The following is a 115,343-nucleotide window of genomic DNA, read 5'->3' as shown; positions in this document are numbered from 1 at the left end:
CATCTGCTTCAAGGAGGACAGCGCCCGCGCGATCGCCGACGCGCTCGCCGGCCGGGTGCGGCACTTCCTGCACTGCGGGACGATCTGGGTGCACGGGCCGAGCGCGCAGGTGCCCACGACCGAGACCGCGCGCCGGGCGCCGTTCGGCGAGTACGGCATCCAGAAGGCGGCCATCGAGGCCCACCTGCTCGACCGGGCCCAGCGCGACGGGTTCCCGGTCACGATCATCCATCCGGGGCACATCACCGGGCCGGGGTGGGTGCCGGTGAACCCGGCCGGGAACGTGAACCCGGAGGTGTTCCAGAAGCTCGCCGAGGGGAGCGAGGTCGCGCTGCCCAACCTGGGCATGGAGACCGTGCAGCACGTGCACGCCGACGACGTGGCGCGGCTGTTCGTGGACGCCATGGCGAGCCGGTCGGCGGCCGTCGGGGAGAGCTTCCACTCGGTCGCCGCCACCGCCCTGACGTTGCGCGGGTTCGCCGAGGCGGTGGCGGGGTGGTTCGGCAGGCAGGCGCGGCTGACGTTCCTGCCGTGGGAGGAGTGGCGGGGCACGGTGTCGGAGTTCGACGCCCAGCTCACCTACGATCACATCCTGCACAGCCCGCACTGCAGCATGGAGAAGGCGGAGCGGCTGCTGGGGCACCGGCCCCGGTACACCTCGCTGGAGGCCGTCTCCGAGGCGGTCGACTGGCTGGTGCGGGCCGGAACGATCAAACCCTGACCATCAAGCCGGGAACGATCAAGCCCTGACGCGTCAGCCGCCCAGCGGGCCGAACTCCTTGCGAGTGTCGATCACGTCCCCGAACAGTTCCCACCGCTGCCCCTTGAACCGCATGAGCTGCATCGACTCGATCGGGAACCCGTCGCCCTGCGCGGTGTCCAGCGTGACCCCGGGCAGCAGCATGTCCACCTTCACGCCCTTGAGGTTGCGCACGGAGTCGCGCAGCCCCTCGCGGGTCGGGCAGGCCGCCGCCTCCATGGCCTTGTGGAAGCTGCTGGCCGCCGCCCAGCCGAAGGTGTGGTACGGCACGTTGGCGTCGGCCCCGGGCGCGTACTGCTGCATCTTCTGCTTGTAGAGCTGCATCTCGGGGTCGTCGGCCCAGGTGGGGTCGTTCGGGTCCTTGTAGTAGGTGGCGGACACGACGCCCTGCACGTTCTCGAACCCGACGGGCTTGAGCACGGTGATCGAGGCGGCGACGTTGTTGACGATGTGCAGCGGGTTCCACTTGGTGTTCTTGGCGTCGGCGGCCAGGGCCTGCGAGCCGAACTTGGGGGTGGTGACGTTGAGGAAGACGTCGGCCTTCGACTCGGCGAGGTTGCGCATCTGCGGGTCGATGCTGGGGTCGGAGACCTCGTAGCTCTGCTCGGCCACGACCTGCACCTTCGTGCCTTCGAGCGCCCGCTTGAACCCGCCGAGCAGGTCCTTGCCGAAGTCGTCGTTCTGGTAGAGGACGGCGACCTTGGCCTCGGGCTTCTCCTTCTTCAGGTACGCGGCGTAGACGCGGGCCTCGGAGATGTAGTTGGGCTGCCAGCCGATCGTCCACGGGTGGGCGGTGTCGGTGCCCCAGATGGAGGCGCCGGTGGCGACGAAGACCTGCGGCACCTTGCGCTGGTTGGTGTAGTCCCAGGTGGCGGCGGTGGAGGGGGTGCCGAGCGTCTGGAACAGGGCGAAGACCTGCTCCTGCTCGACGAGCCTGCGGGCCTCCTCGACGGCCTTGGGCGGCTGGTAGCCGTCGTCGCGGACGACGAACTCGACCTTGCGCCCGCCGATGCCGCCCTTCTCGGCGTTGACGTAGTCGAAGTACGCCTTGATGCCCTTGGGGATGTCGCCGTAGGCGGAGGCGGGGCCGGACAGCGGGTAGATGCCGCCCAGCTTGATGGTCTTGTCGGTGATGCCGGTGGTCTGTTGCCCGGCGCACTGGCCGCCGGCCGCCGCCGTGCCTCCCGTGCCGCCGCCGGTGGCCGCGTCGCGCCCTCCGCAGGCGGCGACGGCGAGCAGTAACAGCGCGGCACAGCCGATCGCAGGAACTCGCATCCCTCTTACTCCTTCCGGGGAATCTTCTTGATCAGGCGCCCGGCCAGACCGGCCAGCCCCGTCGGGGCCACGTACATCACCGCGATGATCAGCAGGCCGAAGATGACGCCGGGCGCCGCGTCGTTGACGTCCTGAGAGATGCTCGGCACGAACATCACGAACAACCCGCCGAGCACGGGCCCGGACAGCGAGCCGAGGCCGCCGACGACCAGGCCGGCCAGCAGGGTGATCGACAGGTTCACGGTGAACGAGTCCGGCGAGACGAACCCGATCACCCACGTGTAGACGCACCCCGCCGCGCCGGCGAACATGGCGCTCCAGGCGAACGCGAGCGTCTTGTAGAACGACAGCCGCACGCCCATGACCTCGGCCGCCGCCTCGTTGTCCCGGACGGCGTGCAGGGCCCGACCCACCCGGGAGCGCAGCAGCGAGGCGGCCAGCAGGAAGGAGGCGACGGCGATGGCGAGCGTGAGGAAGTACAGCCACTGGTCCTCGGCCAGCCCGCTCCACGCGGGCGGCTGCGGCTTGGCCAGCGTCAGCCCCATGGACCCGCCGGTCAGCTCCTCGAACCGCTTGAGCAGCGGCACGAGGAAGATCGCGATGGCGAGCGTCACGAGCGCGAGGTACAGGCCGCGCAGCCGCATGGCGGGCACGCCGAGCGCGAGGCCGAGCACGAACGCCACCGCCGCCGCGAGCGGCAGCGTCAGCGGGTACGGCAGCGCCCACCGGTCCATGAGGATGGCCGCCGCGTAGGCGCCGACGGCGAAGAAGGCGCCGTGGCCGAGCGAGATCTGCCCGGCGTGCCCGACGAGGAGGTTGAGCCCGAGCAGCGCCACCGCGTACACCAGCACCATCGTGAGCTGAAAGACGTGGAAGGGGACGAGCTGGAAGGGCGCGTAGACGGCGGCGGCGAGCAGCAGGGCGAGCCCCGCCCAGCGCCGGTCGAACCTCCTGCGCCGCTCCACGGCGACCGGCTTGACCTGCACTTTCGTCGCGCTCATGCCCGCTCCACCGCCGCCCGTCCGAAGAGCCCCTGGGGGCGCAGCAGCAGCACGCCGAGGATGATCACGAGGGGCACCCCCACCTTGAGGTCGGAGCCGATGAAGCCGACGTAGGCGCCGGCGAGCGTCTCGGCGACGCCGACGATCAGCCCGCCGGTGACGGCCCCGAGCGGGCTGTCGAAGCCGCCGAGGGTGGCGGCGGCGAAGGCGTAGATGAGGACGCCGCCCATCATGTTCGGCTCCAGGAACAGCAGCGGCGCCACCAGCACCCCGGACACGGCGCCCACGGTGGCGGCCAGGCCCCAGCCGAGCGCGAGCGTGCGGCCGACGCGGATGCCGACCAGGCGGGCGGAGGCGGGGTTCGTGGCCACGGCCCGCATGCCGAGCCCGATCCTGGTGTACTGGAACAGCACGTACAGCAGGCCCATGACCAGCCCGACCACGCCGAGCACGCCGAGCGTGGAGAAGCTGACGCTGATGCCGGCGGCCTCCAGGGCGCCGCCGGGGAACGGGTTCGGGAAGTCCTTGATGAGGAACGTCCAGATCCAGCCGGCGGCGGCGTTGACGAAGATGAACAGCCCGACGGTGACGATGACGATGGTCAGCTCCGGCGCCCCCTCGACCGGCCGGATGATCACCCGTTCGATGAGCATGCCGCCGGCGAACGACACGGCCAGCGTCACGACCAGCGCCAGCCAGAACGGCATGCCGGCGGCCACGCACTGCCAGGCGATGTAGGTGGAGAACATGGCCAGCTCGCCCTGGGCGAAGTTGACGATGCCGGTGAACTGGTAGATCAGCACCAGGGCCAGCGCCAGGCTGGCGTAGATGGCGCCCGCGCCGAGCCCCTCGACGACCTGCTGCACGAATCCGGCCATCGCGCTACACCCGGTACCCGAGGTAGGACTGCGCGACCTGCTCGTCGGCCTGGATCTGCGCGGCCGTGCCCGACAGCACGATCCGCCCGGTCTCCAGGACGTGCGCCTGCTGGGCGATGCCCAGGGCGAGGTGGGCGTTCTGCTCGACGACGACCACGGTGGTCCGCTCCTCTTCGTTGATGGTCCTGACGATGCGGAACAGCTCCCGGGTGACGAGCGGGGCCAGGCCCAGCGACGGCTCGTCGAGCAGCAGCAGCCGGGGGCGCAGCATGAGGGCCCGGCCGAGGGCCAGCATCTGCTGCTCGCCGCCGCTGAGGCTGCCCGCGGCCTGCTTGAGCCGCTTCTTCAGCACCGGGAAGTACTGGTGGACGCGTTCGAGGTCCTCCTCGACGGAGGGGCCGCGCCGCACGTACGCGCCGAGCCGGAGGTTCTCCTCGACGGTCAGCGGCATGAACGTGCCGCGCCCCTCGGGCACGTGGGCGACGCCGAGCCGGGCGACGGCGTCGGGTGGGCGGCCGGTCAGGGCGGCGCCGCCGAGCGTGATCGTGCCGCGTGCCTTGACCATGCCGGACAGGGCGCGCAGCAGCGTGGTCTTGCCGGCGCCGTTGGGGCCGAGGATGGCGCAGACCTCGCCCTCCCGCACGGTGAAGCTGACGCCGTGCAGCACCTGGGCGTCGCCGTAGCCGGCCACCAGGTCCGCCACCACCAGGTCCGTGCTCATGCCGCCGTCCCCAGGTACGCCTCGATGACGGCCGGGTCGCGCTGGACCTCCTCGGGCGGGCCTTCGGCGATCTTGCGGCCGAAGTCGAGGCAGACGATGCGCTCGCAGATGCCCATGACGAACCCCATGTGGTGCTCGACCACGACGACCGTCAGCCCGTACTCGGCCCGGACGGACTCCAGCGTGCCCGCGAACTCCTGCACCTCCGCCGCGTTCAGCCCGTTCACCGGCTCGTCGAGGAGCAGCAGCCGGGGTCGGGCGACGAGCGCGCGGGCCAGCTCCACCCGCTTCAGCGTGCCGAACGGCAGGCCCGTCGCCGGATGCGCGGCCACCCCGGCCAGCCCCAGCCGTTCCAGGACGGCGTCGGCGTCGGCGCGCAGCGCGCGTTCCTCGCGGCGCACCCCCGGCAGCCGCAGCCCGGCGGAGAAGAAGCCGGCGCGGCCCCTGTGGTGCGCGCCGACCAGCACGTTGTCGCGGACGGACAGGCGGGGGAACAGGCCCAGGTTCTGGAAGGTCCTGGCGATGCCGAGGCCGGCGATGGCGTGCGGCGCCGCGGCGACCAGGTCCTCGCCCTCGTACGTGATCGACCCGGACTGCGGGGTGCAGCGCCGGGTGAGGCAGTTGAACAGGGTGGTCTTGCCGGCGCCGTTCGGCCCGATGAGCCCCACCATCTCGCCGCCCGCCACCCCGAACCCCACGCCGTCCAGCGCGGTGATGCCGCCGAAGCGAACGGTAAGATCGTGTACCTCCAGCATCCGGCCTCCTGGAGAACAATGTTCTGATGGTGGGCTCAGCGTAGGATCCGCTCGTCAGGGGCCGCATTGGGCACGGTGACCCAAGATGTCCGCGGCGAGTTGTCCTCTGAGCACAGGCTGGGTCTCATCACGGTCACAACCCGTTGACCGTGAGGCATCGGCCATGGATCATCCCGGCATGTCCACTGGTTCGAGCACCGTGGAAGCCGCCGTACGCGCGGAACGCACGCGCATCCTGTCCGGGCTGCTCGGCGACGTGCGGGAGCTGGCCGACGTCGCGGTCACGACCATGCGGGAGGAGATCCCCGCCTACGACGCCATGGGGCCGGCCTTCCACGCCGACGTGCGGGACCAGGTGGTCAAGCACTACCGGGCCAAGCTCGCCGTGCTCCTGGAGGAGCGCACGGTGACGCTGGAGGACATCTCCTTCACCCGGCGCGCCGCCATGCGCCGGGCCAGGGCGGGCGTGGCGCTGGCCGACTACATCAACGCCTTCCGGGTGGGGCAGCAGGTGTTCTGGGAGGCCGTGGTCGCGCGGGCCGGGCCCACGTACGCGGGGCGCGAGGCGGCGCTGTCGCTGGCCACGCCGCTGATGCGGTACTGCGACTTCGCCAGCACGCACGCCGCCAACGCGTACATGGAGTTCCAGCAGTACGCGGCGGCGGAGGCGGTGCGCGAGACCCGCGACCTGCTGGAGACGCTGCTGTCCGGGTGCCCGCCGACGCGCGGCAGGGAGGTGGCCGCCGCGCAGGCGCACGGACTCGGCCCCGATGTGCGCGCGCCGCTGCTCGTGGTGACCGCCGTGCTGGCCGGGTCCGCCGCCGATCCCGAGGACGCCCGGCACTCCGCGTGCGCGGCCATCGCCAGGATCGCCGGGAACGGCACCCGTACGCTGTCGGTCGTGCGCCGCTCGGAGATCGTGGCCGTCCCCGTGCTCGGCCCCGGCACCGGGCCGGAGGAGCTGTGCGACCGGCTGCAGGGCGTGGTGGAGAGCCTGGCCGTCGAGGGGGTGCGGCTGGCCATGGGCGTCAGCACCGTCTGCACCGGCGCCGCGCAGATCCCGCAGGCCTACCAGGAGGCCAGGGCCGTGCTGGACTTCGTGCCCGAGGAGGGCGGCGTGGCCGCGCTGCCCAGGATCACGCCCTTCCAGTACCTGGCGCTCAAGGCCGACGACACCGCCCGCAACCTGGTGGACCCGCGCATCACCGCGCTGCTGTCGGAGGACCGGGCGCGCGGCGGCGTGCTGACCGCCACGATCAGGGCGTTCGCCGCCGCGGACCTGAACCTGCGCACCGCCGCCGAGCGCCTGCAGATCCACCCGAACACCGCCCAGTACCGCATGCGCCGCATCCAGGAGCGCACCGGCCGCAGCCTGCGCTCGATCAACGATCTGGTGGAGCTGCTCGTCGCGATCGCGCTCCAGGACGCCCTCCCGACCAATGCCGGGCGGGAAAGACTGGCCGCCGCGACCAATGAGAGCCGTGGGAGATCGGACGTACGGTCTTTCCATGAACCTCGCTGACCGGCTCCACACCGCCGCTGCCCGGCTCGGCGGCAGAGCGGTTCTCACGCTGGACGAGGCGCAGCTCACCTACGGCACCCTCGACGAGCTGAGCGCCCGCCTGGCGGGCCTGCTGCGGTGCAGGGGGATCGGCCCCGGCGACCGGGTCGCGATCATGTTGCCGAACGTGCCGGAGTTCGGCGTCGTCTACTACGGGGTGCTGCGGGCCGGGGCGGTGGTGGTCCCGCTGGATCCGCTGCTGAAACGCCGCGAGATCGCCGCCTACCTGGGCGACTGCCGGGCCCGGCTGCTCATCGCCTGGCACGCGTTCGCCGAGACGGCCGAGGCGGGCGCGGCCGGCACCGACTGCTTCTTCGTGGTGCCGGGCGAGTTCAGGCGGCTGCTGCGCGGCGTCGCGGCCGAGCACGAGGTCGCCGACATGGAGCACGACGACACCGCCGTCATCCACTACACCTCCGGCACCACGGGCCGCCCCAAGGGCATCGAGCTCACCCACGCGAACCTGGGCGGCAACGCCGCCACCGTGGCCCGCATGCACGCGCTCGGCGTGGACGACGTGGTGCTCGGCGCGCTGCCGCTCTACCACACTTTCGGCCAGACCTGCTCGCTCAACGCGACCGTGCACGCCGGCGCCCGCCTGACGCTGCTCGGCCGCTTCGACCCCGGCCGCGCCCTGGAGGTCATCAGGCGCGACGGGGTGACCGTCTTCCAGGGCGTGCCCACCATGTTCATCGCGCTGCTCGACCACCCCGGCGCCTCCGACATGTCGATGCTGCGGGTCTGCGCCTCCGGCGGGGCCGCGCTGCCGCTGGACGTGCTGCGGGCCTACGAGACCCGCTTCGGCTGCGAGATCGTCGAGGGGTACGGCCTCAGCGAGACCTCCCCCGTCGCCGCCACCAACCGGGGCGGCGCCCACCGCAGGGCCGGCTCCATCGGCTGGCCCATCAGGGGCGTCGAGATGAAGATCGTCGGCGACGACGGCCGCGAGCTGCCGGCCGGCGAGATCGGCGAGATCGTGGTGCGCGGCCCCAACGTCATGAAGGGCTACTGGAACGACCCCGCCGCCACCGCCGAGGTGATCCGCGACGGCTGGTTCCACACCGGCGACCTCGGGCGGGTGGACGGCGACGGCTACTTCTTCCTCGTCGACCGCCGCCGCGACGTGATCATCCGTGGCGGCTACACCGTCTACCCGCGCGAGGTCGAGGAGGTGCTCTACGAGCACCCGGCAGTGCGGCAGGCGGCCGTGTTCGGCGTGCCGCACCCCGGGCTGGGCGAGGAGATCGAGGCCGTGGTCGCCCTGCGCGCCCCCGTGACCTGCGAGGAGCTGCGCGACTTCGTACGGGAGCGGGTGGCCGCGTACAAGTATCCCCGTCACGTGTCGTTCGTGGACGAGCTGCCGATGAGCCCCACCGGCAAGATCCTCAAGCGGGCCCTGCCCCGGCTCAGAGCCGGTACGTACGGGTGATCGCGACCAGGCCGCCGTCCTCGCGGGTGGCGGCCACCAGCCCCGCCGGCATCGGCGCGAACCCGGGCACGGAGGCGAACCCGTCCCGCTCGCCGATCGCCGTCACCCGCAGCTCGCCCGTGCCCGCGACCTTCAGCGTGATCTCCGCACCGCCCGCCGGGATGCCCCTGAAGCGCACCTCGCCCGGCCACGTGTTGGCCCGGGTGCCGGTGACGGGCACGGTCACGGCCCGCATCCCGTCGGCCTTGGCGGTGGCCTCGACGACCGGCCGCTCGACGCGCAGGGTGAGCGAGCGCGCGCCCCTGCCGGCCGTGACCCGCAGCCGGTACGTGCCGCCGTCCTGACGCAGCACGGTGACGCGCGGCCCGTCGAGGTCCACCGCCGGCGCGGGGCCGGTCCACAGGGCGCCGCGGGCGTAGCCGGGCGGCAGGGACGAGGTGTCGCGGCCGGAGACGTACCGTCTCGTCCACTCGGACGGGGCGAGGTCCGCGCTGACCCAGCCGGCCTGCCGGGTCTCGGCGTCCATCACGTACGCCAGGTGCGTCCGCCTCGGGTGGGCCGCGTCGAACGCGTCCACCGCCAGCCCGGCGGGCACCAGCGCCACCGCGAGGGCGGCGGCCACCAGCGGCACCCCGAACGCGACCGGGCGGGCGAGCGGCCGGTGCGGCTCGGGCAGCCACAGCTCGACGGCCGGCAGCGCGACCAGCCCGAACAGTGCCAGCACCGCCGCGCTCGCCCCGCCGAGCGCCAGCCCCATCCCGTCGAACGCCGTCAACGCCAGCCCGGGCAGCAGCGCCGCCCCCATGACCAGCCCCGCCGTCAGCGCGGCCACCTTCAGGGCAGGACGGCGCAGGAGCAGCGCGGCCAGGCCGCCGAGCGCGGCGAACAGGGCCGGCAGCGCGAACATGAACGAGGCGCCCGGCGCGACCTGCGCGCACACCACGCCGAGCAGCGCGGGCCAGGCCAGTGCCCCGATGGCCAAGGCCGCCGGGCCGAGCCTGCGCCGCAGCGGGAGGTACCAGCCGAGCACCGCCAGCCCGGCCAGCACCGCGACGGCCAGGCGGAACACGTCGGGCCGGTGCAGCAGCCCGCCCATGCCGTAGTAGTCGGGCCGCATCGCGACCAGCACCTCCCACAAGCCCTGCGCGAGCAGCGCCGCCGCCACGACCGGCACGACCCCCGAGATCGCGCCGACGGCCATCCGCCCCGGCCCGGCCAGGCGCCGCCGCCACGCCACGAACGCCAGCCCGGCCACCGCGGCGACGGCGAGCCCGGCCAGCGGCCACACCAGCCCGTTCGGGTAGGTGAGCAGGACGCCGAGGAGCCGGAAGTAGGTGACGTCGTGGTCGGCGTCCAGCGCCGGCAGGTCGGCGGCGCCGAGCGTGCGGGCCAGGGCGAGCATGTTCGTGCCGTGGTGCTGGAGGCTGCCCCGGTTCAGGTGCGCAAGGGAGTCGTCGGCGGTGTGGTAGCGCGAGGACTCCTGGATGTAGGCGAAGTTCATGCCCCTGAACCCGGCCTCGGTCATCGGCGTGAAGTCGGTGTTGTTCGGCAGCAGCCGGTAGAGCTCGACCATCATCGAGTCGCCCCTCGGGAAGGGCACGGCGTCGGCGAACGTCCCGACCAGCCCGGCGTTGCCCGGCGACGTCTCGAACATCAGCGACGGCCCGCTGACGCCGCGCGCCTCCCAGTTCAGCAGCACGCCGCCCTTGCTCCCGAGCGGGTGCTCCCTGACGAACGCCTCGGCGCCGAGCACGCCGTCCTCCTCGCCGTCCGTCATGAGGAACACCAGGTCGTTGCGGAGCTTCGCTCCGCCCAGCGCCCGTACGGTCTCCAGCATCGACGCCACGGCCGCCGCGTCGTCCGAGGTGCCCGGCCCCATGGCGGCGGAGTCGTAGTGGGCGGCGATCACCACCGTGCCCGTCGGGTCGGTGCCGCGCCGGGTGGCCACCACGTTGTCCACCTGGCCGAACGACGCCAGCCCCGTGGACGGGTTCGCCCCCACGGCCCGCTGCACCCGCACCTCCAGCCCGGCCGCGCGCATCCGCTCCACCAGGTAGTCCCTGGCCTGCGCGCTCGCCTGGCCGCCGATCGGCCGGGGCCGGGTGGCGAACGCCTCCAGATGCTTCAGTGCCCGCTCCGCGCTGAACTCCCCGGCCGGCGCCGAGGCGGGCAACGGCTGCATCGTGCTGCCGGACATGGCGGTCAGCACGACCACGGCGGCCAGCGCCAGCAGGGCCGCGACCCCGGCCAGCACGCGGCGGGGAACGTCGAACAACTTCTCCTTCATGACCAGGAACGCTAGGTTTTCGGCCCTGGCCGCCGGAATGATGCGCGTGCCCGGATCGGGCTGTGGTTTTCCGCAGGTCCGGCCGGAGCATTCTTCTCACATAGCGGTACGATTTGTCTTACTGGTTAAGACATGCTCTAGAGTCGCAGACCATGACACCTTGGGAGATGGTCGCGGTGCTCGCGGCCGGCGTGGCGGGCGGGGCCATCAACACCGTCGTCGGATCCGGATCGCTGATCACGTTCCCCACGCTGCTCGCGGTGGGCCTGCCGCCGATCACCGCGAACGTCTCCAACAACATCGGCCTGGTCCCCGGCGGGCTGACCGGCGTCGCCGGATACCGCGAGGAGCTGACCGGTCAGCGCGGCCGGCTGCTCCGGCTCGCGCCCGCCTCCGTGGCGGGCGCGCTGGCGGGCGGGCTGCTCCTGCTCAACCTGCCGGAGAGCACGTTCACGGCGGTCGTGGTCGTGCTCATCGCGATGTCCTGCACCCTGGTCGTGATCCAGCCCCGGCTCAGCCGCGCCCTCGCCGACCGGCCCAAGCGGGCGCACGGCGGCCCGTGGCTCTGGCTGGGCGCGCTGGCGGCCGGCGCGTACGGCGGCTACTTCGGCGCCGGGCAGGGCATCCTTCTCATCGGCCTGATGGGCATCCTCATCGACGAGGAGCTGCAACGCGTCAACGCGGCCAAGAACGTGCTGGTCGTGCTGGTCAACGGCACGGCCGCCATCCTGTACGCGCTCGTCGCCGACGTGGACTGGACGGCGGTGCTGCTGGTGGCGCTGGGCTCGATGGCGGGGGGCTTCCTCGGGGCGCGGGTGGGGCGCAGGCTGCCCGCGCCGGTGTTGCGCGGGGTGATCGTCTGCATCGGCGTGATCGCCATCGTGAAGCTCCTCACCGACTGAGAGGCCCCCGCCGATGCTCCGTTTGGCAGCCATCCTGGCGGTCAACGCGGTGACCTTCGCCGTCCTCTACGCCTCGCCCTGCGGCGCGCCCGCGGGCCTGTGGCTGCCGGTGGCCTGCGCGGCTGCCGCCCTCGTCGCCTTGCTACTGTCCCGCCCGGGGCCACGATCGGCGCCGTGCTGGCCGGGCATCGGGCCGCGCCGTTCCTCGGCCTGGTGCTGCTGGTGCCCGCGCTCTACATGCCGGTCGCCTGGTTCCTGTCGGGTGCGGGACACGGCTGCTCCAGCACCTTGGCCCTGTTCAACTGGCCGTACCTGGTCGCGGGCCTGCTGGCGCTGGGCTCGCGCCTACCCCGACAGGCCCAGTAGGAAGGCGGCGGGCACGAACGCGACCGCCAGCCCCACCGCCCACCACCGTGGCGCCGGCCCTTCCCGGAGCACCGTGACGCCCAGGGGCACCAGCGCGATGATCAACCCGGCGATGGCCGCCAGGGCGAACGGGTCGGTGCTGCCCTTGAGCACGCCCAGCGGCAGCCCGGCCGCCAGGCCCAGCGCCACGCACCGCACCAGGCTCAGCGCCCTGGCCCGGTAGGCGGCGACGGCCAGGACGATCCAGCCGCCCATGATGCACACGTTGGTGGCCTTGAAGACGTGGAAGGCGCCGTACGTGCCCTGCACGGCCCGCTGCGCGGCCTCCAGGCCGAGCACGTCCACGAGCTGGAACGCCAGGTGGCTGATCCCGGCGTGGAACACGCGCCCGAACAGCCCGAGCACGACAAGCGTGACGCCCCACCGCGCCCACCCCGTGGGTCCGATGCGCCGGCCGAGGGCGGTCACGGCGGGCCACAGGAGCACGGTGCCGGCCGCGTACAGGGCGTAGGACCAGGCCATCCGGGCGGGGTCGGCGGCGTAGGCGGCGAGTTGTCCGGGGAAGAAGTCGTCCTGTCCCAGACGGGTGAGGACTCCGGCGGCGAGCAGCAGGGGGCCCAGCAGCAGTCCGGCGCCCTCGACCCAGCGCCCTGGCATTTCATGATTCATACCGGCCATCCAAGCCGCGTCAGGCCGCCCGCACACGGGCGCGGGAACGAGGACTTCAGGTAGTGCCCGCACTACCCCGGCCCACGACCCCGGCCCGCCCTACTCCTCGCCGGCGGTGCTCTCCCTGACGATCAGCCGGTGCGGCACCACGATCTCGGGTGGCGGGCCGAGCTCGCCCCTGATCGACTCCATCAGCGTGTCCACCGCCCGCCGGGCGATCTCCCCCTTGTCGGGGGCGACCGTGGTGAGGCTGGGCGTGCTGTACTGGCCCTCCTCGATGTCGTCCACCCCGACCACCGCGACGTCGTCGGGGACGCGGCGACCGGCCCTGGTCAGGGCCCTGATAGCGCCGAGGGCGAGCAGGTCGTTGTAGCAGAAGACGGCGTCGGGCGGCTCGGGCAGGGCCAGCAGCCGCTCCATGGCCTCGGCGCCCAGCCGCCGGTGGAAGTGGGCGGTGGGCACGATCAGCTCGTCGTGCACCTCCAGCCCGGCGCGGGCGTGCGCCTGCCGGTAGCCGGCGGTGCGGAGCTGGGCGGTCTCGCCGGTCGCGTACGGCTGGTCGCCGATGGCCGCGACGCGGCGGCGGCCGAGCTCCAGCAGGTGGGCGGTGGCGTCGCGGGCGGCGGCGACGTTGTCCATGGCGACGTGGGGGAAGCTGCCGTTGTAGATGTGCTCGCCGAGCAGCACGATCGGGACGCGGTTGCCGCGCTCGCGCAGCTCCTCGGCGGAGACGGACAGGGGGCTGAGCAGCAGGCCGTCGAACATGGTGGCCCGCGAGTCGCGCCCGAGCAGCTCGCGTTCCTTGTCGCCGTCGCCGTCGGTCTGGTCGATCATCACGACGTATCCGTGGACGCGGGCGGCCTTGATCACCTCGCGGGCCAGCTCGGCGAAGTACGGCACGTCCAGCTCGGGCACCACGAAGGCGATCATCCCGGTGCGGCCCTGCTTGAGGTTGCGGGCGATGAGGTTGGGGCGGTAGTCGAGCTCGTCGAGCGCCACCTGCACCCGGGCGCGCAGCTCGTCGGAGACCGGCGCGTATCCGTTGACGACGTTCGACACCGTTCGGATGGACACGTTCGCCAGTTTCGCGACATCGCGCAGGGTTGGACCGGCCATGCGTCTCCTATACCTCCGGCTGCCGTTCTTGGGAAGATCCTAAACCTGGTCTTGCATCGTTGCAGACGAGTATGCATTATGTCTGCATCGTTGCAGAGCATTCACAACGCCTTCCCCCGTCCGGCGAGGAGTCGAAGATGACTACATCACCCATTGGCCGCCGCGGCTTCCTCAAGGGAGCCCTCGGTGTCGGCGCGCTCGCCGCCACCGGCTCGCTGGCCGCCGCGTGCGCGGCGCCGGGCGGCACCGGCGCGCAGCCGAGCAAGCTGGCCGCGCCCACCGCCTCCGCGTCGTCGGCCAAGGGCGAGATCACGATCTGGAACCGGTCGGGGGACCTGTTCAAGGTGTTCGACGCGGCGATCGCCAAGTTCCGCCAGGCGTACCCGAACGTCAAGGTCAACCACCAGGCCGTGGACATCGACGCCAAGCTGGCCAACACCCTGATCAGCGGCACCGACGTGCCCGACGGCAGCTTCTGGGACGACGCCAAGATCGGCGGGCAGGCCGAGCACCTCTTCGACCTGACCGACCTCATCGCGCCCTACAAGGACCAGACGTCGGCGTACAAGCTGTCGGTCAACACCGTGGGCGGCAAGATCTACGGCGTCCCGTGGGACCTGGACCCGGGCCTGCTCTGGTACCGCGAGGACGTCCTCGACAAGGCGGGCATCGACCCGGCGACCCTCGCCACGTACGACGACCTGCTCAAAGCCGCCCAGACGATCAAGGAGAAGGACCCGAAGACCAAGCCCATCCACCTGGAGAAGACGCCGTTCCTCAGCCAGCTCTGGCTGGAGATGCTGGCCAACCAGCAGGGCACGAGCCTCACCGACGCGCAGGGCAAGCTGCGGCTCGACTCCGAGGAGTACCGGCGGATCTTCACCTGGATCCAGGGCGCGGTCAAGGACGACCTCGTCACCCACGCCCCCTACCTGGAGCAGGCCGACGTCAACACGCTCGACAACGGCCAGCAGGTGTTCGTGCCGTGGGCGATCTGGTGGTCGTTCGCGCCGCAGCAGCTCCTCAAGAACACCAAGGGCAAGTGGCGGGCGGCGCCGCTGCCGGCGTGGACGCCGGGCGGCGCGCGCAGCGGCGCGATGGGCGGCAGCAGCTTCATCATCCCCGCCAAGGCCAAGAACCCGGAGCTGGCCTGGCTGCTGTACGAGTTCCTGTGCTTCAAGGAGCCCGGCTACACCGCCGTGTACGGCCCCAACGACGTCTACCCCGGCGGCCTGTCCACCTCCATCCCCAGCTACACCCCGGCGGCCGACCCGGCCAAGCCGCTGTTCAAGCCGATCGACGCGCTCGGCGGCCAGGACCTGTGGAAGGTCGCCGTCGAGGCCGGGGCGAGCATCCCCGCCGCCGCGCCGATCCCGTGGTGGTGGGCGCAGTCGGTCGACTACCTGGGCAACAACATGCAACGCCTGATGGAAGGCAAGATGTCCCCTGACCAAGTGATCAGCGACTCGGCCGAGAAGATTCAGAAGAACCTGATCGACCGCTCATGAGGCTGCGTTCCGTCCGGCTGACGCCGTACCTGTTCATCGCCCCGTTCTTCGCCGTCTTCGGCGCGTTCGGGCTCTACCCGCTGATCTACGCCCTGCAGCTCAGCTTCATGCGCTGGCGGGGCGGGAGCCAGGCCCGCTGGGTCGGCTTCGACAACTACCTGTACCTGCTGACCAGCCCGGAGTTCTGGTCGTCGCTCGGCAACAGCGCCGTCATGTGGCTGCTGATCGTGCCGCTGCAGATCGTCGCCGGGCTGGGCGGCGCGGTGCTGCTGGCCAACGCCAAGCTGCGGCTGCGCGGCTTCTTCCGGGTGGCGTTCATCGTGCCGTTCGTGACGCCGCTGGTGGCGATGGCGCAGGTGTGGATCGTGGTGTTCGACCAGGACTACGGGCTGGTCAACTACCTGCTCAACCTGGTGGGCCTGCCCGACGTGGCGTGGCTGACGTCCACGGCGTGGTCGAAGCCGACGCTGGCGCTGCTGTTCCTGTGGAAGACCACCGGGTTCGCGATCATCATCCTGCTCGCGGGGCTGCAGGCGGTCCCCGGCGGCGTGTACGAGGCCGCGTCACTCGACGGCGCCTCCCGCTGGCGGCAGTTCTGGTCGATCACCGTGCCGCTGGTGCGCCGCAGCATGGCGTTCCTCGTGGTCATCCAGACGCTGGCGGTCTTCCAGATGTTCACCGAGCCGCGCGTGGTCACCGAGGGCGGCCCGTACGGCTCCACCACCACCGCGGGGCTCTACCTGTACGACCACATCAACGCCTCCGACCTGGGCACCGGCGCCGCGAACTCGTTCCTGCTGGTCCTGCTGGTCTTCGGCCTGTCGCTGGTGTCGGTCAGGATGCTGCGCCCGAAGGACGAGGTCTCATGAGCCGCAACCGGCCGGGCATCGGCCAGTACGTGCTGCTGACGCTGCTCGCGATCGTGTTCCTGTACCCGATCTGGTGGGCGGTCAGCTCCTCGCTCAAACCGGCGGCCGAGATCATCGCCAGCCCGCTGTCGATCGGCGAGCTGACGCTGGACAACTACCGGGCGATGTTCGCCGACGTGCCGATCGGCACCGGGTTCCTGAACACGGCGCTGGTGCTGCTGGTCAAGGGCGGGATGACGATGGTCTTCTGCCCGCTGGCCGGCTACGCCTTCGCGAAGTACGACTTCCCGTTCAAGAACGTGCTCTTCGGCGTCGTGCTGCTGACGCTGATGCTGCCGACGCTGGTGCTGATCATCCCGTTGCTGCTGGAGATGAGCGCGCTGGGCTGGGTGAACACCTACCAGGCGCTGATCCTGCCGGGCAGCGTGGACGCGTTCAGCATCTTCTGGATGCGGCAGACGATCGCCGCCATCCCGAACGAGCTGATCGACGCGGGGCGGGTGGACGGGGCCGGCGAGTTCGGCATCTTCTACAAGGTCGTGCTGCCGGTGATCCGGCCGGGCCTGGCCGCGCTGGCCGTGCTGACCACGATGAACATCTACAACGACTTCGTCTGGCCGGTCGTCGCCGTCAACGACACCGAGCACCAGACGCTCCAGGTGGTGCTGGCCACGCTGGCGCAGAACGTCACCGGCAACCGCATCGGCGCCGACTTCGCCACCGTGTGGGGCGAGCTGCTGGCCGCCGGCAGCATCGCCATGCTGCCGCTGCTGGTGATCTTCGTCCTGCTGCAGCGCCACTTCATCAACGGAATCCTCGCGGGCAGCGTCAAGGGCTGACCCGGATCATGAAAGAGAGCACCATGGAGTACCCCCGGCCGCATTTCGACCGGTCACATGCCTGGGCCAGCCTGAACGGCGACTGGGACTTCCGGGCCGACACCGAGCGCGACTACACCCGGACCATCACCGTGCCCTTCGCCTGGGAGACCCCGGCGTCCGGCATCGAGGCGCACTGGCTGCCCCTGGCCTGGTACCGCCGCACGTTCACGGTGCCCGGCGGATGGGCGGGGCAGCGGGTGGTGCTGCAGTTCGGCGCCGTGCACCACGAGGCCACCGTGTGGGTGAACGGCGTGGAGGTGGTCAGCCACCGGGGCGGTTACACGCCGTTCGAGGCCGACATCACCGACGCGCTCAAGGAGGGCGAGCAGGAGGTCGTCGTCCGGGTCTCCGCGCCGCTGGACAAGCGCGAGATCGCGCACGGCAAGCAGCGCAGCATTCCGCGCGACGACTTCGACGGCGTCTGCTTCACGCCGTCGTCGGGCATCTGGCAGAGCGTCTGGCTGGAGGCCAGGCCCGCCACCCACCTGGCGGCGCTGAAGCTGCGCCCGTCGCAGGCGCTGAACGCCATCGAGGTCGAGGCCCGCGTCTCTGGCACCGCTGACTCTACGCTCACGCTGGCCCTGCGCGGCACGTCCCTGAGCGTCGAGGTGCCCGTGGTGGACGGTGTGGCCGAGGCCGTGCTCCCGGTGGCCGAGCCGCGCCTGTGGTCGCCCGAAGACCCGCACCTGTACCACGTGGACGCCACGCTCACCTCGGCCGACGGCACCGACACCGTCGCCGCCTACACCGGGCTGCGCCGCATCGAGGTGATCGGCGAGGACCTGTACCTGAACGGCAGCCGCCTGTTCGTGCGCGGCGTGCTCGACCAGGGCTACTGGCCGCGCACCGGCATCACCCCGCCCGACGACGCCGCGCTGCGCCGCGACATCGAGCTGGCCGCCGCCGCCGGATACAACCTGGTGCGCAAGCACCTCAAGCTGGAGGACCCGCGCTTCGTCCACCATGCCGACGTGCTCGGCATGCTCGTGTGGGCCGAGCCGGCCGCGACCGGCCGCTTCTCCGCCGACTCGGTGGCGGCGTTCGAGGAGCAGATCGCGCCCATGGTCGAGCGGGACGGCAACTCCCCCGCGATCATCATCTGGGGCCTCTACAACGAGGAATGGGGCCTCGACTGGGACATTCCCGGCGACCCGGCCAAGCAGCGGGCGACCGCGCAGGCGTACGACCTGCTCAAGGCGCTCGACGCGAGCCGGCCCGCCGTCGACAACTCCGGCTGGACGCACGTCAAGACGGACCTGCTCGACTGGCACTACTACGACGAGTCCGCCGCCTCCTGGGGCAGGACCGTCGCCGCGCTGCTGAACGGCGAGCAGGACGACTTCCCCGTCAAGCTCGGCCCCGACTTCGTGGTCCGCAAGAAGCTCGCCGGCCACCCCGACCAGCCGCTGCGCGGCCTGCCGAACCTCAACAGCGAGTACGGCACCGGCTTCACCTCCGTCGAGCGGGGCTGGCAGCTGCGCTGGCAGACCCAGGAGCTGCGCCGCCACGACCGCGTGGCCGGCTACGTCTACACCGAGCTGTACGACATCGAGCACGAGATGGCCGGCCTGCTGGACTTCGAGCGCCGCGCCAAGGACCTGGCCGGCGTGAACCCGGCCGACGTCAACGCCACGACCACGCTCGTGCTCGACGTCGTGCCCGTCGCGCCCGGCCGTGACCTGCTCAGCGAGTCGCGCGAGGTGAGCGTGCCCGTGCGCGTCTCGCACCACGGCACCGAGCCGGTCAACGGCCACCTGCGCACCGCCTGGACCCCCGTCTTCGGCGCCGCCCCCGCCGCCTTCGACGCCGACGGCCCGTGGATCGAGGCCAAGCCGTTCCTGCTCAGCGGCGCCGCCGAGGTGCGCGCCGAGCTGCCGGCCGGCTGGACCAGCGGGCGCCTGCACGTGGCGCTGGTCAGCGACGGCGCCGTCATCGCCCGCTCCGCCCTGGACGTGGACACCCACACCGACCCCGTCATCGGGGACGACCGCTAAGGAGAGATCAGCACGTGCGACTCACATCCCCCGCGCGGCTTCTGACCACGTTAGCCCTGATCGCCACCAGCCTGGGAGCCCTGGCCGGACCCGCCTCGGCGGCGCCCGCCGGCCAGGTGCTCTACTCCCCGAACCTGACCACGTTCCCCCAGGGTGACGCCAGCTACCCCAGGGCGGTCCGGCTCGACCACGACGGCTCGGCGAACGAGACGATGCTGGCCACGTTCGCCAAACGCGGCCACAACGCGCCCGCCTCGTTCCCCATCTACCGCAGCACCGACGGCGGCCGCACCTGGTCGGCGAACCCGATCTCCACCATCACCTCCCACACCCCGGGCTGGGGGATCGGCGCGCCCGTCCTGTACGAGGTGCCGCGCACCGCCAACGGCCTCAACCAGGGCGACGTCCTGGCCGCCGGGACCGCCTGGGTGGAGGGCGACTACACGGCGCAGAAGGTCGAGGTGTTCAAGAGCACCGACCACGGCGTGACGTGGACGTACCTGTCGAACTGCACGCAGACCAGCGGCCTGCCCGACACGATCGGGCACGGCATCTGGGAGCCGTGGTTCCTGCTCGCCCCGAACAACACGCTGGCCTGCTTCATCTCCGACGAGCGGCCCGCGAACAGCGCCACCAACAACCAGGTCATCGGCCACTACACCTCCACGAACGGCGGCCAGACCTGGAGCTCGACGATGACGCAGGACGTCGCCTTCCCGAACGACAACCTGGCCCGGCCGGGCATGTCGATCGTGACGGGGCTGCCGAACGGCACGTTCCTGATGGCGTACGAGCTGTGCAGGGACGCCACGGACGCCGACCACGCGTGCGAGGTCTACATCAAGACCAGCTCCGACGGCCTGAGCTGGGGCTCGGGGGCCGGCACGCTCGTGCGCACCGCCGACCAGCGGGAACTGCTGCACACCCCGTACGTCACGTGGCTGCCCGGCGGCGGCGCCAACGGCACGCTGCTGCTGTCCGGCCAGCGCGTCGTGGCCGGGCCGACCGGCAACAAGACCGTGCTGGGCGAGTCCGGCCAGGTGCTGTTCGCCAACACCAACCTCGGCGCCGGCGCGTGGACCGAGATCGAGGCGCCCGTGCTCACCGCGCCCACCGGCGGCTACAACCCCGGCGAGCCGTCCTGCCCCGGCTACAGCTCGCCCATCGTGCCGTCGGCGAACGGCACCGGCTTCCTCTACCTGACCGCCACCCACCTGACGGGCAACCAGTGCCAGGTCAGGTACGGCCTCGGCACGCTGCCCGCGCCGGCCGTGCAGGTCGTCGGGCCCGGCGGCAAGTGCCTGGACGTCGACACCAACACCAACGCCAACGGCAACGCCGCCCAGCTCTGGGACTGCGGCGTCGCCACCGGCCAGCGCTGGTCCACGCACCCGGAGGGCAGCCTGCGCGCGTTCGGCAAGTGCCTGGACGTGGACGCGCAGGGCACCGCCAACCACACCAAGGTGCAGCTCTGGGAGTGCAACGGCAGCGGCGCCCAGAAGTGGGTGCACCGCTCGGACGGCTCCCTGTTCAACCCGCAGTCGGGCCGCTGCCTGGACGCGCCACAAGGCGCCACCGCCAACGGCACCAAGCTGCAGATCTACGACTGCAACGGCCTGTTCCCGCAGCAGTGGACGATGTGAAACTTTCACACGTCGTCGCAGGTCAGAGGCATGATGCGGGCGTGACGCATTGACGTGCGCCGGGGGCGTGGCGAGCATATCGCCGCGCCCCAACCCCTTTCCGAAAGGGCACCTTCATGCACCTGCCCAAGGCCGCGACGGCCGCACTGGCCACGCTGGTCACCGCGGCCGCGGTCGCCGTCGCCGTGACCTCCACCCCCGCCTCGGCCGCGGCCGGCACGGGCACGGGATACCTGCGGACGAGCGGCAACAAGATCGTCGACAGCACCGGTGCGACGGTGCGCCTGACCGGGATCAACTGGTTCGGCATGGAGACCGACAACAAGACCTTCCACGGCCTGTGGTCCAGCAACCCCTGGAAGGGCCAGATCGACAAGATGGCCTCGCTGGGCTACAACACGCTGCGGGTGCCGTACTCCAACGACGCGCTCAAGCCCGGCGCCACCGCCACCGGCATCAACGACTACGTCAACCCCGACCTGATCGGGCTGACGCCGCTGCAGATCCTGGACAAGGTCGTCGACTACGCCGGCAGCAAGGGCATGCGGATCATCCTCGACCGCCACCGCCCCACCTCCGCCGGGCAGTCCCCGCTCTGGTACGTCTCCGCCACCCCGGAGAGCACCTGGATCAACGACTGGAAGGCGCTGGCCCAGCACTACGCCGGCAACACCACGGTCATCGGCGCCGACCTGCACAACGAGCCGCACGCCGAAGGCACCAACCCGAACGCCACCGGTGCCTGCTGGGGCTGCGGCGACCAGAACCGCGACTGGCGCCTGGCCGCCGAGCGCGCCGGCAACGCCGTCCTGTCCGTCAACCCCAACTGGCTGATCTTCGTCGAGGGCGTGAGCTGCCCGAGCGGCGGCCTGTCGAACGTCTGGGACGGCGACCCGTCCAACGACGAGGACTGCGGCTGGTGGGGCGGCAACCTGACCAAGGCCGGGCAGTACCCGGTGCGGCTCAACGTGGCCAACCGGCTCGTCTACTCGCCGCACGAGTACGCCACCTCCGTCTACCACCAGTCGTGGTTCGACGCGCCCGACTACCCGGCCAACATGCCGGCCATCTGGGACAAGTACTGGGGCTACCTCTACAAGCAGAACATCGCGCCGATCATGCTCGGCGAGTTCGGCACCACGATGACCTCCAACGTGGACAAGGTGTGGCTGCAGGAGCTGATGAAGTACATGGGGACCGGGGTGAACGGGATGTCGTTCACGTACTGGTCGTGGAACCCCAACTCCGGTGACACCGGCGGCATCGCCAACGACGACTGGACCACCATCAACCAGGCCAAGCAGGACATCCTCCAGCCGTACCTGATCCCGCCCGTGGGCGGTGGCGGCTCCACCACGACGCCTCCCGTCACTCCTCCTCCCGGGCAGTGCACGGTCACCTACAAGGAGACGAACTCCTGGCAGGGCGGCTTCCAGGGCGAGCTGACCGTCAAGAACACCGGCACCTCGACCATCTCCGGCTGGAGCGCCACCTGGACGTTCCCGTCGGGGGTGACGCTCAACAACGGCTGGAACGCGGTCGTGACGCAGTCGGGCACGACGTGGACCGCCAAGGGCCCCGATTGGTCGAAGAACCTGGCGCCGGGCGCGTCGGTGGCCGTCGGCTTCACCGCCAACGGGCCCAGCAGCCAGCCCGCGGGAGCCGCCTGCTCCTGACCCTCCGGACCGAGCGCCCGTCCCCGCGATTCCTGACCGAGCACCGCGGGGGCGGGCGCTCGCACGTCGTCAGGCGAACGGCTGGGCGAGGTGGTCGAGGGTCTCGTTCATGACCTCGCGCAACGTGCGGGCCTCGTGCTCCTCCGTCCACACGTGGGTGGACACCCGCAGCCCCACCAGGAAGGCCGCCGCCAGCACCCGCCCCGGCACCGCGCTCTCCCGCCCGGCGACGGCCTCGGCCAGGTCGCGTTCGAGCGCCGCGTGGTTGGCGAGCTGGCGGGCCAGGAGCGAGGGGTGGCGCTTGGCGAGGCGGGTGCGCAGCGCCCACTCGCGCTCCGGCTCCCCCAGCTCCCGGTGCAGGTCCTCGATGGAGGCCCGCAGCGCCTGCCAGGCCGTCAGCCCCTCTGGCTGGGCGCGCACCTGCTCCACCAGGGCCCGGATGCGCTGCTCCTCGCCGTAGAGGAGCGCGTCCTCCTTGCCGGAGAAGTAGTTGGAGAACGTGCGGCGCGAGATGTTGGCGGCGTCGGCGATCGCCTCGACGGTGACGGCGTCGAGGCCGTGCTCGACCACGAGCCGCAGGGCCGCCTCGTGCACGGCCTGCCGGGTCTCGGCCTTCTTGCGTTCCCGCAGCCCCACGGTGGTCTCCATGATGGGCCCAGCCTACCTGCGGCAGGCGTGCGAGCCCCGGCTGCGGTCAGGGCTCGCACAAGATCATTATCACCCATCAAGATCATGTACGGGACACGAAACGCGGATCTGACGAACCGATCCGACAGGCGATGGACGAAACAGTGAGAAGCCAGCACACTCGCGAGGTGAATGGAGAGAACCTGCCACTGTTACGGAGACCCCGATGGCAAGCCTGGCTTCTCCTGCGCTGGTCGGGCGCGACGCCCCCCTGCGATTACTCATCGGCGCCATCACCTGCCCGCCCGCCGTCATCCAGGTGCAGGGCGAGGCGGGGATCGGCAAGACCAGCCTCGTCCGAGCCGCGATCGGCCCGCTCACCGAAGCGACCGTGCTGATCGGGCACTGTCACCAGATCCGCGAGCCGTTCCCGTACGGGCCCGTGTTCGACGCGCTGCGGCACGTCGCGGCCGCCCTGCCCGAGCGCGACCGGCTCAGCCCCGTCACCGGGGCGCTGCGCGGCTACCTGCCCGAGCTGGCCGGGCACCTGCCGCCCGCGCCCACCCCGCCGCCCATGGGCGACCCGCGCGCCGAGCGGCACCACCTCTTCCGCGCCGTGCACGCCCTGCTCGGCGCCGCCGGGCCCGTCGTGCTCGTCGTCGAGGACCTGCACTGGGCCGACGACGGCACCCGCGACCTGCTGCGCTTCCTCACCGACCAGCCGCCCGAGGGGCTGGCGCTCGTCGTGACGTTCCGGCGGGAGGACCTGCCGGTGCCGGGGCTGCCGTTCGGGCACGCCTACCGGCGCACGCCCGGCGTGCGCAGCGAGGTGATCTCGCTGACCCCGCTCGACGTCGAGGACGTGCGCAGCCTCGCGGGAACGCTGCTCGCGTCGGCGCCTGACGGGCCTTCCGGGCCGGCCGCACTCGCCGGGAGCTCCGGGAGCTCCGGGGGCTCCGGGGGCTCCGGGATCTCCGCGGCCTTCGCCCGCAAGCTGCACGAGCGCACGGCCGGGGTGCCGTTCGTGATCGAGGAGGTCGTGCGCTCGCTCCTCGACGGCGAGGGCCGCCTGCCCGAGCCCGAAGCGCTCGACCGGATGGGCGTGCCCGTGCTGCTGCGCGAGGCCATGGCCGAGCGCCTCACCGGCCTGTCGCCGGCCGCCCTGCACGCCGTCCACGCCGCCGCCGTCCTGCGGCTCCCCGCGGACGAACCGCTCATCACCACCGTCTCGGGCGGATCCGGGCTGAGCGAGGCGCTCCAGGCCGGCGTGCTGCGCGAGCAGCCCGACGGCCTGTACGGCTTCCGCCACACCCTCGCCCAGCAGGCCGTCTACGACGCCATCCCCGGCCCCGACCGGCGGCTCGCGCACCGCCGCGCCATGGCCGCCCTGGCCGCGCTGGACCCGCCGCCCCTCGTCCAGCTCGCCCACCACGCCCGCCACGCCGGCGACGTCGCCGCCTGGCAGCGGCACGGCGCCGCCGCCGCCGACCACGCCGCCGCCATCGGCGACATCCCCCTCGCCGTCGAGCTGCTGGACGGCCTGCTCGCCGACCCGAAGCTGCCCACGCAGGCGCGCGGCCCGCTGGCGCTGCGGCTCAGCCGCGTCGCCGCCATCGGCCTGTCGCACCGCCGCGTCGTCCGCATCCTGCGCCACCTCCTGTCCGACGACTTCCTCTCCCCCCGGGTACGCGGCGAGGCCCGGCTCAACCTCGGCGTCCTGCTGTCCAACCAGGCCGGCGCGATCACCGCCGGCCGCCAGGAGATCCTCGCCGCCCTCCCCGACCTGGCCGACAGCCCCTCGCTGGCCGCCCGCGGCCTGGCCCTGCTGGCCATGCCCGTGTGGGGCGGCGAGCCGCTGGCCATGCACGAGGAATGGATGACGCAGGCGGAGAAACTGCTGGTGGAGGGTCAGGACCCGGAGCTGACGGCCGCCGTCCAGGCCAACAAGGTCAGCATGGCCATGCTGGTCGGCTCGCCCGACGCGTTCGAGCTGGCCGGCACGCTGCCGGTCAACGACCCGTCCACCGCCGTACGCCGCCAGGTGGCCCGCGGCTACTCCAACCTGTACGACGCCGCGCTCGCCCTCGGCCACTACGCCGCCGCCGGGAGGTTCGCCGAGCGCAGCAGGCGCGTCGCCGAGGAGACCGGCGCCCTGTACCCGGCGTTCCTGGTCGAGATGTCGTCCATCCGGCTCGACCTGCTCACCGGCCGCTGGGACGGGCTGCGCGAGCGGGCGCTGGCCGCCGTCGAGATGACGTACGAGGCGCCGCTGCTGGCCGTCGAGGCCCGGCTCGCGCTCGGCGTCCTGGCCCTGGCCAGGGGCGAGTGGGACGAGGCCGGCGAGCACCTGGAGGCGGCCGGCGTGCGGGACCTCGACTCCGGGTTCCTGCCGGTCGCCGTGGCCGGGTCGAGCGGGCTCGTCGAGCTGCACCTGACCAGGGGCGCCCTGGAGCCCGCGCTGGCGGCGGCCGACCTCGCGGTGACCCGGCTTCGGCGCAAGGGGGTGTGGGTGTGGGGCGACCAGCTCGTCCCCGCGGCCGTCACCGCGCTGCTCAAGGCGGGCCGCTCGGAGGCGGCGGCGGGGCTGGTCGCCGAGTTCGCGGCCGGCATCGAGGGCAGGAACGCGCCGTCCGCGCACGCCGGGCTCGACCTGGCCCGGGGGGCCCTGGCCGGCGCCGCGGGCGCCTGCGACGAGGCCGCCCGCCGCTACGCGCGGGCGCGGGCCGCGTACCTCGCGATGCCGCGCCCCTATGCGGCGGCACGGACCGCCGAGCTGGAGGCGGGCGCGCGGCTCACCCTCGCGGACCAGGACCGGACCGCCCAGCGCGAGCGCGCCGCCGACCGCGAGCGGAACGGCCAGCGAGAGCGCGCCATCGACCGCGAGCCGGGCGGTCAGCGGGAGCGGGCCGCCGATCTGATCGCGGAGGCCGCCGAGCGGTATGCGGCGCTCGGGGCGACGCATGACGCGGCCCGGTGCCGGCGGCTGCTGCGGGAGCTGGGCCCCGGGCGGCCGGTCGCGCGGCGGAGCAGGAGGGGCGGCGGCGGGGTGTTGTCGCCGCGCGAGAGCGAGGTGGCCAGGCTGGTCGCGCTCGGCCGGACGAACAGGGAGATCGCCGAGGTGCTGTTCCTGTCGCAGCGCACGGTGGACACCCACGTGGCCCGCGTGCTGCAGAAGCTCGGCGTGCGCACGCGGGCGGAGGTGAGAGAGCCCCGGCCGGAGCACCGGCCGGGGCCCGTCACCCCCGAGTCCTGAGGGAAGCGGTCAGACCGTGATGCTCCACGAGTCGAGGTAGCCGGTGTCACCGGAGTAGACGTCCTCGATGTCGAGCACCCACGTGCCGGCCGCCTGCTGGCTCACCGGGACGGAGAACGTCCTGGTGCCGTACTCGGTGCAGGTCGTGCCGCCGTACCGGTCGACCGCGTACCAGGTGCCGTTGGGCCCGCGCAGCCAGATGTCGAGGTCCTCCGCGCACGTGTGGCTGATCGTGATGGACAGCCGGACCGGCGAGGTCGCGGTGCCCGTCGCGGTGGAGGTGATCGAGCTCTGGGTGTTGGCGTAGTCCTGGATCGGGTAGTCGGTGTCGTTGGTGAACGTCCGGCCGCCCGAGGTGCCCTGGACGGTCAGCGCGTACGTCGTCGTGTGCGTGGCCGTCTCGCCGGTGCCGGTCACCGTGACGGTGTAGTTACCGGCGGGGGTGGTGGGCGCGGTCGTGATGGTCAGCGTGGCCGACCCGCCGGAGGTCACCGAGGCCGGGTTGAAGGTGGCGGCGGCGCCGGACGGCAGCCCGCCGGCCGACAGGTTCACGGTCTGGGCGGTGCCGGCCGTGGTGCTGGTGCCGATGGTGGAGGTGGCCGGTGAGCCGGCCTGGACGGTGCCGCTCGCCGGGCTCGCCGTCATCGAGAAGTCGCGGGTGGGCGGGGTGCCGCCGACCGCCTGCTTCCAGATGGCGTACATGGCCGCGTCGGCCGCCCGGTCGAGGACGGTGTCGTTGATGTTGCTGGTGGTGTCGCAGGCGGAGTGGTAGCAGGAGTCGTACGCGCGCCCCGCCGTGCCGCCCCACTTGGCGGCCTGCGCCGAAGTCTTGGTGGCGCTGGCGCCGGCGGCGACGCCGGAGCTGGCGATGCCGGCGTTGCGGAAGGAGGCGTCGTCGGAGCGGTTGGCGCCTTCGACGTTCTCCTCGGGCTGGAGGCTCAGCCGGTCGTAGAACTCCTTCAGGTACGCGGCCCCGGTGGTGTTGATGTTGTTGATGAAGTAGCCGCCGTTGGTGGAGCCGGTCATGTCGTAGTTGTAGTAGACCTGGATCCGCGACCGCTCGGTGGAGCTGAGCGAGGCCACGTAGTACTCCGAGCCGTTGAGCCCCTGCTCCTCGTCCGTCCACCAGCCGAACCGCACGTGCTTGGCCAGCGTCGGGTTGCGCTGCGCGAGGGTCAGCGCGACCTCGAGGAGGTTGGCCGAGCCTGAGCCGTTGTCGTTGATGCCGGGCCCGGCGGCCACGCTGTCGAGGTGCGCCCCGGACATGATGACCTGGTTCGCGTCGCCTCCGGGCCAGTCGGCGATCAGGTTCGGGCCCGCGCCGCTGCTGCAGTAGGAGGTGGTGCAGCTCTGCCTGGTGACGGTGTAGCCGGCCGCGCGCAGCTTCTCCTCGATGTACGACACCGACTGCAGGTAGCCGTTGCCCGTGGAGCGGCGGGTGCCGCCGTTCGCGGTGGCGATCGACTGGAGCTGCGTCAGGTGCGCCTTGACGTTGGTGAGGCTGACGTCCGGCGGGTCACCGGGGTTCGGCCCCTGGCCGACCGTGAGCGTGTAGGTGGCGCTGTGCGAGGTCGTGCCGGCGCCGGTCACGGTGATCGGGTACGTGCCCTGCGGCGTGGCCGAGCCGGTCCGCACGGTCATCGTGGCGGAGCCGCCCGAGGTCACGGACGTGGGGCTGAAGCTCACCGTCGTCCCGGACGGCGCGCCGGAGGCCGACAGGGTCACCGTCTGCGCGCTGCCCGACGTGGTCTGCGTGTTGACCGTGGCCGTGACCTGCTGGCCGGGCGTCGCGCTGCCGGACGACGGGTTGAGCGTGAGCGAGAAGTCGTTGTTGCCCGGCGTGCCGCACGCGGGCTCGCCCGACGTGGCCGCCACGCTCACCGCGCTCCACGCGGCCTTGGTGGTGTTGCACTCCGCGCTGTTCGCGCCGAACAGCTCGACGGCGGCCGCGACCGAGGCGGCGCGGACGTTCGTGTACCGCCACGACGAGGTCTTCCTGCCGAGCGCGCCCATGAAGATCTTGCCGGCGTTCTGGATGCCGACGCCGGTGACCGACGAGGGCCCGCCGGAGCAGATCGGGCTGGACGGCTTGCCGCCGCCCGGGTTGTTGCCCTCGGCCAGCAGGTAGAACCAGTGGTTCAGCGGGCCTGCCGCCGCGTGCACCTCGGTGTTCGGGATCGAGGATGACCAGCAGTTCGGGTCGCCGAGCGCGCCCGGGTTGTACATGTTCCTGATCGGCCCCTGCCCGACCAGGTTGACCTCCTCGCCGACCAGGTAGTCCGGCGGGTCGTTGGGGTTGTTCGCGTAGTGCTCGGTGAGCGCGCCGAAGATGTCGCCGGTGCCCTCGTTGATGCCGCCGTTCTCGTTGCCGGAGCCGGCGCCGCCCGGCGTGGTCTGGAAGATCGCGTGCCCGAACTCGTGGGCCACCACGTCGATCGGGGTCGCCTGCTGCGTGTTGGCCTGGTTGTGGCCGAAGTTCGTGTAGCTGCCGTTCCAGTACGCGTTCACGTCCGCCAGCCCGACCCGGGCGGGGAAGCCGCGACCGCTGCCGTTGATGCCGTTGCGGCCCAGCCAGTCGCGCAGCATGTCCCACTCGCGCTGCACGCTGTAGAGGGCGTCCACGCACGCCGTCTCCAGGTTGGTGCCGGAGCCGTTGCCCCACGCGTCGTCCGTGCCGGTGTAGGCGCTGCCGCTCTGCCCGCCGCACTGGATGCCGGGCCTGGAGGAGTCGGTCATCGAGTACGAGCTGCCGGACCCGCTCGTGCCGATCGTCACCTGGCCGTAGTAGTAGCCGGTGCCGGTGCCGGCGCGGACGAGGTCGTAGGAGTCGGCGACCTTCCCGGTCCGCGCGTCCACGAACACGTGCTGGATGCTCGGCTTCCCGGCCGCCACGCCGCTGACCACGGCCTCCCACGCCAGCCGGGGCCGCTCGCCCCAGGCCAGCACGACCAGGCGCGGCTCCGCCGTGTCGTCCACCCGCTCCAGCTTCGTCCTCGCGACCTCGGTGGCGCGGCCGGCGGTGATCGCGGCCCTGGTCGACAGGCCGCGCGGGCTCGGCCCGGACGCCGCCGCCGTGTCCCTGACGTGCCCCGCCGCGTCGGTGACCACGACGGCGTCGCCGCCGACCACGGGCAGCCCCTTGTACGTACGCTCGTACGCCACGTAGAACATGTCGCTCGCGCCCGGCGTCACCGAGACCCTGCTGTAAGCCTCGTCCGGACCCCTGGTGAGCTCGTCCACCTGGCTGGCGACGGCCTTGTCCGCCACCGCCGCCGCGAGCGAGGCGGGATCGGCCGCCGCCGCCGCGGCGCTCTCCTGGGATTTGGCCGCTCCCGGAGGGGCGGCGTGCGCGGGTGACACGACGGTCGCGGCCGTGGCGATGCCGACGACCGCGGCGAGTAAGGCTCTGCGTTTCACGGCTGTCTTGCTCCTTTCGGCGCTTTCCCTGGGCCGCCGCGCGCTGGTGGGCGGGCGGCGGCCCGCGCGTGACCCGGGGTCTCCTGGGTTCGCGCCGGCGTCAGGGAAATGGGGGGTGATGGGGGGTGCTTGGAGGATGACGAGCGGGCCGTTTCGCCTTGATGCCGCCCGACGCTAAGCCCTCCGTGACGGCGGGAAAATACGTATGTGCATCGGTAGGCATACCGATAATTCCGTTTCGCCAGGTGAGGTGGGGGACAATCGGGGGCGTGCAGTTCGGTGTCCTCGGTCCGCTCGCCGTATGGGACGCCGCCGGCGGCCCCGTCGCCGTCGGCGGGCCCCGGCCGCGCGCCCTGCTGGCCATGCTGCTGCTCGACGCGGGACGGCTGGTCAGCGTCGAACGGCTCATCGACGGCCAGTACGGCGACCGGCCCCCGGCCGGCGCGGCCAACGCCGTCCAGGCGCAGGTGTCCCGGCTCAGGCGGCACCTGCCCGCCGGTCTCATCGAGTTCCACGGCACCGGCTACCGGCTGGCCGCCGAGCCCGACACCGTGGACGCCCACCGCTTTGAACGGCTGACCCGCGAAGGGCGCCGCCTGCTCGCCGCCGGGCTGCCCGCCCAGGCCGCCGCGCTGCTGCGGGAAGCGCTCGCGCTGTGGCGCGGCCCCGCCTTCGCCGACGTCGCCGGCGCGCCCTTCGCGCAGCCGCAGGCCGTGCGGCTGGAGGAGCTGCGGCTCACCGCCACCGAAGACCTGTACGAGGCCGAGCTGTCACTCCCCGACGCCCGGCCCGCCGCCGGGCTGCGCGAGCTGGTCGCCGCCCATCCCCTGCGCGAACGGGGTCGCGAGCTGCTCATGCGGGCCCTGCACGCGGCGGGGCGGCCGGCCGAGGCGCTGGCCGCGTACGAGGAAGGGCGGCGGCTGCTCGCCGACGAGCTCGGCGCCGACCCGTCACCCTCGCTCGCCGCCCTGCACCTGGAGATCCTGCGCGGGCATCCCGACCCGGGCGGCCCGCCCGCGCGGCCCGCCGCCGTCCGGACGGGGGTGCCCGCGCAGCTCACCAGCTTCGTGGGGCGCGAGGAGGAGCTGGCCCGGCTGGCCGCGCTGGGCTCGGCCCGGCTGGTCACCATCGTGGGGCCGGGCGGCACCGGCAAGACCCGCCTCGCCATCGAATCCACCACCCACCCGGCCGGTGCGGTGGCGTTCGTGGACCTGTCGCTCGTGGACGGGCCGAGGGGGGCCGTTGCGAGCGGGCAGGTGGCGCAGGTCGTGCTCGGGGCGCTCGGGCTGCGGGAGCCGGCGCTCAGGCCGGCCGCCGCCGGTGGGCCCGATCCGGTGGAGCGGCTGGTCGCCGCGCTGGCCGGGCAGGAGCTGCGGCTCGTCCTCGACAACTGCGAGCACGTCATAGACGAGGCCGCCGCGCTGGCCCGGCGCCTGCTCGCCCAGTGCCCCGGCGTGTCGATCCTGGCCACCAGCAGGGAGCCGCTGGGCATCACCGGCGAGCACATCGTCCCGCTCTCGCCGCTGCCCACCCCGCCGCCCGACGCGCGGGACCCGTTGAGCTACCCGGCGGTCCGGCTGTTCGCCGACCGGGCGGCGGCCGTGCGGCAGGGGTTCGCGCTCGACCCCGGCAACCTGGACGCGGTGCTGCGGATCTGCGCCGCGCTCGACGGGCTGCCGCTGGCGATCGAGCTGGCGGCGGCGCGGGTGCGCACGTCCGGGGTGGCGGAGATCGCCGACCGGCTGGCCGAGCACGGCCGCTTCCGGCTGCTGTCGCGCGGCGACCGCACCGCCGCCGCCCGCCACCAGACGCTGCGCGCGGTGGTGGAGTGGAGCTGGAGCCTGCTCGGGCCCGAGGAGCAGGCGCTGGCCAGGCGCCTGTCGGTGTTCACGGGCGGCGCGACGCTGGAGGCGGCCGAACGCGTCTGCGGCGCGACCGATGGGCCGACGGACCTGGCCGACGGGCTGGCGGATCTGGTGGACAAGTCGCTGGTCGAGACCGACGGCGAGCGTTACCAGATGCTCGACACCATCCGCCTGTTCTGCCTGGAGCGGCTGGCGGAGGCGGGCGAGGAGGAGCGGCTGCGGCAGGCGCACGCCGCGTGGTTCCTGGAGTTCGCCGCGAACGCCCACGACCACCTCTACCGCGGCGAGCAACTCGACTGGCTGGCCCGGCTGTCCGCCGACAACGCCAACCTGCAGTCGGCGCTGCGCTGGAGCGTCGAGCACGACCCGCCGACGGCGTGGCGGCTGGTGGGCACGCTGGGCATGTACTGGTGGCTGACCGGGCGGCGCGGCGAGGCCACCCGGCACGCCGATCGCCTCCTCGACGGCACCGGCGGCACGCCGCCCGCCGGGCTGGAGGAGGAGTACGTGCTGGCGGTGCTGCACGCCGTGCCCGACACCGGGTCGCCGCACTGGGGGCGGGCGAAGAAGATCGTGGCGTCGCTGGAGCGGCCGATGCGCTACCGGTTCGGGGTGGCGCTGTGGGGCATGATCGCGGGCCCGCCCGACGGCGGGGTGCCGGCGGATCGGACCAGCGAGCTGGTGCTCGGCTCAGACCCCTGGAGCCGGGCGCTCGACCGGCTCGGCATCGCGCTGATGCTGCTGCACGGCGGCCGGATCGCCGACGCCGAGTCCGGGATGGACCGGGTGCTGGCGGCCTTCCGGGCGCTGGGCGAGCGGTGGGGCATGGGGCAGGCGTTCGACTGGCTGGCCCTGATCGCGAGCTGGCGCGGCGACTGGCGGCGGGCGATGGAGCTGTGGGACCGGGCCCTCGCCCTGTTCGCGGAGCTCGGCGCGCTCGACGAGCTGGCGGACGTCCTGAGCAGGCGGGCCGACGCGCACTGGCGGGCGGGCGACCCCGGCGCCGCGCGGGCCGACATCGAGCAGGCCGGCGAGCTGGAGCGGCGGCTGGGGCGGCCGGAGCTGATGGCCTGGGTGCAGCTCCAGCTCGGGGACATCGCGCGGCTCCAGGGCGACCTCCCCGAGGCGGAGCGGCGGCTGGAGGCGGCACTGTCCGGCTCGGAGACCGGCGCCTTCACGGCCGGCGGGATGAGGTCCCGCGTCCACACCGCCCTGGCCCGCCTGGCCGCCGCCCGGGGGGACGTGGAGCGGGCCGCCCGCCTGCACGCGCAGGCACTGGCGATCGCGCTGGACTCCCCGCTGGCCAACGACGTGGCCGAGGTCGCGGAGGGCCTGGCCGCCCACGCACTCCACGAGGCGACCCGGGCGGCCGGCGACGCGGGCCACGCGGTTGGGGACGCGGGCCGGGCGTCGCAGGAGGCGGGTGAGCGGGCGGCGTTGCTGCTCGGGATCGGGGCGGCCGTGCGCGGCATGGCCGTGGCCGGGGATCGGGACGTGGCCGCGACCGCCGCCGGCGCCACGCGGGTGCTCGGCCCTGGGGGATTCGCGGCGGCGTACGCGAAGGGCGTGGCGATGAGCCGCGAGCAGGCCCTGGCCGTTCTTCGTGGAGTGGCCGGCTGACAGTGGCGTGCGGGGTTGTCAGTGGGTCGTCGTCCCGCTGTCAGCGGTGCTCGCGAAGCTCCCTGACATGCGAAACGTTCTCATCTCCGGCGCCGGCATCGGCGGCCCCGCCCTCGCCTACTGGCTCACCCGTCACGGCTTCCAGGTCACCGTCGTCGAGAAGGCACCCGCCCTGCGCCCCGGCGGGCAGGCGGTGGACTTCAAGGGCGAGACCCACCTGACCGTGCTGCGCCGCACGGGCATCCTGGACGACGTGCGCCGCCTCCAGACCGGCGGCACCGACCAGGAGATCGTGGACGCGAACGGCCGCAAGCTGGCGCTCCTGCCCGGCGCGTTCACCGCCGGCGACCTGGAGATCAAGCGCGGCGACCTGGCCAGGATCCTGTACGAGCGCTCGGCCCCCCACTGCGAGTACGTCTTCGGCGACTCGATCACCTCGCTCACCGAGACCCCCGGCGGCGTCCAGGTCACCTTCGAGCGCACCGCGCCCCGCACGTACGACCTGGTCGTGGGCGCCGACGGCATCCATTCCAACGTGCGCCGCCTCGCCTTCGGCCCCGAGTCCGACTATGTCCGGCACCTCGGCTACTACTACGCGCTGGCCGACGTCGAGGAGGACTTCGGCCCGATGCCGCAGATGTACAACGAGCCGGGCAGGATGGTGGCGACGGGCGGGCCGAAGGCGCCGGCGTTCTTCGTCTTCGCCTCCGGGCCGCTGGCCTACGACCGCTACGACGGCGAGCAGCAGAAGGCGGTGCTGGCGCGGGCGTACCAGGGCATGGGCTGGCAGACGGCGCGCATCATCGAGGCGGTGCGCCGCTCCGACAGCGTCTACCTCGACTCGATCAGCCAGGTCAGGATCGACCGCTACGCGCGGGGCCGGGTGGCGCTGCTCGGCGACGCGGGGTACGGCAACACGCTGGGCGGGTTCGGCTCGGGCCTGGCGCTGGTGGGCGCGTACGTGCTGGCGGGCGAGCTGGCGGCGGCGGGCGGCGAGCACCGGGCGGCCTTCGCCGCGTACGAGCGGCTGTTCAAGCAGTACGCCAGGATCGCCAGGAACGGCAACGCCGGCCCCTTCCTCGCGCCCCCGACGGCGGCCCGCATCCGCATGCGCAACTGGATGTTCAGGTCGAGCCTGCTCATGGGCCTGATGACGAAGATGGGCGACAAGTACGCCTCGGACATCGCGCTCAAGTCGTACTGACCGGCCGGCCTCACATACCGGAGCGCGCCGTCTCCGTCAAGGGCATTCGACCCTGATACCGGTCCGGTAGGTGAGCCGCCGACTCCTCCCCATGGCGTACGGAATTACCGCCGCATGACCGATGCGCTCCGGGGCCCGGCCTGTGCATCCTGGTGGGGACGGGTCCGGCGCGGGGCTCGTTCCGGACCTGGAGAGGAGTCACGAGGGCATGGACAACGCGGCAGGCCGCCCTACCGTGATCTTGGACAACGGCGTCGTGGGCCGGGTCATGCTGGCCCATCCGTCCCGGCGCGACCTGGTGCTCGTGCTCGGCATGGACGGCACCCTGCTGAGCTGTGAGCTCGACGACATCGCCTGCGTGGTCGGCGGCACGCCCCTCTGCCGCGACGGCTGACCCTGGGGAGCCTGTGGAAGGCACCGCCGCCGGCGGGCCCCCTTCCGGCATCAGCGGGCGGCGGTGACGAGGTCGCCGATCAGCTCGGCCGTCGTGAAGTCGTGGGTGAGCCGGTTCTTGGTCAGTGCGAACGTGGTGCCGGTCGCCGTGTCGGCCCAGGCCGTGCTGCCGCCGGCGCCGCCGATCCCGAAGACGGTCGGCGTCTGCTCCGGCGACGAGCCGGGCCGGCCGATGCCGAAGCCGAGCCCCCACGCCGACGGCATGCCGAAGATCTCGTCGACGCCGCTCGACACGATGGCGGTGGCCTCGCGCAGCCGTTCGGGGGTGATGAGGCGCACGCCGTCCACCTCGCCGAGCAGCGCGGCGTACATGCGCGCAATGGCCCTGGCCGAGGTCTTGCCGCCGGCGGGGATGTCGGCTGAGAGGTAGTCGGGCCGGTTGCCCAGCTCGGCGTTCGGCATGAGCGACATCGGCGCGGCCTTGAACATGGGCAGGTCGGCCGGCATCTCGCCCCACGCCGACGGGTCCATGGGGGCGTCCTCCAGGCGGGCCAGGCGCGCGTGCTCGCGCTCCGGCATGCCGAAGTACAGCTCGTCGGCCACCCCGAGCGGCCCCGCCACGTCCTCCTTGAGCACCTGCGAGATGGGCTTGCCGGTCACCCGCCGGACGATCTCGCCGACGATGAAGCCGAAGGTGTAGGCGTGGTAGCCCATCTTGGTGCCGGGCTCCCACCACAGCTCCGCGTCCTCCAGGGCGGCGACCATCTTGCCCCAGTCGCAGACGTCCTCGGGCGTGGTGTCGAGCGGCACGCCAGGCACGCCGGCCGTGTGCGAGAGCACGTGCCGGACGGTGACGCGCTCCTTGCCGTGCCGGGCGAACTCGGGCCACAGCTCGGCCACCGGCGTGTCGTAGCCGAACAGGCCGCGCTCGGCGAGCACGTGGGCGACGGCGGCGGTGGCGCCCTTGCCGATGGAGAAGTTGTAGAAGGGCGTGTCTGGTGTCACCGGCCGCCCGGTTTCATGGTCGGCGACGCCCGCCACGACGTCCACGATCTGGACGCCGTCCTGGTAGACGGCCACCTGGAGCCCGCGCTCCGCGCCCGACTCGACGAGCTTGTCGGCGGCTGCCTGCACCTGCTGCTGAAGGTCACTCATGTCCGTTTCCATCCCTGTTCGTCGCTGGAACTAGACGGTACAGTACTCACATCGGTACGGAACTGTCTAGTACTGTTCTGGGTACGCGAACGAGGAGGCGGTCATGGCAGCGGAAGAGGACGGCCGGACGGCACGCAAGCGCAGGCAGATCCTGGAGGCGGCGCTCCCGGTGTTCCTGCGCAACGGCTACGTGGGCACGAGCATGGACGAGGTGGCCGCACTGGCCTCCGTGTCGAAGCAGACCGTCTACAAGCACTTCACCGACAAGGAACAGCTCTTCACCAGCATCATCATGGACACCACCGGCCAGGTGGAGGGCCTGGCCAAGATGATCACGGCGGCCCTGGAGGACACCGACGACCTGGAGAAGGACCTGCGCGAGCTGGCCCGCCAGTTCCTCGCCCGCATCATGAGCCCCGACGTGCTCAAGCTGCGCCGCCTGGTCATCGCCGAGGCCGACCGCTTCCCCGACCTCGGCCGCACCTGGTACGCCCAGGGCTTCGAGCGCTCGCTGGAGACCATGGCCACCGCGTTCGGACGGCTGGCCGAGCGCGGCCTGCTGCGCACGGACGACCCGGCCCTGGCCGCCGAGCACTTCGTCGGCCTGCTGCTGTGGATCCCCGTGAACAAGGCGATGTTCTCGGGCGGCGGCGGCCACTACACCGAGGCCGACCTCGACCGGCTGGCGGACGCCGGGGTGGCCGCGTTCCTGCGGGCCTACGCTAGCCCAGGTAGCGCCTGATCCCGTCGGCGAGCGCGGCAGCCATGCGCTTGCGGAAGGCGGCGTCGGACATCTTGGCGGCGTCGCCCTTGTTGCGCATGTTGCCGCACTCGATGAACACCGCCGGCCGCGTCGACAGGTTGAGCCCGCCCAGGTCCGTGCGGGTCGCCAGGCCGTTCTTCGCGGTGTAGGTGGCGTACGGCATGCCGGTGCCGGCCCGGTAGGCGTCGCGGATGTCGCGGCCGAGCTTCGCCGACGGCTTGACCACGTCGTCGTTGTGCCCGCGCAGCAGGCCCGGCATGATCACGTGGAACCCGTGCCCGCCCGGCGCCGCGCCGTCGCCGTGGATCGACAGCACGGCGTCCGCCCTGGCCTCGTTGCCGATCGCGGCCCGCTCGGTGACGCACGGGCCCACGCCCTTGTCGTCGGGGCGGGTGAGCACGACCTTGGCGCCCATGCGCTCCAGGATCGGCTTCAGGTCGCCGGCGACGTCCCAGGTGAAGGCGTGCTCGGGGTAGCCGTCGGCGGTCTCGGTGCCGGTGGTGTTGCACGCCTTGCGGCCGGTGATGATGTCGACCTGGCGGTTGATCTCCTTCGGGTGCGCGGCGTTGCCGCCGTTGTGCCCCGGGTCGATGACGACGGTCTTGCCCGCCAGCGGCGCCCCCGTACCCGATGGGCTGCCGGACGGCGGGGAGGCGGGCAGCGCCGCCTCCCGGGCGGCGGGCACGGCACCGCCGCCACCGCCACACCCGGTGGACAGCGCGGCGAGCAGGGCCAGTGCCAGCGATCCGGCTCGGTGAGCACGCATGCCACCGACCGTACCGGGCCCCGCCCCGGAAACCCAAGACCGGCGCTGACCTGCGATTTCGTGTCGCGAACCGGGTTTCCGCCGGACGCGCGGCGGTGAGGATCCGAGGGTGTGATCCGAGGTTACGCAGAGCAGCCGAGCCCGTTCGCGGGCGGCGAGGTGACGTTGCGCGTGTCGACGGACGCGCCCCGGTTCAGGGTGGAGCTGCACCGGTGCGGCGACGGGCTGACCTTGTGCGAGAAGTCGCCGTGGCTGCCGGGCGCCGACGCGCCCCCGCACCTGCCCGCCCACGACTGGGGCCGTCCGGGCACGGGGCTGCGCGGTGAGCCGCTGCCCGCCTGGTCCGCCTACCCGATGCCGGCCCCCGCCGAGCCCGGCGTGTACGTGGCGGTGCTGGTGGAGGGCGACGAGAGCGGCCGCGACCGGACCGACCCCGACCGGACGACGGCCGACGGGCGCGAGGCCAAGGCCCTGTTCGTCGTCCGTCCCCCGCGGCCGGCGGCCCGCATCCTGTACAAGCTGCCGCTGCTGACCTACCACGCCTACAACCTCATCGACGGCCACGCCTACGACCCCGCGCGGGTGGCCGGGCACTGGTGCCTGTACAACATGCCGCGCCCCGAGGAGGTGCCCGGCGGGCTGGCCCCGGGGGTGGGGCTGCACCGGCCGGGCGGCGGCACGGGCGCGACGCCGTACGACATCACGAACTTCGACCCGTACGACCCGACACCGCGCCAGACGTACGTGCATTGGGACGGCCCGTTCGTGGCCTGGCTGGAGCGGCACGGGTACGCGGTGGACCTGTGCACGGACGTGGACCTGCACCGGGAGGGGGCGGAGCTGCTGGAGCCGTACCGGCTGCTGGTGAGCGCGGGGCACGACGAGTACTGGAGCGACGCCATGCGCGCGGCCGTGGCGCGGCACGTGGCGGGCGGCGGGAACGCGGCCTTCTTCGGCGGCAACACCTGCTGGTGGCGGGTCGTCTTCCACGACGCCGTCACCTTCTCCCGGGTCGGCTTCTGGCACGAGGCGGGCGCGCCGGAGAACGAGCTGATCGGCGTGAGCTTCCGCAACGGCGGCGAGCGCGACCGCGACGAGCACCCGGTGCCGGTGGGCTTCCGGGTGCAGCACGCCGGCCATTGGGTGTACGAGGGCACGGGGCTGCGCGACGGAGAGGTGTTCGGGCTGGCGGAGAACCTGGTGGGGTACGAGTGCGACGGCGCCGCGTTCGACCGCGACGCCGGGCCGCCTCACGTGCCCACGGGGGCCGACGGCACGCCGCCCGGGTTCACGATCCTGGGCGTGGGCGATGCGCGGGCGAGCGGCTGGGGGCTCGGCAACGGGGCCGCCACCATGGGCCTCTACACCGATGGCGGCACCGTCTTCAACGCCGCCACCACCGACTGGGTGCGCGGCCTGGCGACCTCGCCGGCGGTCGAGCGCATCACGGCGAACGTGCTCGACCGCCTCGGCTGAGGCTGACGGCCGCGGGTCAGGCGGGCTCGCCCGGCAGCGGCGGCTCCTCCCGCTTGCGGATCAGGTACGGCGGCATCGCCAGCGCGTGCATGCCGGTCGCGGCGAGCGTCTGGATCGAGTGCTCCGGCGTCTCCGTGAGCGGCTCCCCTGGCCCGTTCAGCGAGGTGTTGACCAGCACCGGCGTGCCGGTGCGCTCGTGCCACCGGCTGAGCAGGGCGTGCAGGAACGGGGTGGTGGCGCGGGTGACCGTCTGGAGCCTGGCGGTGCCGTCCACGTGCGTGATCCCCGGCAGCCGGTCGCGGTGCTCGGGGCGGACGGCGGCGGCGTACTGCATGAACGGGGCGGGCCGGTCCACCTCGAAGATCTGCTCGGCGTGCTCGGCCAGCACCAGCGGCGCCAGTGGCCGGAACCACTCGCGGCCCTTCACCTCGAAGTTGATGTAGTCCTGCATGTCGGGGCTGCGCGGGTCGCCGAGGATGCTGCGGTTGCCGAGCGCGCGCGGCCCCGACTCGCTGCGGCCCTGGTGCAGCCCGATCACCCGGCCGCTGTCCAGCAGCGTGGCCAGCTCGCCCACGAGGTCGGCCGGCTGCTCGGCGTACAGGCCGGCGGGCAGGGCGCGGACGGCGGCCTCGATGTCGCTCTCGTCGGGGTCGGGGCCGAGGAAGTCGTCCGTCCAGCGGAAGCGGCTGTCGACGCCGAGGCAGGCGATGAGCCCGTACAGGGCGCAGCCGACGGCCGTGCCGCCGTCGTGCGGGCTGGGCGGGATGAACACCTCGCGGAACGGCGACTCGCGGATGAGCCGGCCGTTGGCGGAGCAGTTGAGCGCGGTGCCGCCGGCGAAGGCGAGCGCGTCGAGGCCGGTCTCGGCGTGCAGCCAGGCGACCACCCGGTTGAGCGCCTCCTCGAAGGCGCGCTGGCCGGCGGCGGCGAGGTTCGCGGCGCGGCGGAACTCCTCGCCGCCCGGCTCGTAGACGAACGCGTCGCGGCGCCGGAACGTCTCCAGCCAGGCGTCCGGGATGTGCACCTCGTGGCCGCGCACGTCGAGGCCGGGCAGGCCGAGCGCGCCGGGGTCGCCGAACGGGGCCAGCCCCATCACCTTGCCCTCGTTGCCCTCGCCCTCCGGCCACAACATCTTCGTCAGCAGCGCGTAGAAGCAGCCGAGCCCGGCGGGCCTGGCCCAGTCGCCGTCCCAGAGCTGCTTGGCCAGGCATTCCAGGCGCCCGCGCCGGCACCGGTAGAAGGAGGCCACCTCCAGCAGGTCGCCGTCGGTGCCGGGCGGCAGCGGGACGTCCTCGGTGAAGTCGCGGACGTGGCTGCCCTGCGCGTCGATCACCAGCCCGGCCGCCTCCTCGAACGGTGAGGGGTAGAAGGCGCTGTAGAGGTGGCTGAGGTGGTGGGAGACGAGCACGATGGGCGCGCCGTCCTTGAGCCCGAGCGTCTCGCGCACCTCTTCCTGGTACGCGGGCGCGTGCTCGATCTCGGTGTCCGACGAGTAGCCCTCCACGACCAGGTCCACCGGCTCCTTCAGCAGCGGCATGGCGGGCAGGTAACGGTCGGGCAGGTCGCCGAGCCGGCCCCAGTGGTGCTTGCGGCGGCTGACGCGTTCCTTTTGCAGGCTGTACATGCCGGACTCGCCCACCGCGACGGCTATGGAGCCATCCTGGGTGCGATTTATCCCGACAACGATGGGAAAGTCGGCCATCTGCGGTGCCTCCTGATCGTGATCACGGGCACCGATACCCCAGGGCGGGACAAGTGGATCTCCCAACCGCGTAAGGGACACGTCAGCAGAGCTTGTCCTGCCCCGGCAGCACGCCCGTGACCAGGAACTCCGTCACCGCCGCGTCGCCGCAGGCGTTGCCGTTGGCCAGGTAGCTGCCGTGCCCGCCGGAGTCCACGGCCACCATGCGCGCCCGCGCGCCGAACGCCTCCCGCATCTTCAGCGCCCCGCTGTACGGCGTGGACGGGTCCCGCAGGTTCTGCACCAGCAGGACGTTCGCCGGGCCGCGCGAGGTCACCCGCACCGGGCGCTCGGCCGGACGGTACGGCCAGGAAGCACACGGCCCGATGTTGACCGGCATGCCCGCCGTGAGCGGGTACGCCGCCCGGTCCCGCGCGACCAGCCGCTCGTGCCGCGCGATCGAGGAAGGCCATTCGACGTCGTTGCAGAGCGTGGCCGCGGAGGAGGCGGCGCTGTTCTGCATGACGGCCGCGGGCGGCGTGGCGGCGGCCGGCAGCGGCGTCCCGGCCAGCGCCGCCTTCATCAGCGCCGCCAGGCCGGGGAAGCCGCTGTCGGAGTACAGGGCGTTCAGCATGCTCTCGCGCAGGGCGTTGCCGGTCAGCCGCGGCGGGTTGGCGCCGGGCCACGGCAGCGGCTCGCGGTCGAGCCGCCCGGCCAGGGCCAGGAACGTGCGGCGGACCTCCGCGGCGTCCGCGCCCAGGCCGTACTCGGCATCGTGCCCGGCCGCCCACGCCGCGAAGTCGGGGAAGCGGTCCTCCACACCCACCGAGTAGTTGGCCAGCCAGGCGCGCGCCACCCTGGCCGGATCAGGGTCGTCGTTGCTGTCCAGGACGACCCGGTCGGTCCGCTCGGGGAACATCGTGGCGTACACCGCGCCCGCGTACGTGCCGTACGAGACGCCCCAGTAGGACAGGCGGCGCTCGCCGAGCGCCTTCCTGATCGCGTCCATGTCCCTGGCCTCGTTGCGGGTGCTGATGTGGCGCAGCAGCGGGCCGCCGTTCCGCGCGCACGCCTCGGCGATCCGCCGGGACCAGGCGGCGTTCTCCGCGATGCCGCCGTCCGCCGCCGGGTAGGGCTTCAACCGGGTGAAGGCCAGGTCCGCCTCATCGAGGCCGCAGCTCACCGGGGTGCTGGCGCCGACGCCGCGCGGGTCGAAGCCGACCAGGTCGTAGCGGTCGAGCACGTCCTTCGGCAGGCGGGAGACGTACGTGGCCGGGCGGGACAGGCCGGGGCTGCCGGGACCGCCGGGGACGAGCAGCAGCACGCCGCGGCGCAGCTGCGGCCGGGCCGTCCTGATCCGGGAGACGGCCAGCGAGATCGAGCCCTTGGCCGGAGCGGCGTAGTCGAGCGGCACCTCGATCGTGGCGCACTCCTGGCGCGGGTCGGAGCCCGCCGCGCAGGGGCCCCACGTGGTGGCGGCCGTGGCGGGAGCGGTCAGGGCGGTCAGGGTGACGGCGGCGGTCGCGCCGATCGCGAGCAGGTGTTTCATGGGGACAAGCCTGCTGGTCAGAGCAGATCTCTCACCATGGAGGCGATCACCGATCACCCATGACGTCGTCACGAACCGGACACCCGTGAACAAGGGGTGACCCGCGCGGTGCTGGCCGGGCCCGGCGATCGGCCGCACCATACGGGGGTGTCGCATCCCCCGGAAGCAAGCAAGCCGCCGACCGCCCAGAGCGGCGCCGGGCCCGCCCCGGTGAGCCGCGCTCTCGCCGCCGACCGGCTCGGCGCGCCCACTGTCGTCTACTTCGTCCTGTCGGCCGCCGCGCCCCTCACCGTCGTCGCCGGCGTCGTCACCACCGGCTACGCCGTCACCGGGATCACCGGGCTGCCCGTCGCCTTCCTGGTCGTGGGCGTCGTGCTGGCGGTCTTCGCCGTCGGGTACGTCGCGATGGCCCGCCACCTGGCCAACGCCGGCGCGTTCTACACCTACGTCACCAGGGGGCTCGGCCGCCCCGCCGGGATCGCGGCCGCATGGGTGGCGCTCATCGCGTACAACACGCTGCAGGTGGCGCTCTACGGCGCCTTCGGCGTGGCGGCGGCGCCGCTGTTCGAGCGGTGGCTGGGCGTCACGCCCGCCTGGTGGGCGCTCTCGCTGGCCGCCTGGGCGCTCGTCGCGGCGCTCGGCCTGATGCGGGTGGACGTCAACGGCCGCCTGCTGGCCGTGCTGCTGACCGCCGAGGTGGCCGTCATCCTGCTGTTCGACCTGGCCGACCTGGCCAACCCGGCCGCCGCCGGCTACGCCACCGGGACGCTGTCGCCGGCCGCGCTGTTCGTGCCGGGCGTGGGGGCGCTGCTGGTGCTGGCCACGCTCGGGTTCGTCGGGTTCGAGTCGTCGGTGGTGTTCTCCGAGGAGAGCCGGGAGCCGCGCCGGACGGTGCCGCTGGCCACGTACGCGTCCGTGGCGATCATCGCGCTCGTGTACGCCCTGTCGTCGTGGGCCATGACCGTCGCCACCGGGCCGGACGCCATCGTCGCCACCGCCCGCCGCGACCAGGCCGACACCATCTTCGTGCTGGCCGAGACGCACCTCGGCCCCGTCGTCGTGGACGTCGCCCGGGTGCTGTTCACCACCAGCGTCCTCGCCGCGATGATCTCCTTCCACAACACCACCGCCCGCTACTTCTTCGCGCTCGGCCGCGAGCGCGTGCTGCCCGCCGTCTTCGGCCGCACGCGGGCCCGCAGCGGCGCGCCCCAGGCCGGCTCGATCGCCCAGAGCGTGCTCGGCCTGGCCACGATCACGCTGTACGCGCTCCTCGGCCTCGACCCGCTCGTGCAGCTCTTCTTCTACGGCGGCTCCTTCGGCGGCCTCGGCGTGCTGCTGCTGATCTTCGTGACCTCCGTCGCGGTCATCACCTTCTTCGCCAGGCGGCCCAGCGGCGAGACGCTCGGCCGGCGGGTGATCGCGCCGGTGCCGGCCGCGATCGCGCTGGCCGTGATGGTGTGGTTCGCGCTCGACAACTTCTGGGCGCTGCTCGGCGTGCCCCAGGGCGACCCCCTGGCCTGGGCCCTGCCCGCCGTCTACGCGGTCGCCGCGGTGCTCGGAGTGGTGTGGGCGTTCGTGCTGCGTGCCGGGCGACCCGCCGTTTACGCTGCGGTGGGGATGGGCGCCAAGGCGGCCACCGTCCCCGACGGCGCATGATCGACGAGAGGAGATTGGGGCCGATGGGAGAGACCTACGAGGCCGGCCGGGCGACGCGCGAGGCGTTCGGGCCCTGGCCGGTGTACCACCGCGAGAGCGGCGCCGCGTTCGCGTTACGACCCGCCGTCCGCCTGGCCACGGCCGACGACGCCCAGCAGGTCGCCGAGCTGATCGCCACCGCGTTCTCCGGGCTGCGGCCGATGGCCTACCTGGTGCCCGACCGCAGGGCGCGGCACCGCGTCATCGCCGCCGGCTTCCGCATCTTCGTCGAGCACGCCGTCGAGCACGGCGAGATCCACCTCATCGACGACGGCCCCGCCGTGGCCGTGTGGTTCCCCTACACCTCGCCGCTGCCCGCCCCCGCCGACTACGAGCGCCGGCTCGCCGAGGCCACCGGCGAGTGGGCCGAGCGGTTCCGCGTCCTCGACGGGCTGTTCGAGCAGAACCACCCCGCCGAGCCGCACCAGCACCTCGCGTTCCTGGCGGTGCACCCCGACCGGCAGAACGAGGGCCTCGGCACCGCCCTGCTCCACTACCAGCACGCCCGGCTCGACGGGCTGCCCGCGTACCTGGAGGCCAGCGACCCGCGCAACCGGGACCTCTACGCGCGGCACGGGTACCAGGCGCGGCAGCCGTTCGCCCTGCCGGACGGCGCCCTGTACTGGCCGATGTGGCGGCCCGGAACTGTCTGATGTGTTCGTGAGGCGCGTTTGTGAGGCGTCACAGATTTGACCGCCGACATTTACTCCGCTGTCCAGTTCACAGAATGACGAGCATGGCTCATCGTGTGTCTGCGAATCCAACCGCGACCACGGGAGAGCCCACATGCGCCGCCGTACCTTCCTGACTGCCCTGCCCGCGTCGGTCGCGTTCTCGGGGGCGGTGTGGCATGAGGCCGTGGCGTCGGTGAGCGCCGGCGACAGCCCGTACGGGCCGCTCGGCGCCCCCGACGCCAACGGCATGGCGTTACCCGCCGGCTTCACCGGCCGCGTCATCGCCAGGTCCGGCCACAGCGTCGGCGGCACGCTCTGGCACCCCGCCCCCGACGGCGGCGCCTGCTTCGCCGACGGCACCGGCTGGATCTACGTCTCCAACTCCGAGGTGCCGCTCGTCGGGGGCGCCTCGGCGATCAGGTTCAGGGCCGACGGGTCGATCGAGCGCGCGTACCGGATCCTCAGCGGCACGAACCTCAACTGCGCCGGCGGCGCGACCCCCTGGAACACCTGGCTGTCGTGCGAGGAGATCTTCCGCGGCCGGGTCCACGAGACCGACCCGTACGGCGCCCGCGCCGCCCAGCCCCGCCCCGCCATGGGTCGCTTCAAGCACGAGGCCGCCGCCTGCGACCCCGACCACCGCGTCATCTACCTCACCGAGGACGAGAGCGACGGCTGCTTCTACCGGTTCACGCCCACGACCTGGGGCGAGCTGTCCAGCGGGCGGCTGGAGGTGCTGTGCGGCGACGGCGTCCCCTGGCGCGAGGTGCCCGACCCCACGCCCGGCGTGCTGGCCCGCCAGACCCGGCACCAGGTGCCGGAGGCCAGGCACTTCAACGGCGGCGAGGGCTGCCACTACGCCGCCGGCGTCTGCTACTTCACCGCCAAGGGCGACCGCAAGGTGTGGGCGTACGACACCGCCCGCCAGACCGTCACCGCGATCTACGACGGCACCGGCACGCTCGACGGCGTCGACAACATCACCGGCCAGAAGGGCGATCTCTACGTGGCCGAGGACGGCGGCAACATGGAGATCAACATCATCACGCCCGACGGCGTCGTCGCCCCGATCATGCGCCTCGACGGGCAGGCGCGGTCGGAGATCACCGGGCCCGCGTTCTCACCCGACGGGACGCGGCTCTACTTCTCCTCCCAGCGCGGCACCAGCGGCGAGACCGCCGGCACCGGCGGCATCACCTACGAGGTGACCGGCCCCTTCCGCCGCTGACCCCGCCGCGGCCCCCACCGCAGGCACAAACACAAACACAACCACAGACACAGACGCGGGCACGGGCGCAAACCTCGGCCGCTGGGCCCGCACCTCCCCCAGACCACGGATTCCGCACCCCCCACCCCCAGCCGGAAGGAGTCCACCATGGTCCGCCGCACGCTCCTCCTCCTCACCCCGCTCCTCCTCGCCCTCTCCCTGGCCCCGCCCGCGCACGCGGCCCAGGCCGAGGTGTACGTCGCGCTGGGCGACTCGGCCGCCGCCGGCCCCCTGGTGCCCAACCAGATCCACCTCGGCTGCCTGCGCTCCGACCACAACTACCCCCGCCTGACGGCCCAGGCCATCGGCGCCGCCACCTTCCGCGACGCGACCTGCTCCGGCGCCGAGACCGAGGACATGTACCAGCCGCAGAGCACCGAGCTCGGCGACGTGCCGCCCCAGCTCGACGCGCTCACCCCCGACACCACCCTGGTCACCGTGCAGATCGGCGCGAACGACGTCGGGCTGACCGACTTCATCGAGGACTGCCTCAACCTGCTGCCCCCGCCGATCGGCGACGCCTGCAACGACGACTACAACGTGGGCGGCCAGGACAAGTGGCGGGTCGACACCGACGCGCTGCGCCCCCACCTGACGACCCTCGTCTCCGACATCCGCGCCCGCGCCCCCCAGGCCAGGATCTTCATGGTCGGGTACGGCACGTACGCGCGGCCCGACGGCTGCTACCCGCGCGTCCCGATCATCAAGGCGGACGCCAACTACATCAGGGCCACCCTCATGTACTTCAACCAGATGCTGGCCGAGCAGGCCGCCGCGGCCGGCGTCGGCTTCATCGACCTGCAGACCCCGAGCGTCGGCCACGACCCGTGCGCCTCGTCCTCGACGCGGTGGATCGAGCCGTACGTGCCCGCCTCGCCGGCCGCGCCGTTCCACCCGAACGCGGCGGGCATGCGCGGCTTCGCCGGCGTCGTGACCGCCGCCGTCACGGGCGCCGTCACGGGCGCCTTGTGAGCCGGCGCGCCGCTCGCCGCCGTCACGGGCGCCGTCACGGGCGCCTTGTGAGGCGGCGGGCCGCGAGCGCGGCCCCGATCCGCTGCAGGTGGGCCGGGTCCATCGGGTCCAGCCCGGTCAGGACGACGACCCTGCGCAGGCGGTAGTCGACCGTGTTCGGGTGCACGTGCAGCAGCTCCGCGGTGCGCCGCCGGTCCAGGCCCGTGTCCAGGTACGCCGTCAGCGTCCTGAGCAGGTCGGGGTTGTCGAGCAGCGGGTCGAGCAGGCCCGCCAGCAGCGCCGTCGCCTGGCTCGACCGGGTGAGCTGGTATTCGAGCAGCACGTCGGCCAGCCGGTAGCCGCCCGGCGGCTGCTCGAAGACCCGTACCACCTCCAGCACCTCCTCCACCAGCCGCGCCGCCGCCGGCACCCTCTGCGGCGGCGCGCACTCGGCGGCCAGCCACACCGGCACCCCCGCCGCCTTGCCCGCCACCTCCGCCAGCTCGCCCGGCTCCGGCTCCGCCCCCTGCACCGGCACCAGCACCAGCCCGCCCGTCGGGTCGAGCGCGGGCAGCACCGGCTCCGCCGCGTACCGCTGCAACGCCGTGCGCAGCCGGTGCAGCTTGCGCCGCCCCGCGACCGGCGCGCCCGGCCCGTCCTCGTCGGGATGCCGCCCCGCCGCGACCGCCAGCACCAGGTACCGCGGCGGCAGCCGCACCCCGGCCAGCGCCGCGCGGTCCCCCGCGAGCAGCGCGGCGACGGTGGCGTGCATGGCGTGCTGCTCCTGGCTGAGCAGGCTCTCCCGCTCCTCCAGGTACGCCGAGCAGACGGCGGCCGTGGCGGCCTCCATGTAGAGCAGCACGATCCGGCCGGCCTCCAGCACGTCGCCCAGGTCGTCCGGCCCCGCCCGCGCGAACAGCCGCTCGCACACCATCCGCGCCCCCAGGTGGTAGGCCGCGAGCAGCGCTTCCAGCGGCACCCCCTCCTGGGCGCGGCGGGCCGCCGACTCCCGCAACGGCGCCAGGTCCGCCCTGGCCGGCGGGCGGCGCTCGCGGAAGGCACGGGAGATCAGGCGCAGGTTGTGCTCCGTGATGGCCGTGATGTCGCCGTCCAGCTCCTCCTCCGGCAGCCGGCGGTAGACGGGCAGCTGCTCGGCGAAGCCCCGTACGAGCCGCCTGGCCAGCTTGGCGGTCTGGCGGTCGAGCAACTCGTGCAGCGGGCGCCCCGCCAGGGTGAGGACCACGCTCGAACCCTCCCAGATCCCCGCGCGCCGGAGAAGGCCCCGCCGGGGAGGGGATCCGGCGGGGCCCGCCGGCCTACTGACGGGTCAGCTTCAGCCAGACCGTGTACGACCACGTGCTCGACTTCAGCACGCTCTGCTCCACGTAGGTCTCCCCTCGTCGAGGTCGTCGCAGTGGTAGCCGTGGGCCCACGCGTTCCCCAGGTCCAGGCCGCCGGTGGTGATGGGCGGGTCGAACTCGCGCAGGTTGAAGGTCACGTTGCCGGTCCGGGTGACGATCGTCTGCCGGTTGCCGAAGTCGGAACCCGGGCGCGGCGGCCCGGCTCGGCTGGGCTCGTGCCCTCGTCCTGGAGGCCGCCGGCCGCCCGGGCGGGGCGCGGAAGGCGGCCGAGCAGGCGCGGGCCACGGCGATCCGCCTGTCCGCCCCGTACGATCAGCGCAGGTCAGAGGCGATCCTCCAGCGCCTGCACGGTTGATGTCCATGAAAGTTTCACGATTCTGGGCGGTCCGGTGTGCGCAGCCGTTGACGGGGCGGCGGCGGGAAAGGAGGATCGGAATCCGCGCTGTTTTTGGGAGCGCTCCCAATCCTTCGCCCTCAAGGACCTCCATGACCCGATACCGGGCCGCCTTACTGGCCCTTCTCACCATGGTCGCCCTGTCCCCCGCCCCGGCCGCGCTGGCCGAGGACGAGGGGCCCGAGCAGATCGTCAACGGCACCTTCGACGCCGGCACCGCCCCCTGGTGGAGCACCGGCAACACCGCCCTCACCGTCCAGGACGGGCGGGCCTGCGCCGACATCCCCGGCGGCACCGCCAATCCGTGGGACGTCATCATCGGCCAGAACGACCTCCCGCTGGTGGAGGGCGAGACGTACGCCTACCGGTTCTTCGCCTCGGCGACCCCGGCCAAGGTCGGCAAGGCGCTGATCCAGCTCCCGGTGGACCCCTGGACGCAGTACCTGTCGGCCGCGCCGGAGATGAGCGTCTCGGGCAACAGCTACTCCTACACGTTCACCGCGCCCGTGTCGCTGCCGAACGCGCAGGTCGTCTTCCAGTTGGGCGGCAGCGCCGAGCCTTGGAGGTTCTGCATGGACGACGTGTCGCTCAAGGGCGGCGCCGAGCCCGAGGTGTACGAGCCGGACACCGGCCCGCGCGTGCGCGTGAACATGGTGGGGTACCTGCCGGCGGGCCCGAAGAAGGCCACGCTGGTGACGGAGGCGACCGAGCCCCTGGAGTGGGAGCTGAAGAACGCCGACAAGGAGACGGTGGCGAAGGGGAAGACCGTCCCCAGGGGTGTGGACGCCAGCTCGGGCCAGAACGTCCACACGCTCGACTTCAGCGCCTACCACAAGGCGGGCGAGGACTACACGCTGACGGCCGACGGCGAGACGAGCAGGCCCTTCGACATCGCGGCGGACCTGTACGAGCAACTGCCGGTGGACGCGCTGAAGTTCTACTACACGCAGCGCAGCGGCATCGAGATCCGCGACGACCTGCGGCCCGGCTACGGCCGCCCCGCCGGTCACGTGGGCGTGGCGCCGAACCAGGGTGACGTGAACGTGCCGTGCCAGCCGGGCGTCTGCGACTACAGCCTGAACGTCAAGGGCGGCTGGTACGACGCCGGCGACCACGGCAAGTACGTGGTCAACGGCGGCATCTCGGTCCACCAGCTCATGGCGACGTACGAGCGGGACAAGGCCGCGTTCGGCGACGGCCAGCTCGCCATCCCGGAGAGCGGCAACGGCCGGCCGGACATCCTGGACGAGGCCCGCTGGGAGCAGGAGTTCCTGCTGAGCATGCAGGTGCCGGACGGCAAGCCGTTCGAGGGCATGGCGCACCACAAGATCCACGACCGGAACTGGACGGGCCTGCCGCTGCTGCCGCACCTGGACCCGCAGCCGCGCGAGCTGCACCCGCCGTCCACGGCGGCCACGCTGAACCTGGCGGCGACGGCCGCGCAGGCGGCCCGCCTGTTCGCCCCGTACGACGCCGAGTTCGCGGCGCGGAACCTGAAGGCGGCCCGCAAGGCGTGGGCGGCGGCCAAGGCGAACCCGGACAAGTACGCGGACCCGAACGACGGGGTCGGCGGCGGCGCCTACAACGACGGCGACGTGAGCGACGAGTTCTACTGGGCGGCGGCGGAGCTGTTCATCACGACGGGCGAGAAGGAGTTCAGGGACTTCGTGCTGGCCTCGCCGCACCACACCGGCGACATCTGGCGCGAGCGCGGCTTCGACTGGGGCAACACGGCGCAGCTCGGCCGCCTGGAGCTGGCGACCGTCCCGAACGCGCTGCCGGACCGGGACCGGGTGCGGCGCTCGGTGGTCGAGGGCGCGGAGAAGTATCTGGCGACGCAGCAGGCGCACCCGTACGGCCTGCCGTACAACCCGCCGGACTTCGACTGGGGCTCCAACAACCTGGTGCTGAACAACATGGTGGTCATGGCCACCGCGTACGACCTGACCGGCCAGGAGAAGTACCGGGCGGCGGTGCGTGAGGGCATGGACTACATCCTGGGCCGCAACGCGCTCAACCAGTCGTACGTGACCGGCTACGGCGAGGTGGCCTCGAAGAACCAGCACAGCCGCTGGTACGCCCACCAGCTCGACGCGTCCCTGCCGAACCCGCCGCGCGGCACCCTGGCCGGCGGCCCGAACTCGGCCATCCAGGACCCGCTCGCGCAGCGCCTGCTGAAGGGCTGCAAGCCGCAGTTCTGCTACGTCGACCACATCGAGTCGTGGGCGACGAACGAGCTGACCATCAACTGGAACTCGCCGCTGGCCTGGGTCTCGGCGTTCCTGGCCGACGAGGGCGGGCGCGCCGACTGCCGGGTCAGGTACACGGCGCACGGCTCGTGGCCGGGCGGGTTCACGGCGCAGGTCGAGATCGAGAACACTGGCAAGCAGGTCGTGGACGGCTGGAGCCTGCGCTGGTCGTTCCTGAGCGGCCAGCGGGCCGGGCACGCCTGGGGCGCCGAGCTGGCGCAGTCGGGCTCGGTGGTGACGGCGAAGGATCTGCGCTGGAACGGGAAGATCAAGCCGGGGCAGAAGGTGACGTTCGGCTTCAACGGCACGAACGCCTCCGGCCCCAACCCGGCGCCTGAGGTGTTCCACCTCAACGGCGTGCGCTGCAAGTAGGCACGTGGGTCCCCTGGGCGTTGCGGACGCTTCGTTGAACGGAATACTGTCGTCCCCATGCCCAGGGGAACCTCTGAAGTGAGCGAGCCGATGTACTTCGTGCTCACTGCCCTCCGCGCCGGCCCGCTGCACGGGCACGCGATCAGCAAGGCGATCAAGGAGCTGTCGCGGGGGCGGGTCCAGCCGTCCGTGGGCACGCTCTACGGCATCCTGGAGCGGCTGAACGAGCGGGGCGTGATCACCGTCGACCGCGAGGAGACGGTCAACGGCCGCAACCGGCGCTACTTCAGGATCACCCCGGACGGCCAGGCGCTGGTGGAGGCCGAGGCCAGGCGGATGCAGGAGGCGGCGGCCCTGGTCCTGCGCCCGTCCGGCGCATGACACCTCTCGAACGGCGTTACCGCAGGCTGTTGCTGGCCTATCCGCGCGCGTACCGGCGCGAGCACGGCGACGAACTGCTCGACGTGCTCCTGGAGGACGCCGCCCCGGGCCGCAGGATCCCGGTGCTCAGGGAGGCGTGGGGGCTGCTGCTGGGCGGAGTGCGCAGCCGGATCGTGCACCAGGCGACCGGCAGCGCCTGGGTGGACGGCCTGCATCTGGGCGTCACGGCCGTCGCGGCGGTGAACCTGGCGGCGCTGCTGCCGTACGCGCAGGCGCTGCCGCTGTGGACGCTGCTGTCGGCGCTGGCGCTGCTGGCGATCCTGCGGGGCTGGTTGCGGACGGCGTTCCCGCTCACGCTCGTCGCCGGCGTGAAGGCGGTGGGGCTGGCGGCGGGTGTGCAGACGTTCGGCGTGACCGTGCTGCCCGTCCCGCCGAACGCGCTCGGCGACCGCGCCCTGTTCGAGACGAGCGATCCGGCCCTGGTGGCGGCCGGTTACGCGATCGTCCTGATCGGCCTGGTGGTGCTGGTGTCGTCCCGGCGGCCGGTGCGTGCCAGGTCGTGGTGGTGGTGGGCGGCGGCCGGGCTGGCGGCGTGGGCCGGTCCCCTGTGGATGCCGGAAGGCACGCGGGACCCGATCAGCCTGAGCAGGCTGGCCGTGGAGGCGGCGGCGATGGGGCTGGGGGCGATGGGCGGCTATCTGGCGCGCGATCACCGCTGGGCGCTGGCGTCGGGCGTCTACCTGGTGACGGTCTGCGGCGAGCTGGCCCTGTACTCGGACTACCTCACCCGGCAGCACCTCGCCTACCTGGGCGTTCTCCTGCTGCTGACGCTGGCCGCCGCGTTCGCCCCCTTCCGCCAGCGGCGGCACTGCCTGGATTGACCATGCTCCGTTTAACGGAGTATGGTCTGCTGCCATGCTGAAGCGATCCCACCTGGCCCTTGCCGTGGCGTTCTCGGCGGCCGTGCTCTGCGGTTGCGGGGGCGCCGCCGAGCCTGCCGCGAGCCCCACGGCGAGCGCCGCGGCCAAGGACAAGCGGAACCAGTTCGAGGCGGCCAAGGCCGACTGCATGAAGCAGAAGGGCTTCAAGTACGTGCCGTACGTGCGGCCGACGGAGCCGGCCAGCGAGGACGAGCGCCTGCGCGACTCTGGCGATTACCAGGCAATGCTGAAATATCGTCAGAAGTACGGGTTCGGGGTGTTCGCCGTGCACGTCTACCCCAAGGAGATCCAGGGCCCGGGCTCCGAGCTGCCCGTCCCCGACCCGAACGCCGACATCCAGGGCTCCCTGTCCAGCGCCCAGCTCGACGCCTACAACGAGGCCAAGAACGCCTGCATGGCCGTCGTCGGCAAGCAGGTGCTCGGCCTGGACCTGAAGTCGAACATCGACTACTTCAACCACATGGCCCTGGCCCACCGGCGCGCCAAGACCGCCGAGCTCGACGGCGACCCCGGCCTGGTGGAGCTGGCCGCCACCATGAGCACCTGCCTCAAGGGCAAGGGCTACCGGGTCTCCGACACCAAGCCGTCGGCCGTCGCGCGCCGCGGCGAGAACGAGTTCATGGAGCGGCAGAGCGCCATCGGCCGCGAGCAGGACCCCAAGATGGCCGGCGGCCCGAAGCTGACCAAGAACACCAAGCAGCTCGTCATGCCGACGCTCACCCCGCAGCAGGCCCGCCCGTACCTGGACAAGGAGATCAAGGCCGCCCTCGACGACCTGGAGTGCGGCAAGGACTTCTACGCGGCCTACGCCCCCAAGGCGGCCGAGGTCCAGCGGCGGGTCAACGACGAGTTCGCGTTCTGACGACCCCGCCATGAAGAAGCTCCTCGCCGGGGTCGTCGCCGGCGTCGTGGTCGTCGCCGGGGCCGGCTGGGCGGTCGGCTCCCGGCTGCGCTCCCCCGCCGACGAGGCGGCCCGCCGGGCCGCGCCCGCCGCCTCCCTCGTCACCGCCGCGGTCGAGCGCCGCAAGCTCGTCAGCACCGTCGTACTCAGCGGCACCGTGGAGTACGGCTCCCCGCTCCCGATCGCCCTGGCCGGCGCCGTGGGCGGCACGGCCGAGCAGCAGCGGGCCACCCGAGCGCCGCGCAAGGGCCGCATCAAGGAGGGCGCCGTGCTGATGGAGGTCAACGGGCGGCCGGTGTTCGCGCTGCGCGGCGCCGTGCCGATGCACCGCACGATCGCCCCCGGCACCAAGGGGGAGGACGTCGAGCAGTTGCAGCGGGCCCTGCGCCGGCTCGGGTACGGCGCGCCGTCCACCGGCGTGTTCGACGGGGCCACGATCGCGGCCGTGACCGGGATGTACGCCAAGAAGGGCTACGAGGCGCAGCAGCCGACGACGACCGACCGGCAGACGTACGACACGCTGCGCAAGGCCGTACGGACGGCGCAGGAGACGCTCGCGACCGAGAAGCAGGCCCTGGACCGGGGCCGGGACGTGCTGCCGCTCAAGGTCCGGCTGGACAATGCCCGCGCGGACCTGAAGGCGGCGCGGGCCGCGCTGGCCGGGGCCGAGTCCCGGGAGCTCACGCCCGCGGACGAGACCAGGCTGGCGGCGGCGGAGTCGGCGGTCCGGGCGGCCGAGGAGCGGCTGGCGGAGGTCGAGCAGGCGCTCACAGCGGCCAGGACCCGGCCGACCAGCACCCCGACCGGCACCCCGCCGGGTACGCCGGTCCCGCAGCCCACCCCGTCCGAGGAGGACACGAGCCTGCTGGAGCTCAAGGTGGCCAACGCCAGGGCGGACCTGGCCGCGGCCCAGGACGCCCTCGACCGGGCGCGGGAGGAGGCGCGCGAGGCCAGGGACGCCAAGCTCGAAGAGCTGCGCAAGGCAGTACGGACGGCGAAGGAGGCGGTGGTCACCGCCGAGCAGGCGCTGCGCCAGGCCAGGCAGCTCTCCCCGGCCCGCCTCAAGGTGGCGCACGCGCGCGAGGACGTCGCGGCGGCCAAGGAGCTGCTGGCCGACTTCGCCCGCACGTACGGCGTGTCGATCCCGCCCGGCGAGGTGGTGTTCCTGCCGAAGCTGCCCGCCCGCGTGCAGAAGGTGTCGGTGAAGGCGGGCCGGCGGGTGGAGGACGAGGTGGCGACCGTGACCAGCTCGACGTTCGCGGTGACGGGGTCGGTGGAGGCGGCCGAGTCGGAGCTGCTGCGGCCCGGGATGGAGGCGACCGTCGAGGTGGACGCGGGCAGGACGTACCCGGCCGTGCTCACCGCCGTCGGGGACAAGGCCAAGCCGCCCGGCGGCGAGGAGGCGCCGGAGGGCTCGCTGCCCGTCCTCATCACGCCGTCCGGGAGCAAGGGTCTGCGGGCCGGCACCGCCGTCACCGCGCGGGTCACCGTCGGGGCCACGGACGAGCCGGTGCTGGTGGTGCCGGTGGCCGCGGTGATCACCTCGGCGGACGGGAAGGCGCGGGTGCGGGTCGAGTACGCCACGGACCGGACCAAGGACGTCGAGGTCCGCACGGGCCTGACGGCGGACGGGAACGTCGAGGTCACCGGCGCGCTCAAGGAGGGCGACCGGGTGGTGATCGGCGATGCCTGAGGGGCCGGTCATCGAGCTGCGCGACGTCTGCAAGCGGTTCCCCGCGCAGCCGCCGGTCCGCGCCCTGCACGAGATCTCGCTCCGCGTGGACCGGGGCGACCACCTGGCGATCGTCGGCCCGTCGGGCTCCGGCAAGTCGACGCTGCTGAACGTCCTGGGGCTCCTGGATCGCCCCACTTCCGGTAGTTACCTCCTGGACGGCACGGAGACCACTACGCTGCGGGACGGAGCCAGGACCCGGTTGCGCGGCGACCGGATCGGCTTCGTCTTCCAGTCCTTCCACCTGCTCCCCCACCGCAGTGTGGTGGAGAACGTGATGCTCGCCGAGCTCTACGGCGCGTGGAAACGCAGGGGCAGGCGGGAGCGGGCCCTGGCGGCGCTGGAGCGGGTGGGCCTCGGACACCGGGCCGGCTTCCTGCCGGGACGGCTTTCCGGGGGCGAACGCCAGCGCGCGGCCATCGCCAGGGCCCTCTTGGGAGCTCCGTCGCTGCTGCTGTGCGACGAGCCCACGGGCAACCTCGACAGCCGCAACACCGAGGCGGTCCTCGACCTGTTCGCCGAGCTGCGGGAGCAGGGGCTGACGATCGTGATCATCACGCACGAGCAGGAGGTCAGCGAGCGGGCCGGGCGCCGCGTGCGAATCACCGACGGCGTCCTGGTGGAGGAGTGATGCACGTACGCGACCTCGCGGGCGAGGCGGTCGCCGGGGTGCTGGCCAGGCCGCTGCGCTCGGCGCTGACCACGCTCGGCACCGTGCTCGGCATCACGACGCTGGTCGTCACGCTCGGCGTGGCCGCGACCGCGGGCAACCAGATCGTCGGCCGGTTCGACGAGCTGGTCGCCACCGCCATCACTGTGGAGGTGCCGGGCACCACGACCGGCCCGCCGCTGGTGAGCTGGGACGCGGTGGAGCGGGTGACCAGGCTGCGCGGCGTGGAGTCGGCCGCCGCGGTGGCCGACGCGGCCGAGGGCACCAACCTGTCCGTACGCTCCAACGACCTCGTGGACCCCACCCGGGTCACCACGCAGTCCCTGACCGTGCTGGCGGCCACGCCCGGCCTGCCCGAGGCGGCGCGCGGCCGGATGACGCAGGGCCGCTTCTACGACGACGGGCACGTCAGGCGGGGTGACCGGGTGGCGGTGCTCGGCGACGAGGCGGCCAGGATGCTGGGCGTCACCCGGCTCGACCGGGCGCCGGCGATCTTCATCGGGAAGCACGCGTACACGGTGATCGGCATCCTCGGCGACCTGCGCCGCGAGCGGGACCTGCGCACCGCCGTGGTGGTGCCGCCCACGGCGGGCCGCCAGTTCGGGCTGCGCGACGTCACGAGGGTGCTGGTGAACACCAGCCTGGGCGCCGCCGGCCTGATCGCCGGCCAGGCGCCGTCGGCGCTCAGCCCCGGCAACGGCGACCTGCTCCAGGTGATCTCCCCGCCGAGCCCGACCCGGGCGCGGGACGGCGCGCAGGACGACGTCAACGCGCTGTTCCTGATCCTCGGCCTGGTCTCGCTGGTCGTCGGCGCCGTCGGCATCGCCAACGTGACGCTGGTGACGGTGATGGAGCGCGTCCAGGAGATCGGCCTGCGCCGCTCGCTGGGCGCGGCCCGGCGGCACATCGCGGCGCAGTTCCTGCTGGAGTCCACGCTCATCGGGCTGACCGGCGGCGTGATCGGGGCCGCCCTCGGCGTGGTCGCGGTGGTCGCGGTGTCGGCGGTCAAGCAGTGGACGCCGCTGCTGGACGTGCGGCTGGCGGTCGCCGCGCCGGTCGCGGGAGCCCTGGTGGGGCTGCTGGCCGGGCTCTACCCGGCGCTGCGCGCGGCCAGGATGGAGCCCGTCGACGCGCTCAGGTGAGCCGATCGGCGCTCCCGTACGTCCAAGAGAGCATGAGGATCTGGCGAATCGTGCTCCTGCCCGTGCTCATGCTGGCGCTGAGCACGTCCATGGCTCCGGCGCAGGCGGAGGTGGCCGCGAAGCGGGTGCTGGTCGAGCTGCGCAAGCAGGGCGGCTTCGCGGGGCTGAACGACCGCGTGGTCGTCTATGGCAACGGCTGCGTACGGCTCAGCCGCCGTACCGGGCCGACGGTCGACAAGTGCCTGACCGCCAAGGAGGCGCGCAGGCTGCGCGGCCACCTCAAGCACCTGAAGATCGGCCACTCGCAGCGCCCGCCGCAGGGCGCGGACTTCATCAAGTACACGCTGACCTACGGCAAGCGGCGGGCGGACGCCTACGACCTGCCCCGGACCTGGCAGCCGGTGGTCCGGGAGCTGGATCGCATCATGGAGAAGTACTGGGCCCCCGACTGAGTCAGGACGCCGGGGGCGGCGGCCAGCCGTAGGGGTCCTCCTCGTCGTGGCGATCCGCGGTCGCCAGGGTCTCGGGCCGCAGGACGTGGGTGGCGCCGACGATCTCGACGCCCAGCACCTTGCCGTCGCGGTCGACGTCGATGATCACCTCGCCCCGGAGGCCGTCGTCGTCGACCACCACCTGCCTGACCGCCTCGCCCTTGCCGATGTGGTCGGCCAGGTAGATGTAGGCGACGTCGTTCTCCTCGCCGTATTCGATCCGCACGCCAAACCTTCCCGCGCCGCTACTTCTTGTTCCTTCTGAACACCGTGACGATCTTGAAGTTGGTGTCACTCCTGATCACCACGACGTCGTCCTTCTGGTACTCGGACGTCCCGGGGTTCTTGCCGGGTTTCTTGGAGCCCTTCGACAGGGTCTCATCGATCTCGCCCTGGCTGATGTCACGCTGTTCCTTGCGTTGCTCGGCGTGCCGGCTGTTGAACCCGCGGCCCCCGCCGCCGCCTCCGCCCGCGTTGCCCTTCCTGCGGCCCATCGCGGCCATGCCGTCCTGCACGGACCGCGGGCCGGCCGGCGTCCTGAGCCCGGCGGGCCGGACGGGGATCCGGCCGCCGGCGCCGGCCAGCGCGGGCGTGCCTCCCGGGCCTCCCGGGCGGCGCAGGGTGTCCAGGATGCGGCGCATCGGGTCGGTCACCTTCCTGGACAGCGCCGGCGCCAGAACCTTGGCGGTGCCTTCGGACCCCTCCCGCATCGCCTTCGCCATGGCGTGCCGCACGAGGTACATCCGGGCCGTGGCCGCCGTCGCGCCGACGGCGCCGCCGAAGACCAGCGCCTGCATGACCGACGTGAGCCCGGCCGCGGCCTGCGTGCCGACCGCCACCTTCACCGCGCTGACGACGTTCGCGGTGCCGTCGAGCGCCAGCGGTGCCACGCGCGCGGCGGCGGCGGCCTGGGCGATGTGGCCGCCGTCCCCGCCGACGCTGCTCCAGTGCTGCGCGAGGACCGTGGCCGAGTCGCCGTGGTAGACCTGCTGCGTCCTGCGGATCGACGCGTCGGCCTCGGCGCCCACCGGCTCCGACCCGGCCTGCACGACCCGCCAGGCCGTGGCGTCCTTCCTGATCTCGTCCTCGTCGATGTTCGGCCACGGCATGCCGAGCAGGCTCAGGAATCCGTCCAGCTCGGGCGAGAGCATCAGGCCCATGTGATCCGCCGCGCGTTCTCGGTGTTGGCATCCTCCACGGCCCGCGTGTTGGCCACCACGCCGGCCAGCGCCTCGCCCGTGTGGCCGATCTCGCCGGAGACCCCCGTCAGTGCCATGAGCGACACCTGGTTGCATTCGGCGTACGCGGCCACGATCCCCGCGAACAGGCCGTCGTCGGCCCAGGAGGCGACGCTGTCGCCGCGTTCCCACAGCCGCCGCACGGCGGCCTCGTACTCCCCGCTGTGGGCGCCGACCCGTTCACTTTCGCGGCCGACCGCGCCCAGCGCGATTTCAAACCCCGTCATACCCGTGCACCATATCGAGCTTTGTCTGACTTATGTGATTCATGAGACATACACCTCAACGTCAAGCAGGTCGGGATCTGTCTAGACTGGCGCCGCAGCAAGCCCCTGACAGCCGGAGGTGGACGATGCGGTCACCCGCACCGGAGGACGACGCCGAGTACCTGGCCCAGTACCTCGCCGAGAGCCGCCGCGTCCTGCGCGACCTCCAGGCCGCCCGCGCCGCCATGCGGCAGGTGGAGGGCCGGGCGGAGAGCGACGACGGGCTCATCGAGGCGGCCGCGGCCGGGCAGGGCGTGCTCACCCGGCTGCGCATCGACCCGCGGGCGCTGCGGCTCGGCGAGGCGGCACTCGGCCGGGCGGTGACGAAGGTGCTGCGGGCCGCGCAGGAGGAGGCCGGGCGCCAGGCGCAGGAGATCGCCGAGCGGGCGGCGGGCAGGAGCGCGTCCCTGCCGGCGCCGCTGGACGAGACGTTCGTGCGCCAACGGGTCGAGCAAGCGGCCCTCGATCTTCTTTAGCTGGAGGCACATGTGTTCGGGCGGATGGATCCCGCCGATCTCAGGGACCACGACATCGACGAGGCCGCCGACCGGGGCGAGCGCATGCTGGCCTGGCTGGAGAGCGCCCGCGAGGAGCTCGACAAGGTCATCGGCACCGGCGAAGGGCCGTCCGGGCAGGTCAAGGCCACGGTCGATGCCAACGGCCTGGTCCTCGACGTCGTCTACGGGCCCCGCGCGCTGCGGCTGAGCAGCCACGAGCTGGCCGACGAGACGCTGGCCGCGGTGGGCGCCGCGGCGGCCGACGCCGAGCGGCAGACCCACGACCTGATGCGCGAGGCCCTGCCGGGCTACGACCCGGCCGCCGCCCAGGCCGAGCTGGAGCGGCTGCTGAGCTTCGAATAGCCGGGCTTCCATCAAATGATTGACCGGGAGGGGGTGACCGAACTACCTTCGGTCGCATGACCTCCGGCCAGGCGGCCGTGATCCTCAAGGCCGCCACGCAGCTCTTCGCCGCGCTCGGTTACGACGGCACCTCCACGCGCCAGATCGCCGACGCCGCCGGGCTGAACATCGCGACCGTCAGCTACCACGTCGGGGGCAAGCGGGAGCTGTACCTCGCCGTCATGGAGGCCGCCCACCAGGCGGAGAAGGCAGCCCTGGAGCAGGCGCTGGCCAGGCTGCCCGGCGACGACCCCGTGGCCGCCATCCACCGGCTGGCCGACGACTACCTCGACTTCTGCGTGGACCACCCCGAGGTGCCCGCGCTGTGGATGCACCGCTGGCTCTCCGACGCCAGTGACATCACCGAGCTGGAGCGCCAGTACGTCCAGCCGCTGCTCGCCGCCGTCAGCGCCGCGCTGCGCCCCGCCGTCGAGGCCGGCCTGATCGCCGCCGAGACCGACCTCGACTACACCGTCTGGAGCGTCATCTGGACGGTGCACGGCTTCGCCAAGGGCGGCGTGCTCGACGCCGAGGGCCGCCGCCGCGCGGCCGGCGACCGGGCCGCGCTCCGCCGCTTCCGCGCCCACCTGCACCAGAGCCTGCACCGCACGCTCGGCCTGCCCGGCGACTTCCGGTGACGAGCCTGGGCCGGGACCGGCTCCTCGGCTACGGGATCGGCTCCGTCGGCACCGGCGTGTTCTCCGCGGTGCCCGGCCTGCTGCTCCTGTACTACCTGACCGACGTGCTCGGCGTGCCCGCCGCCCTGGCGGGCCTCGTGCTGGTGGCGCCCAAGATCTGGGACGTGCTGCTGAACCCCCTGGTCGGCGCCGCCAGCGACCGCGAGGCCGTGCGCACCGGCCACAGGACCCGCCTGCTGGCCATCGGCTCGGTGGCGCTGCCGGTGACGTTCGCCCTCATGTTCGCGGTGCCGGAAGGCGTGTCCGGCGCGGCCTGGGCGGGGGCGGCGTTCCTGCTGGCGGCCACCGCGTTCGCCTGCTTCCAGGTGCCGTACGTGGCCCTGCCCGCCGAGATGTCGGCCGAGCGGGCCGAGCGGACCCGGATCATGTCGTGGCGGGTGGTGTGCCTGACGGTCGGCATCCTCGTGGCCGGCGGGCTGGCCCCGGCCGTGGTGGACTTGTCGGGTGGTGGCCGGGCCGGTTACGCCGTGATGGGCGTGACGGTCGGCGCCGTCATGGCGGCGGCGCTGGCCGGGGCGACGCTGGCGACCCGCTGGGTGCCATCCAGGCCCGGCCCCCGGCAGCTCGGCCCGGTCGCCGCCTTCCGGCTGGCCAGGGGCAACGTGCCGTTCTTCGTGCTGCTGGCGGCGTTCGTGACGCAGGCGCTGGCGGTGGCCGTGATGCTGGCGGGCGCGCCGTACGTGGCCTCCTACCGGCTCGGCGACTACGGCCTGACCTCGGTGATGTTCGTCTGCCTCGTCGGGCCGAGCATGCTCGCCGTGCCCGCGTGGGCCCGGCTGGCCCGCGTCCACGGGCCCGTGCGCTGTTACCTGGTGGCCTCCGCCGCGTTCTGTGCCGTCGCGGTCGCGCTCATCCCGGCCGTCGCGGCGGGCGGGACCGCGGCGACGCTCGCGCTGACCGCGCTGGCCGGGGTCTGCTACGCGGCGCTGCAACTGCTGCCGCTGTCCATGCTGCCCGACACCGTGCACGCCGACACCGCCCGCACCGGGCACGCCCAGGCGGGCGCGTTCACCGGGCTGTGGACGGCGGGCGAGACGGCCGGCCTGGCCCTCGGCCCGGGGCTGTTCGCGCTGGTGCTGACCGCGTCGGGGTTCGTCTCCGCGCCGGTCGACGCACCGGTCGCGCAGCCGGCGGGCGCCCTGACCGGGCTGCTGCTCGGGTTCACGGTGCTGCCCGCCCTGCTCATGCTGATCAGCCTGCCGTTCGTCATCCAGTACGGGCGGCTCACCACGAAGAAGGAGACCGTGTGAACCTGCCGCCGACCGGCAGAACCACCGAGGACCTGCTCGCCGAGGTGGCCCGGCTCAAGGAGCACGACCTGCCCGTGCGCGGTGGCCAGGTGACCGCCTACGTCTACGACACCGGCCGGGCCGGGGTGCACGACGCGGCCACGCGGGCGTACCTGGAGATGCTGGAGGTCAACTGCCTCGACCCCACCGCGTTCCCCAGCGTGGTGGAGATGGAGCGGCAGGTCGTCGGCGCGGTCGCGGACCTGCTCGGCGGCGGGCACGGCATCTTCACCAGCGGCGGCACCGAGTCGATCATGCTGGCCGTGAAGGCCGCCCGCGACCGGGCCGCCCGCCCCCGCCCGAACCTGGTGCTGCCCGTCACCGCCCACCCCGCCTTCCACAAGGCGGCCCACTACCTGGGCGTCGAGGTCAGGGCCGTGCCGGTGGACCTGGAGACGTACAAGGTGCGGGCCCGCGACGTGGCGGGCGCGGTGGACGAGGACACGGTCCTCGTGGTCGCCTCCGCGCCGTCGTACCCGCAGGGCGTGATCGACCCGATCGAGGAGATCGCGGCGGCGGTGGGCGGCGTGCCGTTCCACGTGGACGCGTGCGTGGGCGGCTGGCTGCTGCCCTGGCTGCGGGAGGCGGGCGCGGACGTGCCGCCGTTCGACCTGTCGGTGCCCGGGGTGACGTCGATCTCGTGCGACCTGCACAAGTTCGGCTACGCGCCCAAGGGCGCCTCGGTGCTGCTGTTCGCCGACCCGGCGATGCGGCGCAAGGCGTACTTCGCGTCGGCGGCCTGGCCCGGCTACACGATCATCAACGCGACCGTTCAGAGCTCCAGGTCGGCGGGCCCGCTCGGCGGCGCCTGGGCCACCCTCCAGGCGCTGGGCCGCGACGGGTACGCCGAGCTGGGCCGGGCCACCCTTGAGGCGACCCGCAGGCTGCGCGAGGGGCTGGCCGCGATCCCCGGGCTGCGGGTGCTCGGGGCGCCCGAGTCGTCGCTCGTGGCCTTCGAGGGGGCCGGCGTGGACGTGTTCGTGCTGGCCGACGAGGCGCGGGCGCGCGGCTGGTTCCTGCAGCCGCAGCTCTCCTACGCCGGCATCCCGGCCAACCTGCACATCACCGTCACCGGGGTCACGCTGGCCGGGGTCGAGGCCCTGCTGAAGGTGATCGCGGAGTCGGCCGAAGCGGCCAGGGAGCGCGGCCCCGTCGTGCTGCCGGACGGGCTGGTCGAGCTGGTGGCCGGGCTGGACCTGGAGGCGATCGACGACGCGGCGTTCGCGGAGCTGAGCGCGTCGGTGGGCGTGGACCTGCGGCCGGGCGCCGGCCAGCCGGAGATGGCGGTCGTCAACACCGTGCTGGACGCGCTGCCCGCGCCCGTGCGCGAGGCCGTGCTCGTGCGTTTCCTCTCGGTCGTCTACGGCCGCTGACTCGGGAGGTGCCCACGGCCGCCGGCTCGGGAGGTGTCCTCGGCCGCTGACTCGGGCGGTGTCCTCGGCCGGTGGCTCAGCCCGTGGGGAAGGTGGCCTCGACGCGGAAGCCGCCGTCGCCCGGCGAGCGGCACACCAGCGTGCCGCCGGCCAGCTCCACCCGGGTCCGCAGCTCGGCCAGGCTCATGCCGGGCCCGGTGGCGGGGACCCAGGCGTCCGGCGAGCCGCCCGTGTTGCGGACCACGATCCGCACCGTGCCGGGCGCGTACCGCACCAGGACCCGCGCCTCCGCCCCCGGCGCGTGCTTGCGCACGTTGGCCAGGGCCGCCTCGACCACCACGTACGCCGTGCGCCCCACCATGCCGGAGACCGGCGCCGGCGGCCCGTCCACCACCAGCTCCACGGGCACGCCGTCGCGGGCCGAGTCGATCACCAGGGGCCGCAGGTCGGGCATGGGCAGCCCCAGGTCGAAGCCCTCGCCGGTGCCGCGCCGCAGCAGCGCCACCATGTGCCGCAGCTCGTCGAGGGTGTCGCAGCCGATCGCCCGGATGTCCTCGGCCGCCGCCCTGGCCCGGTCGTCACCGGCGGACAGGGCCAGCACGCCGGCCTGCAGCACGATCCGGCTGACGCGGTGGGTGACGACGTCGTGCAGCTCGCCGGCCAGCCTTTCGCGCTCGATCCGCTCGGACCGCTCGGCCAGCTCGGCGCGCAGCCGTTCCCTGACCGCGACGTACAGGCCGTACGTGACCGCGATCGCGATCACCGCGCCGCTGCGGCCGGCCAGCGGGAGCCGGTCCGGCAGGGTCAGCACGGCGAAGGCGATCGCGATCACCGGCATCCAGCGGTGCAGCGGGCGCCGCTCCGCCGCGAACACCATCGCGCCGTAGGCGGCGAACGGCGCCGCGGGCGGCCAGAGGAGCGCGTCCGCGGCCGGCGGCGCGATCACGGACGGAGCCACCAGCCCCAGCACGGGCACCGCGAGCGCCACGCCCGCGCAGATCCACGCCACGGTGAGAGGCGCCCGGCGCATCCACAACAGCGGCAGCGCCCCCGCCGACACGATCACGAGAGTCGCGCCCGTGTAGCCGGTCGGGGGCGTCAGGCCTGCCGCGACCAGGACCGCGACGGCGTCGATCGGTCGCGCGCGGGCACCGTCCACCGCCTCATCGTACGATCACCGGGCGTGTCTGCCCATCCCCGGACGGGTAGCCGGTCACACCTTCGTGAGCCGGACGGCGTCGGCGATGACGTACCCGGTGGTGGAGGTCCAGCGGCTGACGCCGACCACGTTGTAGGTGCCGGCGCTCAGCGTGAACGTGCCCAGCTCGCGCCACGCCCCGCCGCCGGTGCGCTGGTCGACGGTGACCGTCTGGTTCCCGCCGGAAGCCGCCACGATGTACGGGGTCGCGCTGTTGTAGCCGGAGTTGGCCGGATACCACACCTCCACCCGGTAGCTCCCCGCGCTCGGCACCGCCGTACGGAACCAGGCGGGATCGCTGGCCGCGACCGGCTCGGCGAAGCGGTAGTCGGAGCCGTGCAGCTGGCCGGAGTACGTGGAGGTGCCCCAGGCGGAGCTCGCGGCGAACCCGGCGTCCGCGTTGTCGACCACCACGCTGAACCCGCCGCCGGAGCCGGTGACGGCCCGGCCCGCGCTCGCCGCGCTCTCTTGGTGGGTGCGGTTGAGCGCGGTGACGTAGTACGTGTACGCCGACCCGGCGGCGGCCGTCGTGTCGGTGAACGAGGTCTGCCGGGTGAGCTTGACCAGGTTGCGGGCGTCGGCGAAGAAGCACGGGTCGGCCGCCGACGGCGTGCCGTCCACCCGGTAGACGGCGTACGACGTGCCGGAGCCCGTCCAGGAGACCTGCACGCCGCCCGACGTCCGCGTGGCCGAGGTGATCGCGGGCGCGGCCGGCGCCGCCGCCGAGCCGCGGGCCGGCAGCAGCGCGAGCTTGCTGTAGTGCGCGTTGACGACCCTGGTGAACGACCCGATGCGGTCGGCCTTCACGTCCTTGGCGCTGAAGTAGATGTCGCCGGCCACCTCGGGATGCTGCCGGTTGTCGTACAGGTGGTCGCTCAGCTCGGCCGGGTCCTGCCAGGCCGCGTCCTGCCCGGAGGCGCCCGCCCGGTAGGCCGCCTGGCCCACCACGAGCTGCACGCCCGTCCCCCTGACCTGCTCCGACCACCACGCCGTCAGCACCTCGTAGGCGGCGGTCGAGAAGCCGAGATGCCAGTAGATCTGCGGCGCGAGGTAGTCCACCCAGCCCTGCTTGACCCACTGCCGGCTGTCGGCGTAGATCGCGTCGTACGACTGCAGGCCGGACGTGCGCGAGCCGAGCGGGTCGGTGCCCGCGTTGCGCCAGATCCCGAACGGGCTGACGCCGAAGGACACGTGCGGCTTGGCGGCGTGGATGCGCTGGTCGAGCTCGCGCACCAGCAGGTTGACGTTGTCGCGGCGCCAGTCGCCGACGTTGGAGAACCCGCCGCCGTACTTCGTGAACGTGGCCGCGTCCGGGATGCTCTGGCCGCTGACCGGATACGGGTAGAAGTAGTCGTCGAGGTGCACGCCGTCCACGTCGTACCGGGAGACGGCGTCCATGATCGCGTCCTCGATGAAGTCGCGTACTTCCGGGATGCCCGGGTTGTAGTAGAGCTTCCCGCCGTAGGCGAAGCGCCAGTCGGGGTGCTGCCGCGCCGGATGCGTGGAGACCAGCTTGGCCGGGTCGTCGTGGTTGGCGATCCGGTACGGGTTGAACCAGGCGTGCAGCTCCAGGTTGCGGGCGTGGGCCTCGTTGACCATGAACGCCAGCGGGTCGTAGCCGGGGTTGCCGCCCTGGGTGCCGGTCAGCCACTGCGACCACGGCTCGTACGGAGAGGGCCAGAAGGCGTCGGCCGTCGGCCTGACCTGCACGAACACGGCGTTCATGCGCTTGGAGACGGCCAGGTCGAGCCAGGCGCGGAACTCCGCCTGCTGCGCCGACACGCTCAGCCCCGTACGGCTGGGCCAGTCGATGTTGGCGACCGAGGAGATCCACATGCCTCGGAGCTGCCGTTTGGGGGTGGCGGGATCGGTGGCGCAGGCGGCCGCCGCGGCGGGTGCGGTGTGGAGGGCGCTGAGGAAGGGGCTGAGGAGCGCGGCGATGAGCACCGCGAGGACGGTACGCGGGAGCGCGGTCACGAAGGGAAGTTTCAGCGCATCCGCCACAAAGCGCAATAGTCTTCACAAACATCGGACGTTCCCGGCATGGGCCGCGAAAGGCGAGAATTTTCACTTAACTCAGAAGTAATGTCAATTATCGACATCAGTCAGAACCTTGCCGTAGCGTGCTCCCCGTCACCATGTGAACGAGGAGCCCCTTATGACTCTCGCCCGCACGCGATTAGTAGCAGCCCTCGCCACCTCGATCCTCGCCCTCGCCCCCCTCACCGCCACCCAGGCCGCCTGGTCGCAGTCCCAGGCGGCGACGGTCAAGGACACCCCGCTGGCCGCGGCCTTCGCCAAGGCGGCCGCCGCGCACGACGTACCACGTGACCTGCTCGTCGCCCTCGCCTACGCCGAGACCCACCTCGACGGACACCAGGGCGAGCCCAGCGCCAGCAACGGCTACGGCGTCATGCACCTGGTCAGCAACCCCGCCAACCACTCGCTGGAGAAGGCGGCAGAGCTCACCGGGCTCCCCGCCGACCGGCTCAAGACCGACGACGAGGCCAACGTCCTCGGCGGCGCCGCCGTGCTCCGCTCCCTCGCCGACAAGCTCGGCCTCGACGAGGCCGCCAGGAAGGACACCGGCCGCTGGTACCGGGCCGTCGCCCAGTACGGCAACGCCTCCTCCCCCGAGCTGGCCCGCCTGTACGCCGACGCCGTCTACGAGCAGCTCGGCCTCGGCATCGACACCCGCGGCGTCCAGGTGAAGCCGCAGGAGATCACCGCCGACCGCGGCGAGTACGCGAACGCCCGCGACCTCAACGCCCGCGCCGGCAAGCAGGCCGGGGAGCCCGCCGACTCGCCGGTCGCCATCGCCAGCACCGACTACCCGCCCGCCGCGTGGGTCCCGGCCAGCTCCAGCAACTACCGCGTCTCCAACCGCGAGACCAGCTACAACATCGACCGGGTCGTCATCCACGTCACCCAGGGCTCCTACGCCGGAACCATCTCCTGGTTCCAGAACCCCAGCGCGCAGGTCTCCGCCCACTACGTGGTCAAGTCCTCCAACGGCGCCATCACCCAGATGGTCCGCGACAAGGACGTCGCCTGGCACGCCGGCAACTCCACCTACAACAACCGCTCCATCGGCATCGAGCACGAGGGCTACGTCAGCGACGCCTCGTGGTTCACCGACGCCATGTACCGGGCCTCGGCCGCGCTGACCCGCTACCTCTGCGACAAGTACGGCATCCCCAAGACCAGGACCGGCATCATCGGCCACAACGAGGTCCCGGGCGCCACCCACACCGACCCCGGCTCCCACTGGAACTGGACCACGTACATGAACTACGTGACCGGTGGCGGCGGCACCCCCTCGTGGACCACCACGGTGGACAACACCACCTCCGGCCAGTTCACCGCCAGTGCCAACTGGGGCACCTCCACCTACTCCAGCCAGCGCTACGGCGCCGACTACCGCTTCGCCGACCCCGTCGCCGCCAGCGACCCGGCCTGGTACTCGGCGACGATCCCGAGCGCCGGCACGTACCAGGTCGAGGTCTGGTACCCGGCCGATCCCGGGTACAACAGCTCGGCGCCGTACATCGTGGCGACCTCCAGCGGCAACCAGACCGTGTACGTCGACCAACGATCCGGCGGCGGAGCCTGGCGCAGCATCGGCTCGTTCTCCCTGAACGCCGGCACGTACCCGGTGGTCGGGGTGAGCCGGTGGACGTCCGGCACCGGCTACGTGATCGCGGACGCGGTCCGCATCAGCAAGCAGTAACCCTTCCTCAACCCTTCCGCACCGAACGGCCCGCGCCCGCTCCCCCTCCCGGGCGCGGGCCGTTCGCTTGCCCGCATGCCGGCACGGGCCATGAAGGCGAAGAACGCCCGCACCCAAGGCGCGCGCCGATCGCGGCGGCCAGATGCTCCAGCGGTAATGCCTATATGGCTGTCTCGATACGCCCAACCCCTGTATCGTCACTCCCAGCAAGAGAACGAACACGGAGGAGCGCACATGGGACGGCACGAGAACCCCGACACTCCGAAGGACAAGCCGTTCGACCCGGAGGAGCAAGGAGGCATGGGCAGCACCGGCGACGAATACAAGAAGGGCATGGGCAAGCACAACGACGACGACGACAAGGACGGCAAGCGCTAGTGGATGTCACACCCCTGATGGACCGGCTGATCGCCGGGCTCGATCCCGAGGGGGACATCGCGAACGAGGTGAAGCACGCGATGCGCGCCGTGCCCCGCCACCAGTTCGTCCCTCCCATCGGGCTCGTCTCGCAGAAGACCTCCGCGTACCTCATCGACCGGAACGCGGACCCGCACCGCTGGTGGAACACCGTCTACTCCAACGAGCCCATCATCACCCAGCTCAGCGACGGCACCACGCCCGTGACCGAGATGGACGGCGGCTACACGTCCTCGTCATCGTCACCATGGACGGTCGCGAACCTCCTGACCCTCCTGGACCCCGACCCCGGCAACCACGTGCTCGAGGTCGGCACCGGCACGGGCTGGACCAGCGCCCTGCTCTGCCACCTGGTGGGCGAGCACGGCGCGGTCACCTCGATCGAGGTGGACCCGGCCGTCGCGGAACAGGCCGCCAAGAACCTCGCCGCCGCCGGCGCCCAGCCGGCCCTGCTCATCGGCGACGGCGCGCTGGGCTGCCCCGACCGGGCACCCTACGACCGCGTGCACGTCACCTGCGGGGTACGCTCCGTGCCCCACGCGTGGGTCGAGCAGTGCCGGGCGGGCGCCACAATCGTGCTGCCGTTCTGCCCCAACTTCGGCACCAATCACTCGCTGCGGCTCGTGGTCCGCCCGGACCGGACCGCGGTCGGCCGCTTCCCCGGCTACGCCTCGTACATGATGATGCGCTCGCAGCGCCCCAGCTCCCACAGCAGGACGACGAACCCCGACAAGCACCACCTGACCACGTACGTCGACCCGCGCGTCATCGCCTACGCCCCGCCCGGCGCGCACCTGGCCATCGCGGCGCTGACCGGCCTCGAAGCCAACGGCCGTGACCTGTCCGACGAGAACGGCGAGCTCTACCGCCTCTGGCTCTCCGACCCGCGTGATTCCTACTCCTGGCTGGCCCTGGACTGGCGACCCGGCTCCTCGGAGTACGAGCTGTACCAGGTGGGCGACCGGCCCCTCTGGGACGAGGTCCTGAACGCGTACTTCCGGTGGGTGAGCTGGGGCCAGCCCGGCCGCGAACGCTTCGGCATGACCGTCGGCCCCTCCGGCCAGCAGATCTGGCTCGACGACCCCGACCGGGTGGTGGCGTAACGCCACCGGGCTCCGAACCAGCCCTCGGCGCCGAGGCTCCGACGCCGAGGGCTTCCCGCTGTCCCCCGGCCCGTGCTCACGCTCTGGTAGAAGATCCGGTATGGAATTCGATGATCCGGTCCGTATGCTCCAGATCTGTACGGAACGGCTCGGTGAGCGGGCCGGGCGGCAGTTCGCGGCGATGGCCCGGCGCGGCTTCCTGCTGGCCCCGCCCACGGCCACCGCGCCCGCCACCGGTCGTTGCCGGCTCGGCGGCCCCGCGTTGCTCGAACCCGGTGCTTCGTGGCCCGAGCTGGACGGCTTTCCGCTGTCGCTGCATGCCGTGCTCGACACCGACGCCCTCGTCCCGTGGCTCGGGGACGAGCTGCCCACGCGGCCCGGGCTGCTCAACTTCTTCCACCTCGACCCCGACGTGCCGTACGAGGTGTACCGGAAGCTGGACCTGTCCGACCCTGCCGCGTGCCGGGTGATCCCCGCCGATCCGGCGAGGGCGGTCGAGACGGCCGCGCCCGAGCCGGCCAGGAGCTACCCGGCCACGCCCGTCCACGCGGCGCCGGTGACCATGCTGCCCGACTGCTGGGACGTCGAGACCGGCGACGTCGAGTTCGACGAGGACGAGCACTGGGGCGTGTCGTCGCTCATCATCAACCAGATGGGCGGCCTCGACGGCAACACCGCCGACTGCCACGCCGCGTTCGGCTGGCCCGACACCTCCCACGCCTCCCCGGTGACCCGCCGCGACGCCGACGGGCCCGCCGTCCACCTGCTGCAGCTGGCCGCGGACGGCGAGCTGGGGTGGGGGTGGGGTGATGCCGGGACGATGTACTTCACGATCCCGGTGAAGGCGTTCAAAGCGGGGGATTTCAGCCAGGCCGAGGCGAGCATCCGCTGCTGCTGAGCCCCCCGAATGGAGATTGACCTGTCGCGATCAGCCCTTGCCGTCTGGGTGGCCGCCAGCCCCTGCGGGCGGACCTGAACCTGCTCGTGCGCGGATCGTCCTTCTGCGCCGTGCCCGCGATCATCGTGCTGGCCGCCTTCGCCCGCAGACCCTCCGCGACGGCGGGGCGCCGTTGCTGGTGGCGGCCTTGTTGGTGCTGGTCGCCACGCAGGTGCCGGGGTCGGCAGAGGAGAGCGGCTGCGCCCACGTCTGCCGGAAAAGGGTTGGACGGGATCGAGCGCGGCCCTGTAGCTTGCCGGTGACCGTGACTCCACCCGAGGAGGTGAGACCCATGACTGTGAATCGATGGGTGCTCCCCCTTGCCGTCGCGGTCGGGCGATTGACGTAGGTGTCGCCGGGAGCGCCTCCAAGACAAGGCACTTCCGAAAGGCAACACCAATGGTTTCTTCGAAAGCCGACCGCGCGCCTCTCTCGTTCGACGTGATCATCGCCGGCTGCGGGCCGACCGGTGCGATGCTGGCCGCCGAGCTGCGGCTGCACGATGTCCGGGTTCTCGTCCTGGAGAAGGACACCGAGCCCGGGTCGTTCGTGCGGATCGTCGGCCTGCACATTCGCAGTCTCGAACTGCTGGCGATGCGCGGCCTGCTGGAGCGCGTCGCCGCGCACGGAAGGAAGCGGCCGGCCGGTGGGTTGTTCGCCGGCATTCACAAGCCGGCGCCCGCCGGTCTGGATTCCGCCTACGGCTATCTGCTGGGCATTCCGCAGCCGGTCGTGAATCGGCTGCTCGAAGAGCACGCGGTCGCGCTCGGCGCGCAGGTCCGGCACGGGTGTGCGGTGACCGGTTTCGAGCAGGACGACGAAGGGGTGACCGTCGAGCTGGCCGATGGGGAGCGGCTGCGGTCGCGCTACCTCGTCGGGTGCGACGGCGGGCGCAGCACGGTGCGCAAGCTGCTCGGCGTCGGGTTCCCCGGCGAGCCCGCGCGGGCCGACACGCTGATGGGCGAGATGGAGGTGGGCGTGCCTCCGGAGGAGGTCGCCGCCGCGCTGAGGCGGCTGGGTGACACCCCTCAGCGGTTCTGGCTGCGGCCCTTCGGCGAGAAGGTCTACAGCGTCGTGGTGCCCGCCGCCGAGGTCGGCGACCGGGCGGTGCCGCCCACGCTGGACGACTTCCGGCGGCAGTTGCGGGCCGTCGCCGGCACCGATTTCGGGGTGCACTCGCCGCGCTGGATGTCCCGTTTCGGGGACGCCACGCGGCTGGCCGAGCACTACCGGGTGGGGCGGGTGCTGCTGGCGGGCGACGCGGCGCACATCCATCCGCCGACCGGCGGGCAGGGCCTCAACCTGGGCGTTCAGGACGCGTTCAACCTCGGCTGGAAGCTGGCCGGGCAGATCCGCGGCTGGGCGCCCGGGACGTTGCTGGACACCTACCATGCCGAGCGTCATCCGGTCGCCGCGGACGTGCTGGACAACACCCGCGCCCAGATGGAGCTGTACTCCGCCGAGCCGGGCGCGCGGGCGGTGCGCCGGCTGCTCACCGAGCTGATGGACTTCGACGTCGTGAACCGCCACCTGACGGAGAAGATCACCGCGATCAGTGTCCGGTACGACTTCGGCGAGGGGCACGACCTGCTCGGCCGCCGCCTGCCGGACGTCGAGGTGAAGCAGGGCCGGCTCTACGACCTGCTGCACTGGGGCCGTGGCCTGCTGCTGGACCGTACCGGACGTCTGAGTGCCGAGGGCTGGGCGGACCGGGTCGACCTGCTCGCGGATCCCACCGCCGCGCTGGACGTTCCGGGTGTTCTGCTGCGTCCGGATGGATATGTCGCCTGGGTCGGTGACGACCAGCGGGAGCTGGACGGCCGGCTCCGGCAGTGGTTCGGCGAGCCCACGAGCTGATCCGTCAGGCGGTCGCGCCGCCGTCGATCACGTGGTCGGCGCCCACCACGAAGCTCGACTCCGGTGACGACAGCCACAGCGCGGCGGCCGCGATCTCCTCGGGGGCCGCCACCCGGCCGATGGGCAGCGCGGCGCGCATGCGCTCGTCGCGCTGCCCCCTGGTCTCGCCGGGGCGCGCCGACATGGGGCTGTCGATGGGGCCGGGGCTGAGGGCGTTGATGCGGACGCCGTCGGCGATGTGGTCGCGGGCCGCCGCCCGCGTCAGGTGGCTGACGGCGGCCTTCGAGGCGGCGTACGCGCTCGCGCCCGCCAGCCGCCAGTGCGCGCCCAGGTTGGAGGAGACGTTGACGATGACGCCGCCCCCGTGGGCGCGCATGTGGGCGATCTCGTGCTTCATCGACAGGAACACGCCCTTGAGGTTGATCGCGAGGACGTCGTCCCAGACGTCCTCGTCGTAGTCGGCCAGCGGCGCGAGCATGCCGAAGACGCCGGCCGCGTTGAGCGCGACGTCGAGCCCGCCGAAGCGGGTGACGGCGGCCTGCACCATGGCGGCGACATCGGAAGAACGGGTCAGGTCGGCGGTGAACGCGCCGGCCCGGCCCCCGTCCGCCTCGATCGCCTTCACGACCTCGGCCAGCCGGTCGGCGTCGCGGCCGGCGACGAGGACCGCCGCGCCCTCTCTCGCGTACGCCAGCGCCGCCGCCCGCCCCACGACCCCGCTCGCGCCCGTGACGAGCGCGACTTTGCCTGCGAACCGTTGAGTCATCTTATTCAAGACCAATCATTCTCAAATTTGGACAGCCGTCATGGCCTGGTCGACCGCGTCACGCAACCGGCGCGGGTCCGGGTCGGCCCGGCCGAGCACCCTGAGCCCCTGCAGCAGCACGAGCAGGAACCTGGCCAGCGCGTACGGATCCTTGCCCGCCGGGATCTCCCCCTGGGCACGCGCCCTGACGAGCGTGCCGGCCAGCGCGGTCTCCAGCTCCGCCCAGCTCGCCGCCACCTTGGCCAGCACGGTCGCGTCGCGCGAGGCGAACTCCACCGCCGTGTTCACCACCATGCAGCCCCGCCGCAGCTCGTCGGCCAGGATCTCGGCCACGTAGGAGTCGAGGAACGCGCGGATGGCGGGCAGCGCGGGCCCCGGCTGCGACAGCGGCTCGACCACGTTGCGCTGCTCCAGGTAGCGCTCCAGCGCCTTGAGGTACAGCTCGCGCTTGCCGCCGAACGTCGCGTAGATGCTCGCCCGCGCCACCCCGAGCCGGTCGACGAGGTCGGCCATCGAGGTCGCCTCGTAACCGCGCTCCCAGAACAGCTCCAGCGCCCGCTGCAACGCGACCTCGGGGTCGAACTCCTTGGTTCTTGCCACGTCGTGAACCCTAGCAGTATCGAGAACGATCGGTCCAATTAGATGTCAGGAAAATCACCTGCCCTCGTCCCGCCGGTACGCCCAGCCGGCCGCCGCCGCCATCGCCACCGTCCAGACGGCCAGCATCACCATCGACACCCCGTTCGCCGGGATGCCCGCGATCGCCCACCACACCAGCTCCGCCGCACCCCTGGCCGGCATGGTCGCGGCCACCGGGTCCTGGCCCGCGAACGGCACCACGAACGCCACCATCGAGATGGCCGGGAAGAACGCACTGGCCAGGATCCCGATCGGCACCCCCGCGCGTACCAGCTCCACCACCAGCCGGTCGGGGTCGGTGACGACCAGATCGATCCGGCCGTCCACGCGCTCGGCGCTCAGCACGCCCGGCAGGTCGGGCAGGCTGTCGGTGACGAGGGAGACGCGGCGCGTGCCCACCAGGCCGCGCACCGCCCGCATGGTGTCGTCGGCCAGCACCCGGCCCTGGCCGACCACCAGCACCCGCTCGGCCAGCGCCTCGATCTCCTCCAGGTAGTGGCTGGTGAGCAGCACGGTGCCGCCGTCCTCGTGGAAGACCTTGATACCGGCCCACAGCGCCCGCCGCGCCTCGACGTCCAGCCCGGTCGTGGGCTCGTCCAGGAACACCAGCTCCGGCCGGCTCGCGAACGCCAGCGCCACCGCCAGCCGCCGCTGCCCGCCCGACAACCCGCCGACCTGCCGCCTGACCAGGTCGCCCAGGCCGAACCTGGCCAGCAGCTCCGCCGTGCCCAGCCGCTCCGGGTAGTGCGCGGAGACGAAGTCGACGACCTCGCCGACCCGCAACGACTCCGGCACCCCGGTCTCTGCGGCGTCACGCCGATGCCGCGCCGCATGACCGGGTCCAGCGGCGAGCCGCCGAACAGCTCGCCCGACGTCGGCCGGCGCAACCCGACGAGGAGGTTGATGAGGGTGGACTTGCCCGCGCCGTTCGGGCCGAGCAGCCCGACCAGCAGGCTCGCCACCACGACCGCCACCGGCCCGACCGGCTGCGGGTCCGTGCCCGCGCCCATCCGCGCGGTCAGGTCCGCTCCCCCCACCGGGACCGCCAGGCCCCATCCGGCGAGGGCGGCCACGGACGCGCCGATCACGACGAGTAGCCGCCTGACACGGGTGCGGGCGGGCCTGGTGCCGGTGGGCGTCGCGCTGGCGGACGTCGTGCCGGCGGGCCTCTTGCCGGCGGGCGCGGCCTCGGCCTGGTGGGGCTCACCGAGCGGGCCCGCGCCGCGCTGGCGGCCCTCACGCCGCGCGAGCACGAGGTGGCGCTGGCGATCGCGCAGGGCCGGACGAACGCCGACATCGCCGCCGATCTCGTGATGGGCGTGACGACCGTGAAGGCCCACGTCTCCAGCATCCTGACCAAGCTCGACCTGGACAACCGCACCCAGATCGCCCTCCTCGCCCACGACGCGGGCCTCATCTGAGCACCCACCTCCGAGGCGGCCCAGCTCGGAAGCGGGTCCAGCTCTGAAGCGCCTACAGCTGAGGCGTTTCGGAGCCAGGCGTGTCCGGCTTCCACTCCTCGGCGAGCAGGCCGAGCAGCACCTCGTCCATGAAGCGGCCCAGCACCCAGGCCGACGAGCGCAGCACGCCCTCGCGGACGAAGCCGTTGCGCTCGGCGGCCCGCAGCATCGCGTAATTGTCGGACAGCGTCTCGATCTGCAGCCGCCGCAGCCCGCGCAGGACGAACCCGTAGTGGCACAGCGTCGCCACCACGTCGCTGCCGTAGCCCTTGCCGCGGCAGGACGGCAGGAGCCCCAGCCCGATGTGCGCGGACCGGTTGTGGGTGTCGATCCCCCACAGGTTGGCGGTGCCGACCAGGGTCCCGCCGTCGAGCTCCACGACCGAGAACGGGACCTTCGACTGGTCCTTGTCGTCCGGCACGAGCCGCGAGTCGTTCGTGCCGGGCGTGATCGGCCGCCAGGGCCCGCCTTCGGCGCGGGAGGAGTTGACGGGGTCGTCGTAGAGCTCGGTCAGCAGGATCGGAATGTCGTCCTCATGGCGGGCCCTGAGCCCGATTTTCTTGCCTTTCAGCACGCATGCTTCCTATCCGAGCGGATCGTCCCGGGACAAGCGGTCATCTCGGGGTGAGGACCCAGCGCCAGGAGCCGTCGGCGTCGCTGTCGCGGTTGGCGGCGAGCTGGGTCGTCTTCGAGCCGTCCACGCTGACCAGCACCAGACCGTTGTCGAACTCGTCCTTGCACGTGCCGGCACAGCCCAGGGCGAGGACGTTGTCGTTGTCGGCCCAGGCGTGCAGTTGCAGGACCTGCTGCCGCCCGACGACCTTCCCCGTCGAGACTTCGGTGATCTTCGTCGGCATGCCGTCCCTGCCCAGCAGCAGGCGACCGTCGGGTGAGATGGCCGACAGGCCGGTGCCGCGCCTGTACCGCTCCCCCGCGGGCGCGTCCGTAGGGGAGCCGTCCAGGGTGTAGAAGCGCCTGTCGGGCGAGGAAGAGGTGGGGCCCCAGATCAGCTCGCCGTCCAGACTCCAGCCGAGGTCCTGGCGGGCGTTGCCGTTGGTGTACTCGGCGTCGCTGTAGATGCCGTCGGGCAGCGGGGGCAGCTCGTGATAGACCGACTCGCCCGTGCCCGTGTCGATGACGTAGTAGCCGGTGCGCGGGCTGCCCATCTCGGCGCTCTCCTTCTGGAAGACATCGGGGTAGCTGGAGTAGGCGGTGGCGAGGATCCTGGTGCCGTCCGGGGACCAGGCGACGGATCCCACGGGGTGCTCCAGCTCGTACGTGGCCAGCATCTGCCCGGTGTTCAGGTTGAGCACGCCCACCCGATTGCCGATCAGGTCCCCCTGGATCACGGCCGCGACCTGCAGCCCCGGCGCGACGTCCACCCACGCGTACGGGGTCTCGCGGTAGCCGTCCGTGCCCGGATCGTAGACGGACCAGGTGCGCCGGACGCGCGTGCGATCGCCCTCGACCGGCTCCTGCCGGGTCACGTAGTACGCCGACACCGCCATCCGCCCGGCGGCGACGAGCTTGGCGGGCGGGCTGTGCTCGGTGTCCGTGCGGATGTCCGTCGGCGCCGGCGATGGCCGGGGCGGCAGCGTGATGCCGCTGAGCGGCCGCGCGACGGGCAGCACGGGGTCGCGTTGCACGGTGACGAACACGGCGACGGCCGCGATCATGGCCGCCACCAGCACGGCGGCCCCGTAAGGCTTCCAGGCGCGCCTCCGTAGCGCCCGGTCGGCCAGGCCGGGGGGCACCCTGGCCTCGCCCGCCCAGTCCTCCAGCGTGTCGCGCAGCAGTCGGGTCACGTGGTCACCTCCAGGTCGCGGGCCAGCTCCAGGGCCAGTTCGGGGGCCGTCTCGCGCAGCCGCGCCAGCGATCGGTGCGCGGTGCTCCTGACCGTGCCGACGGAGCAGCCCAGCACCTGGGCCACCTCCTGCTCGGGCAGATCCTCGTAGTAGCGCAGCACCACCACCGCGCGCTGGCGGGCGGTGAGCCGGGCGAGGGCGGAGCGCAGCACGAGGCGCAGCTCGCTCTGGTGGTGCGCGTCGCGCGCCTCCCGCTCGGGCGGGCCGGCCTGTAACACCTCGCCCCGCCGCACGCTCGCCCGCCACCAGCTGACCTGCTGCCGGTACATGATCTGCTTGGCGTACGCCTCGGGCGCCGTCACCCGCCGCCACTTGGCCGCCAGCCTCGCCAGCGCGGTCTGCACCAGGTCCTCGGCCGCGTGCTGGTCACCGCCGGTGAGCAGGTATCCGAGCCGCATGAGGGCGGGAGAACGCGCGTCGACGAACTCGCGGAACCGTTGCTCGTCCGCGGCGTCCACGGTCACCTCCAGGGAATCGACATCACCCTCTCAGACGCCCCGGTGGTGCTCCCGCTATGCCTGGATCGACAAGAGTTCTAGCGCATCAGATCGGGGCCCTCGTCCTCGTCGGGGACGGTCGGCGTGGGGTTGAGGTACTCCAGCGGGGCCGCGCCGGCCTGCTGGGGCACCTCCAGCAGGCCCAGCGTGTCCTGCTCGCCCCTGCGGGTGATCACCTCGTTGATCGCCTCGGTCAGCTCCCGCCGGTCGTAGGGGCCTTCGGGCAGCTCGTTGAGGTGGGTCAGCAGGTCGGCCGACAGGTTCACGTGCCGCGAGGCCTGGGCGTAGACGTCGCGCATCACCACCCGTTCGCGGCCGTGGAACACCTCGTCGATGGCCTGTCGCAGCTCGTCGAGCACGGCGTGTCCGCTCATCGGTCCCCCTTGGTCAGTAGGTCGTCCACCTGCTCCGCCACCATGTCCACGGTCACGTCGCGCACCCATGACTCGTCGTGCGGGCAGCGCTCGGCGGCCGGGTCCACGCCGGCGGCGCCGCAGCGCGGGCAGGCGGTGGTCCAGGAGATCAGGGGCCGGTGCGCGGTCCTGCTGAGCGGGCCGGCCTGGATCAGGTTGCCGCACCAGTAGACGGCGACCGTGGGGGTGCCGACGGCGGCGGCCAGGTGGCGGGGTCCGGTGTCGTTGGCGATCACAAGGTCGCAGCGCTCGTACAGGGCGGCGAGCCCGCCGAGGCCGAGCGCGCCCACGACGGGGATCGCGGGCCGGCGCATGGCCTCGACCACGCCCATCACGAGGTCCTGCTCCTCGCGCGTGCCGGTCACGACCACGGGGCGGCCCGTCTGGTCGGCCACCTCGGCGAAGCGCTCCACCGGCCAGCGCCGCCGCGGGTCGGTCGCGCCCGGGTGCACGGCCACCAGCCCGGCGGGCGGCTGACCGAGCGCGCGGGCCAGGTCGGCGCGGTCGGCGGCGGTGACCGCCACGCGCGGCTCCAGCCCGCCGTCCACGGCGCCCACCAGCGCCGCCACCTGGAGGAAGCGCAGGGTCTCGTGGTGATAGTCGGTGTACGGCACCCAGCGGTCCAGCCGCTCGGCCCCCGGCGCGCGCAGCCCCGCGGTCACCCTGGCGCCCAGCCGGCGCACGAACGGGTTGGAGAACCGGCCGCCCCCGTGGATCTGCACCGCCAGGTCGAACTCGCGCTGCCGCAGCCGCTCGCACAGCTCCTCCGGCGCCCGGTGGCCCGGCTCGCGGGTGGAGACGCCCGAGATCGGCGGCAGCGCCACCACGTCGTCCACGGGGCCGGGGCGGCCGGTGAGGAAGGCGGCGTGCCAGGCGGTGCCGAGCAGGGTCAGGCGGGCGCCGGGGTAGGCGCGTTTGAGCGCTTCCAGGGCCGGCACGGCCATGAGGTAGTCGCCGATGGCGTTGGCCCGCAGCACCGCGATGCGCCGCACGTCCCCGATGAGCGCCCTCGTGTCAGGTCCGGGTGCCTTCATGCTCGGTCCAGCACGTAGTCGTAGCATTCCGCGCCGCGGTCCACGACGGTGGTCGGCAGCTCCAGGTGGTAGGCGCGGCTGGGCAGCAGCCCCGCGCCGCCGTACCGCTCCATGACGCGCAGCTGCGCGACGACGTCCTCGCCGGCGTGCGCGGGCGGCACCGAGCGCCAGAACGCGAACCCGCCGCACTCCTCCAGCCGCTCCCGGTCGTAGAGCACGCAGCCGCCGATCCAGGCCACCTTGTACGCCCGCCACGCCAGCCGCGCCCCCACCCGTTCGGCCAGGTGCAGCGGGTTTGCCGCGTTGTGCAGCGTGTGCCGCCCCCAGGCGGGGCTGCCCCTGCGCACCCGCTCGGGCCACACCTCGCGGGCCCATTCCTCGTAAGGCTCCAGCTCGTGGGGCCGCCGGTCGTCGCGGTAGGAGAGCCCGTGCAGCCCGTACCCGACGAACCCGCACCGCAGCTGCGCCATCGCGGCGAGCAGCACGCCCACGGCGTCGGGCTCCAGCCACACGTCGTCGTCGAGGTACAGGCACAGCGGCCGGCCCGCCTGCTCCAGCAGGTACTGGCGTTGCTCGGCCAGCCCGCGCGCGGGGACGTGCCGCAGCAGCGCCACCTCGCTCCCGAGGTGCTCCAGGATCCGTACGGCGCTCGCGACCAGCGGGTCACCGGTGACCGGCACCTCCGACTGGTCGGAGACGACGACCCGGAACCCGCGGGCGCTCTGGGCCGCCAGCCCCGCCAGCGTGACGGCGAGCGCGGCCGGCCGGTCCCTGGTCGGGACGAGCACGTCGAGGTCTGAAGGGCGGTGCATAGCGGCCTGGCTACCCGGCCCTCAGCGTCCGTAACTTCCCTTATATAGGGTTTGAGCTGGTCTTTTGCAGGTACACGCTCCTCATGGGCACAGATGAGATCATCAACGCCGTGGTCGTCGGCGACGTCATGCTCGACTCGTGGCTGCACGGCTCGGCCAAGCGCCTCGCGCAGGAGGCGCCGGTGCCCGTGATGAGCCTGGAGGCGACCGAGGACGCCCCCGGCGGCGCCGCCAACACCGCCGCCAACCTGGTGGCGCTCGGGGCCCGTGTCCGGCTCGTCGGCGTGGTGGGCGACGACGAGTGCGGGGAGAAGCTGGAGAACGCGCTGCGGCTGCTCGGCGTCGGCACCGGCCTGCTGACCGTGCCGGGGCGGCGCACCGCGCACAAGCGCCGGCTGGTCACCAGCGGCCAGCTCACCGCCCGCTACGACGAGGAGGACCTGTCCGTCATCCCCGAGCCGGCCGAGCGCGACCTGCTCGCGCGGGTCGAGGAGGCCGTCGCGGGCGCCGACGTGGTGGTGGCCTGCGACTACGGCGGCGGCGTGTTCACCCCGGCCGTGCGGCGGGCGCTGGCGGGGCTGCCGCTGCTGGTCGTGGACGCGCACGCGGTCGCGCCGTGGCGGGAGTGCGCCCCGGCCGCCGTGCTGCCCAACTACGCCGAGGTCGTCCGGCTGCTCGGCGACGACGGCGGCGCCGTGGACCGGCCCGCCTACCTGATGGGCCGCTCCGAGCGGCTGCTGGAGCTGACCGGCGCCGGGATCGTGGTCACCACCCTGGACGGCGAGGGCACGCTGCTGCACCGGCGGGGCCGCCCGCCGTACCGGACCTACGCCCAGCCGGCGCCGCAGCACATGGCGACGGGGGCGGGCGACACGTACACGGCCGCGTTCGCGCTCTGGCTGGCGAGCGGGGCCTCGCCGGAGGAGGCGGCGGAGGCGGGGCAGGCGGCGGCCGGCGTCGTCGTGCGGCGCCAGGGCACCGCCGTCTGCACCCGCTACGACCTGGTACGCGCGCTGCGCCGCCAGGAGGGCACCGTGCAGACGGCCGAGCGGCTGGCCCAGCTCCTCGACGAGCACCGGCGCAGGGGCGAGCGGGTGGTGTTCACCAACGGCTGCTTCGACGTGCTGCACCGGGGGCACGTGACGTACCTGGAGCAGGCGGGGCAGCTCGGCGACGTGCTGGTGGTGGCGGTCAACAGCGACGCCAGCGTGGCCCGGCTGAAAGGCCCCGGCCGGCCGGTCAACTCGTGCGAGGACCGGATGTCGGTCCTCGCCGCGCTGAACGACGTGGACTACGTCACCGAGTTCGACGAGGACACGCCGGAGCGGCTGATCAGGATGATGCGGCCCGAGCTGTACGTGAAGGGCGGCGACTACACGGCGGAGATGCTGCCCGAGGCGCCGCTGGTGCGCGCGCTCGGCGGCGAGGTGCGGGTGCTCGGCTACCTGCCGGACCGCTCCACCACCGCCATCATCGGACGGATGCGCTCGCTGCCCGAGGAGGTTTAGCCCGCGCGCCGTTCGGTAGGCGGCACTCCATGACTCAGACCCTGCACAAGCCCGCCCACCTGCGCGAGGACGTTCAGCCCGAACGGGAGCGCAGGCCGATCGTGCGGGCGGCCGCCAGAGGCGTGATCGGCTCCATGGCGATGTCGGGCCTGCGGCAGCTCACCACCGCGCTGGGCATGGTGCCGAGCACGCCGCCCGAGTCCGTGCTCAAGCGGACCGCGCCCAAGGCCTTCCACAGCGTGCCGGACGAGCGGCGGCCGGCCGTCGTGGAGGCCGTGCACTGGACGTACGGGGCGGTCGGCGGGGCGTTCTTCGGCCTCCTGCCCAAGGCGGTGCGCCGGCGGCGCTGGGCGGGGCCCGTCTACGGGGTGCTGGCCTGGGCCGCCTTCGAGACGGCGATCGCGCCCGCGCTGGGCCTGACGCGCCGGCACGGCCGGGCCGAGCGGGTGGCGCTGCTGGCCGACCACGTGCTGTACGGCATCGTGGTGGGTGCCGCGCCGCGGCCGTCCAAGAAGCGGCACCACGAGGACGCCGAGCAGGCGCCGCCGTCCTGGCTCCAGGAGCGCCCCTGATCGATCAGGGTGCGAACAGCCGCAGCGGGTTCGGGATCGGCACCCACCGCATGGCCGCGCCGTCGGCGTCCAGCCAGCGCAGCAGCAGGTTGGCCTTGGCCGGGATGTGCGTGGCGGCCAGCAGGTCTCGCAGCTCCGGGGGGTCGCCGTACTCCTTGGCCGCCGCCGCGAACACGGCCCTGGCCCGCGTCCACAGCTCGCCCGCCAGGCGGGGATGCCGCTCCGCCACCGCGCCCGCGATCTCGCACAGGTTGTTGGTGAGCAGGCAGTAGACCAGCCGCTCCCACGCCCGCCCGCCGCCCAGCACGGGCGCGGTGAGGCCGGGATGGCGCTCGGCGACGAGCTTGACGCCCTCGTGGTCGCGGAACAGCGCCTGCCCTGGCAGGCCGTGCGCGTCCACCGCGACCAGCACGTTCTGCAGGTGGCATTCGAGCACGACCCCGTGCCGCAGGTACGCGTGCAGCACCGGCGGCACCACGTGCTCCAGGTACCGCTCCCACCACACGAGCGCCCCGTCCTCGTCCAGGCCGTCGAGCGGGTTGCCGGGGAAGCCCTCGCTGATGCCCGCCGCCAGCAGCGCGGTCAGGCCGGGGAGCAGGTGCTCGCCCAGCCCGTCGCGGACGATCACGGCCAGCCCCTCGCCCCCGTCGCCGCCCAGCCGGGCGCTGCGCCAGCCCCGGTCCCGCAGCACGGCCGGGCGGGGCAGGTGGCAGGGCAGGTCGTCGAAGGCCACGTCCACCAGGGCCGCGACGAGCGAGAGGCGGCGCAGGTCGTGCAGCCACAGGCGGCGGATGTCGTTCGTGATCCGCACGTCGAGGCTGAACTTGCAGAACAGGTCCGCCTCCGGCAGGTACACCGTGCGGATGGACGCGGTGGCCACCGCCGTGGCGGCGCTGACGCCCGCCTGCCGCAGGCCGGTCTCGCCGAGCAGTTCGAGCTGCCAGGGGTGGGCGGGCAGCAGGGCCAGGCCGTCGCCCGGGGCGGGGCCGAGGCGGTCCAGCGCGCTCGCGTCCCCGTCCACCACCAGGTCGTCCGCCGGTACGGCGAGCAGCGGCAGGGCGAAGCTCGCCCGCGCCTCGGGCGAGTACCGCAGCCACTCCCTGGGCCCGCCGCCGCCCCTGGCCTTGGGTGCGGGGTGGTAGCGGTGACCGGCGACGAGGGCCTGCTCGGAGCGCAGGTACGCGTCGGCGGGCGGCACCGTGGTACGCCTGGCCGCCAGCAGGACGGCCGTGACGTCCCGGCTGTCGAGGATCTCGCCGGGCAGCGCGTCGTTGGCGACCCCGGTGGCGGCGCGCAGCTCGGCGGCGGTCAGCTCGACGAGCTGCGGCAGCGGGAGCGGCCGCCAGCCGTCGGGGGTGCGCAGGGCGGGCTCGGCGGGAAACCGGGCACCGCCGACGCGCAGCAGGTGCCCGGTCGCGGGCAGCACAAAAACGCGCGGCTCAGCGGACGCGACGGGCTCAGCGGACGCGACGGGCTCAGCGGACGCGACGGGGCCGGCAGGAGCGGAGGGGTCGGCGGGCGTGGCGACTTCGCGGAGGAGACAGTTCAGCAGCGCCGTCACCGCAAGGGACTCGGCTTCGAGCCCCGGCCCTGCGGCGGGCAGGAGGCCGTCAGTGAATGCCATGGCGACCCTACTCCTACCCTTTGTCCCCATTGATGCCCACAGAGTAGCTATCAGGCGGGTTTCTGGGAAAGATGAGAGATATGAGGCGTTTAGAGGGCGAGTTCGCCGCCGAACTGGCCCTCGTCCGGCCCGACCTGTCGGACCGCTACACGGCGGCCCTGCCCGGCGCGCGAGCCGCCGTCCTGGGGCGGCTGTGGCGGGGGCTCCTGTACGAGCCATTGCCCGGCCTGACCGCCACCGGCCCGTCCCGCGTGTTGCTGGCCGACGGCCGGGAGCTGACGGGCCCGGAGCGGCGGCCGTACGACCTGCGGGAGGAGCCCGAGCTCCGGCTGGCCGGCCGCCCCTACCGCCATCCGGCCGAGCTGCTGGCCGCCCTCGGCCTGCCGGGCTCGGCCCACCTTGTGGACGACCTCGACCACAGCGTGGCCTCCATGGCGCTGTCGCGCGCCGGCGCCTCCCCGCGGCCCGGCGACACCGTGGAGGATCACGAGCAGAGCGTGGTGGACGGGCACCCGTACCATCCGGGCTGCCGCAACCGGCCCGGCGTATCGGTGGCCGAGCAGCTGGCGTACATGCCCGAGCACCGCCCCACCGTCGCCCTCGACCTCCTGGCGCTGCCGCTGCGCGAATGCCTGGTCACGGGGCCGTGGCCGGCCGCGCTCGTGGACGGCGACCGGCTGCTGCTGCCGGTGCACCCGTGGCAGACCCGGCACGTCCTGCCCGCCCTGGGCCTGCGCCCGCACGCGACGGGCGTCGTTCTGGCCCGCCCGCTAATGTCCGTACGGACGCTGGCCCCGCTCGACGGCGGCCCGCATCTCAAGACCGCCTTCACCACCCGCATGACCTCCGGCATCAGGGACATCTCGCCCGGCTCGGTCCGCGACTGCGTCCCGCTGTCGGACCTGCTCGGCACGCTGGCCGCCAAGTGCGGCGGCACCCTGCGCATCGCCCGCTACCTGGCCGGGGCCGCCGGCCAGGTGGCGGGCCGGCACAGCGCCGACCTGTCCTGCATGCTCCGCGAGCCCACGTCCGAGCCGGGCACGGTGCTGCCGGTCGCCGCCGTCACTCGCTCCATGGTGAGCGACCCGGCCGCCTGGCTGGCCGCGTTCGCCCGCCTGGCCCTGACGGACACGCTGGGGCTGCTGGCGCTCGGCGTGGCGCTGGAGGCGCACGGGCAGAACCTGCTGGTGGCGCTGGGCACGGACGGCCTGCCGTACCGGCTGGTCTACCGGGATCTGGCCGACGTGCGGATCAGCCCCGCCCGGCTGGCCCGGCACGGGATCGAGGTGCCGCCGGTCAGCCCCAGGCTGCTCAGCGACGATCCGGCGGTGCTGCACGCCAAGCTGTTCGGCTCGCTGGCCGGCACCACGTTCGGCAGCCTGATCGCGCTGTTCGGGCAGGGCGACCGGGACGCCGAGGACCGGCTGTGGGAGGTCGTGGCCGCCGCCGCCAGGCGGGCGTTCGCGGCGCTGCCGGACACCCCCGACGTGCGGGCGGCCAGGGGCGCGCTCTTCGGCGCGCGTCTCATGGTCAAGGCCCACCTGGTGGCCCGCCTGGACGGCGCTCCGCCGGGCGACAGCTGGACCGGTCTGCCGAATTATCTCGGCGCGCACAGCCACGTGTGAGCCCAATCTTCTGGCCCTTTGGGCGGTGGAGCGGGAAGATGGGGTTCGAGCCGCAATCTGCCGCGCGCGACCGTCCCCGAAGGCGCGCCGACCCAGAGGGAGGGGGCTCGCCATGATGCAACTGTCCGTACGCCTGGTGCCCGTCGACGACACCACACTGGTGATCGCGCTGACCGGAGAGCTCGACTCGACGACGAAACCCGTGCTGGCCGCCTTCCTCGACCCGCTGCCGCAGACCACGGTGAAGCACGTGCTGGTGGCCGGGGGCGATCTGTGGTTCTGCGACCTCAACGGCCTCGACCTGCTCGCGCGGACCCATCGCGCGCTGCAGGAGAAGGGCGGTCACCTGGCCCTGGCGGAGGTGCAGCCGCCGCTGCGCCGCCTCATCGCGCTGATGACCGAGCAGTCGGCGGCGACGATCCCGGTGTTCGCCACGATGCCCGAGGCGCTGGCGGCGGCGGGCGTGGAGGCGTACCAGCCGGCCGAGCCCGCGCTGCGGCGCCGCCACCTGCCCCGGCTGCGCACCGTGCCCCGCGCCCCGTCCGCCGCGCGGGCGCAGGCCAGGTCGCGGCGCGAGCCGGCGCCCGCCCAGGCCGCCCAGGCCGCCCGCCCGCGCGCGGCCGAGATCGAGCTCGACGTGAGCAGCCTGCCGTCGGTCATCTTCGAGGCGCGCTCGCTGCGCGACCAGGCGCTGCACCAGCAGCAGGCACTGAACAACCAGCTCACCGCCGCCGCCCAGGCCCGTGCCCAGCTCCTGACGACCCGGCGGCGCTGTGACGACAGCCTGATGGCCATGCGCAGCAGCCTGTCGGAAGCCCGCTCGATCCTGACGCTGGCCGAGGCGAGCCAGGAGCGGCCCCATCTGTCCTGAGCGCGCATGAGGCCTCTCATCCGGGATAGAGGGGGAGACATGGAGGCTCCAGGACGTGACGTGGTCGTGGTCGCCGCGTCGGCGGGCGGGGTCGAGTCACTGCGGGTCCTGCTGAGCGAGCTGCCGGCGGACCTGCCGGCGGCGGTGCTGGTCGTGCTGCACGTGCCGCCGCAGGGCAGCAGCAGGCTGGCCGGCATCCTCGACCGGGCCGGACCGCTCAAGGCGGCCCCCGCCGAGGACCAGGAGATCATCCGCCCTGGCCGCGTGTACGTCGCCCGCCCCGACTTCCACCTCCTCATGAGCGACGGCATGATCCGGCTGACGCGCGGCCCGCAGCACAACGGGCACCGCCCGGCGGCCGATCCGCTGTTCGTGAGCGCGGCCCTCGACCCGGGAGCGCGCGTGGCGGCCGTGGTGCTGAGCGGCACCCTGGACGACGGGGCGAGAGGGTGCGAGGCGATCTACAAGCACGGGGGTGCGGTCGCCGTACAGGATCTCGCGGAGTGCGCGTTTCCCGGCATGCCGCGAGCCGCCATGACGGCGGTGCCGGCCGCGCGGGCCCTGCCCGTGCGCGAGCTGGCCAGGTGGGTCCTGGAGCAGAGCCGTACCCCTGTGAGTACGGAGGTCCAGGTGTACGACAACGAGATGGAGCGCGAGATCGAGCAGTTCCTGCGCGAGGCGCCGTCCCTGGGCGAGCCGGAAGGGGAGCTGATCGCGTTCAGCTGCCCGGAGTGCAACGGGCCCATCTACGAGCAGAAGAGCGCCACATCCTCCCGGTACGTGTGCCGCGTCGGCCACGCCTGGTCGCGCGACAGCATGATCAACGCGCAGTCCGACGCCGTCGAGCGCGCCCTGTGGGTGGCCATCCAGCGGCTGGAGGAGCGGCTGCGGGTGCTGGAGCGCATGCGCCGCTCCGCCGAGGAGCGGGGCCAGGAGCTGTCGCTGCGTTACTTCCACGAGGAGGAGGAACGCACCAGCGAGGCACTGAACACCATTCGCATGCTGCAATCGCGCATCGGTCGCAATGGTGACACGCTGCTGGCGGACTGAGCAGGGTCGATCGGCGTAGGCTTCCGTTGTGACGACAGAGGAAGAGCGTGAGTTCGACGACCTCCTCCTTCTCCTCAAGGAGACGCGCGGTTTCGACTTCACGGGCTACAAGCGCAACACCTTGATCCGGCGGATCGCCCGCCGGCTCGAGGCGCTCAAGCTGCACGACTACGGCGAATACCGCGATCTACTGGAGTTGGAGCCTGAGGAGTTCACCCGACTCTTCGACAGTCTCTTGATCAACGTCACCAGTTTCTTCAGAGACGCGGCCGCGTGGCAGCGGCTGCGCGAGCTCGTCATCCCCGCCCTGCTCGACCAGAAGCCGGCGGGCCAGCCCATCCGCATCTGGAGCGCCGGGTGCGCCACCGGCGAGGAGGCCTACACCATCGCCATGGTGCTGGCCGAAGAGCTCGGCATGGACGGGTTCCGTGACCGGGTGAAGATCTACGGCACCGACCTCGACGAGAAGGCGCTGCACGTCGCCCGCACGGGCGTCTACAACGACCGGGCGCTCGCCGACGTGCCGATCGACCTGCGCGAGGCCTACTTCGAGCGGGTCGAGAACGGCTACACCTTCCGCCGCGACCTGCGCCGCCAGCTCATCTTCGGCCGCAACGACCTCACCCACGACGCGCCCATCTCCCGCGTCGACCTGCTGCTGGCCCGCAACACGCTGATGTACTTCAACACGGAGATGCAGCTCAACATCATCCGGCGCTTCCACTTCGCGCTGTCCGACCCCGGGTTCCTGTTCCTGGGCAAGGCGGAGATGCTGCTCAACCACAGCGACAAGTTCGAGCCCGTCGACCTGCGCATGCGCCTGTTCAGGAAGATCAGGCCGGCCAACCAGGGCAATCGCGCGCCGTGGTCGGTCACCGGCGCCGCCACCGACCTGGCCTCGCGGCTGCCGACGCTGGCGTCCGTGGCGCTGGCGTCCGGCCCGGTGGCGCAGCTCGTCATCGACGTCTCGGGCAACCTGGCGCTGGCCAACTCCAAGGCCGAGGCGCTGTTCAACCTCAACCCGCGCGACGTCGGCCGCCCCTTCCAGGACCTTGAGGTCTCCTACCGCCCCGTCGAGCTGCGCTCGGTCATCGAGCAGGCCCGCCACGACCTGCGTCCGGTGGAGCTGCAGGACGTCGTCTGGCACCGCGTCGGGTCGCCGGAGCCCAGCGTCTTCGACGTCTCGGTCGTCCCCCTGCTGGCCTCGGGCACTCTGGTCGGGATGGGCATCCACTTCTACGATGTCACGCGCTACCGCAAGCTGCGCGACGAGCTGGAGCAGGCCAACCGGCAGCTCGAGCAGGCCTACGAGGAGCTGCAGTCGCTCAACGAGGAGCTGGAGACCACCAATGAGGAGCTCCAGTCCACCAACGAAGAGCTGGAGACCACCAACGAAGAGCTCCAATCCACCAACGAAGAGCTGGAGACGATGAACGAGGAGCTCCAGTCCACCAACGACGAGCTCCAGCACATCAACGACGCCCTGACCGCCCGCACCATCGAGCTCGACGAGGTCAACCGGTTCGTCTCCTCGGTGGTGCGCAGCCTCGGCGACGCCGTGGTGGTGCTCGACGACGACCTGCGCGTGGTGGTCTGGAGCCCGGGCGCCGAGGAGCTGTGGGGGGTGCGCTCCGACGAGGCCGTGGGCGAGCCGCTGGCCGGGCTCGACATCGGCCTGCCCCTCGACCTGCTCCTGCCGCGCCTGCGCGCCGCGCTCGCCAACGGCACCAACCCGCTGGAGGAGGTGGAGGGGCTGGTTCTCGACGCGGTCAACCGCCGGGGCCGCCCCGCGCCGCTCACCGTGCAGCTCTCCCACCTGCGCACGGAGGACGACACCGTTCATGGCCTCATCATGGTGATGAACGTGGTCAACTCCGACGGCTAGGAGATGCGCATGCGTGTGAAACCCCGTCGTTCCTTATTCCTGAGGCTGCTCCTCGTGCCGGCCCTCGCGGTCGCCGCGTGGGCGCCCGCCGCCGCCGTGGCACAGGACAACGTGATCGTCCTGCCCGGCGCCACCTCCGCCGAGGGCATCGCCGCCGGGCCGGGCGGCACCTTCTACGCCGGCGACCTGTTCGGCGGCGACATCTTCCGCGGCGACGCCCGGCGCGGCACCGCCGAGCGCTTCATCGACGCGCCCGACGGGCGCATGGCGGTGGGCATGGTCGCCGATCACCGCCACGGCCTGCTGTTCGTCGCGGGCGGCTACACCGGCCAGGCATACGTCTACGACCTGCGTTCCGGAGTGGAGGTGGCCACGTACCAGCTCGCCGCGCCCAACGCGGGGCTCATCAACGACGCGGCCCTGGGCCGCGACGGCGTGTGGTTCACCAACTCCGGGCGGGCCGAGCTGTACTTCGTGCCGATCGGCCACAAGGGCCGGCTCGGCCCCGCCCGCACGCTCACGGTCACCGGCCCGGCCGCCGACACCAGCGGCCAGGTCAACCTCAACGGCATCCAGGTCGCCGGCCGCACCCCCATCGTCGCCCACACCGGCCTCGGCCGGCTCTACACGGTCGATCCCGCCACCGGCGCCAGCACGCCCATCGCCGGGGTGGACGTGCCGAGCCCCGACGGCCTCGTCCTGTCGGGCGACCGCCTGTGGGCGGTGAACTCGACCAGCCAGGTCTCCCGCTTCCGCCTGAGCCGGGACCTGTCCGGCGGCGTGCTGGAGAAGACGATCACCAGCCCGCTCTTCGACTTCCCCACCACGGCCGCGCTCATCGACCGCCACCGGCTCGCGGTGGTCAACGGCCACCTCAGCACGATCCCGCCGACGTCGCCGACGTACGAGGTGATCGTCGTCGAGCCCTAGCGCCGTGACGTGGCCCAGGACGGCACCCAGGCCGTCCTGGGCGCGCCCGCCAGGCTCCGGAAGTAGTCGATGATCGGCCGGAGCCTGGGGTGCGGGTTGGCCCGGGGCATGAGGAGCGCGTGCGGGTAGGCGAGCACGGGGTCCACGATCGGGATGCGGCGCAGGTCGTGGCCGGCCGGCCAGGCGAGCCGGTCGCGGGCGCCGACGAGCGTGGCCACGTCTCCCGACTCCGCGAGCGTGTCGAGCAGCGGCTCGATCCCGAAGTTGGGGCCTTCCCCGTCGATGCGCAGGCCGAAGGCGGTGGCGAGCTGGTCGTAGAAGTCGGCCCACTCGCTGCGCGGCGCGAGGCCCGCGATCCGGATCCGGTGCGGGCGCAGCTGCTCCGGCGTCACCGTACGGGCGGCGGCGAGCGGATGCGCCGGCCCCACGAGCAGCTCCAAGGGGACGTCGAGCACCCGGGCCATCTCGACGTCGCGGGGCAGCGCGGCCGGGTCGGTGACGGCGCGGAAGGAGGCGTCGACCTCGCCCGCCCGGACGGCCGCGACCGCCGTCCCGGGGTCACCGGCCTTCAACGCGACCACGTCGAGGTGGATCCCGGGGTTCGAGCGCCAGTAGTCGTGCAGGACGACGGCCTGCGCGCTGCGGAAGCCCAGCACGTCGATCCGCAGCAGCCGCGCGTCGGGCCGGACCGCGCCGATGGCGTGCTCGACGCCCGCGACGATGCCCCGCGCGTGCGGGAGGAACGCCTGGCCGCCGGGCGTCAGCTCGACCCCCCGGGCGGTGCGGGTGAACAGGCGCACCTCCAGCTCGCGCTCCAGCGCGGCGATCCGCTTCGAGACCGCCTGCTGGGTCACGCCCAGCTCGTCGGCCGCGTACTGGAACTGGCCGAGCTCCGCCGCCCGGACGAACGATCGCACCGCTTCCGTGTCCACCGCCGCAGCTTACGCGCGCCCGGCCGCCCGGCGGCTCCCCCAACGCCCGGCCGGCCAGTGGCTCCCGGCAGCGCCCGGCCGGCCGTTGGCTCCCTCAGCGGGCGGTCAGCTCCGCGACGGGGATGCGGCGGAAGGCGATGCTCTCGTACGGGCCGAAGTTCCCCGTCTCGAACAGCAGGCCCACCGTCTCGCCGTCCACCCGCACCAGGTCGGAGTAGGCGGCGGGCAGCCCCGACACCGTGTGCGCCACCCGCCAGGTGACGCCGTGGTCGTGGCTGGCGCGCACGGTCATCAGGGCCCGCGCGTCGGGCGCCGCGGGCCCCGAGAACAGCAGCACCTCCGGCTCGTCGCACCACAGCACGCTGCCCTCCACCACCGGCCCGGCGAGCCCGGCCTGCGGGCGGAACGGCAGCTCCAGCGTCTGCCCGCCGTCGGCCGAGCAGGCGTCGGCCCTGGTGCCGGGGGCGGTGGAGTCGGTGCGGGTGTTGAGGTAGAGCCGGCCGCCGGGCAGCTCGGTGGCGGTGGTCTCGTTCACGTTGACGTAGCCGTCGGGGTTGTCGTCGACGTACCCGATGCGCCAGGTCTGCCCGCCGTCGTCGCTCAGCAGCGCGTGGCCGCCGTTGTACTTGCCCTCGGTGCCGTTGTCCTGCCCGCTGGGCGGCAGCGAGTGGTTGGCGGGCACGACGACGCGCCCGGCGTGCTCGCCCTGCCGGAGCTGGACCGCGTGCCCGGGCGTGGTCGCGTACCACCGCCACTCGGGCTTCTTCACGCTCCCGGTGATCTCCCTGGGCGCCGACCAGGTGGCCCCGTCGTCCTCGCTGACCTGCACGAACACCCGCCGCCCTGCCGCCGCGGGGACCTGGCCACGCCGGATCTTCTCCTCGGTGGCCGACGGGCCCTGCCGCACGAAGACGAGCAGGATCCGGCCGTCGTCGAGCACCACCGGCGCCGGGTTCCCCGCCGTGCCCCGCTGCGGCTCCGTCGCCACCACCTGGAGCCCGCCCCACGTCCGGCCGCCGTCGGACGACCGCTTGAGCACCAGGTCGATGTGCCCGGAGTCGGACGCCGACCCGCGCCGCCCCTCCGCGAACGCCAGCACCGTGCCGGCCCGCGTCACCACGGCCGCCGGGATCCGGAACGTGTGGTAGCCGTCCGTCGCCTGCCGGAACGGCACCGAAGTCGGGTAGTCATCCGCCATGCGGGCACGCTAGGGCGCGCGGGTTAACGGACCTCGACGCCGCCCCTACGTGAGGGCGAATGGCGGGGGTGACACGCACTTCGGGGCCGGGTTCGCGGGGCGCCGATCGGCCGTGAAAGCATCTTCTCGATAGCCGAACGAGTCTTGTGGAGGCAGGGGTGGCTGACGAGTTCGATGTCATCGTCATCGGGGCGGGGCCGGCGGGCGAGAACGTCGTGGACCGCGCCGTGCGGGGCGGCCTGACCGCGGCCATCGTCGAGGAGCGGCTGGCCGGCGGCGAGTGCTCCTACTGGGCGTGCGTGCCGAGCAAGGCGCTGCTGCGGCCGATCGACCTGGCGGGCGAGGTGGCGCGGGTGCCCGGCCTGTCGCTCGGCCCGATCGATGTCGCCAAGGTGCTGGCCAGGCGCGACGAGGCCGTCTCCGGTTACGACGACGCCGGTCAGGTGCGCTGGGTCGAGGGTGTCCCGGCCGAGTTCGTCCGCGGCCGCGGCCGCCTCGACGGCCCCAAGCGCGTCGTCGTGACGGGGGAGAACGGCGCGGAGCGGGTGCTGACCGCCCGCCAGGCCGTCGTGCTGGCGACCGGCAGCACCGCCGCCATCCCGCCCACGCCCGGCCTGGCCGAGGCGGCCCCCTGGACCAGCCACGAGGTGACGGCCGCGACCGCGATCCCCGAGCGGCTGGTCGTGATCGGCGGCGGCGTGGTGGCTTGCGAGATGGCGCAGGCCATGCACGGGCTCGGCGCCCGCCAGACCACGGTGCTGGTGCGCGGCGGCCGGTTGCTCAACCGCATGGAGCCGTTCGCGGGCGAGCTGCTCGCCGAGTCGTTCGCCGAGGCGGGCATCGACGTGCGCACCCACACCGACGTCGTCCGGGTCGAGCGGCCCGAGCCCGGCGGGAAGGTCACCGTGCACCTGTCGGAGGGGCCACCGCTGGAGGCCGACGAGCTGCTGGTGGCGACCGGCCGCCACCCCGCGACCCGCAACCTGGGGCTCGCCTCGGTGGGCTTGCCGGAGGACCGGCCGGTCGAGGTGGACGACAGCCTGCGCGCCACCGGCGTCGAGGGCGGCTGGCTGTACGCCGTCGGCGACGTCAACGGGCGGGTGCTGCTGACGCACATGGGCAAGTACCAGGCCAGGATCTGCGGCGACGTGATCGCGGCGCGGGCGCGGGGCGACGAGCTGCCCGCGATGCGCGACCTGGCGGGCGGCTACGGCGCGCCCCAGGTCGTCTTCACCGACCCGCAGGTCTGCGCGGTGGGCCGCACCGAGGAGGCGGCCCGCGCCGACGGGTTCCGCGTGCGCGTGGTCGACTACGACATGGGGGCGGTCACCGGGGCGTACCTGCTGGGCGACGGCTACCGCGGCAAGGCCAGGGCCGTCGTCGACGAGGACAGGAAGGTGCTGCTCGGTGTCACCTTCGCCGGCCCCGGCGCGGCCGAGCTGCTGCACGCGGCGACGATCGCGGTGACGGCCGAGGTGCCGCTCGACCGGCTCTGGCACGCGGTGCCGTCGTTCCCGACGGTGAGCGAGATCTGGCTGCGCCTCCTGGAGACCTACGGCCTGTAGGAGGGCCGCCGGCCGCTCAGCCGCATTCCCGCCGCACGTCCAGGCGCGAGGTCAGCCGCGGCGGGATCCGGGCGGGCTCGGCGAGCCCGCCGCGCTCCTCCGGCTCCAGCATCAGCTCCGCCACCGTCTCCTCGACGCTGTCGCGCACCTCCACGCGCGACAGCAGGTCCGTCAGGCGCAGCACCGACAGCAGGTGGTCGGACGGCCGGACCACGAAGATCCGGCCGCTGCCCTCCTCGGCCATCCGCTGCATCGCCAGGCCCAGCACCCCGATGACCGACGAGTCGAAGAAGTCGAGGTCGGCCAGGTCGAACACGAGGGTCGGCCCGGGTGACCAGTCCCACACGTCGTTGATGCGGGCACTGAAGCGGACGCGCCCGTCGTGGTCGAGCACGCCGCTGGCGCGCAGGACCGTGCAAGGGAGATGCCGGGTCGTCTCGATTCGCAAACCGCTCGTGCCCACATGAATCCCCTGCCCGCTCAGCGGCGTTATCACAGGTGATCGCTACTTTTCCGGGTCAATCGGGCACCGTCGTTCCCGGGATTACCAAGAGGACCGTTGACCAGCTTGCGCATGAGCTCGGAAAGCGTCTCGACGTCCTCGGGGGTGAGCGGGGCGGCCAGGCGGGCGAGGTTGGCGGCGTGCTCGGTGAGCGCGTCGTCGATCAGCCGCAGCCCCTCCTCGGTCAGCCGGACGCGGAAGCTGCGCCGGTCGGCCGGGTCGAGGCTGCGCTCGACGAGGCCGGCGGCCTCCAGCCGGTCGAGCCGGTTGGTCATGCCGGCGCGCGACATCATCAGCACGTCGGACAGCTCGGAGGGGATCAGCGTGTACGGCGGCCCGGCCCGGCGCAGCGCGGCCAGCACGTCGAACTCGCCCTGCCGCAGCCCGCGCCTGGTGAAGACCTGGTCGACCTGCGGCATCATCAGCCGCATGACCTGGGCCAGCCGGCCGAAGACGCCCATGGCCGACAGGTCGAGGTCGGGCCGCTCGCGGCGCCACTGATCGAGGATCCTGTCAACGGCGTCGCCCATGACCTCGCATCTTAGCCGTCGGCGGGGTCGCGCCCCTGATCCTGGTGCGCGGTGCCGGACTCCAGGGTCGGCACGGAGTCGGGGCAGGGGGCGAGGAGCACCAGCAGGGGCGAGCCGGCCGGGCTGTCCAGGTGCAGCTCGGTGATGTTGCCGTGCACGGCCTGCTCGGGGGCGCCCAGGTCGCCGTCCCTGATGCTGATGATCCGCTCCACGGACGGCGCCGCCGCGTGCAGCATCTTCCTCGTGGCGTGCCGCAGCCAGCGCAGCTCGCTGTTGAGCCGCCGCCACGTCGCGGGGATCATACTGACCGCCTCGGCCCGGGTGCCCAGCCGGAGCGTGACGCGCCCGCTCGACCCGAACCGGTCCTTCAGCACCGGGTTGACCACGAACATGCCGGAGCGCAGCACCCGCACGCCCTGCCGGTTGACGTTGGCCAGCCCGCCGGCGCTGATCAGCGAGTACACCTCGCAGCGCGACCCGTCGAGCGTGTCGGGGTCGTAGTCCACCAGCGGCGGCTCCTCGAACACGACCTTGTCCAGCCGCACCCCGGCCACCCCGTCGGGGGCGACGCGCCCGGACACGGCCCGGCGCACCTCGTCGCAGACGCCGTCGCCCTCGGTGATGTCGAGCGCCTCGACGCAGATCAGGCCGTCGTCGGGGATCTCCTCCGGCGTCAGGTCGAACGCCACGCGGGCGTGCGCCCTCTTGCCGCGCAGCAGCACGCACTGGCGCAGCAGCCCCTGGGAGCGGATCTGGATCAGCCGGGGCAGCGTGGCCGGCTCGGTGTTGCCCTCGTGCCAGCCGCTCACCGACCGCTCGTCGGCCGACAGCGACACCAGCACCCGCAGCGGCCGGCCCTGCGCCGAGACCTTGAACCCGGCCAGCCCGGAGGTCTCGAACCTGCCCACGATCTGGCTGCCGCGCCGCAGCCGGTCGGTGACCTGGAGCGGCGCGATCCGGCCATTGGTCAGGTGCACGGGCGGGATGGCGGGAAGGATCACCTGGTCCAGGTCGGTGGCGGATCCTGAGCTGGTCATCGGATGCTCCTGGAGGGAAGGGGCCGCACCGGGCGGCCGCTCATCGGACTCGGCGGGCGTCCCGCGGAAGGACGCGACGGGTGTTCTCGAAGGGGACGCTCCCCGGGAAGGCTCATCGGGCGTTCCCCAGGCAGGCGAGCGCGCCCTGGTCGTGGAAGTCGAAGCGGGTGAGCAGGGGCTCGCGCCGCTCCCACATCCGCCGCACCGCCCCCTGGAGGGGGTCGGCGCCCGGCTCCACGTGCCGCAGGTTCACGGCGAGCGTGCGGGCGTAGTCGGTGCCCTGCTCCCAGTGCGCCAGGAGCTGGGTGGGCACGTCGGCGCCGCAGCGGCGCAGCCACATCCACAGCCGGGCCCGCTCGCGCTGCTCGGGCCCGAGCAGGGACTCGCCCTTGGCGTGCCGGGCGACGGCCTCTTCGAGCAGCCGCCGGTGCTCCTCCGGCGAGCCCGGCACGTGCGTGGCCCCGCAGGCCCCGCCCGCCGACCAGCCGGCCTGGATGACGGGGATGCCGAAGGCGGGCAGGTCGCTGTCGCCGAACGCGACGCCCGCGTCCGCCATGCTCCACAACATGGTGGTGGACAGCGTGCCGCCCACGCACCGGATGCGGGGATGGCCGCCGGCGGGCACGGGGTCGGTGAAGAGCCAGTTGGCGCGCTCGTCGGCGGCGGCGAGCGCGGCCGTCACGCCGAACAGCTCGGCGTCCCGCTCCGGCGCGTGGCCGAGCACCGCGATCGTGGGCCGGTCGGCGTCGAGGCCGAGCCGGGCGCAGCCCTGGTGGCGAAGCTGGCGGCGCTCGGTGTCCGTACGGACCTGGTAGCCGCTCCTCGCCCGCCAGGCGACCCGCTCGGCGCCGGGCCTGATCAGCTCCCGGTGCGGCCAGACGTGCCGCTCGAAGAAGGCGCCGATCCTGGCGGGCAGCTCGTCCTGGAGCGAGCACGGCCCCTGGTCGGGGAAGAGCGCGTACGCCTGCAGCGTCCCGGTGCCGTGCACGTGCACGACGGGGATCTCGCGCGGCACGGCCGGCTCGGCCCTGCTGGTGACCAGCGCGACGGGCGGCGCCTCGGGCCGCGGCTCCTGGGCGGCGCCGAACGCGCGGGCCAGCGGCATCCACTCCGGCCTGGTCAGGACGGCCAGCCGGGCCTGCAGCAGCCCGCAGACGACCCTGGCGACGGTGAGCGTGCGCGCCACGACCCGCAGGTCCTCGTCGTACGCCTCCGCCACGACGCAGCCGGCACCGCCCGGACCGTTTCCCCAGCAGGCCCGGGCGGCGGCGAGCAGCCGATCAGCGTGCTCGCCGTCGCCGGCGACGCGACGACGCATGAAGCCCCTCCACCAAGACGGCGAAAAACAGGTAGTGAGAAAAATGCCCTGGTAGACGTTGCCAGACGGGCTTCCTGGAGCCGCGCGGGCGACACGCTTCTTTGCCTCAGCCTGGCGGAATCTCGAACAGTCCCACAGGTCTCACGTGCCCCACGCTGCACGAACCCGTCGATGGCCGTGATTCCGGCGAAAAGCCCCGAACAATCCGGGGCAACGGGGCGTCCAAGTCTTTACACGGAGCAGGTCATGCCCGGGTTTAGGATGCACCATATTGCCAGGATGGGGAGGTTTTACCAGCATGGGTTCCCGTTTGTCGAGTGTCGCGCGCCTGACGGCGGCGGCGGCTGCGGCCGGTGTGGTGGCCGCGGCCATCGCGCTGCCCGCGGTCGGGGGTACAGGAGCGATGTTCGTCTCGGCATCGGAGGATCTCGGCATCAAACCCGAGGACCTCAAGGAGCCCCCGCTCGCGGAGAAGACCACCGTCCTGGACGCCAAGGGCAACCCGATCGCGCAGTTCTACGAGGAGTACCGCGAGACGATCACCCTTGACCAGGTCGCCCCCATCATGAAGACGGCGATCATCTCGATCGAGGACTTCCGCTTCTACGAGCACGGCGCGATCGACATCGAGGGCACCATCCGGGCCCTGGCGAAGAACTTCACCTCCGGCGGCATCGCCCAGGGCGGCTCGTCCATCACGCAGCAGTACGTCAAGCAGGTGCTGCTCAACTCGGCGACCACCAAGGAGGAGCAGGCGGCGGCGCTGGAGGCCAGCTACGCGCGCAAGCTCAGGGAGCTGCGGTACGCCATGGCGGTCGAGGAGAAGTACACCAAGGACCAGATCCTGGAGAAGTACCTCAACATCGCCTACTTCGGCGCCCACGCCAACGGCATCGAGGCCGCGGCCAAGCGCTTCTTCGGCGTGAAGGCGTCGGAGCTGAACCTCGTGCAGGCCGCGACGCTGGCCGGCGCCGTCCAGGACCCGAACGCCACCGACCCCAACCTGGGCAAGAAGCAGCGGGCGAAGCTGCTCTCCCGCCGCAACGTGGTGCTCGACCGGATGGCCGAGCTGAAGAAGATCACGCCGGAGGAGGCGGCCGAGGCCAAGAAGAAGCCGCTCGGCTACAAGGGCACTCCCCTGCCGGGCGGCTGCGAGGCCAGCCCGTACCCGTACTTCTGCATGTACGTCCGCAACGAGATCCTCAGCAACTCCGACTTCGGCAAGACGGCCAAGGCGCGCAGCCAGTACCTGAACCGGGGCGGGCTGACGATCCAGACCACGCTCGACCCGAAGATGCAGAAGGCCGCCGAGAAGGCGATCAAGAAGCACGTGTTCGCCTCGGACAACCCGGTCGCCTCCGAGGCGCTGGTGCAGCCGGGCACGGGCCAGATCAAGGCCATGGCCGCCAGCCGCAAATACGGCAACAGCAAGCGCAAGAAGGAGATGTCGTACAACGTCGTGGCGGACGCCGTGCACGGCGGCGGCGTCGGCTTCCAGGCGGGCTCGACGTTCAAGACGTTCACGCTGCTCACGGCCCTCGAGGAGGGCATGAAGATCAACGACGGGTTCAGCGTCGGCAGCGGCTACCGTGCCCCGTACTACTCGACCTTCAAGAACTGCAAGGGCCAGCCCATCGGCGACCCGAGCCACACCGTCACCAACGACGAGGGCGGCGGCGGCTTCAAGTCGCTGCAGACCGGCACGTGGGGGTCGGTGAACACGTTCTTCATGAAGCTGGAGGAGCACGTCGGCCTGTGTGACACGATCAAGACCGCCAAGTCGCTGGGCATCAAGCGCTCCGACGGGTTGCCGCTGACCGAGTTCGAGACGTTCACGTTGGGCACCAACGAGATGGACCCGGTGACGGTGGCCAACGCGTACGCGGCGATCGGCGCGCGCGGCAAGTACTGCGCGCCCATGGCGATCACCAAGATCACCGACCGCAACGGCAAGGTGACGAACTTCAAGCCGAAGTGCAAGCAGGCGCTCGACCCGGAGGTCGCCGACGCGGCGGCGAACATCCTGTCCGGCGTGTTCACCAAGGGCACGATGCGGGGCGTGGGCGGCATCGGCCGGCCCGCGGCGGGCAAGACCGGCACCACCGACGCGCAGGCCACGGCCTGGTTCGCCGGGTTCACGCCCGACCTGGCGGGGGCGGTGAGCATCGGCGACCCGCGCGGCGCGCAGGACTACAAGCTGAACAACGTGACCATCGGCGGCCGGTACTACGCCTCGGTCTTCGGCGCCTCGATCCCCGGGCCGATCTGGAAGGACACCATGATCGCCGCCCTGAAGGGCATTCCGGCGACGGACTTCACGCCGATCAACAGCTCCCGCTTCGGCGGCTGCGGCACGGGGTGCCAGCCGGTGGAGCGCTCGTCGGAGCCGGAGGGCGACGACGACACGGACGGGCGGCTGGAGGACGCGGATGTCGCCGATTTCGGGTGATCTTGATTTCCATGGATCTCGGGTAGGAAGGTTTTCCTGATCGCCGGATAAGACAAATCGGGCGCAACAATATGCCGTGATCCACATCCGGCACAGAAACCTCTGACGGTTACCAGTGCCCCTAGCTGAGCAAATTCGGAGTGCGTCCGGACTGCCGGACGCACTCCGCGCAAAGACCCTATTAACAGCGGCGAAACATTGGTAACGTGGGAGCGCTCCCAGGATCTTTCCGCGAGGTGCTCCATGACCGAGCAGCCCACACTGGCACAGGTGGCGGCCGCTGCAGGGGTTTCCCCCGCGACCGCATCTCGAGTCCTCACAGGCTCGGTGCGGGTCAGTACCTCGACCCGCCGCCAAGTCTACGACGCCGTGTCCCGTATGGGATACGTCCGACAACGCGCTCCCCGGGGAACGGCCGCCAAGACCATGGCCGACGGGGTCACAGCAGTCGTCTGTGATCACTTACCCCGGCTCTTCTCCGAGCCCTACTACGCCAGGCTCCTGTCCGCAGCGGGCGCCGTGATAGCCGAGCACGGCACCCACCTCATGGTGACGACCGTCACCCCCACCTCCTCCACGCTGCCCGCCCTATCCGGCGCGGTGCTGATCGTGGGCGCACGAGAGCGTCACCCCCTGGCGATCAAGTTATCCACCTCGGGCGTCCCCGTCCGCAACATCGGACGCCCGCCCCACGACCTCAAGCTTCCGTTCGCCGACGTCGACAACCTCGACGGCGGCCGTCAAGCGGCCGAACATTTCCTCCTGACGGGCCGCCGTAATGTGGCCGCCATCGGCGGCCCGCCGTCCTTACCCGGCGCCCGCGACCGGCTGGAGGGCCTCGTCCGCACCCTCCAGGCGGCCGGAGCGCCCGACGTGCCCGTCGCGTACGGTGACTTCACCGCCGCCTCCGGCACCCACGCCATGCAATGGCTGTTACGCCACGCCCCCGGCCTGGACGCCGTCTTCGTCGCCTCCGACCTCATGGCGGCGGGCGCCATCCAGGCCCTGCGCAGAGCCGGACGCAAGGTGCCGGCGGACGTGGCGGTGATCGGGTTCGATGACGCCCCGGTCGCCCGGCACACCGTCCCGGCCCTGACCACCATCCGCCAGCCCGTCGAGGAGCTCGCCACGGTCGCCACCCGGCTGCTCCTGACGGGGGCCGCGGGGATCGACCCCGTACTCCCGACGGAACTGGTCATCCGTGAGTCGGCTTGAGCCTGGGGACGTCCTGGCCCGCAGGTATCTGTTGCTGGACCCGCTGGCCCGCGGAGGCATGTCGGTCATCTGGCGTGCCTTCGACCAGTCACTGCACCGGATGATCGCGGTCAAGGTGCTCACGGCCTCGCTGCACACCGACCCGGAGGAACGGGTCAGCGTGCGCAGCGAGGCCCGCGCCGCCGCCAGGTTCATCCACCCCGACTCCATCGACATCTACGACTACGGCGAGACGGTCACCACGAGCGGCGGCGTCGCGGCGTACGTCGTGATGCCGCTGCTCGACGGCACGCCGCTGGCCGAGCGCATCGAGAAGGGGCCGCTGCCGTGGCCCGAGGCGTCGGCCATCGCGCTGCGGCTGGCCCGCGTGCTGATGGCCGGGCACGCCCGCGGCCTCGTGCACCGGGACGTCACGGCGGAGAACGTGCTGCTCACCGCCGACGGCCCCAAGCTGCTGGACTTCGGCATCGCGGCGTGGGCCGGCGACCCCGACGACGACCGCGGCACCCCTCCCTACGTCGCCCCCGAGCGGCTGCTCGGCGCGCCGACCCATCCGGCCGTCGACGTGTACGCCCTCGGCGTGCTGCTGCACACCATGCTCACCGGGCGCACGCCGTACCCGGGGACGACGTGGGAGGAGATCGAGGCGGCGCACCGGACCGAGCCGCCGCCGCGCGTGGCGGGCGTGCCGTACGCGCTGGCCTCGCTCTGCCAGCGCTGCCTGGCGCACGAGCCGGAGGACCGGCCGACGGCGGCGCAGATCGTCTCGGGGCTGACGAACGTGCTCGGCACCGCGTCGCTGGGCCGCCACGTGCGGCGCGGCCTCACGGTGGCGGGCTCGGCGGCCGTGGCGCTGTCGGCGCTGCTGTGGTTCCAGCAGGCGCCGCCTCCGGAGCCGCCGCCCAGGCTCGTCCAGCCGGCCCCGTCATCGCTGTCACCGTCGATGCTGCCCTCACCGTCCCCGACGGCCAGGCTGATCGAGAGCTCCCCGAACGCGGTGATCACGGTCGAGCAGGCCGCGGCCGGCTTCACGACCGTGCTCAGGGCGCGCACCCCGTGCGGCGCGACCGACGACGACGTCGTGCTCGACCTCACGCAGGTGCTCCAGAACGCCGTGACGCCGCGGCACGGCCCGTCGGCGCAGTCGGCGGGCACCAGGAGCCTGCGGCAGAAGCTCTCCGACCGCCTCAGGGAGGGCCGGCTCAGCCCCGCCTGCCTGAGCGAGCTGGAAGCCCGGCTCGACGACCTGGACACGGCGCTGCGGCACGATTGATGAGGGGTACGGCAGCACCAGCCGTACCCCTCTGTCGCGCGGGCCGGGCCCCTCGCAAAGCGTGCCCGCGCGAGTCCTCACGCGCAGGTGTATCCGCTGGGCACCTGCGTGTTCCCGTCCGGCCGGGTGGCCTGGTAGCCGAACGACGTGCTGGCGCCGGCCGCCAGGGCGCCGTTGTGGGCGAGGCCCTTGACCGTCACCGTGCCGCCGCTGACGGTGTAGGTGGCGTTCCAGATGCCGGTGATCGTGTGCCCGGACGGCAGCGCGAACGTGACGGTCCAGCCGTTCATCGCGGACGTGCCGCGGTTGGTGACGGTGACCGGCTGGATGACGTACCCGTTGTTCCAGGTGTTCTGGGTGGTGGCCGTGACGGCGCAGCTCCCGCCGCTCCCGCCGCCCGCCTGGGTGGTCACGGTGACCGTGGCCGAGTCGGGCGAGACGTTGCCGGCGCCGTCCCTGGCCCTGATCCGGTAGCGGTAGGTGGTGGACGGGCTCAGGCCGGTGTCGGTGTAGGAGGTGGTGGTGCTGGAGCCGACCCGGGCGAAGGTGTCGCCGGTGGCGCGCATGATGTCGTAGCCGGCCACGCCGGTGCCGCCGGAGTCGGTGGAGGCGCCCCACGTCAGGGTGGTGCTGGTCGAGGTGGTGCCGGAGGCGGTGGGGGTGCCAGGAGTGCTCGGCGCGGTGACGTCGGTGCCGCCGCCGCCCGAGCTGAAGGAGAACGCGTTGACGGCGAGCCCGGCGCCGCCGACCCACGGCTCGAAGCCGGCCTGCACGCTGGTCAGGTACCACGACCGCTGGGCGTAGCCGCGGCTGATCGCGTCGGCGTAGAAGGTGTTGATCGTGAAGTCGAGCGACGAGGCGGGCGAGGTGCGCACGTACGAGATCACGTTCCAGCCGATGTTGCCGAACCAGACCTGCCAGGTGCCGCCGGCCAGGTTGACGGTGCCGACCTGGGAGCCGACCGGCTGGATCGAGCCCTGCTTGTTGAGCCAGATCATGATCTCCGCGCCGGTGTTCTGGCCGTCGGTGCGCGGGGTGGGGTCGAACCAGATGTCGTAGGCGGCGTCCCAGGTGCCGCTGCTCGGGTAGCTCATGCTCACGCTGCTGCGCAGCGAGCCGAACGAGGAGGAGCTGGCCTGCATCGGCAGCCCGCTGCCGGTGCTGCAGTTGGCGTAGTGGCAGCCGGCGTAGATCGCCGGGTACGACGCGGGGGCGCCGTTGGTCGGCTTGTTGTGCGCCGCCTGGGTGATGGTGAAGCCGCCGCTCTGGTTGACGTCGATGCACTGGGCCGTGTCGGCGCCCCAGACGTTGTTGATGACGACGTAGCGGCCGTTCTGGACGGTGGTGGAGCCGTACTTCTCACAGATCACCGGGGCGGCCTGCGCCGGGACGGCGAACAGGCCCAGGGCGAGCAGGGCCCCGATGATCAGGTGGATGTGCGCGTGCCTCATGGCGTGTTGCTCCCGCCTCTCTGACAGGGGAGTGTAGTGGGAGCGCTCCCAGCCTTCAGCCTCCTTGGGGGTCACGAACGCGGCAAGCACGTACGCATTCGCCGATCAAGAGCGGGCCTGGCCACCAGCGGAAACCATGACCAAGATCGGCTGAAAGTTTCACCAGACGTTGTCGGATCCGGGTAGAACGTGATTCAATGCGCCTGCCGGGCGGGCAGGTCATGGGCAGGTTCTCCTTTGTCGTCAGCACTGTCGTCAGCACAAGGGAATGCCCACATGAAGTTATTCAAGTCGGCGGCGATCACCGCCGTCCTGGTCCTGATCACCTCTGTTCTGATGGCGCCCACACAGGCACAGGCGCACGGGGTCTCGATGTTCCCCGGCAGCCGCACGTTCCTGTGCTGGCAGGACGGCCTGCGTGAGAACGGCCAGATCCAGCCCTACAACCCGGCATGTGCCGCCGCGGTCAACCAGAGCGGCGCCACCCCCCTGTACAACTGGTTCGCGGTGCTGCGCTCCGACGGCGCCGGCCGGACCTCCGGGTTCATCCCCGACGGGCAGATCTGCAGCGGCGGCACCGGCGGGCCCTACGACTTCACCGCCTACAACGCCGTCCGCTCCGACTGGCCGCTGACCCACCTCACCTCCGGCGCCAGCATCCAGATGCGGCACAGCAACTGGGCGCAGCACCCCGGCAAGTTCGACTACTACGTCACCAAGAACGGCTGGAACCCGAACGCGCCGCTCAAGTGGTCCGACCTGGAGCTGTTCGGCAGCGTCACCAACCCGCCCGCCAGCGGCGGCCCCGGCGGGCTCAACTACTACTACTGGAACGCCCAGCTCCCCTCCGGCAAGAGCGGCCGGCACATCATCTTCACGCACTGGATCCGCTCCGACAGCAGCGAGAACTTCTACAGCTGCTCCGACGTCACCTTCGACGGCGGCAACGGCCAGGTCACCGGCGTCGGCCCCGGCGGCAGCACCCCTGACCCCGGCCAGACCGGCACGCCCACGCCTCCTCCCCCGGGCGACTGCACGGCCACGTGGAAGGCCACCAGCACCGGCTGGGCCGGCCACTTCCAGGGCGAGGTGACCGTGAAGAACACCGGCTCCAGCGCCATCAACGGCTGGACGGTCAAATGGACCTACGCCAACGGTGAGGGCTTCGACGGCTCGCCGTGGAACGGCGTACTGACCGGGCAGCCGCCCAACGTGAGCGTCAAGAACGCCACCTACAACGGCCAGCTCGCGCCGAACGCGTCCACCACGTTCGGGTTCAACGCGACCGGCTCCGTCCCGACCACCGCACCCACCCTGACCTGCACCAGCCCGTGATCAAAACCCGTCGCGGGCGCATCGCGGCGATCGTCACCCTGGCCGGCGTCGTGCTGGCCGGGGTGACGTTTCTCGTTGCGAGGCAGCCGTCATCCAAGCTCGACGAGGAGCTCGCCGCCCAGGTGACCCTGATCCTCGAGCAGGCGTCACCCGGCGAGCACCACGCCCACGGCCACAGCTTCGACTCCCGCGTCGTGTGCGCCGTGGAGCCCTTCGGCACCGAGCCCCCGGACGCGACCTCGCTGGTGCAGGTGCGCTGGGTCTACGCCCGCCACATGTGCGCGGTCACCGGCGAGAGCCCCGACTGGGCCGAGTCCGTCCGCGCCTCCGGGCCGATCGCCGTCAAGATCGACATCCCGCCCGACGTCCGCGTGCCCAAGGCCGGGCCCGGCTACCCGGACCGGGTCAGGCAGCTCATCCCGGCCCGCTACCACAAGCTGGCGTTCGAGGACTTCCAGGACGACTCGGCGATCGAGGCGGCCCGCGAACGCTTCGCGCTGGTCTCCTCGACCGCGAAGTAGGCGCCCCGTACAAACCGGCCCGTACACCGGTGCCGGCCCGCTCCGCCCATCCGCTCCCGCTCCGCGGGGCGGTTGGGTGGGCAGGTGGGTGGAAAAGCGGACGTGCTCGGGTGGAGTGGGTGGGCGGGCAGAAAAACGGACGCGACCGGGTGGAGTGGGTGGGTGGGCAGAAAACGGACGCGGCCGGGTGGAGGTTCCGGCCGCGTCCGTCCCATCCGGGCGGGGATGGTTCTTTGGGGCAGGGATCAGATGGGTTAGCGCCTCACCTCCTCATACGCACCTGTTGATCGGGCGGTTCAGTTGGAGCCGCCCCGCCGCTGTTGCGGCGGGGCGGAGTTTCGGGTCAGGACGGGGTGCAGGTGATCGGGTCGGGGGTGGTGGACGTGCCGTTGGCGATGAAGCCGAACGTGGTGCTCGCGCCGGGGGCGAGAGCCCCGTTCCATGTCTCGTTCTTCACGGTCACGGTCCCGCCCGACACGGTGTGCTTGCCGCCCCAGAGCTGCGTGATCGAGTTCTGGGAGCTCCAGCTGACCGTCCAGCCGCCGGTGGCCGACGTGCCGGTGTTCTTCACCGTCACCTCCGCCTGGTACGCGCCGCCCCACGAGCTGGTCACCTTGTAGGTGGCCGTGCACCCGCCGGCCTGCGCGTCGGTGGTGGTGAACGCGGTGCCGTCGGAGGCGGCCGAGGTGTTGCCCGCCGCGTCCCTGGCCACCACGGTCACCGTGTACGCGGTGCCGGGCGTCAGCCCGCTCAGGTCGAGCGACGTCGTCGTGGCCGTGCCCGCCTTGGCGGACCCGAGGTAGACGTCGTAGCCGGTGACGCCGACGTCGTCCGTGGACGCCGCCCAGCTCACCCGCGCGCCCGTGGCGGTGATCCCGGACACCGAGGGCTTTCCGGGCTTGCTGGGCGGCGTCCCGTCCACGGTGCCCGTGGTGGTGAACGCCGTGCCGTCGGACTGCGCCGAGGTGTTGCCCGCCGCGTCCCTGGCCACCACGTGGGCGGTGTAGTCCGTGGCGGGGGTGAGTCCGCTCAGGTCGAACGTCGTCGTCGTGGCCGTGCCTACCTTCGTGGACCCCAGGTAGACGTCGTAGCCGGTGACGCCGACGTTGTCGGTGGAGGCGGTCCAGCTCAGCCGCGCCGAGGAGCCCGTGATCGCCGAGACGGCGGGCTTGCCCGGCTTGCTGGGCGCGGTCGTGTCCTCTTCCACCGGACCTGGCGGCTCACCCCAGATCTTGGTGGCGCCGCTGTAGAGGGTGATGTTCGCCGTCCGCACCGGCGTCGTGCCCGGCGTGGTCGGGATGTTCTTGTAGGACCAGTCGTTGGCCGGGTCCCACGTCCCCGAGCTGCTGATCCTGAACTGCACCTCCCTGCGGTGCTGCGACTGCCCGGCGGGCGCGATGACCTGCCCGGAGCAGTCGATCTCCACGTAGTACGTGCTGCCGCTCGCCTGGTGCAGCGTCGGCGCCTTGCACTGTGTGTAGGCCGACGACACGCTGATCTGCGAGGCGGTCGTCGAGCCGTCGAGGGTGAAGTAGTAGCGGAAGGAGCCGTCGGACAGGACCCGCGCGGGCCAGGCCGACTGGTTGCGGACCAGCGCCTTGATCTCGGTGAAGTTCGTGCCGGAGGCGTTCACTCCGGCCTCGACGAAGATCTCGGGGCCGTCCGGCGTCTCCGCCACCGGGAAGTTCGCCGCCGGCGCCCCGCCGTACTCCTTGTAGAGGCGGGCGAGCGCGCTGGTGAAGCCGGCGTTGTAGTCGGTGGCGACCTCGTTCATGACGTAGTCGTCGCGCTTGTCGGTGTAGGCGTCGTTCGGGTCGGGCGGGCCGCCGACGAGCGCGCCGTACAGGGTGTGGCGGGTCTGCTCGGGGTTGGTGATCTGGTCGGTCCACGAGCCGTGCGCCGTGCGGTGGTGCGGGTTCTTCGGCGGGTTGGCGCCGAAACCGATCAGGTACGACGAGTTGCGCGGGTTGTCACCGAGCGCGTAGTTGATCTGCCGCACCGCGAAGTCGTGGTAGCGGGCCTTGCGCGTGGCGTCGGTGATCGTGTCGCTGTGCACGAGCGCCGCGAACGCCGTGTTGGCCGCGTACCGCAGCGAGCCCCAGCGGTCGAGCACCGCCTGGCCGCCCGGCGAGTACGCCACCTTGGAGCCGTTCACGCCGACGGTCCACCAGTCGAGCCAGCGGTTGGCGTCGTCGAGGTACTGCTGCTTGCCGGTCAGCTTGTGCAGCAGCACGTACGCCCCGTACGACTTGTCGTCCCAGGCGATCGTCCACTTGTACGACTTGGTCGTGGTCTGCGGTTCGGTGCCCAGGTTGGCGTAGCCGCTCTCGGCCTTGGCCAGGTATGAGGCGTCGTTCGTGGCCCGGTAGAGCCAGATCGCGCCCCACACCAGCTCGTCGTTGTAGCCGCTCCAGGAGTTGTAGTAGCCCTGGGCGTCGCTGATGCAGTCGCTGTACTTCTTCCTGACGGTGTCGGCGAAGGAGTAGAGCTGCTTGGCGTGCGTCACCAGCGTGTCGGCATATGACGGATTTGTCGGGCGGAAGACGATCGAGGAGGCCGCCATCGCCGCCGCCGTCTCGCCCGCCAGGTCCGACCCGCCGCACGACGCGTCGATCTTGTACGCCGGCCGGTTCATCGCCATCGCCTCGGCCGGGCCCCACCAGGCGTGGTCCGTGCCGCCGTTGCCGACCTGGCCGTAGAGCACGTTCGCCGACGGGTGGGCCTTGATGAAGTAGTCGTTGACGAACTTGAGGTTGTTGAGCAGGTGGGTGAGCTGGCCGGAGCCCGCGTACGCGTCGCGGTACTCGACCGCGCCCCAGGCCAGCATGGTGGCGGAGAACGCCATCGGGAAGCCGAACTTGACGTGGTCGCCCGCGTCGTACCAGCCGCCCGTGAGGTCCACGCCGACGTCCTTGCCGTCGTTCATGCCCGAGTTCCCGCGCCAGGAGACGCGGTTCCAGCCGGGCAGCGCGCCCGACTGCTGGGCCTCGTAGAACCACAGCGACTTCTGCAGGGCCTCGCCGTAGGCGAAGGCGGGCGCCGCCGCGTGGGCCGCCGGCCCCGCCCCTACGGAGAGGGGCAGGACCAGCGACGCCGCAGCGATCAGTGCTGCTTTACGGATCACGGGAAGAGCCGCCCGTACTCGGCCAGGGCGACGGCGACGTCCACCTGCGCCCAGAACCGGTGGTAGTTGAAGACCGGCGCCGGGCCGGTGCCCTTGAGGAAGGCGTCCACCTTCGCCCAGTCCGGGTCGTTCTTGTAGAAGGACCGGATCGAGATGAAGGTCGAGCTGGAGTTGATGGCGTCGCCGTTCGGCATCTTGCCGCTCCAGCCCGGCGGCACGTAGACCGGGTCGTCGATGCGGTTGTAGTCGGTCTTGGTCTCCGGCACCGAGACGCCCTTGGCGTCGCGGTTCTTCCAGATGCCGTCGAGCAGCGCCTTGGCCGTGTCACGCGCCTCGGCGTGGTTCGCCTTGGCCGCGTAGTACATGAGCACCTTGGCGTACGCGCCGGCGACGCCCACGTCCGTGGTGTAGTCGGCGATCGTCACGTGCAGGCCGGGGTTGGCCGGCGGCATGCCGGTCGTGGCGCTGAAGTTGCCGGCGGGCGCGCCCGACCACCGCAGGGTGGAGGGGATCTGGTAGCTGCCGTCGGCGTTGATCGTGGTGTTGTCCAGCGCCCACGCCACCCACTTGTCGAGCAGCGCCTTGGCGTCGGTGTTGCCGGTGGCGTAGTAGAGCTGCGCCACCCGGTCCATGGTCCACGCCTGGAAGCCGAACCACTGGTTCGATGGCGGGTCGTGGTAGACCGGCTGCCAGTCGTAGGTCATGCCGTGGAACTTCGGCAGGTTCGACGGCGGCGTGCCGTAGTGGCCCTCCCAGCTGTTGGTCGCGCCACCGGCGATGGCGCCCTCGGCCGACTGCAGCCAGGTGTAGAACTGCAGCTGCCGGGTGAGGCTGGTGCTCCAGTCGGTCGCGCCGGTGGAGCTCTTCGGCTTCAGCTCGGTCACGTTCGACAGCGCCCAGGCCGCCAGCGGGTTCTGGTAGCCGGAGTGGTTGTGGCTGGAGCCGATGCGCCACGCCCAGCCGGCGCTGGTGTCGGTCGCGCCGCCCCAGGCGTAGTACCAGCTCAGCAGGTAGTTGGAGGCGTTCTTGCCGGTGCCGGCCGGGCACGACGGGCTGGTGCAGCCGGGCTGCTTGAAGTACTTGTCGTACATCGAGTAGCGCAGGTAATCGCCCATCTTGGCGGCCTTGGCCACGGTGGCGGAGATGTCCCCGGCCTTGTTCTGCTCCTTGGCCCAGGTCAGCGCCCAGTAGGCGGCCTGGACGGCGCGGGCGTCGGCGTCGGGGGCGTTGGTGTACTTCCACTGCTTGGCGTACGAGGCGTCCTTGGTGAACAGGTCCAGGTAGCCGTTGGGGCCGCCGTGCTTAAAGGTGTCGCAGGACGGCTGCGGGATCGTCTCGAAGACCGACTCCTCCGCGCCGCGCTGGTAGGTGTTGATGTAGGCGGGCTTGGTGGTGCCGTCGCCGCAGCGGCCGAAGCCGTAGGTGTTGTCGACGTCCAGCAGCCAGTGCATGCCGTAGATGTCGCGGGTGCCGTACGCGCTCTGCAGCTCGCTCGCGATCGGGTCGGTGCCGACGCTGACGCTCGAGTCGAGCTGCGACGGGTAGTCGCTGATCGAGTTGGACTCGGGCGCGTACGTCGCCGGCTTCGAGGCGTTGTAGAACGAGTTCGTCGGCTGGTCGGCGGTGGCCGGGATGATGTACTTCTCCATCGAGGCCCACGCGGTGTTGAACTTCGACCAGTCGCCGGTCACCCGCCCGTAGGCCGCCTCCAGCCACAGGTAGTAGCTGTAGGCCTCGGACGTGGTCTCGTGCCCGTGGTCCGGCGCCTCGACCATGAAGGTCTCGACCGAGTGGTACGGCACGCCCTCGGGCGAGAAGTACCCGTTGGCCGGGTCGTGGATCTCGTTGTAGAGCTCGACGAAGCGCTTGACGTACTCGTTGTCGCCGCCGACGTCGTCGTCCGCCTCGTTGGCGGTGACGTCCACGGCGGTGTAGCCGCTCGCGCTGACGCGGAAGACGGCCGAGCCGGAGGTCGTGTCACTGTCGTCGGCGGCGTTGATCGTGAAGGTCTGCTCGCTGTTCCAGTTGGACGTGGTGAACGTCCTGGAGGACGGCGTGACCGTCAGGTCCGTGTCACCGCTGGCGCGGGCGACGGAGACGGTGACGCTGGCCGAGGGCGCCTGCGACAGCTTCACGCCGAAGCTCGCGTTGCCCGTCTCGGGCACGGACACGGTCGTCGGGCTGACGACGAGCGCGGGGCCCGTGTCCGGCGAGACCGTGATTCCGACCGGCGAGGAGGTGGTGACCAGGCCGGTGTTGTCGGTGGCCTTGGCGGTGATCGAGTAGCTGCCGGCCGCGACGTTCGTCCAGCTGTAGCTGTACGGCGAGGAGGTGTCGGTGCCCAGCAGCGTGGAGCCCTGGTAGAAGTCGACCTTGCTGACGGTGCCGTCGGCGTCGGAGGCGTTGGCCGCGATCGGCACGGTGGCCGGGGCGGTGAACGTCTGGCCGGCGGTCGGCGAGGTGAGCGCCACGGTGGGCGCGGTGCCGGTGCCGCCGCAGGTGACGCCGTTCACGCTGAACGAGGTGGGGCTGGGGTTGCTGCCCGTCCAGGTGCCGTTGAAGCCGATGTTGGTGGAGGCGCCGGTGGCCAGGTTGCCGTTCCACGGCATGTTGGTGGCGGTGACGCGGGTGCCGGACTGGCTCCAGTTCGCGCCCCAGCCGGACGGGGTGTACTTCTGGCCCGTGGTCGGGAAGTCGAAAGCCAGGTTCCACGACGTGACGGGGTCGCCGGTGTTCTTCAGCGTGATGTTGGCGGTGAAGCCGCCCTGGCCCTGGCCGCTCGTCCACTGGTTGGCCGCGTACGTCACGTCGCACGCCACGGCCGCCTGGGCGGGGGCGGCCGCGACGGCCGAGGTCACGCCCGCGACGAGGACAAGGGTCGTGGCCACGGCGAGGCGTTTCGATAAGCGGGACAAAAGGAGAGGAGGTCTGTACTTCACGAGGTCTCCATGGGAGTAGGGGTGTGGGAGCGCTCCCAAAGTGGATTGTGGGTGCCCTCCGGCGTATGTCAACGGAATGGCATCCCGGTAACCCTCGTGTTTCCTCTCACCAGGCTGGCCAGGATGAAAGTTTCATCCCCGTTGCGGGGCATTCAACGAGCATGCGGGGCGGTGGACACCTTCTCGACACGTGGCCGATTTACACAGCCCCGGCCGCGGCACACCATGGGAGCGCTCCCAGCCATCTAGCACTGGAGATGATCGCTCGTGAGACTCCACCGCGGCCTCCGCAAATGGGCCGTGACCATGACCGCCGCGAGTGTCGCGGCCTTAGGCCTCGTCGTCGGACAGACCTCAGCCGCCAACGCCGCCGTCGCCTGCGACGTGACCTACACAGCCAACTCGTGGACGAGCAGCCCTGGTCAGGGCGGATTCACCGCGAACATCACGCTGAAGAACACCGGCGACCCCCTCACCTCGTGGTCTCTGGCCTTCGACTACCCGACCACAGGACAGAAGTACACCCCGTCCGGCTGGGGCGCGAACTGGAGCCAGTCCGGCACCACCGTGACCGGGACCAACATGTCCTACAACGGCAGCCTGGCCACCGGCGCGTCGGTCTCCATCGGCTTCAACGGCACCTGGACCGGCACCAACCCGAACCCGACCTCCTTCAAGGTCAACAACACCACCTGCGGCGGCACCGGCCCGACCACCCCCACCGTGATCACCTCCTCCAGCGCGGTGGCCGTCAACGAGGGCGGCACGGCCACGTTCACGGCCCGGCTCTCCTCCGCGCCGAGCTCGAACGTCACCGTCACCACCGCCCGGACCAGCGGTGACACGGACCTGACCGTCAGCTCCGGCGACTCGCTCACCTTCACCCCGAGCAACTGGAGCACCCCGCAGACCGTCACCCTGGCCGCCGCCCAGGACTCCGACACCACCGCGGGCACCGCCGCCTTCAGCGTCGGCGGCACCGGCGTCACGGGCGTCACCGTCAACGCCACCGAGGTGGACGACGACGCCACCGTCGAGCAGTCGATCATCGTCTCGCCGACCTCCGTGACCGTCCCCGAGGGCTCGACCGGCACGTTCACCGCGCGCCTGGCCGCCCAGCCCACCTCCAGCGTGACCGTCACCACGACGGCCGGCACCGGCGACAGCAGCATCACCGTCAGCTCCGGCGCCTCGCTGACCTTCAGCACGTCGAACTGGAACACCCCGCAGACGGTCACCCTGGCCGCCGCGCAGGACTCCGACACGACCAACGGCAGCCGCACCTTCACCGTCGCCGCGACCGGCCTGACCTCCCGCACGGTCACCGCCACCGAGGCCGACGACGACGGCGGCACCAACCCCACCCACGTGGAGAACCCGTACGCCGGCGCCACCGGCTACGTCAACCCGAACTGGAGCGCCAAGGCCGCGGCCGAGCCCGGCGGCTCCGCGGTGGCCAACACCTCCACCGCCGTGTGGATGGACCGCATCGCCGCCATCGCCGGCTCCTCCTCCTCGATGGGCCTGCGCGCCCACCTCGACGAGGCCGTCCGGCAGGACGCCGCCAACGGCTCCGCGCCGCTGACCATCCAGATCGTCATCTACGACCTGCCCAACCGCGACTGCTCGGCCCTGGCCTCCAACGGTGAGCTGCTCATCTCGCAGGACGGCTTCAACCGCTACAAGACCGAGTACATCGACCCGATCGCGGCCATCATGCGCGACTCCGCGTACGCGAACCTGCGCATCGTCACGATCATCGAGCCGGACTCGCTGCCGAACCTCGTCACCAACATCAACAGCTTCGAGAAGTGCCGCGAGGCCAACGGCACCGGCGGCTACCGCGACGGCGTTCGCTACGCCCTCAACCAGCTGCACGCCATCCCGAACGTCTACACCTACATCGACGCCGGCCACCACGCCTGGCTCGGCTGGGACTCGAACTTCCAGCCCGTCGTGAACCTGTTCTACGAGACCGTCGCCGGCACCACCGCGGGCGTCGACAGCGTGGACGGCTTCATCGTCAACACCGCCAACTACGGCGCCACGACCGAGCCGTACTTCACCATCAACACCACGGTCCCGCCGAACAACACCTCGGTCCGGCAGTCCAAGTGGGTGGACTGGAACTGGTACGTGGACGAGCAGAGCTTCGCCGTCGCCCTGCGCAACGCCCTGGTCGCCAAGGGCTTCCGCTCCGGGCTCGGCATGCTGATCGACACCTCCCGCAACGGCTGGGGCGGCAGCGCCCGCCCGTCCGGCCCGAGCACGGCGACCAACGTGGACGACTTCGTCAACCAGTCGCGCATCGACCGCCGCATCCACGCCGGCAACTGGTGCAACCAGGCCGGTGCCGGCATGGGCGCCCGTCCCACCGCCGCTCCCGCCAGCGGCCTGGACGCCTACGTCTGGATCAAGCCGCCGGGCGAGTCCGACGGCGCCAGCACCGACATCCCGAACGACGAGGGCAAGAAGTTCGACCGGATGTGCGACCCGACGTACACCGGCAACAGCCTCAACGGCAACAACATGTCGGGTGCCAAGGGCGGCGCACCGCTGTCGGGCCAGTGGTTCTCCGCCCAGTTCAGGGAGCTCCTGGCCAACGCGTACCCGCCGATCAACTGAAGGGACCCGGCCGGTCGGGGACCCGCCTGACCCGGGCCCCCGACCGGCCAGAGGGACCCTCCTGACCGGGGTCCCTCAGCTACCGGAAGGGGCCTGGGCCATGTGCCCGGGCCCCTTTCCCGTGCTCAGGGGCGGCGCGCCCGCCGCCATTCGGAGACGATCCGGTCGGCGTCGAAGGGCATGAGGTTGAGCGGCGGCCCCGACAGCCCCGTGCGGATCGCCTTGCGGATCTTGCCGTTGATCTCCTCGACGATGCGCCGCGCCTCGGCCTCGGAGCGGGCGCCGCGCGCCTGCGCGAGCGCCTCCTCGGCCTCCTTGCGCAGCGCGAGGGTGGGCGGGAGCGGCATCGACAGCCCCTCGCTCTCGATCTTCTGCTTGATCCACCACATCTCGTCGAGGTGCTTGCCCTCACCGGGCAGCGGCTTGCCCTTGCCGGGCAGGTCCTCGAACTCCCCCCGCTCCTCCGCCTCCCTGATCTGCCGGTCGATCCAGCTCTCGAAGGGCATGCCGAGGGGCTTGCGCTCGGTCACGTACGGAACCTCCTCACGCCAGGTTGTGGCTGGGTGCGACGGGACCGCGCCACCCCAGCACGGCCTCCGTCATGCGGACGGACGCGACGGTGGCCGCCACGTCGTGCACGCGCAGGATGCGGGCCCCCTTGAGGATGGAGATCACGTTGGCGGCGATCGTGCCCTCCTTCCGCTCCCCCTGGGGGCGGTCGAGCGTCTCCCCGATGAAGTCCTTGTTGGACAGCGCGACCAGCGTCGGGTGGCCGATGGCGGTGATCTCCTCCAGCCGCCGGGTCAGCTCCAGGGAGTGGAAGGTGTTCTTGTTCAGGTCGTGCCCGGGGTCGATGATGATCCGGTCGGGAGCGATGCCGGCGGCGAGGACGGCCGCGACCCGCTCCCGCAGGAAGCCCGCCACCTCGGCGACCACGTCGGTGTAGCTCGGCCGGAAGACCCGCCGGCCCGGCCCGCCGAGGCTGTGGGTGACGACCACGCAGGCGCCGGTCGAGGCGGCGACCTCGGCCATGCCGGGCTCGCGCAGCCCGTTGGTGTCGTTGATGACGTCGGCCCCTGCTTCGAGCGCCGCGGCCGCCACCTCGGGCCGGTGCGTGTCGACCGAGATCACGGCGTCGGTGGCGCCCCTGACCTTGGAGATGACCGGGACCACGCGGTCGATCTCCTCCTGCACGCCGATGCTCGCCTGCGCGGCGCTGAAGGCGAAGCCGCCGATGTCGACCCAGTCGGCGCCCTCGTCCACGGCCTTGGTGGCGGCGGCGACGGCGTGGTCGAGCTCGAACGTGCGGCCCTGGTCGTGGAAGGAGTTGGGGGTGCGGTTGACGATGGCCATGACGGCGACCTGCCGGTCGAAATCGAACTCGCGCCGCCCGATGCGCCGGACGGGAGAGATGATCTCGGGGGAACGCTGCTCGCCAGTCACACCCCGAGCCTACCCGCCGGCACAGGCGCAGGTCAGGGGTGAAGCGGCC

At 72.3% G+C, this 115,343-nt stretch carries 95 protein-coding genes and 2 pseudogenes (1 of these 97 running past the window's edge); 54 read left to right on the top strand and 43 right to left on the bottom strand.

Going from position 1 to position 115,343, the window contains the following annotated elements; genetic code table 11:
* A protein-coding gene (locus HCN51_RS32965) for an NAD-dependent epimerase/dehydratase family protein (protein ID WP_168014881.1) crosses the window boundary here: on the top strand, window positions 1-721 show its 3' portion. It extends 233 nt beyond the left edge of the window; only the last 721 of its 954 coding nucleotides appear in the window; its start codon lies off the left edge, out of view; its stop codon occupies window positions 719-721.
* A 33-nt stretch (window positions 722-754) separates the two neighbouring features.
* Here the strand turns inward: HCN51_RS32965 and HCN51_RS32960 are convergent, their stop codons facing one another.
* Genes HCN51_RS32960 through HCN51_RS32940 form a run of 5 tightly spaced genes read right to left on the bottom strand, consistent with a single transcriptional unit; the run spans window position 755 to window position 5,390 of the window.
* Window positions 755-2,035: an ABC transporter substrate-binding protein gene (locus tag HCN51_RS32960; protein WP_168014879.1), complete on the bottom strand. Its 1,281-nt coding sequence runs from the start codon at window positions 2,033-2,035 to the stop codon at window positions 755-757.
* 5 nt (window positions 2,036-2,040) lie between these two features.
* Window positions 2,041-3,036 (bottom strand): branched-chain amino acid ABC transporter permease, encoded by a 996-nt coding sequence (locus tag HCN51_RS32955; RefSeq protein ID WP_168014877.1) that lies wholly within the window; start codon window positions 3,034-3,036, stop codon window positions 2,041-2,043.
* Window positions 3,033-3,914 (bottom strand): branched-chain amino acid ABC transporter permease, encoded by an 882-nt coding sequence (locus HCN51_RS32950; protein ID WP_168014875.1) that lies wholly within the window; start codon window positions 3,912-3,914, stop codon window positions 3,033-3,035. The genes HCN51_RS32955 and HCN51_RS32950 overlap by 4 nt, the downstream gene beginning before the upstream one ends.
* Before the next feature lie 4 nt (window positions 3,915-3,918).
* Complete coding sequence (locus HCN51_RS32945) at window positions 3,919-4,635, bottom strand: ABC transporter ATP-binding protein (RefSeq protein WP_168014873.1); 717 nt, start codon at window positions 4,633-4,635, stop codon at window positions 3,919-3,921.
* The gene (locus tag HCN51_RS32940; RefSeq protein WP_168014871.1) at window positions 4,632-5,390 is read right to left on the bottom strand and encodes an ABC transporter ATP-binding protein; all 759 of its coding nucleotides are present in this window, start codon (window positions 5,388-5,390) and stop codon (window positions 4,632-4,634) included. Before HCN51_RS32940 ends, HCN51_RS32945 begins: the two co-directional genes overlap by 4 nt.
* A gap of 178 nt (window positions 5,391-5,568) precedes the next feature.
* Here HCN51_RS32940 and HCN51_RS32935 point away from each other — a divergent pair, with 178 nt between their 5' ends.
* Together HCN51_RS32935 and HCN51_RS32930 are read left to right on the top strand one after the other, a co-directional pair.
* Complete coding sequence (locus HCN51_RS32935) at window positions 5,569-6,912, top strand: PucR family transcriptional regulator (RefSeq protein ID WP_168014869.1); 1,344 nt, start codon at window positions 5,569-5,571, stop codon at window positions 6,910-6,912.
* On the top strand, window positions 6,899-8,380 hold the full coding sequence (locus HCN51_RS32930; RefSeq protein WP_080044501.1) for a long-chain-fatty-acid--CoA ligase: 1,482 nt from the start codon (window positions 6,899-6,901) through the stop codon (window positions 8,378-8,380). The genes HCN51_RS32935 and HCN51_RS32930 overlap by 14 nt, the downstream gene beginning before the upstream one ends.
* Here the strand turns inward: HCN51_RS32930 and HCN51_RS32925 are convergent.
* Window positions 8,358-10,667 (bottom strand): M28 family peptidase, encoded by a 2,310-nt coding sequence (locus HCN51_RS32925; RefSeq protein WP_168014868.1) that lies wholly within the window; start codon window positions 10,665-10,667, stop codon window positions 8,358-8,360. The two genes, HCN51_RS32930 and HCN51_RS32925, sit on opposite strands and share 23 nt — an antisense overlap.
* Window positions 10,668-10,819: 152 nt before the next feature.
* Here HCN51_RS32925 and HCN51_RS32920 point away from each other — a divergent pair, with 152 nt between their 5' ends.
* Both HCN51_RS32920 and HCN51_RS32915 read left to right on the top strand, forming a co-directional pair.
* A complete protein-coding gene (locus tag HCN51_RS32920) occupies window positions 10,820-11,569 on the top strand; it encodes a sulfite exporter TauE/SafE family protein (protein ID WP_168014866.1) in 750 nt (249 codons plus the stop codon).
* 174 nt (window positions 11,570-11,743) lie between these two features.
* The gene (locus HCN51_RS32915) at window positions 11,744-11,935 is read left to right on the top strand and encodes a hypothetical protein (protein ID WP_168014864.1); all 192 of its coding nucleotides are present in this window, start codon (window positions 11,744-11,746) and stop codon (window positions 11,933-11,935) included.
* On the opposite strand, the gene HCN51_RS32910 is transcribed toward HCN51_RS32915, so the two are convergent.
* A complete protein-coding gene (locus tag HCN51_RS32910) occupies window positions 11,915-12,592 on the bottom strand; it encodes a hypothetical protein (protein WP_240973485.1) in 678 nt (225 codons plus the stop codon). The two genes, HCN51_RS32915 and HCN51_RS32910, sit on opposite strands and share 21 nt — an antisense overlap.
* Window positions 12,593-12,703: 111 nt before the next feature.
* A complete protein-coding gene (locus HCN51_RS32905; RefSeq protein WP_168014860.1) occupies window positions 12,704-13,720 on the bottom strand; it encodes a LacI family DNA-binding transcriptional regulator in 1,017 nt (338 codons plus the stop codon).
* Between the two features lie 137 nt (window positions 13,721-13,857).
* Between HCN51_RS32905 and HCN51_RS32900 the strand changes: the two genes are divergently transcribed.
* The 6 genes from HCN51_RS32900 (at window position 13,858) to HCN51_RS32875 (ending at window position 22,291) form a co-directional block, all read left to right on the top strand.
* On the top strand, window positions 13,858-15,228 hold the full coding sequence (locus HCN51_RS32900) for an ABC transporter substrate-binding protein (RefSeq protein WP_168014858.1): 1,371 nt from the start codon (window positions 13,858-13,860) through the stop codon (window positions 15,226-15,228).
* Complete coding sequence (locus HCN51_RS32895; RefSeq protein WP_080044494.1) at window positions 15,225-16,097, top strand: carbohydrate ABC transporter permease; 873 nt, start codon at window positions 15,225-15,227, stop codon at window positions 16,095-16,097. Before HCN51_RS32900 ends, HCN51_RS32895 begins: the two co-directional genes overlap by 4 nt.
* On the top strand, window positions 16,094-16,936 hold the full coding sequence (locus tag HCN51_RS32890) for a carbohydrate ABC transporter permease (RefSeq protein WP_080044493.1): 843 nt from the start codon (window positions 16,094-16,096) through the stop codon (window positions 16,934-16,936). Before HCN51_RS32895 ends, HCN51_RS32890 begins: the two co-directional genes overlap by 4 nt.
* Window positions 16,937-16,959: 23 nt before the next feature.
* A complete protein-coding gene (locus HCN51_RS32885) occupies window positions 16,960-18,972 on the top strand; it encodes a glycoside hydrolase family 2 protein (RefSeq protein ID WP_240973484.1) in 2,013 nt (670 codons plus the stop codon).
* 14 nt (window positions 18,973-18,986) lie between these two features.
* The gene (locus tag HCN51_RS62510) at window positions 18,987-20,615 is read left to right on the top strand and encodes a ricin-type beta-trefoil lectin domain protein (RefSeq protein WP_168014854.1); all 1,629 of its coding nucleotides are present in this window, start codon (window positions 18,987-18,989) and stop codon (window positions 20,613-20,615) included.
* A gap of 116 nt (window positions 20,616-20,731) precedes the next feature.
* On the top strand, window positions 20,732-22,291 hold the full coding sequence (locus HCN51_RS32875; protein ID WP_168014852.1) for a cellulase family glycosylhydrolase: 1,560 nt from the start codon (window positions 20,732-20,734) through the stop codon (window positions 22,289-22,291).
* A 69-nt stretch (window positions 22,292-22,360) separates the two neighbouring features.
* Here HCN51_RS32875 and HCN51_RS32870 read toward each other — a convergent pair whose 3' ends face one another.
* Window positions 22,361-22,939: a TetR/AcrR family transcriptional regulator gene (locus HCN51_RS32870; protein WP_168014850.1), complete on the bottom strand. Its 579-nt coding sequence runs from the start codon at window positions 22,937-22,939 to the stop codon at window positions 22,361-22,363.
* A gap of 205 nt (window positions 22,940-23,144) precedes the next feature.
* On the opposite strand from HCN51_RS32870, the gene HCN51_RS32865 reads away from it, so the two are divergent.
* Window positions 23,145-26,171: an AAA family ATPase gene (locus HCN51_RS32865; protein ID WP_168014848.1), complete on the top strand. Its 3,027-nt coding sequence runs from the start codon at window positions 23,145-23,147 to the stop codon at window positions 26,169-26,171.
* A gap of 9 nt (window positions 26,172-26,180) precedes the next feature.
* Here the strand turns inward: HCN51_RS32865 and HCN51_RS32860 are convergent, their stop codons facing one another.
* On the bottom strand, window positions 26,181-29,588 hold the full coding sequence (locus HCN51_RS32860) for a M28 family peptidase (RefSeq protein WP_168014846.1): 3,408 nt from the start codon (window positions 29,586-29,588) through the stop codon (window positions 26,181-26,183).
* 269 nt (window positions 29,589-29,857) lie between these two features.
* On the opposite strand from HCN51_RS32860, the gene HCN51_RS32855 reads away from it, so the two are divergent.
* From HCN51_RS32855 to HCN51_RS32845, 3 genes are all read left to right on the top strand, one after another.
* Complete coding sequence (locus HCN51_RS32855; protein ID WP_168014844.1) at window positions 29,858-33,073, top strand: BTAD domain-containing putative transcriptional regulator; 3,216 nt, start codon at window positions 29,858-29,860, stop codon at window positions 33,071-33,073.
* A gap of 67 nt (window positions 33,074-33,140) precedes the next feature.
* Complete coding sequence (locus HCN51_RS32850; RefSeq protein ID WP_168014842.1) at window positions 33,141-34,277, top strand: FAD-dependent monooxygenase; 1,137 nt, start codon at window positions 33,141-33,143, stop codon at window positions 34,275-34,277.
* 208 nt (window positions 34,278-34,485) lie between these two features.
* Window positions 34,486-34,671 (top strand): hypothetical protein, encoded by a 186-nt coding sequence (locus HCN51_RS32845; protein ID WP_080044484.1) that lies wholly within the window; start codon window positions 34,486-34,488, stop codon window positions 34,669-34,671.
* Window positions 34,672-34,721: 50 nt separating this feature from the next.
* Here the strand turns inward: HCN51_RS32845 and HCN51_RS32840 are convergent, their stop codons facing one another.
* Window positions 34,722-35,825, bottom strand: coding sequence for a serine hydrolase domain-containing protein (locus tag HCN51_RS32840; protein WP_168014840.1), 1,104 nt, complete (start codon window positions 35,823-35,825; stop codon window positions 34,722-34,724).
* Window positions 35,826-35,928: 103 nt separating this feature from the next.
* On the opposite strand from HCN51_RS32840, the gene HCN51_RS32835 reads away from it, so the two are divergent.
* Window positions 35,929-36,567: a TetR/AcrR family transcriptional regulator gene (locus tag HCN51_RS32835; RefSeq protein ID WP_080044482.1), complete on the top strand. Its 639-nt coding sequence runs from the start codon at window positions 35,929-35,931 to the stop codon at window positions 36,565-36,567.
* Here HCN51_RS32835 and HCN51_RS32830 read toward each other — a convergent pair.
* A complete protein-coding gene (locus HCN51_RS32830) occupies window positions 36,548-37,354 on the bottom strand; it encodes an N-acetylmuramoyl-L-alanine amidase (protein ID WP_168014838.1) in 807 nt (268 codons plus the stop codon). The genes HCN51_RS32835 and HCN51_RS32830 overlap by 20 nt on opposite strands.
* A 111-nt stretch (window positions 37,355-37,465) precedes the next feature.
* On the opposite strand from HCN51_RS32830, the gene HCN51_RS32825 reads away from it, so the two are divergent.
* Window positions 37,466-38,830, top strand: a complete 1,365-nt coding sequence (locus tag HCN51_RS32825) for a N,N-dimethylformamidase beta subunit family domain-containing protein (protein ID WP_168014836.1) — start codon at window positions 37,466-37,468, stop codon at window positions 38,828-38,830.
* A 16-nt stretch (window positions 38,831-38,846) separates the two neighbouring features.
* Here HCN51_RS32825 and HCN51_RS32820 read toward each other — a convergent pair whose 3' ends face one another.
* Both HCN51_RS32820 and HCN51_RS32815 read right to left on the bottom strand, forming a co-directional pair.
* Entirely contained in the window at window positions 38,847-40,454 is a 1,608-nt protein-coding gene (locus HCN51_RS32820) for a carbamoyltransferase family protein (RefSeq protein ID WP_240973483.1), read from the bottom strand.
* Window positions 40,455-40,614: 160 nt separating this feature from the next.
* Entirely contained in the window at window positions 40,615-42,060 is a 1,446-nt protein-coding gene (locus HCN51_RS32815) for an alpha/beta hydrolase (RefSeq protein ID WP_168014832.1), read from the bottom strand.
* Window positions 42,061-42,207: 147 nt separating this feature from the next.
* Between HCN51_RS32815 and HCN51_RS32810 the strand changes: the two genes are divergently transcribed.
* From HCN51_RS32810 to HCN51_RS32795, 4 genes are all read left to right on the top strand, one after another.
* Window positions 42,208-43,716, top strand: a complete 1,509-nt coding sequence (locus HCN51_RS32810; protein WP_168014830.1) for an amino acid permease — start codon at window positions 42,208-42,210, stop codon at window positions 43,714-43,716.
* A gap of 23 nt (window positions 43,717-43,739) precedes the next feature.
* Entirely contained in the window at window positions 43,740-44,408 is a 669-nt protein-coding gene (locus tag HCN51_RS32805; protein ID WP_168014828.1) for a GNAT family N-acetyltransferase, read from the top strand.
* 133 nt (window positions 44,409-44,541) lie between these two features.
* On the top strand, window positions 44,542-45,657 hold the full coding sequence (locus HCN51_RS32800) for an alkaline phosphatase PhoX (RefSeq protein ID WP_168014826.1): 1,116 nt from the start codon (window positions 44,542-44,544) through the stop codon (window positions 45,655-45,657).
* Between the two features lie 147 nt (window positions 45,658-45,804).
* Complete coding sequence (locus HCN51_RS32795) at window positions 45,805-46,668, top strand: SGNH/GDSL hydrolase family protein (RefSeq protein ID WP_080044474.1); 864 nt, start codon at window positions 45,805-45,807, stop codon at window positions 46,666-46,668.
* 34 nt (window positions 46,669-46,702) lie between these two features.
* On the opposite strand, the gene HCN51_RS62505 is transcribed toward HCN51_RS32795, so the two are convergent.
* Window positions 46,703-47,890, bottom strand: a complete 1,188-nt coding sequence (locus tag HCN51_RS62505; RefSeq protein ID WP_168014824.1) for an RsbRD N-terminal domain-containing protein — start codon at window positions 47,888-47,890, stop codon at window positions 46,703-46,705.
* Window positions 47,891-48,013: 123 nt separating this feature from the next.
* A complete protein-coding gene (locus HCN51_RS61605; RefSeq protein WP_277350152.1) occupies window positions 48,014-48,145 on the bottom strand; it encodes a hypothetical protein in 132 nt (43 codons plus the stop codon).
* Between the two features lie 349 nt (window positions 48,146-48,494).
* On the opposite strand from HCN51_RS61605, the gene HCN51_RS32785 reads away from it, so the two are divergent.
* The 8 genes from HCN51_RS32785 to HCN51_RS32750 are packed head-to-tail and all read left to right on the top strand — an operon-like array spanning window position 48,495 to window position 57,242.
* Window positions 48,495-51,023: a glycoside hydrolase family 9 protein gene (locus tag HCN51_RS32785; protein WP_168014822.1), complete on the top strand. Its 2,529-nt coding sequence runs from the start codon at window positions 48,495-48,497 to the stop codon at window positions 51,021-51,023.
* A gap of 57 nt (window positions 51,024-51,080) precedes the next feature.
* Window positions 51,081-51,404 (top strand): PadR family transcriptional regulator, encoded by a 324-nt coding sequence (locus HCN51_RS32780; RefSeq protein WP_168014820.1) that lies wholly within the window; start codon window positions 51,081-51,083, stop codon window positions 51,402-51,404.
* The gene (locus tag HCN51_RS32775; RefSeq protein ID WP_168014818.1) at window positions 51,401-52,285 is read left to right on the top strand and encodes a hypothetical protein; all 885 of its coding nucleotides are present in this window, start codon (window positions 51,401-51,403) and stop codon (window positions 52,283-52,285) included. The genes HCN51_RS32780 and HCN51_RS32775 overlap by 4 nt, the downstream gene beginning before the upstream one ends.
* Before the next feature lie 34 nt (window positions 52,286-52,319).
* Entirely contained in the window at window positions 52,320-53,207 is an 888-nt protein-coding gene (locus tag HCN51_RS32770) for a hypothetical protein (protein ID WP_168014816.1), read from the top strand.
* 10 nt (window positions 53,208-53,217) lie between these two features.
* Window positions 53,218-54,939 carry a peptidoglycan-binding protein gene (locus HCN51_RS32765; protein ID WP_168014814.1) on the top strand — a complete coding sequence of 574 codons (1,722 nt, stop codon included), beginning with the start codon at window positions 53,218-53,220 and terminating at the stop codon, window positions 54,937-54,939.
* The gene (locus HCN51_RS32760; protein WP_168014812.1) at window positions 54,932-55,609 is read left to right on the top strand and encodes an ABC transporter ATP-binding protein; all 678 of its coding nucleotides are present in this window, start codon (window positions 54,932-54,934) and stop codon (window positions 55,607-55,609) included. Before HCN51_RS32765 ends, HCN51_RS32760 begins: the two co-directional genes overlap by 8 nt.
* The gene (locus HCN51_RS32755) at window positions 55,609-56,790 is read left to right on the top strand and encodes an ABC transporter permease (protein WP_080044466.1); all 1,182 of its coding nucleotides are present in this window, start codon (window positions 55,609-55,611) and stop codon (window positions 56,788-56,790) included. Before HCN51_RS32760 ends, HCN51_RS32755 begins: the two co-directional genes overlap by 1 nt.
* A 32-nt stretch (window positions 56,791-56,822) precedes the next feature.
* A complete protein-coding gene (locus tag HCN51_RS32750) occupies window positions 56,823-57,242 on the top strand; it encodes a hypothetical protein (RefSeq protein WP_168014810.1) in 420 nt (139 codons plus the stop codon).
* Window position 57,243: 1 nt separating this feature from the next.
* Here HCN51_RS32750 and HCN51_RS32745 read toward each other — a convergent pair whose 3' ends face one another.
* The 3 genes from HCN51_RS32745 to HCN51_RS32735 are packed head-to-tail and all read right to left on the bottom strand — an operon-like array spanning window position 57,244 to window position 58,746.
* On the bottom strand, window positions 57,244-57,507 hold the full coding sequence (locus HCN51_RS32745) for a DUF2283 domain-containing protein (protein ID WP_168014808.1): 264 nt from the start codon (window positions 57,505-57,507) through the stop codon (window positions 57,244-57,246).
* Window positions 57,508-57,526: 19 nt separating this feature from the next.
* Window positions 57,527-58,432 carry a DUF4258 domain-containing protein gene (locus HCN51_RS32740; protein WP_168014806.1) on the bottom strand — a complete coding sequence of 302 codons (906 nt, stop codon included), beginning with the start codon at window positions 58,430-58,432 and terminating at the stop codon, window positions 57,527-57,529.
* On the bottom strand, window positions 58,432-58,746 hold the full coding sequence (locus HCN51_RS32735) for a hypothetical protein (protein WP_168014804.1): 315 nt from the start codon (window positions 58,744-58,746) through the stop codon (window positions 58,432-58,434). Before HCN51_RS32735 ends, HCN51_RS32740 begins: the two co-directional genes overlap by 1 nt.
* 125 nt (window positions 58,747-58,871) lie before the next feature.
* Between HCN51_RS32735 and HCN51_RS32730 the strand changes: the two genes are divergently transcribed.
* From HCN51_RS32730 to HCN51_RS32710, 5 genes are read left to right on the top strand one after another with little or no spacing between them, the layout of a single operon-like run.
* The gene (locus HCN51_RS32730; RefSeq protein ID WP_168014802.1) at window positions 58,872-59,261 is read left to right on the top strand and encodes a YbaB/EbfC family nucleoid-associated protein; all 390 of its coding nucleotides are present in this window, start codon (window positions 58,872-58,874) and stop codon (window positions 59,259-59,261) included.
* Window positions 59,262-59,285: 24 nt separating this feature from the next.
* Complete coding sequence (locus HCN51_RS32725; protein ID WP_155128900.1) at window positions 59,286-59,645, top strand: YbaB/EbfC family nucleoid-associated protein; 360 nt, start codon at window positions 59,286-59,288, stop codon at window positions 59,643-59,645.
* Window positions 59,646-59,701: 56 nt separating this feature from the next.
* Window positions 59,702-60,322, top strand: coding sequence for a TetR/AcrR family transcriptional regulator (locus HCN51_RS32720; RefSeq protein WP_168014800.1), 621 nt, complete (start codon window positions 59,702-59,704; stop codon window positions 60,320-60,322).
* On the top strand, window positions 60,319-61,632 hold the full coding sequence (locus HCN51_RS32715; protein ID WP_168014798.1) for an MFS transporter: 1,314 nt from the start codon (window positions 60,319-60,321) through the stop codon (window positions 61,630-61,632). Before HCN51_RS32720 ends, HCN51_RS32715 begins: the two co-directional genes overlap by 4 nt.
* Window positions 61,629-63,044, top strand: coding sequence for an aminotransferase class V-fold PLP-dependent enzyme (locus HCN51_RS32710; RefSeq protein WP_168014796.1), 1,416 nt, complete (start codon window positions 61,629-61,631; stop codon window positions 63,042-63,044). The genes HCN51_RS32715 and HCN51_RS32710 overlap by 4 nt, the downstream gene beginning before the upstream one ends.
* A 76-nt stretch (window positions 63,045-63,120) precedes the next feature.
* Here HCN51_RS32710 and HCN51_RS32705 read toward each other — a convergent pair whose 3' ends face one another.
* Together HCN51_RS32705 and HCN51_RS32700 are read right to left on the bottom strand one after the other, a co-directional pair.
* Window positions 63,121-64,203, bottom strand: a complete 1,083-nt coding sequence (locus HCN51_RS32705) for a histidine kinase (protein ID WP_168014794.1) — start codon at window positions 64,201-64,203, stop codon at window positions 63,121-63,123.
* A gap of 54 nt (window positions 64,204-64,257) precedes the next feature.
* Window positions 64,258-66,219, bottom strand: coding sequence for a family 10 glycosylhydrolase (locus HCN51_RS32700; protein ID WP_168014792.1), 1,962 nt, complete (start codon window positions 66,217-66,219; stop codon window positions 64,258-64,260).
* A gap of 181 nt (window positions 66,220-66,400) precedes the next feature.
* Here HCN51_RS32700 and HCN51_RS32695 point away from each other — a divergent pair, with 181 nt between their 5' ends.
* The 5 genes from HCN51_RS32695 (at window position 66,401) to rox (ending at window position 72,286) form a co-directional block, all read left to right on the top strand.
* Complete coding sequence (locus tag HCN51_RS32695) at window positions 66,401-67,972, top strand: golvesin C-terminal-like domain-containing protein (RefSeq protein ID WP_168014790.1); 1,572 nt, start codon at window positions 66,401-66,403, stop codon at window positions 67,970-67,972.
* A gap of 234 nt (window positions 67,973-68,206) precedes the next feature.
* Entirely contained in the window at window positions 68,207-68,350 is a 144-nt protein-coding gene (locus tag HCN51_RS32690) for a hypothetical protein (protein WP_168014788.1), read from the top strand.
* Window positions 68,350-69,492 (top strand): methyltransferase domain-containing protein, encoded by a 1,143-nt coding sequence (locus tag HCN51_RS32685; RefSeq protein WP_168014787.1) that lies wholly within the window; start codon window positions 68,350-68,352, stop codon window positions 69,490-69,492. The genes HCN51_RS32690 and HCN51_RS32685 overlap by 1 nt, the downstream gene beginning before the upstream one ends.
* A 100-nt stretch (window positions 69,493-69,592) precedes the next feature.
* Window positions 69,593-70,390, top strand: a complete 798-nt coding sequence (locus HCN51_RS32680) for a DUF1963 domain-containing protein (RefSeq protein ID WP_168014785.1) — start codon at window positions 69,593-69,595, stop codon at window positions 70,388-70,390.
* 438 nt (window positions 70,391-70,828) lie between these two features.
* Window positions 70,829-72,286 (top strand): rifampin monooxygenase, encoded by a 1,458-nt coding sequence (rox, locus tag HCN51_RS32675; RefSeq protein WP_168014783.1) that lies wholly within the window; start codon window positions 70,829-70,831, stop codon window positions 72,284-72,286.
* Window positions 72,287-72,290: 4 nt separating this feature from the next.
* Here the strand turns inward: rox and HCN51_RS32670 are convergent, their stop codons facing one another.
* From HCN51_RS32670 to HCN51_RS62500, 4 genes and pseudogenes are all read right to left on the bottom strand, one after another.
* Window positions 72,291-73,052, bottom strand: coding sequence for an SDR family NAD(P)-dependent oxidoreductase (locus HCN51_RS32670; protein WP_168014781.1), 762 nt, complete (start codon window positions 73,050-73,052; stop codon window positions 72,291-72,293).
* Between the two features lie 21 nt (window positions 73,053-73,073).
* On the bottom strand, window positions 73,074-73,652 hold the full coding sequence (locus HCN51_RS32665; protein ID WP_080047420.1) for a TetR/AcrR family transcriptional regulator: 579 nt from the start codon (window positions 73,650-73,652) through the stop codon (window positions 73,074-73,076).
* A gap of 54 nt (window positions 73,653-73,706) precedes the next feature.
* Window positions 73,707-74,486, bottom strand: a complete 780-nt coding sequence (locus HCN51_RS32660) for an AAA family ATPase (RefSeq protein ID WP_346433874.1) — start codon at window positions 74,484-74,486, stop codon at window positions 73,707-73,709.
* A gap of 53 nt (window positions 74,487-74,539) precedes the next feature.
* Window positions 74,540-74,764: pseudogene (locus tag HCN51_RS62500) on the bottom strand (ATP-binding cassette domain-containing protein); the annotation flags it as partial.
* Between the two features lie 135 nt (window positions 74,765-74,899).
* On the opposite strand from HCN51_RS62500, the pseudogene HCN51_RS32655 reads away from it, so the two are divergent.
* Window positions 74,900-75,112, top strand: a pseudogene (locus tag HCN51_RS32655) (response regulator transcription factor); the annotation flags it as partial.
* Window positions 75,113-75,164: 52 nt separating this feature from the next.
* On the opposite strand, the gene HCN51_RS32650 reads toward HCN51_RS32655, so the two are convergent.
* The 6 genes from HCN51_RS32650 to HCN51_RS32625 all read right to left on the bottom strand — a co-directional run bounded on the left by HCN51_RS32650 (window position 75,165) and on the right by HCN51_RS32625 (window position 79,772).
* Window positions 75,165-75,725 carry a GNAT family N-acetyltransferase gene (locus tag HCN51_RS32650; RefSeq protein WP_168014779.1) on the bottom strand — a complete coding sequence of 187 codons (561 nt, stop codon included), beginning with the start codon at window positions 75,723-75,725 and terminating at the stop codon, window positions 75,165-75,167.
* Between the two features lie 40 nt (window positions 75,726-75,765).
* The gene (locus HCN51_RS32645) at window positions 75,766-76,956 is read right to left on the bottom strand and encodes a WD40 repeat domain-containing protein (protein WP_168014777.1); all 1,191 of its coding nucleotides are present in this window, start codon (window positions 76,954-76,956) and stop codon (window positions 75,766-75,768) included.
* Complete coding sequence (locus HCN51_RS32640) at window positions 76,953-77,474, bottom strand: SigE family RNA polymerase sigma factor (RefSeq protein ID WP_168014775.1); 522 nt, start codon at window positions 77,472-77,474, stop codon at window positions 76,953-76,955. The genes HCN51_RS32645 and HCN51_RS32640 overlap by 4 nt, the downstream gene beginning before the upstream one ends.
* A 77-nt stretch (window positions 77,475-77,551) precedes the next feature.
* On the bottom strand, window positions 77,552-77,887 hold the full coding sequence (locus HCN51_RS32635) for a hypothetical protein (RefSeq protein WP_168014773.1): 336 nt from the start codon (window positions 77,885-77,887) through the stop codon (window positions 77,552-77,554).
* Entirely contained in the window at window positions 77,884-78,960 is a 1,077-nt protein-coding gene (locus tag HCN51_RS32630) for a glycosyltransferase family 9 protein (protein ID WP_168014771.1), read from the bottom strand. The genes HCN51_RS32635 and HCN51_RS32630 overlap by 4 nt, the downstream gene beginning before the upstream one ends.
* Window positions 78,957-79,772, bottom strand: coding sequence for a glycosyltransferase family 2 protein (locus tag HCN51_RS32625; protein ID WP_168014769.1), 816 nt, complete (start codon window positions 79,770-79,772; stop codon window positions 78,957-78,959). The genes HCN51_RS32630 and HCN51_RS32625 overlap by 4 nt, the downstream gene beginning before the upstream one ends.
* Before the next feature lie 83 nt (window positions 79,773-79,855).
* Here HCN51_RS32625 and rfaE2 point away from each other — a divergent pair, with 83 nt between their 5' ends.
* Both rfaE2 and HCN51_RS32615 read left to right on the top strand, forming a co-directional pair.
* A complete protein-coding gene (gene rfaE2, locus HCN51_RS32620; RefSeq protein ID WP_168014767.1) occupies window positions 79,856-81,280 on the top strand; it encodes a D-glycero-beta-D-manno-heptose 1-phosphate adenylyltransferase in 1,425 nt (474 codons plus the stop codon).
* Between the two features lie 29 nt (window positions 81,281-81,309).
* Window positions 81,310-81,852: a DUF6789 family protein gene (locus HCN51_RS32615; RefSeq protein WP_206068158.1), complete on the top strand. Its 543-nt coding sequence runs from the start codon at window positions 81,310-81,312 to the stop codon at window positions 81,850-81,852.
* A gap of 4 nt (window positions 81,853-81,856) precedes the next feature.
* On the opposite strand, the gene HCN51_RS32610 is transcribed toward HCN51_RS32615, so the two are convergent.
* Window positions 81,857-83,476, bottom strand: coding sequence for an IucA/IucC family protein (locus HCN51_RS32610; protein WP_168014765.1), 1,620 nt, complete (start codon window positions 83,474-83,476; stop codon window positions 81,857-81,859).
* Between the two features lie 80 nt (window positions 83,477-83,556).
* On the opposite strand from HCN51_RS32610, the gene HCN51_RS32605 reads away from it, so the two are divergent.
* From HCN51_RS32605 to HCN51_RS32585, 5 genes are all read left to right on the top strand, one after another.
* Complete coding sequence (locus HCN51_RS32605; protein WP_168014763.1) at window positions 83,557-85,101, top strand: IucA/IucC family protein; 1,545 nt, start codon at window positions 83,557-83,559, stop codon at window positions 85,099-85,101.
* A 112-nt stretch (window positions 85,102-85,213) separates the two neighbouring features.
* Complete coding sequence (locus HCN51_RS32600; protein ID WP_168014761.1) at window positions 85,214-85,972, top strand: STAS domain-containing protein; 759 nt, start codon at window positions 85,214-85,216, stop codon at window positions 85,970-85,972.
* Between the two features lie 39 nt (window positions 85,973-86,011).
* The gene (locus HCN51_RS32595) at window positions 86,012-87,022 is read left to right on the top strand and encodes a chemotaxis protein CheB (protein ID WP_168014759.1); all 1,011 of its coding nucleotides are present in this window, start codon (window positions 86,012-86,014) and stop codon (window positions 87,020-87,022) included.
* Between the two features lie 28 nt (window positions 87,023-87,050).
* Complete coding sequence (locus HCN51_RS62495) at window positions 87,051-88,907, top strand: CheR family methyltransferase (protein ID WP_168014757.1); 1,857 nt, start codon at window positions 87,051-87,053, stop codon at window positions 88,905-88,907.
* Window positions 88,908-88,916: 9 nt separating this feature from the next.
* The gene (locus HCN51_RS32585; RefSeq protein ID WP_206068157.1) at window positions 88,917-89,837 is read left to right on the top strand and encodes an SMP-30/gluconolactonase/LRE family protein; all 921 of its coding nucleotides are present in this window, start codon (window positions 88,917-88,919) and stop codon (window positions 89,835-89,837) included.
* Here the strand turns inward: HCN51_RS32585 and HCN51_RS62490 are convergent.
* Window positions 89,834-90,769 (bottom strand): LysR family transcriptional regulator, encoded by a 936-nt coding sequence (locus tag HCN51_RS62490; RefSeq protein ID WP_168014753.1) that lies wholly within the window; start codon window positions 90,767-90,769, stop codon window positions 89,834-89,836. The genes HCN51_RS32585 and HCN51_RS62490 overlap by 4 nt on opposite strands.
* A gap of 94 nt (window positions 90,770-90,863) precedes the next feature.
* Window positions 90,864-91,967, bottom strand: a complete 1,104-nt coding sequence (locus HCN51_RS32575; protein ID WP_168014751.1) for a sialidase family protein — start codon at window positions 91,965-91,967, stop codon at window positions 90,864-90,866.
* Between the two features lie 158 nt (window positions 91,968-92,125).
* Here HCN51_RS32575 and HCN51_RS62485 point away from each other — a divergent pair, with 158 nt between their 5' ends.
* A complete protein-coding gene (locus HCN51_RS62485) occupies window positions 92,126-93,532 on the top strand; it encodes an FAD-dependent oxidoreductase (protein ID WP_168014749.1) in 1,407 nt (468 codons plus the stop codon).
* Between the two features lie 16 nt (window positions 93,533-93,548).
* Here HCN51_RS62485 and HCN51_RS32565 read toward each other — a convergent pair whose 3' ends face one another.
* From HCN51_RS32565 to HCN51_RS32550, 4 genes are all read right to left on the bottom strand, one after another.
* Window positions 93,549-93,980 carry an STAS domain-containing protein gene (locus HCN51_RS32565; protein ID WP_168014747.1) on the bottom strand — a complete coding sequence of 144 codons (432 nt, stop codon included), beginning with the start codon at window positions 93,978-93,980 and terminating at the stop codon, window positions 93,549-93,551.
* Window positions 93,981-94,024: 44 nt separating this feature from the next.
* Window positions 94,025-94,564, bottom strand: a complete 540-nt coding sequence (locus HCN51_RS32560) for a MarR family winged helix-turn-helix transcriptional regulator (protein WP_168014745.1) — start codon at window positions 94,562-94,564, stop codon at window positions 94,025-94,027.
* An 11-nt stretch (window positions 94,565-94,575) separates the two neighbouring features.
* A complete protein-coding gene (locus HCN51_RS32555) occupies window positions 94,576-95,601 on the bottom strand; it encodes a hypothetical protein (protein ID WP_168014743.1) in 1,026 nt (341 codons plus the stop codon).
* A 112-nt stretch (window positions 95,602-95,713) separates the two neighbouring features.
* Window positions 95,714-96,919, bottom strand: a complete 1,206-nt coding sequence (locus tag HCN51_RS32550; protein WP_168014741.1) for a hypothetical protein — start codon at window positions 96,917-96,919, stop codon at window positions 95,714-95,716.
* A gap of 298 nt (window positions 96,920-97,217) precedes the next feature.
* Here HCN51_RS32550 and HCN51_RS32545 point away from each other — a divergent pair, with 298 nt between their 5' ends.
* From HCN51_RS32545 to HCN51_RS32535, 3 genes are all read left to right on the top strand, one after another.
* Window positions 97,218-99,368, top strand: coding sequence for a transglycosylase domain-containing protein (locus HCN51_RS32545; protein ID WP_168014739.1), 2,151 nt, complete (start codon window positions 97,218-97,220; stop codon window positions 99,366-99,368).
* 243 nt (window positions 99,369-99,611) lie between these two features.
* The gene (locus HCN51_RS32540; RefSeq protein WP_080044423.1) at window positions 99,612-100,583 is read left to right on the top strand and encodes a LacI family DNA-binding transcriptional regulator; all 972 of its coding nucleotides are present in this window, start codon (window positions 99,612-99,614) and stop codon (window positions 100,581-100,583) included.
* Window positions 100,570-101,856 carry a protein kinase domain-containing protein gene (locus tag HCN51_RS32535; protein ID WP_168014737.1) on the top strand — a complete coding sequence of 429 codons (1,287 nt, stop codon included), beginning with the start codon at window positions 100,570-100,572 and terminating at the stop codon, window positions 101,854-101,856. The genes HCN51_RS32540 and HCN51_RS32535 overlap by 14 nt, the downstream gene beginning before the upstream one ends.
* A gap of 77 nt (window positions 101,857-101,933) precedes the next feature.
* On the opposite strand, the gene HCN51_RS32530 is transcribed toward HCN51_RS32535, so the two are convergent.
* Window positions 101,934-103,307 carry a glycoside hydrolase family 12 protein gene (locus HCN51_RS32530; RefSeq protein WP_168014735.1) on the bottom strand — a complete coding sequence of 458 codons (1,374 nt, stop codon included), beginning with the start codon at window positions 103,305-103,307 and terminating at the stop codon, window positions 101,934-101,936.
* A 276-nt stretch (window positions 103,308-103,583) separates the two neighbouring features.
* On the opposite strand from HCN51_RS32530, the gene HCN51_RS32525 reads away from it, so the two are divergent.
* The gene (locus tag HCN51_RS32525; RefSeq protein WP_168014733.1) at window positions 103,584-104,642 is read left to right on the top strand and encodes a lytic polysaccharide monooxygenase; all 1,059 of its coding nucleotides are present in this window, start codon (window positions 103,584-103,586) and stop codon (window positions 104,640-104,642) included.
* Entirely contained in the window at window positions 104,639-105,163 is a 525-nt protein-coding gene (locus HCN51_RS32520) for a hypothetical protein (protein WP_168014731.1), read from the top strand. Before HCN51_RS32525 ends, HCN51_RS32520 begins: the two co-directional genes overlap by 4 nt.
* Before the next feature lie 343 nt (window positions 105,164-105,506).
* On the opposite strand, the gene HCN51_RS32515 is transcribed toward HCN51_RS32520, so the two are convergent.
* Both HCN51_RS32515 and HCN51_RS32510 read right to left on the bottom strand, forming a co-directional pair.
* Window positions 105,507-108,341, bottom strand: a complete 2,835-nt coding sequence (locus HCN51_RS32515; RefSeq protein ID WP_428981559.1) for a glycoside hydrolase family 9 protein — start codon at window positions 108,339-108,341, stop codon at window positions 105,507-105,509.
* The gene (locus tag HCN51_RS32510; protein ID WP_346433873.1) at window positions 108,284-111,175 is read right to left on the bottom strand and encodes a glycoside hydrolase family 48 protein; all 2,892 of its coding nucleotides are present in this window, start codon (window positions 111,173-111,175) and stop codon (window positions 108,284-108,286) included. The genes HCN51_RS32515 and HCN51_RS32510 overlap by 58 nt, the downstream gene beginning before the upstream one ends.
* A gap of 318 nt (window positions 111,176-111,493) precedes the next feature.
* On the opposite strand from HCN51_RS32510, the gene HCN51_RS61595 reads away from it, so the two are divergent.
* Window positions 111,494-113,851: a glycoside hydrolase family 6 protein gene (locus HCN51_RS61595; RefSeq protein ID WP_428981558.1), complete on the top strand. Its 2,358-nt coding sequence runs from the start codon at window positions 111,494-111,496 to the stop codon at window positions 113,849-113,851.
* A gap of 125 nt (window positions 113,852-113,976) precedes the next feature.
* On the opposite strand, the gene HCN51_RS32500 is transcribed toward HCN51_RS61595, so the two are convergent.
* Both HCN51_RS32500 and folP read right to left on the bottom strand, forming a co-directional pair.
* Window positions 113,977-114,381: a DnaJ family domain-containing protein gene (locus tag HCN51_RS32500; RefSeq protein WP_168014727.1), complete on the bottom strand. Its 405-nt coding sequence runs from the start codon at window positions 114,379-114,381 to the stop codon at window positions 113,977-113,979.
* Window positions 114,382-114,394: 13 nt separating this feature from the next.
* On the bottom strand, window positions 114,395-115,294 hold the full coding sequence (folP, locus tag HCN51_RS32495; protein WP_346433872.1) for a dihydropteroate synthase: 900 nt from the start codon (window positions 115,292-115,294) through the stop codon (window positions 114,395-114,397).
* Window positions 115,295-115,343: the final 49 nt, after the last annotated feature.

The sequence above is a fragment of the Nonomuraea composti genome (assembly GCF_012034275.1).
GTDB lineage: Bacteria > Actinomycetota > Actinomycetes > Streptosporangiales > Streptosporangiaceae > Nonomuraea > Nonomuraea composti.
The sequence above is the reverse complement of the archived record's forward strand: the minus strand, read 5'-3'. Positions and strand labels throughout refer to the sequence as shown.

Coding starts and splice junctions, on each gene's coding strand:
- HCN51_RS32960 (WP_168014879.1), bottom strand. CDS start 2,035: ATGCGAGTTCCTGCGATCGGCTGTGCCGCGCTGTTACTGCTCGCCGTC.
- HCN51_RS32955 (WP_168014877.1), bottom strand. CDS start 3,036: ATGAGCGCGACGAAAGTGCAGGTCAAGCCGGTCGCCGTGGAGCGGCGC.
- HCN51_RS32950 (WP_168014875.1), bottom strand. CDS start 3,914: ATGGCCGGATTCGTGCAGCAGGTCGTCGAGGGGCTCGGCGCGGGCGCC.
- HCN51_RS32945 (WP_168014873.1), bottom strand. CDS start 4,635: ATGAGCACGGACCTGGTGGTGGCGGACCTGGTGGCCGGCTACGGCGAC.
- HCN51_RS32940 (WP_168014871.1), bottom strand. CDS start 5,390: ATGCTGGAGGTACACGATCTTACCGTTCGCTTCGGCGGCATCACCGCG.
- HCN51_RS32935 (WP_168014869.1), top strand. CDS start 5,569: ATGTCCACTGGTTCGAGCACCGTGGAAGCCGCCGTACGCGCGGAACGC.
- HCN51_RS32930 (WP_080044501.1), top strand. CDS start 6,899: ATGAACCTCGCTGACCGGCTCCACACCGCCGCTGCCCGGCTCGGCGGC.
- HCN51_RS32925 (WP_168014868.1), bottom strand. CDS start 10,667: ATGAAGGAGAAGTTGTTCGACGTTCCCCGCCGCGTGCTGGCCGGGGTC.
- HCN51_RS32920 (WP_168014866.1), top strand. CDS start 10,820: ATGACACCTTGGGAGATGGTCGCGGTGCTCGCGGCCGGCGTGGCGGGC.
- HCN51_RS32910 (WP_240973485.1), bottom strand. CDS start 12,592: ATGCCAGGGCGCTGGGTCGAGGGCGCCGGACTGCTGCTGGGCCCCCTG.
- HCN51_RS32905 (WP_168014860.1), bottom strand. CDS start 13,720: ATGGCCGGTCCAACCCTGCGCGATGTCGCGAAACTGGCGAACGTGTCC.
- HCN51_RS32900 (WP_168014858.1), top strand. CDS start 13,858: ATGACTACATCACCCATTGGCCGCCGCGGCTTCCTCAAGGGAGCCCTC.
- HCN51_RS32895 (WP_080044494.1), top strand. CDS start 15,225: ATGAGGCTGCGTTCCGTCCGGCTGACGCCGTACCTGTTCATCGCCCCG.
- HCN51_RS32890 (WP_080044493.1), top strand. CDS start 16,094: ATGAGCCGCAACCGGCCGGGCATCGGCCAGTACGTGCTGCTGACGCTG.
- HCN51_RS32885 (WP_240973484.1), top strand. CDS start 16,960: ATGGAGTACCCCCGGCCGCATTTCGACCGGTCACATGCCTGGGCCAGC.
- HCN51_RS32875 (WP_168014852.1), top strand. CDS start 20,732: ATGCACCTGCCCAAGGCCGCGACGGCCGCACTGGCCACGCTGGTCACC.
- HCN51_RS32870 (WP_168014850.1), bottom strand. CDS start 22,939: ATGGAGACCACCGTGGGGCTGCGGGAACGCAAGAAGGCCGAGACCCGG.
- HCN51_RS32865 (WP_168014848.1), top strand. CDS start 23,145: ATGGCAAGCCTGGCTTCTCCTGCGCTGGTCGGGCGCGACGCCCCCCTG.
- HCN51_RS32850 (WP_168014842.1), top strand. CDS start 33,141: ATGCGAAACGTTCTCATCTCCGGCGCCGGCATCGGCGGCCCCGCCCTC.
- HCN51_RS32845 (WP_080044484.1), top strand. CDS start 34,486: ATGGACAACGCGGCAGGCCGCCCTACCGTGATCTTGGACAACGGCGTC.
- HCN51_RS32840 (WP_168014840.1), bottom strand. CDS start 35,825: ATGAGTGACCTTCAGCAGCAGGTGCAGGCAGCCGCCGACAAGCTCGTC.
- HCN51_RS32835 (WP_080044482.1), top strand. CDS start 35,929: ATGGCAGCGGAAGAGGACGGCCGGACGGCACGCAAGCGCAGGCAGATC.
- HCN51_RS32830 (WP_168014838.1), bottom strand. CDS start 37,354: ATGCGTGCTCACCGAGCCGGATCGCTGGCACTGGCCCTGCTCGCCGCG.
- HCN51_RS32820 (WP_240973483.1), bottom strand. CDS start 40,454: ATGTACAGCCTGCAAAAGGAACGCGTCAGCCGCCGCAAGCACCACTGG.
- HCN51_RS32815 (WP_168014832.1), bottom strand. CDS start 42,060: ATGAAACACCTGCTCGCGATCGGCGCGACCGCCGCCGTCACCCTGACC.
- HCN51_RS32805 (WP_168014828.1), top strand. CDS start 43,740: ATGGGAGAGACCTACGAGGCCGGCCGGGCGACGCGCGAGGCGTTCGGG.
- HCN51_RS32800 (WP_168014826.1), top strand. CDS start 44,542: ATGCGCCGCCGTACCTTCCTGACTGCCCTGCCCGCGTCGGTCGCGTTC.
- HCN51_RS32795 (WP_080044474.1), top strand. CDS start 45,805: ATGGTCCGCCGCACGCTCCTCCTCCTCACCCCGCTCCTCCTCGCCCTC.
- HCN51_RS32785 (WP_168014822.1), top strand. CDS start 48,495: ATGACCCGATACCGGGCCGCCTTACTGGCCCTTCTCACCATGGTCGCC.
- HCN51_RS32780 (WP_168014820.1), top strand. CDS start 51,081: ATGCCCAGGGGAACCTCTGAAGTGAGCGAGCCGATGTACTTCGTGCTC.
- HCN51_RS32775 (WP_168014818.1), top strand. CDS start 51,401: ATGACACCTCTCGAACGGCGTTACCGCAGGCTGTTGCTGGCCTATCCG.
- HCN51_RS32770 (WP_168014816.1), top strand. CDS start 52,320: ATGCTGAAGCGATCCCACCTGGCCCTTGCCGTGGCGTTCTCGGCGGCC.
- HCN51_RS32765 (WP_168014814.1), top strand. CDS start 53,218: ATGAAGAAGCTCCTCGCCGGGGTCGTCGCCGGCGTCGTGGTCGTCGCC.
- HCN51_RS32760 (WP_168014812.1), top strand. CDS start 54,932: ATGCCTGAGGGGCCGGTCATCGAGCTGCGCGACGTCTGCAAGCGGTTC.
- HCN51_RS32755 (WP_080044466.1), top strand. CDS start 55,609: ATGCACGTACGCGACCTCGCGGGCGAGGCGGTCGCCGGGGTGCTGGCC.
- HCN51_RS32750 (WP_168014810.1), top strand. CDS start 56,823: ATGAGGATCTGGCGAATCGTGCTCCTGCCCGTGCTCATGCTGGCGCTG.
- HCN51_RS32740 (WP_168014806.1), bottom strand. CDS start 58,432: ATGCTCTCGCCCGAGCTGGACGGATTCCTGAGCCTGCTCGGCATGCCG.
- HCN51_RS32735 (WP_168014804.1), bottom strand. CDS start 58,746: ATGACGGGGTTTGAAATCGCGCTGGGCGCGGTCGGCCGCGAAAGTGAA.
- HCN51_RS32730 (WP_168014802.1), top strand. CDS start 58,872: ATGCGGTCACCCGCACCGGAGGACGACGCCGAGTACCTGGCCCAGTAC.
- HCN51_RS32725 (WP_155128900.1), top strand. CDS start 59,286: ATGGATCCCGCCGATCTCAGGGACCACGACATCGACGAGGCCGCCGAC.
- HCN51_RS32720 (WP_168014800.1), top strand. CDS start 59,702: ATGACCTCCGGCCAGGCGGCCGTGATCCTCAAGGCCGCCACGCAGCTC.
- HCN51_RS32695 (WP_168014790.1), top strand. CDS start 66,401: ATGACTCTCGCCCGCACGCGATTAGTAGCAGCCCTCGCCACCTCGATC.
- HCN51_RS32690 (WP_168014788.1), top strand. CDS start 68,207: ATGGGACGGCACGAGAACCCCGACACTCCGAAGGACAAGCCGTTCGAC.
- HCN51_RS32680 (WP_168014785.1), top strand. CDS start 69,593: ATGGAATTCGATGATCCGGTCCGTATGCTCCAGATCTGTACGGAACGG.
- rox (WP_168014783.1), top strand. CDS start 70,829: ATGGTTTCTTCGAAAGCCGACCGCGCGCCTCTCTCGTTCGACGTGATC.
- HCN51_RS32670 (WP_168014781.1), bottom strand. CDS start 73,052: ATGACTCAACGGTTCGCAGGCAAAGTCGCGCTCGTCACGGGCGCGAGC.
- HCN51_RS32635 (WP_168014773.1), bottom strand. CDS start 77,887: ATGAGCGGACACGCCGTGCTCGACGAGCTGCGACAGGCCATCGACGAG.
- HCN51_RS32630 (WP_168014771.1), bottom strand. CDS start 78,960: ATGAAGGCACCCGGACCTGACACGAGGGCGCTCATCGGGGACGTGCGG.
- HCN51_RS32625 (WP_168014769.1), bottom strand. CDS start 79,772: ATGCACCGCCCTTCAGACCTCGACGTGCTCGTCCCGACCAGGGACCGG.
- rfaE2 (WP_168014767.1), top strand. CDS start 79,856: ATGGGCACAGATGAGATCATCAACGCCGTGGTCGTCGGCGACGTCATG.
- HCN51_RS32615 (WP_206068158.1), top strand. CDS start 81,310: ATGACTCAGACCCTGCACAAGCCCGCCCACCTGCGCGAGGACGTTCAG.
- HCN51_RS32610 (WP_168014765.1), bottom strand. CDS start 83,476: ATGGCATTCACTGACGGCCTCCTGCCCGCCGCAGGGCCGGGGCTCGAA.
- HCN51_RS32605 (WP_168014763.1), top strand. CDS start 83,557: ATGAGGCGTTTAGAGGGCGAGTTCGCCGCCGAACTGGCCCTCGTCCGG.
- HCN51_RS32600 (WP_168014761.1), top strand. CDS start 85,214: ATGATGCAACTGTCCGTACGCCTGGTGCCCGTCGACGACACCACACTG.
- HCN51_RS32595 (WP_168014759.1), top strand. CDS start 86,012: ATGGAGGCTCCAGGACGTGACGTGGTCGTGGTCGCCGCGTCGGCGGGC.
- HCN51_RS32585 (WP_206068157.1), top strand. CDS start 88,917: ATGCGTGTGAAACCCCGTCGTTCCTTATTCCTGAGGCTGCTCCTCGTG.
- HCN51_RS32575 (WP_168014751.1), bottom strand. CDS start 91,967: ATGGCGGATGACTACCCGACTTCGGTGCCGTTCCGGCAGGCGACGGAC.
- HCN51_RS32560 (WP_168014745.1), bottom strand. CDS start 94,564: ATGGGCGACGCCGTTGACAGGATCCTCGATCAGTGGCGCCGCGAGCGG.
- HCN51_RS32555 (WP_168014743.1), bottom strand. CDS start 95,601: ATGACCAGCTCAGGATCCGCCACCGACCTGGACCAGGTGATCCTTCCC.
- HCN51_RS32550 (WP_168014741.1), bottom strand. CDS start 96,919: ATGCGTCGTCGCGTCGCCGGCGACGGCGAGCACGCTGATCGGCTGCTC.
- HCN51_RS32545 (WP_168014739.1), top strand. CDS start 97,218: ATGGGTTCCCGTTTGTCGAGTGTCGCGCGCCTGACGGCGGCGGCGGCT.
- HCN51_RS32540 (WP_080044423.1), top strand. CDS start 99,612: ATGACCGAGCAGCCCACACTGGCACAGGTGGCGGCCGCTGCAGGGGTT.
- HCN51_RS32530 (WP_168014735.1), bottom strand. CDS start 103,307: ATGAGGCACGCGCACATCCACCTGATCATCGGGGCCCTGCTCGCCCTG.
- HCN51_RS32525 (WP_168014733.1), top strand. CDS start 103,584: ATGAAGTTATTCAAGTCGGCGGCGATCACCGCCGTCCTGGTCCTGATC.